A 111971-nucleotide genomic window follows, 5' to 3' on the forward strand; every position below is an offset into this window, starting at 1 on the left:
TCGTTTTTACAGCCCCGGAAAAACGGGCGCTGGTACAGATGTGCCGGATCCGGGCGTAACAGTTCGCGGATATCCGCACCTGGACCCGTACAATTCCACCCCGCTGTGCCTGCCCAGGCTCCCCCCGCCGCGCGACCATGGACTGCCCCACACCAACAGGGAAGCCACAACCATGGAACGCCACCTCCACGCCCGCCCTGCCCCGCTGCCGCCCGCACCCCGTGCGCCGCTGTTCCTGCGCCTGTACGCCCGCGTCGTCGAATGGCAGCGCAACGCCCGCACCCGCAGCCACCTGGCCCAGCTCAACGCCCAGCAGCTGGCCGACATCGGTCTCAGCGAAAGCGACCGCCGCGTCGAGCTGGACAAGCCGTTCTGGCGCTGAAACGCGACCCGGCGGTCATCTGCTCTGCCGCTGCGCTTGGCCCTGTGCGAAAATCGGCGCCGCCCCGCTCCGGGGCACCGTGTCGATGGGGCGCCCTGGCGGGCGTCCCCCTGCCGTACAGGAGTTTCCCCATGCCCTCGTTCCGCCTGCTCGGTGCCGCTGCGCTCCTGGCCTTCTCCAGCGCCACCTTCGCCTCCAGCCTTGCCGTGACCACCGACTCCCTGGTCGGCGCCCTCAGCGCCACCGCCGACGCCACTTCGGACGCCTCCTCCTCCCTGCGCGACAGCAAGCTGGTACGCGCCGCCCGTGACGACGCCGCCAGCTTCGTCGCCAGCGAAGGCGCCATCCGTGGTGCCCGCCTGGAAGCCGCCCTGGCGCACATCCGCACCCAGGCACCGCAGCTGCAGGCCAGCGACCTGCAACTGGCCGAGGCCATCCTCGCCCTCTGAGGCACCCGATCGGCGCCACCCGGTTCACAGCCGCGACAGCAGGCTATGGCCGCGCCTGGCGCCTTTCGCTAGCCTTGGCGCCCGCCGCGCCGGTACCGCTGCGCTTGCGCTGAACCGGGCGGCCGCTTTGACGTCCAATGACCCGTACAGTTTTCACCTCCGGAGACCCTCCATGCGTCGCACGCTGATCGTCGCTGCCACCGCCCTCACCCTGTTCACCGGCATCGCCCAGGCCCAGACCCTGGTCGCCACCAGCAACATCGTCGTCCGTGCACTGGGCCGCAGCATCGACTTCACCTCCGACACCACCACCTCCATCCGCGACATGAAGGTCATCCGCGAGGCCCGCGACGACGCCGCCAGCTTCGTCGCCAGCGAAGGCGCCATCCGTGGCGTGCAGCTCGAAGCCGCCTTCGACACCCTGCGCACCCGCCTGCCGGAAGCCCGCGACGCCAGCGACGAAGCCCTCGCCCAGGCCATCCTCGCCCTCTGAAGCGGCGCCCTTGAGCCTGCGTCTGTGGCGCCTCGGCGCGCTCGGCCTGGCCGCCCTGCTGGCCTGCGCCAGCACCCGGGCCGACCTGCGCCTGGCGCTGAAGACCGACGGCCTCGACGCCGCCCAGCGCCAGGCCAGCCAGGCCCTGCTCGACGAAGCCCTGCAGAAGCTGCCGCCGCGCTTCGTCGAACGCCTCGACCGCCAGGTGGAAGTCACCTGGGCCGATGACCTGCCGGACAACGCCTACGGCCGCGCCACCCGCATCGACGCCCTCGACCTCAACCGCGCCCTGCTGCCCGCCCTCGCCGACGGCAGCGCCGCCCGCGAGAAGACCACGCGCCCCCACGGCACCGTGCGCCGCGAACTGCTGGCCACCGTGCTCCACGAGCTGACTCACCTCTACGACCGCGCCCACTACCGCGACGCCGCCCAGCGCAGCCTCGGCTTCCGCTGCCGCAGCGCCCAGGCCAGCACCGGCGCCGTCGGCCTGCGCAGCGAATGCCGGGGGCAGACCGCCCGCCGCTTCACCTTCAGCGACGACCCGCGCCTGCTGGACCTCGCCGGCTGGCCCCAGCGCGTCGGTCAGCGCGGCGAGCGGGAAGCGGACAACCACCAGGCCGCCCGCAGCCCCGACCTCTACGAGCTGACCAACCCCCGCGAATTCGTCGCGGTGAACATGGAGTACTTCCTCCTCGACCCCGACTACCGCTGCCGACGCCCCGCGCTGTACCGCTACTTCCGCGACCACTTCGGCTGGGCCCCGGACGCCGCCGGCACCTGCGCCAGCGAACTGGCCTACCTCAACGCCGGGCGCGACTTCGGCCGCGAGCCCCTGGGGCGCCTCGACCCCGAGCGGGTCTACGAAGTGGACTACCTGTTCGCCGAAGCCAACGACAACTGGGCCAGCCGCTGGGGCCACACCATGCTGCGCCTGGTCATCTGCGCCCCCGGTCGCCCGCGCGGCCCGGACTGCCGGCTCGACCTCGACCAGCACCTGGTGCTCTCCTACCGCGCCTTCGTCGGCGACGTGCAGCTCTCCAGCTGGGACGGCCTCACCGGCGCCTACCCCTCGCGGCTGTTCGTCCTGCCGCTGGCCCAGGTGATCGACGAGTACACCAAGGTGGAAATGCGCAGCCTCGCCTCCGTGCCCCTGCGCCTGGACCGCGAGCAGGTACACAACCTGGTAGAGCGCGCCGCCGAAATGCACTGGAGCTACGACGGCAACTACTGGTTCCTCTCCAACAACTGCGCCGTCGAGACCCTCAAGCTGCTGCGCAGCGGCACCGCCGACCCGCGCCTGGACGACCTCGACAGCATCATGCCCAACGGCCTCCTCGCGGTGCTGGAAGGGCGCGGCGTGGCCGACCCCAGCCCCCTGCGCGACCCGAAGGAAGCCTTGCGCCTGGGCTACCGCTTCGACTCCTTCCGCGACCGCTACCAGGCCATGTTCGACATCGCCCGCCAGCGCCTGGGGCTGCCCGAGGCCGACGTGGAAACCTGGCTCGCCCAGGACGCCACCCGCCGCCGCCCCTACATCGAACACGCCGACCTGCGTGGCAGCGCCGCCCTGCTGCTGCTGGAGCAGGCCGCCATGCGCCGGCAGATGCTGCTCGCCCAGGACGACCTCAAGCGCCGCTACCTGGACAACCGCGCCACCCTCGGCCAGACCGAGTTCTCCCGCGCCGGCGGCACCCTCGAACAGATCCTCGCGAACAGCGGCTTCCTCAGCCGCCCGGCCGACCTGCTGCAAGGCAGCGGCTACGGCCTGCCCCAGGCCAGCGAATGGCAGCGCCTGCAGGAAGAGAGCGCCAACCGCCAGCGCACCCTGCGCCAGCTCACCGACAGCCTCGACCGCGAACTGCGCGAACTGATCGACCCGCGCATCCTCACCGAACTCGACGCCACCCAGGCCAACCTCGACCAGCTCAGCGCCCACCTGCGCCAGCTGCACAAAGCCGCCGGCGGCCTCGAACTGCCCTGAGCCCGCTTCCACGGATACAGGGTGGATCGCGCACCATAGCCACGACCAACACCCCTGCGGGATGGCGCTCAGACCGGGAATGCCCGGCGCCGCTCCCGGGCTGAAGCCCGGGCTACAGCCTGAGCGCAGCGATGCCCATCATGCCGAGCGCAACATGTGGTGCCACGGCCTGGCGTGGACGCGATGCGCTTCGTGGCCTCAGCGCATCCTACGGATCGTGCCCAGCCCGACCGGGGGGGCGGCGGGAGTTGGTGGATGCGAAGAGCGGCATCCAACCTACGCGACCAGGCAGCACCAACCGTAGGGTGGATCGCGCTTCATCGATCCACGCGGACTCCGCGCCAAAGCCTCGGTCAAGGCCCCCGCAGGACGGCGCTCAGACCGTAGCCCGGACTTCAGTCCGGGAATGCCCAGCGCCGCTCCCGGGCTGAAGCCCGGGCTACAGCCGTACGCTTCACCGATCCACGCACCCGCGCCAAAGCCATGGCCAGCCCCCCGTAGGATGGCGCTGAGCGCAGCGAAGCCCATCAAGCCGGGCGCAACATGTGGTGCCACGGCCTGATATGGACGCGATGCGCTTCGTGGCCTCAGCGCATCCTACGGATCGTGTACAGCCCGACCGGGGGTGGGCGGTGGGCGTTGGTGGATGCAAAGAGCGGCATCCAACCTACGCGGCGGGCGGCATCTTTACGTGGTTTCCTACAGCGCGGGATGAGGACGTTGGGGGAAATGGGCGGGTGTGCCTCCGTACAATCCGATTCCCCTGTGATCACGTTGTTTGGCCTGGTTCGGCTCTCTAGTGTCCGTCGCCGGTGCTCAACACACCTCTCACTTGGCGGTCCTCCGCACCCGATAGTCGCGGCGCTGGTCAAACAGCGGTCGTTCTGGCCGGGTAGCGCGCAGCCATAAAAGACTCCTTCGGGGGGAAATCTGCGGGCCGTTCCAAGTGCGGTGTTGAAGTACCCGGCCGCCCTCTCAACAAGGGCCCTCTCAACGACACTTGGAAATGCACTCATGAACGAGCTGCTCGACGACACCCCCATCCTCCAACCCCGTGTCTTCATCCGCCATCGCCGCCAGTTGCGGGCCTTTCTGCTGGATGACCAGGCCTGGTTCTGCGTGCGCGACCTCGGGCGGCTGATGCAGCACCCGCTGCTGGAGGACCGCATCCGCGCCAACCTCGACCCGGACCAGTGGCGCTGGGCCTGGTACCCGGATGGCGGCGGGGTGGCGGAGGAAGGTTTGCTGGTGAGCGAGTCGGCGGCCTATGGGGCGCTGATCCACTACTACCACCCGGAGAACCGCAGCATCCGCCAGTGGCTCACCCAGGAGGTGGTGCTGACGCTGCGCAGCGAGTGCCGGGGCGACCCGGTGCAGCCTCGGCAGGTGCAGCTCCACGGCGCGGGCCAGCCGGTCAGCGTGCTGGAGTGGCAGGGCCGGGTCTGGGTGCCCTGTGGGGAACTGCCGAGGGTGCTGGCCGTGCGCTGATGGGGCGCTGTGGATAACTCACAGCGCCTCTTCCTGCTCCTCCGGCAGGTGCGGGTCGAGGGTCACCCAGGGCAGGCGGCTGCGCACCCAGATGTGGCGGTCGGCCGGGGCCTGGTGGACGTCGTCGAGGGTGGCCACGGTGACGTCGAGGCTGTCCGGGCTGAGGCTGGTGTAGAGCGCCAGGTGGCAGCCGCAATGGCCACAGAAGTAGCGGCTGCAGGTGGCGGAGGAGCGGTATTCCGCCGGCTGCCCGTCGAGCCAGGTGAACGCCGCGCGGGGCACGGTGATCCAGGTGGTCACCAGGCCGCCGGTGATGCGCCGGCAGTCGCTGCAGTGGCAGTGGGCGATGTCGGCCAGCGGGGCGTCGAAGCGGTAGCGCAGGCGGCCGCAGTGGCAGCCGCCGGTGTGTGCGGTGGTCATGGCGTACTCCTTGGCAAAGGCGCAGCCTAGCGCGTTGCGGGTTGCGCCGTGAGGGCCGCGGCGGACAAGATGCGGCCTTCGCCACCGGACAAACGGACGCGCCCGTGCTGACCCTGCTCCAGGCCCTCTGGCCCCTGTTCGCCCTGATCGTCGCCGGCCATGTGCTGCGGCGGGTCGACTTCCCCGGCGAGGCCTTCTGGCCGGCCGCCGAGCGTTTGAACTACTTCATCCTGTTCCCCGCGCTGCTGTTCAGCAGCCTGGCCACGGCGCCGCTGGACAACCCGGCGCTGCCGCGCCTGGCACTGGCGGTGCTGCTGGGCCTGGGCCTCGGCTGGGCGGCGTTGCTGCTGGCGCGGCGCCTGCTGGGCTGGCCGGCGGCGCGCTTCGGGGCGATCACCCAGGGCGTGCTGCGCTTCAACACTTACCTGGGGCTGGCGGCCATCGGCAGCCTGTTCGGCAAGGAGGGGCTGGCCATCGCGGCGCTGATGCTGGCGCTGATGGTGCCGACGGTGAACCTGCTGTCGGTGTGGTCGCTGACTGCCGAGCGCGGCGTCAGCGCACGGGGCCTGCTGCTGCCGATGGTGAAGAATCCGCTGATCCTCGCCTGCCTGGCCGGTGCCGCCTACAACCTGACGGGGCTGGGCCTGGGCGGCGGGCTGGACCGGCTGCTCAACCTGCTGGCGGTGGCGAGCCTGCCCCTGGGCTTGCTCTGCGTGGGGGCGGCGCTGCAGCCCCGCGAGCTGGGTGGCGAGCTGCCGGCCCTGGGCTGGAACTGCGCGGCGCGGCTGCTGGCGATGCCGGCGCTGGCCTTCGTCGTGGCGCGAGTGCTCGGGCTGCCGGCGATGGAGAGCAGCATCCTGGTGCTGTTCTTCGCCCTGCCGACGGCGCCCACCGCCTATGTGCTGACCCGCCAGCTGGGCGGCGACGGCCACCTGATGGCGGGGATCATCACCCTGCAGACGCTGCTTTCCGGCGCGACCCTGGTGGCCGTGCTGGCATTGCTGCAAGCCGGGGCGGGCTGACCGCCCGTCCGGATTTCGCTGCACGTTCGCTGCCGGTTCGCAGCGAAAGCTGGCTGAAAGCTTCGCCCCTTAGCATCGCCCCACCGCCGGCACAGACCGGCCGCCCGGCGCTGCCCGTTCCGCGCCAGGCACCCCGACAACAACAAGATGGGTGATTGCCATGTTCCGCTCCTGCCGCCTCCCCGGCCTCGTTCCGCCCCCTCTCCGTACCCGACCCGCTGCGCGCTGACCGGCGCCCGTCCTCGTCGCCTTTCGTCCGGAGATTCCCATGCTGACCTTCCTCGGTTTCGCCATGGTCATGACCTTCATGTTCCTGATCATGACCAAGCGCCTGTCCGCCCTGATCGCCCTGATCATCGTGCCCATCACCTTCGCGCTGATCGGTGGCTTCGCCGCCGGCATCGGCCCGATGATGCTGGAGGGCATCACCAAGCTGGCGCCCACGGGCGTGATGCTGATGTTCGCCATCCTCTACTTCGCCCTGATGATCGACTCGGGCCTGTTCGACCCGCCGGTGCGCGCGATCCTGCGGCTGGTGAAGGGCGACCCGCTGAAGGTGTCCATGGGCACGGCGGCACTGGCGCTGATCGTCTCCCTCGATGGCGACGGCGCGACCACCTACATGATCTGCGTGGCGGCGCTGCTGCCGCTGTACAGCCGCCTGGGCATGAGCCCGCTGATCATGGCGGGGCTGATCATCCTGGCCGGCGGGATCATGAACATGACCCCCTGGGGCGGCCCCACCGCCCGTGCGGCCAGTGCGCTGCACGTGGACCCGTCGGACATCTTCGTGCCGATGATCCCGGCGATGGCGGCCGGTGCCGTGGCGCTGTTCGGCCTGGCCTGGGCCTATGGCAAGCGCGAGCGCGCCCGCCTGGGCGTGCTGCAGCTGCCTGACCTGCCAGAAAGCCATGTGGACATCAGCGTGTCGCAGTTCCCCGAGGCGCGCCGGCCGAAGCTGCTGTGGGTGAACGCGGCGCTGACGGCGGCCCTGATGGTGACGCTGATCCTCGGCCTGATGCCGCTGCCGGTGCTGTTCATGGTGGCCTTCAGCATCGCGATGATCATCAACTACCCCTGCCTGCAGCAGCAGAAGGAGCGCGTGGCGGCCCACGCCGGCAACGTGCTGGCGGTGGTGGGGCTGATCTTCGCGGCCGGCATCTTCACCGGCATCCTCTCCGGCACGGGGATGGTGGAGGCGATGTCCAAGAGCCTGCTGGCGGTGATCCCGCCGTCCATGGGGCCGTACATGGCGGTGATCACGGCGGTGGTGAGCATGCCGTTCACTTTCTTCATGTCCAACGACGCTTTTTATTACGGCGTGTTGCCGGTGCTGGCCGAGGCGGCGGGCCATTACGGCATCAGCCCGGTGGAGATGGCGCGGGCCTCTATCGTGGGCCAGCCGGTGCACCTGCTGAGCCCGCTGGTGCCCTCCACTTACCTGCTGGTGGGCCTGGCGAAGATCGAATTCGGCGACCACCAGCGCTTCACGTTGAAGTGGGCGGTTCTGATCTGCCTGTGTATCCTGCTCGCCGCGCTGCTGCTCGGGGTCTTCCCGCTGTTCGGCACCCCGTGAGGGTCAGGCGCCTCCTTTAATTCATTCACGCCGGAAAGGCTCGCACTTTCCGGCGTGGCCGTGCTCCAACCTAGCCGTCGACACCACGAGGTACACGCATCATGGAATGGCTGACCAGCCCGGAAATCTGGGTCGCCTTCTTCACCCTGACCGCCCTGGAGATCGTCCTGGGCATCGACAACATCATCATGATCGCCATCCTCGTGGGCCGCATGCCGCCGCACATGCAGGCACGTACCCGGCTCTTCGGCCTGGCGCTGGCGATGGTCACGCGCATCCTGCTGCTGCTGTCGATCACCTGGATCATGCGGCTCACCGCCGACCTGTTCCATGTGTTCGACCAGGGCATCTCCGGCCGTGACCTGATCCTGTTCTTCGGCGGCCTGTTCCTGCTGTGGAAGAGCAGCACCGAGATGTTCCACAGCCTGGAAGGCGAGGACGAGGCCAGCGAGGCGCCCAAGGGCAAGGGCGGCAACTTCATCGCCACCATCATCCAGATCGCCATCATCGACATCGTGTTCTCCCTGGACTCGGTGATCACCGCCGTGGGCATGGTTTCCCACGTGCCGGTGATGGTCGCCGCGATCATCGTCGCCGTGCTGGTGATGATGGCCGCCGCCGGCACCATCAGTGCCTTCATCGACAAGCACCCGAGCCTGAAGATGCTGGCCCTGGCCTTCCTGGTGGTGGTGGGCACCGTGCTCATCGCCGAGGCTTTCGAAGTCCACGTGCCGAAGGGCTACGTCTACTTCGCCATGGCCTTCTCCCTGGGCGTGGAGGCGCTGAACATCCGCATGCGCATCGCCCGTGGACGCAAGGAAGAGGCGGTGAAGCTGCGCAAGGACATCCCGGGGGAATAAGCCCGGGCGTGACCGCCAGCTGAAACAAGAACGGGGCCGAAGGGCCCCGTTTTTTATTGCCGACCGCACCATCGCGGATTTCCTAAAAATCTAATGCCGCTCCGCTATTCGTCCTAACTGATCCAGTGCCTGGCATCCGCCGGGTCATCACGACAAGGACAAGGAGGCAGTTATGAAAAAGATTTTGAGTATCGACGGTGGCGGCATCCGGGGGGTTATCCCCGCGACCATTCTCTGCAAGATCGAGGAAATGACCGGCAAGCGAACGGCCGAGTTGTTCGACCTGGTGATCGGGACATCCACAGGCGGCATCCTCGCCCTGGGCAGCTGCGCCAGGGACAGTGCCGGCTCGCCCCGCTATTCGGCCAGGGAGCTACGTGATCTCTACGAAAAGCATGGCAAGGACATCTTCGCCCGCTCCTTCTGGAGCGGCATCACCTCCACCGGCCTGTTCGACGAGTTGTATTCGGAAAAGGGCCTGGAAACCGTGCTGGGGAAATACTTCGGCGACAGTACGCTGGGCCAGTTGCCTGCTTCCCCCAAGGTGGTGGTGACCACCTATGATCTCCACCAGCGCGAGCCGCTGTTCATCAAGAGCTGGTACCCGCAGCACGGCGGCATCAAGCTCCGGCAGGCGGCTCGTGCAACATCGGCGGCCCCCACTTACTTCGAACCGCTGCGGCTCACGGTCAACGAGCGGGATTGTGCCCTGGTGGATGGCGGAGTGTTCATCAACAACCCGGCCGTGTCGGGCTATGCGGAAGCCCGGAAGGTCTTTCCGAATGACGACTACTTCGTCCTGTCCCTCGGCACCGGGGAGCTGACGCGCAAGATCCCCTACGAGGAGGCCAAGGACTGGGGCAAGTTCGGCTGGGCCCTGCCGCTGCTGAGCTGCATGTTCGATGGCGTGTCCGACGCGGCGGACTATCAGCTCCGGCAACTGCTGGGCAGCCATGAGTACTACCGGATGCAGGTCCGGCTGGTGAGCGCCAATGACGACATGGACGATGCCACTCAAGCCAACATCCGCAAACTGATCGCCTTGGCCGAGGAACTGATCGACCAGCGCAAGGACGAGCTGGCGGCCATTTGCGAGACCTTGATCCATTGAGCCGGGGAGGCACGTCGAGCATGCAGAGACTGGAAATAGGCCAACAGAGTCCGCTCATCCGGGTAGACGCCGGCAAACGCTGGAACCCTTCGAATATCCAGGTCAGCGCAGGGGAGCGCTATCGAGTGACGGCGTCGGACCATGAGTGGTTTGACGCTGGCCTGGAGGCCACTGCAGCAGGTTGGGACGGTAATTGGCTACTGAAAGCATCCAAACCACTCATCCGCTGCAGAGAAGGACGCTGGTTCCAGCTGATAGGTGCGCTGGGAACGTCCGAGCGACCGCTGTTCCCGCTTGGTATGGATGCCGAATGGGTGATCCCTGCTGGAGAAGATGTCGAGCTGACGTTGTTCGCCAATGATGTGATCGGTATGTATTGGAACAACCGCGGTTTTGTTGAAGTCACTGTCACTCGCCTGGCTTAAGTCACGGGGCTAAAAGGCGGACTCCAAAGAGTCCGCCTTTTCTATTGCGGTCTTTACGTGTACGGCTCGAACCGCTCTCCCTTGAAGCAGCGCACCGGGTTGCCCCGCTCCACCCGGTGGTGGAACAGGCGGCGCTCCGCGCGCAGGGCGCCGTCCGCCTCGTCGGCCCGTTGCGCCAGGCGCTGGCCGATGAGGAGGATGGCCAGGCGCTTGTTGGCGTGCTGGCTGCGCTCGCTCTGCACCTTGACGCTGATGCCGCTGGCCAGGTGGGTGGCGCGCACCGCCGAGTCGGTGGTGTTGACGTGTTGCCCACCGGGGCCGGAGGCGCGCAGGGCTTCGAAGCGGATCTCGCCTTCAAGGCTGGCCGGCGGCGGGGCGAAGCGGGCCCCGCCGAAGAACCAGTTCTTGCGCCCGTGGTTGGGCCGGTAGGGGCTGGGGCAGGTCCATTGCAGGGTGCCTTCCCAGTCCCGGGCGAGGCCGTCGGCCTGGTCGCCGTCCAGGGCCAGGAGGGCGGAGACGAGGGTGCCGCGCCGGGCACCCTCCTCCCGCTCCAGCACCTGCACGCGCACCTGCCGCTGCGTGGCTTCGTGCGTCAGCCGCTGCAGCGCCTTGGCCACGGCCAGGGCGCATTCGTCCGGCCCCTGGGCCGCCGAGAGTTGCAGGAGGATCATCAGCAGCACCCTCCGCGTGTCTTGTAGGTCAGCACCGGCTTGAGCCGCGCCAGCACCTGCACCAGCCCGGCATCGCGCAGGGCGCCAACCACCGAGTCGATGACCTTGTAGGCTTCCGGCGCTTCCTCGTAGATCAGCGCGCGGTCGGCGCAGATCACCCGGCTGCCGAGGGCGGTGCGTTCCAGCTGCTCGACGCTGTAGCGCTTGGCGAGGCGGTCCTTGCACTCGCTGCGCATCCACTTGCGCCCGGCGCCGTGGGCCAGGGAGTTGAGGCTGCGCTCGTCGGGAACCGGGGCCACCAGGTAGCTGTAGTCACCCCGGGAACCGGGGATGACCATCACGCCCTGGTCGGCGGGGGTGGCGCCCTTGCGGTGCAGCCAGCCATCGACGCCACCGAGGGTCGCGGCGGAGACGAGGTTGTGGTTCACGTCCAGCAGTTGTTCGCCGTCTGCACGCAGGCGGTCGAGGATGCGTCGGGCGATCAGTTGCCGGTTGGCTTCGGCGAAGCGCAGGGCACCGTCGTGGCGGGCCAGGTAGTGCTCGGCCTCGGGGCTGCCGGCCTCCAGGCCGGCGTGGCTGAAGCGGTCCACCTGCTCGCGCAGGATGGCTTCGCCCAGGCCGCGCGAGCCGCTGTGCACCAGCAAGAGCAGGTGCTTGCGGTCGATGCCCAAGGCCGCCAGAGCGTCGGCGTCGTAGGCTTCGTCGAGCTGCTGCAGCTCGGCGAAGTGGTTGCCGCCACCGATGGTGCCCAGGGAACGCTCGTGTCCGCAGGGCGGCAGGCCGAAGGCGGCGATCGCCTCGTGCCAGCTGTCGTCCAGCGGTGCGTCGAGGGAGCCCAGGCGCTTCTCCAGCTTGTCCAGGTGGAGCTTGGCGACGGGGATGTCGGTGCGCCAGAAGGCCATGCCGCAGCCGATGTCGTTGCCCACCAGGGCGGGGTAGAAACGGCCGCTGGAGAAGAACGCGGCGCCCACCGGGTAGCCGCGCCCCGGGTGCAGGTCCGGCATGCCGGCCACCCGTTGCATGCCCGGCAGGCGGGCGGTGGTTTCAAGTTGCTGGATCGCTTTTCCTTCGATCCAGGTGTCGTCCGCGGCGATCAGGGTGATGCCGTCGGCCAGATTGCGAATGCAAGTGCCCATGGTCCAATCCAAATGGGTTGAAACGAAAATGCTTGGATTTGGCAGGCCTGGGGCCGGGCGATGCGGAACCGTCGCGAAGAAGGACGGAAGGGGCGATTAAGCCAGGCGCGACCTGCAAAGGGTGATCAGTGTTTGCATGATGAACCTCCTTTGCTGTCGGGTTGGGGGAAAGGCGCGCATCTTAGGCGCGCCGACCGGGGTGACGCAAGCGCTGTCATTGGCTCTTTCTGCGTTAGCTGTTGTGGTTTCAACTCAAGCGTTCTAGCACGGCCCTTCCCGGAATCCCTAGGGTTTGCGCGCTGGTTTGGTGCCCACATCGATGTGAGGATCCGAGCATCGATGTTGAAGCAGCCACCAAACGCCCCTTCCCAGGAGGCTGAGCGAATCGTCGTGGAAGGGGTTGAGCGACATGGATGTCGCGAGAGCAGCGATGGGCCAGGGATGGCCCTTCGCGACGTGCCCCTGGAGCGATGATGGAGCGAGGGAAGTCTGGCTTAAGCCAGACCCGTATGGAGGGGCAAGCCCTTTTGGTTACTTTTCTGGCGATTGAGAAAAGCGACTCGCCCGGGAGGGCGAAACCAGAGTCACCCGCAAAGCTCGGCAATCAGCTGGGCTCAAATCTTCTAGCAACACTTAACGCAGACAGAGCGCTGTCATTCACCGCCAACGGCGAAGTTGGGCAGGCTGTCCACCGGCTGGGCGAAGTCGAAGGGGATGGACTCCAGGGCCAGGCCGACGTTGCGCTGGATGACGAAATGCAGGTGCGGGCCGGTGCTGTTGCCGGTGTTGCCGGAGCGGCCGATCTGCTCGCCGAGCACCACACGCTGGCCTTCCTGGACCTGCACCGAGCCCTTCATGAGGTGCAGGTAGACGCCCATGGTGCCGTCGTCGTGGAGGATGCGCACGAAGTTGCCGGAGGGGTTCTCGCCCCGGCCGCTCTGGCGGTTCTCGGTCTTGACCACCATGCCGGCGCGGGCGGCGACGATGGGCGTGCCCTCGGGCATGGCCACGTCCTGGGCATAGCGGCCCTTGGGGGTGAAGTGGCTGTACTGGCCGTTGGCGCCCTGGGTCAGGCGGAAGGGGCCGCCGAGCCAGGGCAGCGGGTAACGGTACAGCGAGGGTTGCTGCCGGGGGTCGCCCAGGGCGTAGCGCAGGCGCGGCTTGTAGCGCAGGGCCTTGCCGGGGTTCTCGGGGCTGAGGGTGACCAGGCGGATCTTGCTGCGCGGTGGCAGCACCCAGCGGATCGGCCGGCCGGGGTCGCCGACGGCGTTGCTGACGTTCTCCAGGCTCAGCTCGACTTCCACCGGGGCGAACAGGTCGTTGCGCACCAGCAGGGTCTCGCCGGCGTCGTGTTTCTGGGTCTCCAGCTTCACCGAGCGGTCCAGCCGCTCCACCATGCGGTCGCGGAAGACGAACACCTGGGCGCCGGAGACGGCCTTGTCGGTGTAGGTCACCACGCCGTTGGCGTCGGTGTACTTGTAGATGGTCAGTGCGCTGGCGGGCATGGCGGCCACCAGCAAGCAGCAGAGGAGTAGAGCGCGCCCTGGCATGACTGCACGTTTCATGAGTGTTATGAGCTGGCAAGCCTAGCAGCGCCGCCGGTCCTGTGCGAGGCGCCGGCGGTCGGGCTGTGACGGGGTTGGCTGGGGGGCCGGTCCGGGCGGACCGGCGGGCATCAGGCGCCGGGGACGAAGTGCTTCTGGGCGGTGCCGCGGGCGATCAGGCGCGACAGGTAGTCGAGCTTCTGCGGGTCGCGGTCGACGAAGCGGAAGGTGAGCTGCAGCCACTCGCTGTCGGGCTTGGGCTCCAACGCGGCGACGGCGTGCAGGTAGCCGTTGAGGCGCGCCACTTCGCCACCCTCGCCCTGCTCCAGGTCGAGCACGGCGCTTTCCAGCACCTGGGGCAGCGGGTCGCCGCGCTTCACCACCAGGTGGGCATCCTTGAGGCTGATGGTCTTGATCACGCAGGAGAGCACCGCCGAGGGCAGGCGCAGCTGGGCCTGGCCTCGGCCGGCGGGCACCTTGGGCGCGGCGCTCTTGGCTGGCGCGGCGAAGGCAGCGGCGGCCTGGACCGCCGGCTTGGCGCTGGGGCTTTTGGGCTTGACCACGTCGGCGCCCTTGCCGCCGGTCAGTGCCGCCAGGGAATCGTTGGCGAAGCCGCCGGTGCTGAGCATCTTGGGCGGTGCGGAGGCGGCCAGAGCTTCGAGGCGGCCGGCGCGGGCCAGCTGCTTCTTGACCTTGGTCACCAGCTGGTCGTTGGAGAAGGGCTTGCCGATGTAGTCGGAGACGCCGGCCTGGATGGCCTGCACCACGTTCTCCTTGTCGCCACGGCTGGTGACCATGACGAAAGGCGTGGTCTTGTGGCTTTCCTCGGCGCGGCACCAGGTGAGCAGTTCGAGGCCGGACATCTCCGGCATCTCCCAGTCGCAGAGGATCAGGTCCACCGACGAGCGGCTGAGCATCTGCTGGGCCTTGCGGCCGTTCACTGCTTCTTCGATCTGGATACCCGGGAAATGGTCGCGCAGGCCCTTTTTCACCAGGTCACGAATAAAGGACGCGTCGTCCACCACCAGCACAGTAACTTTGCTCATCAACCACTCCTCTCAGACCGGACCTAAGCATAGCTGCGGGCGATAGCGCTGTGCCAAATAGAATGCGCCCCGGGCAAGCCGGGGCGCGACGGGTCCAGCGGGAAAAGGGCGACCGGTCCGTAGGCGAAGCTTACTCGGACTTGGCCGAGCCCTTCACCTCTTCCTGCATGCGGGCCAGGCCCATATGGCGCACGTCGGTGCCGCGAACCAGGTAGATCACCAGTTCGGCGATGTTGCGCGCGTGGTCACCGATGCGTTCCAGCGAGCGCAGGGCCCAGATGACGTTGAGCACGCGGCTGATGGCGCGGGGGTCTTCCATCATGTAGGTGACCAGCTCGCGCAGGGCGGTCTTGTACTCGCGGTCGATGTTCTTGTCGTACTGGGCCACCGACAGGGCCAGGTCGGCGTCGAAGCGGGCGAAGGCGTCCAGCGCCTCCTGGACCATCTTGCGCACCTGGTCGCCGATGTGGCGCACCTCGACGTAGCCCCGGGGCGAGACACCCTCTTCGCACAGCTGGATGGCGCGGCGGGCGATCTTCGAGGATTCGTCGCCGATGCGCTCCAGGTCGATCACCGACTTGGAGATGCTGATGATCAGGCGCAGGTCGGAGGCGGCCGGCTGGCGACGGGCGAGGATGCGCACGCACTCCTCGTCGATGTTGCGCTCCATCTGGTTGATCTGGTCGTCGATCTCGCGCACCTGCTGGGCCAGGCCCGAGTCGGCGTCGATCAGCGCGGTGACGGCGTCGTTCACCTGCTTCTCCACCAGGCCGCCCATGGCCAGGAGGTGGCTGCGCACCTCTTCCAGCTCGGCGTTGAACTGCTGGGAGATGTGGTGGGTAAGGCTGTCTTTGTCGATCATTGTTCGCTCCGCGAAAGCTGCAGGCTCCACGCCGCCAGCTACAGGTCATTCGTGTTGTCCGGGTCCACCCGTGGGCGCCCGCGCAGGCGGGGCGCCCCGGCCACTAGCCGTAGCGGCCGGTGATGTAGTCCTCGGTCTGTTTCTTGGCCGGGTTGGTGAACAGCGTATCGGTATCGCCGAACTCGATCAGCTTGCCCATGTACATGAACGCCGTGTAATCGGAGACGCGCGCGGCCTGCTGCATGTTGTGGGTGACGATGACGATGGTGTACTTGCTCTTCAGCTCGTAGATCAGCTCTTCCACCTTGAGGGTGGAGATCGGGTCGAGGGCCGAGCAGGGTTCGTCGAGCAGCAGCACTTCAGGCTCGACCGCGATGGTGCGGGCGATGACCAGGCGCTGCTGCTGGCCACCGGAGAGGCCGAGGGCGGATTCGTGCAGGCGGTCCTTGACCTCGTCCCACAGGGCGGCGCCCTTCAGGGCCCACTCGACGGCCTCGTCGAGTACGCGCTTCTTGTTGATGCCCTGGATGCGCAGGCCGTAGACGACGTTCTCGTAGATGCTCTTGGGGAAGGGGTTGGGCTTCTGGAACACCATGCCGACGCGACGGCGCAGCTCGGCCACCTCCTCGCCCTTGCGGTAGATGTTGTTGCCGTCCAGGCGGATCTCGCCGTCCACGCGGCAGCCGTCCACCAGGTCGTTCATGCGGTTGAAGCAGCGCAGCAGGGTCGACTTGCCGCAACCGGACGGGCCGATGAAGGCGGTCACGCGCTGCTTGGGGATGTTCATCTGCACGTCGTACAGGGCCTGCTTCTCGCCGTAGAACAGGTTCAGGCCAGGTACCTCCAGCGCGACGGTCTCGTCGGCCAGGTTCAGGCTCTGCTTGCCGCGGCCCAGGGCGGAGATGTTGACGCCGTGGCTGTGGGTCTCGTGTTGCATGGTCTCGCTCCGTTCGTAGCCGGTGGCTACGCGCTCAGGTATTCAGGCGCGGCGGCCCAGGGGGCCGCCGGGCGTTCGATCAGTTTTCCAGCGCCTTGTACTTCTCGCGCAGGTGGTTGCGGATGGCCACGGCCGAGAAGTTCAGCAGGGCGATCACCAGCACCAGCAGCAGCGCGGTGGCGTACACCAGCGGGCGGGCGGCCTCGACGTTGGGGCTCTGGAAGCCGACGTCGTAGATGTGGAAGCCCAGGTGCATGATCTTCTGGTCCAGGTGCAGGTACGGGTAGTTGCCGTCCACCGGCAGGCTCGGCGCCAGCTTCACCACGCCCACCAGCATCAGCGGCGCCACTTCGCCGGCGGCGCGGGCCACGGCGAGGATCAGGCCGGTCATCATGGCCGGGCTGGCCATCGGCAGGACGATCTTCCACAAGGTCTCGGCCTTGGTCGCGCCGAGGGCCAGGGAGCCTTCGCGCACCGCACGGGGGATGCGTGCCAGGCCTTCCTCGGTGGCGACGATCACCACCGGCACGGCGAGGATCGCCAGGGTCAGCGAGGCCCAGAGCAGGCCCGGGGTGCCGAAGGTCGGCGCCGGGGCGGCTTCGGGGAAGAACATGCGGTCCAGCGAGCCGCCCACCACGTAGACGAAGAAGCCCAGGCCGAACACGCCGTAAACGATGGCCGGGACGCCGGCCAGGTTGTTCACGGCAATGCGGATGATGCGGGTCAGCAGGCCCTGCTTGGCGTACTCGCGCAGGTAGATGGCCGCCACCACGCCGAAGGGGGTGACGATCACGGCCATGATGAGGGTCATCATCACGGTGCCGAAGATGGCCGGGAAGATACCGCCCTCGGTGTTGGCCTCACGCGGGTCATCGGCGAGGAACTCCCAGAGCTTCTTGAAGTAGAAACCCAGCTTCTCGAACAGACCCATGGCGTTGGGCTGGTAGGCGTGTACCACCTTGCCCAGGGTGATTTCCTGTTCCTGGCCACCGGCTTCGCGCACCACCACGCTGTCGCGGTTGAAGGCCTGGTGCAGCTCGGTCAACTGGCCTTCGAGGGTCTTGTAGCGGGCCTCCAGCTCGGCGCGACGGGCCGCCAGGTCAGCCTGGGCCACGGCGTCCAGCTCACCCTTGAGTTCCAGCTTGCGGCCTTCCAGGCGCAGGCGCTCGAGGCCGTGGTTGATGCCGCCAATCTCCTTCTTCTCCAGCCGGTAGAGCTGGGCGTAGAGGTCGTCGACGCGCTTGAGGCGCTCCTGCAGCACCGGCATGGCGGCCTCGCCTTCGGCGATCACCTTGCCGTTCTCCTTCACGCTCACCAGACGGCCGTAGAAGTTGCCCCACTCGCGGCGCTCCATGGCGATCAGGTCGGCGGGCTTCTGCGGGTCCTTCAGCCACTCGCCCACCACCCAGGTGAAATCCGCACCATAGACTTCGCGGTTGCCCACCTTGAGCAGTTCGCGGGTCATGAACTCGGGGCTGTCGTCCTGCACCGGCAGGCCGGCGCTCTTGAGGCGCGCGCTGGGCACTTCCTCGACCTGCACCGCTTCACCGATCACCGCCTTGGGGGCCTGGCCGGGGATGCTGTACTGCGCTTCGACCAGGTCGGCCGGCCAGAAGTGGGCCAGGCCGCGCACGGCGATCACCGAGAGCAGGCCGATGGTCATGATGACGGCGATGGCCACGGCGCCACCGCTCATCCAGACGCCCGGCGCGCCGCTCTCGAACCAGTTCTTGAGGGAAACCTTTTTCACGGATGTCTCCAACTCGTGAGTCTTCCAGTGCCTCCCGCCCGGGGCCGGAGGCGCTTGTTTGTCCACACCCCCTCCCGCCGGGAGGGGGCCGCCTTACAGGGATGCGTACTTCTTGCGCAGACGCTGGCGGATCAGCTCGGCCAGGGTGTTCATCACGAAGGTGAACGAGAGCAGCACCAGCGCGGCGAGGAACAGCACGCGGTAGTGCGAGCCGCCCACTTCGGATTCCGGCATCTCCACCGCGACGTTGGCCGCCAGGGTGCGCATGCCTTCGAAGATGTTCACTTCCATCACCGGGGTGTTGCCGGTGGCCATCAGCACGATCATGGTCTCGCCCACCGCACGGCCGAGGCCGATCATCAGGGCGGAGAAGATGCCCGGGCTGGCGGTGAGGATCACCACGCGGGTCAGCGTCTGCCAGGGCGTGGCACCCAGGGCCAGGGAGCCGTAGGTGAGGCTCTTGGGCACGCTGAAGATGGCGTCTTCGGCGATGGAGAAGATGTTCGGGATCACCGCGAAGCCCATGGCCAAGCCGACGATCAGGGCGTTGCGCTGGTCGTAGGTGATGCCCAGGTCATTGCTGATCCACAGGCGCATGTCACCGCCGAAGAACCAGGTCTCCAGCAGCGGGCTCATGCCCAGGGCGAACCAGCCCACCAGCAGCACGACGGGGATCAGGATGGCGGCTTCGAAGCCGTCCGGCACGCGCAGGCGCACCGACTCTGGCAGGCGGCTCCAGATGAAGCCGGCCAGCAGGATGCCGATGGGGGTCAGCAGCAGCAGGCTGAAGATGCCCGGCAGGTGGCCTTCGACGTAGGGCGCCAGGAACAGGCCGGCGAAGAAGCCGAGGATCACCGTCGGCAGCGCTTCCATCAGTTCGATCACCGGCTTGACCTTGCGGCGCATGCCGGGGGCCATGAAGTAGGCGGTGTAGATGGCGGCGGCGATGGCCAGCGGGGCGGCCAGCAGCATGGCGTAGAAGGCGGCCTTGAGGGTGCCGAAGGTCAGCGGCGCCAGGCTCAGCTTGGGCTCGAAGTCGGTGTTGGCGGCAGTGGACTGCCAGACGTACTTGGGTTCGTCGTAGCTCTCGTACCAGACCTTGCTCCACAGCGCGCTCCAGGAGACTTCCGGGTGCGGGTTGGACAGGCGGAACGGCAGGAACTTGCCGTCGGCCTCCACCACCACGCGGTTGGCGCGAGGCGACAGGGCCAGCACGCCGGCGCCTTCGGTCACCGGCTCGATCAGCAGGGTGCGCTCGGCGGTGCTGTGGAAGACGCCGAGCTTGCCGCTGGCATCCAGGCCGAGAAAGCCCTTGCGGCGCTCTTCCGGGGCGATCTGCACCACCGGGGCGCTGCCCAGCTGGAAGCTGCGGATGAGGGTCAGGCGTGCTTCGCCGTCGGCGCCACGGACCATGAACCACTGGCCGATGCCACCCTTGGAGTCGCCCACCATGAGGGAGATGCCGCCCAGCAGCAGGGCGCTGGCGGTGGTTTCGCGCTCTCCGTCCTCGAACAGCTTGTAGCGACCGTTGAGGGCGTGCTCACGCAGGCTGAAGACGTCGGCCTGGGCGCGTCCGTTGATCACGTACAGCCACTGCTGGCGCGGGTCGACGTAGATGGCCTTGATCGGCTCGACCATCTGCGGCAGGGCGATGGCGTTCTGCTCGACGGTGGTCTCGCCGGTGAGCATGTTCTCCTGGCTCACCAGCTCCTGCACGTAGAGCTGGTTGCCGGTGGAGCCGGCCAGGACCAGGGTTTCGTCGTTCTGGTTGACGGCCACGTGCTCCAGCGGCTTGCCCTCGGGGTTCAGCGCCATGGGCTTGTCGCCGAAGGGGAAGTCGATGCGCGGGGTGATCACGCGCTTGTTGTCCGGGTAGGTCACCTGGTAGCTGTGCTTGAACAGCAGCACTTGGCCGTTGGACAGGCCGAGCGCCACCAGCGGCTGGCCGGGCTGGTCCTGGCCGATGGAGGCGACGCTGACGCCTTCCGGCAGCGGCAGGGCGACGCGCTTGAGCTCGGCACCGTCCTTCGTGGCGAAGAACACCGCCTCGCCCTTGTCGGAAACGCGCATGCCCACCTGGTTCTGCTCTTCCAGGGTCAGCAGCAGCGGCTTGCCGGTCTCCTGTTGCAGCCAGGCAGGCGCCTGCACCTGCTTCGCGGTCAGCTCGGCACCCTTGAACAGGGGCAGCACCACGTAGGCGAGGTAGAAGAAGATCAGGGTGATGGCCGCAAGGACCGCCAAGCCACCCACCAGCACATACCAGCGGGTCAGGTTGTCTTTCAGCGCGCGGATGCGACGCTTGCGCTGCAGCGCCGGCGTATTGAAGTCGATGCGCGCGGGGGGATTCGTCGAGGTCATGGGGGAACTGGCCAGGTCATTCATGGGGCACACCCTAAAGCCTTCGTATGACAGAAAGATGACAGCGTGGTGACGCAACGAAGCCCGCCCGGGGCGTGATGCCGGGGGCGGGCCTTCGCGCCGGGGATCACCCGACGCCGTCGCATCCTTGCGGGGCGGCCGATGGGGTAGGCCGCCCCTTCATCTGTCCTGGATTACAGGCCCAGATCCTTCAGGGTCTTCTCGGCCACCTTGGCCGGCAGCGGGATGTAGCCGTCTTTCACCACAACCTGCTGACCCTGCTGGGACAGCACCAGCTTGATGAACTCGGCTTCCAGCGGGGCCAGAGGCTTGTTCGGGGCCTTGTTGACGTAGACGTAGAGGAAGCGGGACAGCGGGTAGCTGCCGTTCAGGGCATTCTGCTCGTTGTCTTCAACGAACTCGCCGCCTTCCTTCTTGGCCAGGGCCACGGTCTTCACGCTGGACGTCTTGTAGCCGATGCCGGAGTAGCCGATGCCGTTCAGGGACTGGCTGATGGACTGCACCACGGAGGCGGAGCCTGGCTGCTCGTTGACGTTGGCCTTGAAGTCGCCTTTGCACAGGGCTTCTTCCTTGAAGTAACCGTAGGTGCCGGATACCGAGTTGCGGCCGAACAGCTGGATCGGCTTGTCGGCCAGGTCGCCGGTCACGCCCAGCTCACCCCAGGTCTTGATGTTGCTCTTGCCACCGCACAGGCGGTTGGCGGAGAAGATGGCGTCGACCTGCTGCATGGTCAGGCCTTTGATGGGGTTGTCCTTGTGCACGAAGATCGCCAGGGCGTCGACGGCCACCGGGACGGCGGTGGGCTTGTAGCCGTACTTCTGCTCGAAGGCCTGCAGCTCGACGTCCTTCATCTTGCGGCTCATCGGGCCGAGGTTGGCGGTGCCCTCGGTCAGGGCCGGCGGCGCGGTGGAGGAACCGGCAGCCTGGATCTGGATGTTCACGTTGGGGTATTCGCGCTTGTACGCTTCGGCCCACAGGGTCATCAGGTTGGCCAGGGTGTCCGAACCGACGCTGGAGAGGTTGCCCGACACACCGGTGGTCTTGGTGTAGGACGGGATGGACGGGTCGACGGCGGCAACCGCGCTGGCGGTGGCAACGCCGGCGGCGACGAAGGTCAGGGCCGCCATCAAACGCTTCAGTTTCATGCCTTGCTCCTAGCAGAGGATAGGGTTGGATGAGTCGGGGGCCAGTATCGGAAGGCCGTGTGAACACTCTATGACCCGAATATGACAATTGGATGAATGGCCATCATGCCGGTCCAACCCCTGGCGACCGCCACTCATCCCGACAGGAAGCCCACCAGGCCCGCTCAAGGAGAACACCATGAAAGCGCTGCACCTGCTGCCCCTCAGCCTCGCCGTCCTCTGTGCCGCCTGCGGCGAGCGTGCCGCCCTGCAGGTGGCCGACGGCACCGGCCCCACCCCGCAGCTGCCCCCGCCGAACAAGACCCTGGTCCCCACGGTGAACATCGCCCCCGCCACCGGCTGGCCCGCAGGCGGCCGTCCCCAGGCCACCCAGGGCACCGAGGTGAAGGCCTTCGCCGAAGGCCTGGACCACCCGCGCTGGCTGTACCTGCTGCCCAACGGCGACGTGCTGGTGGCCGAGAGCAACGCCCCGGCCAGTGACGGCGGCTTCAGCCTCAAGGGCTGGATCGCCGGCAAGATCATGGAGAAGGCCGGCGCCCGCACCCCCAGCGCCGACCGCATCACCCTGCTGCGGGACACCGACGGCGACGGCGTGGCCGACCTGAAGACGCCCTTCCTGGAAAACCTGCATTCGCCCTTCGGCATGGCCCTGGTGGACGACACCCTGTATGTCGCCAACGCCGACGCCCTGGTGCGCGTGCCCTACCAGGAAGGCCAGACGCGCATCGACGCCACGCCGCAGCAGGTCACCGACCTGCCGGCGGGCATCAACCACCACTGGACCAAGAACGTCATCGCCAGCCGCGACGGCACCCGGCTCTATGTCACCGTCGGCTCCAACAGCAACGTCGGCGAGAACGGCCTGGAGATGGAGCAAGGCCGCGCCGCGATCTGGGAAGTGGACCGCGCCAGCGGCACCAAGCGCCTGTTCGCCGGCGGCCTGCGCAACCCCAACGGCCTGGCCTGGGAACCGGACAGCGGCGCGCTGTGGACGGCGGTGAACGAGCGTGACGAGATCGGCAGCGACCTGGTGCCCGACTACATCACCTCGGTGAAGGACGGCGGCTTCTACGGCTGGCCCTGGAGCTACTACGGCCAGCACGTCGACGAGCGCGTGCAACCGGCCAACCCGGAGAAGGTCGCCAGCGCCCTGGTGCCGGACTACGCCCTGGGCCCGCACACCGCCTCCCTCGGCATCGCCTTCGGCCGCGGCAGCGCCCTGCCGGATTTCCAGAACGGCCTGTTCGTCGCCCAGCACGGCTCCTGGAACCGCAAACCCCACAGCGGCTACAAGGTGATCTTCGTGCCCTTCAAGGATGGCAAGCCCAATGGCCAGCCGGTGGACGTGCTCACCGGCTTCCTCGACGCCGACGGCAACGCCCAGGGCCGCCCCGTGGACGTGCGCCTGGACGCCCAGGGCGCCCTACTGGTGACCGACGACGTGGGCAACACGGTCTGGCGGGTGACCCCCACCGCCCGGTGATAACCGGGCCAACCCCGCAGCGCAAAGAGCCGCCCCGTACGTGACGGCCATGTAGGGTGGGCCGGGCGGCGTTCCGCTTCAGCCCACCAGCGGTGCTCAGCGTGGGCTGAAGCCCAGCCTACGGGAATACCCCAGAAGTGCTCCCTGCAGGCGCATGGCGCCCGTCACCGCGGCGCCATGCGCTCGATCAGCGCTTCTGCCCGATCAGGTACAGACCGATGAACACCGCCACCCCGCACAGGGCCGCCACGTAGTAGGCCGGCCCCAGCGGGTCCCACTTCATCAGCAGCGACACGATCATCGGCGTCAGCCCGCCGAAGATGGCGTAGGCGAGGTTGTAGGAGAACGACAGCCCGGAGAAACGCACCACCGGCGGGAAGGCCTTGACCATCACGTAGGGCACCGCACCGATGGTGCCGACGAACAGCCCGGTCAGCGCATAAAGCGGGAACAGCCAGTCCGGGTGCGCCTTGAGGCTGGAGTAGAAGGTCCAGGAACTGGCCGCCAGCAGCAGCCCGCCCACCAGGAAGGTACGGCCCGCACCGAAACGGTCGGCCAGGGCGCCGGAGGCGATGCAGCCGACGGTCAGGCAGACGATGGCCAGGCTGTTGGCCTTGAGCGCGGTGGCCGCGTCGAAGCCGTACACCGTCTGCAACACGGTGGGGGTCATGAGGATGACGACGACGATGCCAGCCGACAGCACCCAGGTCAGCAGCATGCTGATGGCGATGGCGCCCCGGTGCTCGCGCAGCACCGCCTTCAGCGGCACCTCCTCGGCCAGCGCCTTGCGCTGCTGCAGCTCGGCGAACACTGGCGTCTCGTGCAGCCAGCGGCGCAGGTACACGGAGAACAGGCCGAACACACCGCCCACCAGGAACGGCACGCGCCAGGCCCAGGCCTGCACCTCTTCCGGGGTGTACAGGGTGTTGATCAGGGTCGCCATCAGCGAGCCCAACAGGATGCCGGCGGTGAGGCCCGAGGTGAGCGTTCCGCAGGCGTAGCCGACATGCCGCGCCGGCACGTGCTCGGCCACGAACACCCAGGCGCCGGGGACCTCGCCACCGATGGCCGCGCCCTGGATCACCCGCATCAGCAGCAGCGCCAGCGGCGCCCAGATGCCGATCTGCGCGTAGGTGGGCAGCAGGCCCATCACCAGGGTCGGCACCGCCATGAGGAAGATGCTCAGGGTGAACATGCGCTTGCGCCCCAGCAGGTCGCCGAAGTGCGCCATGACGATGCCCCCCAGCGGCCGCGCCAGGTAGCCGGCGGCGAAGATGCCGAAGGTCTGCAACTGGCGCAGCCACTCGGGCATCTCGGCGGGGAAGAACAGCTTGCCCACCACGGCGGCGAAGAACACGAAGATGATGAAGTCGTAGAACTCGAGGGCGCCGCCCAGGGCGGACAGGGACAGGGTCTTGTAGTCGCTACGGGTCAGGGGACGCGCGGGCGCCTCGGAGGCGGAAACGGTGGCCATGTGGGGTCTCTTGTTCGGGGGGCAGGCAAAGCGTGCCCGCCACTGCGTTGGCGGCGGGCCGGTCCGCAACATAGCAAAAAGGCCTACCGGGCACACAATCTCTGACGTATGACCGCGACAAAGCCCGACCGGGCGGTCGTCGCCCGCCACGCCGACCTATATACTGCGCGCTGTTGCGCACGGACGACGGGCAGTGGGTCGACGGGCGCCCGGGGATTCTTTGCAGGGCAGCGTGCCCTTCCCCGCCCACCGAAGCCAAATCAGAGCAGCACAGGGGTAGAGGCACCCCAGGCATGATCGAGATCGAAGAAGAAGAAAACCTGACTCCCCAGGGCGACCTGGCCCTGCAGATCACCGCGCTCCCGCGCGAAACCAATGGATTCGGCGACATCTACGGCGGCTGGCTGGTCTCCCAGATGGACCTGGCCGGCACCGCCATGGCCAACAAGGTCGCCGGCGGACGCGTCGCCACCGTGGCCATCGACCGCATGGCCTTCCTCGTCCCGGTCGCCGTCGGCGCCCAGCTCTCCTTCTATACCCAGACCCTGGAGATCGGCCGCAGCTCGATCCAGATGCTGGTGGAAGTGTGGAGCGACGACCCCCTCTCCAGTGAATGGCGCAAGGTCACCGAAGCGGTGTTCGTGTTCGTCGCCATCGACGGCAGCGGCCGCACCCGCCCGGTTCCCCGCCGCAGCTGATGCACCGGCCGGCGGGAACCTCGCCGGCCCTGCCCTTGCCCAAGCTCGGTCCATCCCCCACGAGAGAACGCCGATGACCCGCGCGACCACGCAGATCGAACGCATCGAAATGGACCAGCTCGCCTGCTGGCGGGTACTCACCGCCGAAGCCGAGCTGCTGGTCGCCCAGCAGGGCGCCCAGGTGCTCAGCTACCGCCGCCACGGCGAGCAGCCGCTGATCTGGCTCAGCGAACAGGCCGGCTACCAGCGCGGCCAGTCGGTACGCGGCGGCGTGCCGGTGTGCTGGCCCTGGTTCGGCGACCTGCGCCGCAACCCCGATGCCGTGCAGGCGTGCTACCCCGGTGACGGCAACGCCCCCGCCCACGGCCTGGTACGCGGCCTGGACTGGGAGCTGGACGGCGTCGAAGCCCTCGACGGCGAGGTGCAGCTGCGCTTCAGCCTCGACACCCGACGCCAGCCCCTCCCCGGCTGGCCCCACGCCGCCCGCCTGGGCCTCACCCTGCGCCTCGACGCCCAGCGCCTGCACCTGGCCCTGGACACCGAGAACCTCGGCGACGCGCCCCTGGCCATCAGCCAGGCGCTGCACACCTACTTCGCCGTGAGCGACATCCACCAGGCCCGCGTCGAAGGGCTGGACGGCTGCGACTACATCGAGACCCTGGACGGCTGGAGCCGCCGCCGGCAGGCCGGTGACGTGGCCTTCAGCGGCGAGACCGACCGCATCTACCTCGGCGTCCCCCGCCGTGTGGCCATCCACGATGCCGGCTGGAACCGCCGCGTGGTGCTGGAGGCCGAGGGCTCGTCCTCGGCGGTGGTGTGGAACCCCTGGATCGACAAGTCCACCCGCCTCTCCCAGTTCGCCCCCGACGCCTGGCAGCGCATGCTCTGCATCGAGACCGCCCAGGTGATGGACGACGTCCTGCACCTGGCGCCAGGCGCGCGGCACCGCCTCGCGTTCAGCCTGTGGAGCGAAGCGCTCTGATCCCCTCCGGGGGCCGGCATGCGCCCGCCCCCACGCCTCGCTAAAAATCCCGATACATTCTCTCGCTGGTCATCACCCCGGTGACTGGGCAGCATGGCGCGCGTGATTCCCAACCCTATAGAGAGCCTGTGATGCGCCGATTCCTCAGTATCGCCCTGGCCCTGTGCGTCGGCCTGACGCTCAGCCTGGACGCCAACGCCAAGCGGATGGGCGGGGGCAAGACCTCCGGTGCCGCGCCGACCCACCAGACCCAGCAGACCCGCCAGGCCCAGCCCAACACCCCGGCCGCCGCCCCCAACGCAGCGGGCCGCCCGGCTGCCGCCAGCGGTGCCTCGCGCTGGCTCGGCCCGCTGGCCGGCCTCGCCGCCGGTGGCCTGCTGGCCTCCATGTTCATGGGCGACGGCTTCGAAGGCATGCAGATCTTCGACTTCCTGATCATCGCCCTAATCGCCTTCGTCATCTTCCGTTTCATCGCCGCCCGCAAGCGCCAGCAGATGGGCCAGCCGGCCATGGCCGGTGCCGCCGGTGGTGCCCCCTTCCAGCGTGAAATGCCGCAGCAGCAGGCGCCGATCTTCGGCAGCGCCGCCCCGACGGCCCCGGCTCGCGCCTTCAACGCGCCGAGCTGGTTCGACGAAGCCCGCTTTGTCGAGGCCGGTCGCGAGCACTTCCTCGCCCTGCAGCAGCACTGGGACGCCGCGGAGATGGACAAGATCGCCGAGTTCGTCACCCCGCAGATGCTCAACTTCCTCAAGGAAGAACGTGCCAGCCTGGGTGAAGGCTTCCAGTCCACCTACATCGACAACCTGCAGGTGCAGCTGGACGGCATCGACGAACTGGCCGACAAGACCGTCGCCACCCTGACCTTCAGCGGCGTCTCCAAGACCTCCCGCTTCGACCAGGGCGAAGTGTTCAGCGAAAGCTGGCGCATGGAGCGCGTCAACGGCGACAACCAGCCCTGGCTGGTGGCCGGCATCCGCCAGAACTGATCGCGACACTGGCATGAAGAAACCCCGGGCTTGTCCCGGGGTTTTCTTTTGTCGGGCTTGAGGATGAAGGGTGGATAACGCTCTTCGCATCCACCAATTCCCGCCGCCCACCCCCGGTCGGGCTGTACACGATCCGTAGGATGCGCTGAGGCCACGAAGCGCATCGCGTCCACGCCAGGCCGTGGCACCACATGTTGCACCCGGCCCGATGGGCATCGCTGCGCTCAGCGCCATCCTACGGGGGCGTTGACCATGGCTTTGGCGCGGGCCGGGACGCTGCGCGGCATCACACCGTCTCGGTCATCCCCGCGCCCGCCGCCTTGCGCATGCCGATATGAGGGATGTCGTCCTCCAGGTACACCTCGGTCACCGGCTCGAAGCCGAACCGCCCGTAGTACCCCTGCAGGTGCGCCTGGGCCGACAGGTACACCGGCATTCCCGGCCAGAGCCGTTCGCAGGCTTCCAGCGCCTGGGCCATCAGCGGTCGGCCCAGGCCCGCGCCGCGCGCGCTCGCCTCGATCACCACCCGGCCGATGACCACCTCGCCGCCCTGGCGAACCGGGTCCAGCAGGCGCAGGTAGGCCACCAGGCGTTCACCGTCACGGGCCATCAGGTGGTGGGTGTCGCCCACCAGGTCCAGCCCATCCACCTCCAGGTAGGGGCATTTCTGCTCCACCACGAACACCTGGGTGCGCAGGGCGAGGATGGCGTAGAGCGCCTCCTTGGTCAGGGCGTCATGGTGCTGGCAGCTCCAGTCCAGGGTCATGTGCGGGCCTCGCGTAGTCGATCAGGCCGGGCAGTATGCCGGCGCAGCACGTCGCCCCGCGACGGTTTTTCCGACACGCCGGCTACTGTATAAAGCGCATCCCAATGCACGAGGGCCTGTCGCCGTGGAAGAAGTCATCGAACAGCTGCGCGAACTCAACGAACCGGTTCCCGTCCCGCTGGAGCTGCCCGACGAGGAGCTGCTGGTGGAGATCGAGGAACAGTTGCTGATCAACCTGCCCTTCGAACTCCGCGAATTCCTGCTCAAGGTCAGCGACGTGGTCTACGGCCGCCTGGAGCCGGTGACCGTCACCGACCCGCAGTCACACACCTACCTGCCGGAAGTCACCGCCGTGGCCTGGGACCTGGGCCTGCCCCGCGACCTGGTGCCGATCTGCCAGGATGGCGACGACTACTACGTGGTCGACGCCGAGGGCGAGGTGCTGCTGTGGTCCGGCGCCGAGGGCGAGATGACCGACGAGAGCTGGGACTCCGTCTGGCACTGGGCCCGGGACGTCTGGCTCGCCAGCTGAGCCGGCGGGCCTCAGTGGGGCGGCCTGGGCGGGTTCTGCTCCAGGGTCTCCATCAGCGCGATCTGCATCCGTGAATGCACGCGGATCAGCCAGCGCCAGGCCAGTGCGATAACGCCTGCCGCCAGCAGGGCGATGAGCACCAGCAGCTCCACGGTCGGCAGGATGCTCGCCGACAGCGCCATCAGCAGCGGCATGAAGCCCACCAGGGCGAGCAGCGGGATCAGCTCGGCGATCACCTTGCGCACCCGCGCCGTGTGCCGCCCGGCCTTCTCCGGGCGCACGCCCATCTCCGCCAGGAGCATCGACAGCGCCTTGAGCTTGCGGTACGCGGCGATCAGGAAAGGCAGCGAGAGCAGCAGCGCCGCCCCCCAGACCAGCCCCTTCTGCAGGTTCTCCGCAGCCACCCAGTTCGCCACGTGCCCGGTCAGGGCACCGGCGAAGTAGGCGCCCGAGAGGAAGATAGCCACCACCAGCGCGATGTTGATCCCCACCTGCAGCAGGATCTTGCGGATCATCCCCGCCAGCAGCGCGCCCTCGCCGTGAGGCTGGATGCTGCGCAGCCAGTCGCCGTAGTGGTTGAACACCCGGGCGATGCGCGGCGGCACCAGGCTGGCGAGCCGCAGTGACAGCGGGTCGGCGGCACGGATCAGGTAGGGCGTGAGCAGCGTGGTGATGGCCGACACGGCCACCGCCACCGGATAGAGGAAGTCACTGGTCACCTTCAGGGTCATGCCCAGCGCCGCGATGATGAAGGAGAACTCGCCGATCTGGGACAAACCCATCCCCACCCGCAGCGAAGTGCGTCCGTCGTTGCCGGCGATGAAGGCGCCGACGCCGCAGGAGAGCATCTTGCCCAGCACCACGGCGACGGTTATCACCGCGATGGGCCAGGCGTAGTCCAGCAGGATGGCCGGGTCGATCATAAGGCCGATGGCGACGAAGAAGATCGCGCTGAACAGGTCCCGCACCGGCTCCACCAGGCGCTCGATCTGCGCCAGCTGGCGGGACTCGGCCATGATCGCGCCGATCAGGAAGGCCCCCAGCACCATGCTGTACTCCAGCTTCACCACCAGCAGGCAGAAGCCGAAGCACAGCCCCAGCACCGTCACCAGCAGCATCTCGTTGCTCTCGAACTTCGCCACGTAGGCCAGCAGGCGCGGCACCAGCAGGATGCCGATGACCAGCGCGACCACCATGAACAGGCTGAGCTTGCCGACGGTGGCGAACACCTGGCCGGTCTCTACCGAACCGGACAGGGCGATGCCGGACAGCAGCGCAATGATGCCGATGCCGAGGATGTCCTCAACGATCAGCACGCCGAAGATCAGTTGGGCGAAGCGCTCGTGCTTCATCTTCAGGTCGCCCAGGGCCTTGATGATGATGGTGGTGGAGGAGATCGCCAGGATTGCGCCGAGGAATAGCGAGTCCATGGTGCTCCAGCCGAAGAAGCGCCCGATCTCGTAGCCGATCCAGATCATCAGGACGATTTCCAGGAAGGCCGCGATGAAGGCCGTCGCCCCCACCTGGAAGAGCTTGCGCAGGCTGAACTCCAGCCCCAGGCAGAACATGAGGAAGATCACCCCCAGCTCGGCGAGGATCTTGATCGTGTGTTCATCGTGGATCAGCGCGAAGGGCGGCGTATGCGGCCCGATGAGGAAGCCGGCGAGGATGTAGCCCAGCACCACCGGCTGCTTGAAGCGATGGAACAGCACCGTGACCATGGCGGCCACCAGCATGATCACGGCCAGATCCTGGATGAAACTGATGGCATGCATGGCGCACCGGCTCCTCTTGCTCGTCAGTGCGCAGGCGTGGTCGCCGCGCCCGGGGTTACTCCCTTGGCCCCGAAGAGCCACGTAAGAACTCTGGAATGTCTATGTAAGACTTTTCCGGAGAGTAACACCCGGTCTCACGCCATCATTTCCGCGAAACAAACCGAAACAGGTTTCAACCGCCGCTGCGGGCCTGGCTGGTTTCCAGCGCCAGCAGGTTCATCAGGAAGTTGCCGAAGAACTGCATGTCCTGCTCGATGGCCGCCCGCGCGCCACGGGCGTCGCCTGCTCGCGCGGCCTCATAGGCGTCTTCATGGAAGTCGTTCAGGCGCAGGGACAGGTCCGCCTCGGTGAACAGCTGGTTGAAGAAGGGCCCGACCTGCAGCCAGAGGGATTCGATCATGCGCAGCAGCGTCGGGTTGGCGCAGGCGCGGTAGAGGGTCAGGTGGAACAGGCTGTTGTCGTCCAGGTAGCCCTGCACGTCGCGGCGCTCCAGGGCCTTTTCCATGCGCTCGACGCAGCCTTGCAAGGTCGCCAGCTCATCGGTGCTCAAGCGCGGTACGGCGGTTTCCACCGCCAGCCCTTCCAGCGCCAGGCGCACCTGGAACACCTGGGCGAAGCGTTCCCGGGTCATCACCGGCACCCGCACCGAGCGCTGCGGCTCGCCTTCCAGGGCGCCTTCGGCCACCAGGCGCTGCAACGCGGCGCGCACCGGCATCGGGCTGGTGCCCCAGGCGGCGGCGAGGTCGCGGATCTTCATGCGCTCGCCGGGTTTGAACTGGCCTGCCAGCAGGCCTTCACGGAGTCGGAGGTACAGCTGTTCCTGCAGGTTCTCGGCCATGGCGGATCACCGTGCGGAAACCGGCGGGGCCGGCAGTTGGCTGAGGGTCAGGCTGCAATCGCGCATCGTGGACACCGTCTATATCAAGGGTTGGGGAGGCCCGCACGGGCTGTGCGGGCACGGGATTCGATCAGCAGGGGGACGGTTGCTTTCGCCTCCTTGTGATCACAAAGCAGGTAAAAGGCTACTCCAAACGGCGTATCCGGCCAATGCTTGACACAAATGTGATCACAAATCACGATGTGCGGAAATTCGAACGAGGTGTTCAGCATGACCGCCAGTGGTATCAGCCAAGCCGCCGTGGAAACCTTCGCCGCCCGTGAGCGCACCCGCTTCATCGAGCGCAACCCGACGTCCGTCGCCCTCGCCGAGCGCGCCCGCAACTCGCTGTATGCCGGCGTGCCGATGCACTGGATGGCCGACTGGTCCACCCCCTGCCCGCTGTTCGTCGAGCGCGCCAAGGGCGCCCGTTTCTATGACGTGGACGGCCACGAATACATCGACTTCTGCCTGGGCGACACCGGCACCATGTTCGGCCACTCGCCGGACCCGGTGGCCCGCGCCATCGCCGAGCAGGCCGGCAACGGCCTGACCACCATGCTCCCCGGCGAAGACGCCGTGGTCTGCGGCGAGCTGCTGGCCGCCCGCTTCGGCCTGCCCTACTGGCAGGTGACCGCCACCGCCACCGACTCCAACCGCTACGTGCTGCGCTGGGCCCGTGCCGTCACCGGGCGCAAGACCCTGCTGGTGTTTGACGGCTGCTACCACGGCACCGTGGACGACGTGATGGTGCGCAGCCGCGACGGCCGCACCGTGCACCGCTCCGGGCTGGTGGGCCAGGCCTACGACCTGACCCAGTACAGCCGCGCCATCCCCTTCAACGACGTCGAGGCCCTGGAGGCCGCCCTGGCCCAGGGCGACGTCTGCGCCCTGCTCTGCGAGCCGGCCATGACCAACATCGGCATGGTCCTGCCGGACCCGGGCTTCATGCAGAAGTGCCGCGAGCTGACCCGAAAGTACGGCAGCCTGCTGATCATCGACGAGACCCACACCATCTCCACCGACATCGGCGGCTGCACCCGCCTGTGGAACCTCGACCCGGACTTCTTCGTGGTCGGCAAGCCGATCGCCGGCGGCGTGCCCTGCGGCATCTTCGGCTGCAGCGCGGAGATGGCCGAACGCATGGCCGCCTCGCGCAGGCAGGCCCAGGAAGACAGCCATGGCCACGGCCACAGCGGCATGGGCACCACCCTCTCGGCCAACGCCCTGGCCATGCACTGCATGCGCGCCAACCTCGAAGCGGTCATGACCCAGGCCGCCTACGACCACATGCTGCCCCTGGCCAAGCGCCTGGCCGACGGCTTCCGCCGGCTCATCGCCCAGCACGACCTGAAGTGGTCGGTGACCGAGCTGGGCGCCCGCAGCGAATTCCAGTTCTGCCCGGTGTCCCCGCGCACCGGTGCCGAGGCCGAGGCCGCCTTCCATGACGAGCTGCAGATGGCCCTGCACCTGTACCTGATCAACCGCGGCATCCTCATCACGCCGTTCCACAACATGACCCTGTGCTGCCCCGCCACCTCCGAGGCGGACGTGGACCAGCTGATCGCCACCCTGGACCAGGCCATCACCGAGCTGCTGGCCATCCCCGGCGCCCGCGAATAGTCCGTAGACCGGTCGGGCGGATGGCGCTGTCATCCGCCCACACCCAACCACCGGTGGCTGGAGGACGCGCCAGCCACCCGACGCGAGAACCCCCATGCCCTTCGCCCATCCCCAGGAAGCCCGCGACTTCCTCGAACGCCACCCCGAAGTCCGCAGCATCGAGCTGATGCTGATCGACGCCAACGGCATCCCCCGCGGCAAGCTGCTGCACCGCGACGAGCTGCTGGCCATCTACGAGAACGGCCGCCCGCTGCCCAGCTCCATCCTCTCCCTCACCCTGCAGGGCGAGGACGTGGAAGCCAGCGGCCTGGTCTGGGAAGTGGCCGATGCCGACTGCTGGACCTACCCCCTCGCCGGCTCCCTGTGCCTGCAGCCCTGGCGCGCCACCCCCACCGGCCAGGTGCAGGTGAGCATGCACCCGACCCAGGGCCAGCCGGCCGCCGCCGGCGACCCGCGCCACGTGCTGGCGCGCACCATCGACCGGCTCAAGGCCGACGGCTACCACCCGGTGATGGCGGTGGAGCTGGAGTTCTACCTGCTGGACAAGCAGCGCGACGCCAACGGCCGCCCGCAGCCCGCCCTGCAGGCCAACGGCGTGCGCCCGCAGGCGCCCCAGGTCTACGGCGTATACGAGCTGGAACAGCTGCAGCCCTTCCTCGACGACCTCTACGCCGCCTGCGAAGCCCAGGGCCTGCCGGTGCGCACCGCCATCTCCGAATACGCCCCCGGCCAGCTGGAACTGACCCTGGAGCACCGCTTCGACGCGCTGCAGGCGGTGGACGAAGGCCTGCGCTACAAGCGCCTGGTCAAGGGCGTGGCCAACAAGCACGGGCTGATCGCCTGCTTCATGGCCAAGCCCTTCGGCGACCTGGCCGGCAGCGGCCTGCACATGCACGTCAGCCTGGCCGACGCCGAGGGCAACAACCTGATGGCCAGCGAAGACCCCCACGGCACCCCGCTGCTGCGCCACGCCATCGGCGGCATGATGGCCACGCTCAACGACGCCCTGGCGATCTTCTGCCCCAACGCCAACTCCTACCGGCGCTTCCAGGCCAACAGCTACGCGCCGCTGGCCAAGAGCTGGGGGGTGAACAACCGCACCGTGTCCTTCCGCGTGCCCGGCGGCCCGACGAAAAGCCGCCACGTGGAGCACCGCATCTGCGGCGCCGACGCCAACCCCTACCTGGCGGCCGCGGCCATCCTGGCCGGCATCCACACCGGCATCCGCGAACAGATCGACCCGGGCGAGCCCATCGTCGGCAACGGCTACGAGCAGGCCCGCGAAACCCTGCCCACCGACTGGCTCACCGCCTTGCGCAATCTTGAGCAGTCCGCCTGGGCGAAGGATGCCCTGGGCGAGGCGTTCCTGAAGATCTACCTCGCCATCAAGTGGGAGGAGTTCCGCCAGTTCGTCAGCGAAGTGGGCGAGCAGGACTGGCGCTGGTACCTGACCCACGCCTGACCGCTGGAAGCCCTGCCGACCCAGGGGCCGGCAGGGTTATCCACAGCGTCAGCGCAACGGCAGGCAGCGGGCGTTTGGCTTGGGTTCGAGGGGCCCGGCGAAGCACACCCGGTTCCCGCCCTCCAGGCGCGCCGGCTGGCCGGGGTAATAGGGGTTATCCACAGGCGAGGCCGCCAGCGCCGCCGCCCAGCCGGACGGCTCGGCGGGCAGATCGTCCAGCAACGCCAGCAGGCGCAGCTTCGCGTCCAGGTCCTGGATGCGGCCGGCATAGGCGCGGTAGTCCGGCCCGGCGGTTCCCACCAGTCGATCGCCCATCCAGTTGCGCCAGCCCGTGGGCTTGGGAAGGAGCCGGGGCTGTGCCTTCACCTCGCGGGCAAAATCCTTTGGTTCCAATCGGGACAGTTCGGCAACCTGGCGGAAGGGCGGAAACGTGGCGTTGAGGCTCATGTTCGGCCGCATCAGCAGCGCCATGCCGATGCGCTCCTTCAACGGCGCCCCCTCACCACCGGGCAGGCTCTGGAACAGCGTCGCGATGTACAGCAGCTCCCGCTGCAACGGCTTGACCAGGGCGCGCTCCGCCTCGTTCAGCGGTGCCGGCTGCTGTGGTGCAGGCATCCAGCCCTGACGGTACAGGCGGGCCTGCAGCTCCAGGTTGCGGTCGATCAGCTTGCCGGCCATGACTTTCGCGAGGAGTTGGTCGGCCCGCGCCAGCAGGCGACGCAACACCACCAACTCCTGCGCCAACCGCTCACGAGCCTCTTCTCCCGATCCCTGGCGGGCCTGCAGCAATACCTGGGCTCCGAACACGCGCTGAGCGTGATCAAGGTACGCCATTGACGGCCAGGGCTCGGCCGCACCTGCGGTAGTCAGGGTCTGGTAGTCGTCCAGGGCAAGCAGCTCGCTGTAGCGCGCAGCCAACAGGATGTGGCTCCGGACCTGGGCCTCCAACTCGACCGGATGCGCCAACTGGTTCGCCCAGCAGCCGTTCTGCTCGATGCTGCACAGCAACGGGTCGGTCGGCAAATCCAGCGTGGGCAGCTGTGGCGGGCTGTACTCGTCCACCGCCGAATGCCGAGCACGCCAGCGCTGGTAGGCGTCCAGCCGCTCGCGCCCGTAGGCCTCCGGCGCCTGGTCGGCCGGCGCATCCATGCCCATCAGGTAAAGGAATGCCGCGCTGTCGGCGCCCTCGTGGCGGGCATCCCGCAGCCAGTCGGCCACCTCCGGACGCAGCGGGTCGTCCCGCAGCAGCAGCGCGCCCCCCGTCACCAGAGCGCCCACCAGCACCGCACTGCCGAGCAGCCCGATCACGGCGCGCTTCATGGCTGCACCCGGGCGATAGGAAGGAGGATGAAGTTTTCGCAGCGCCACGTGGGGCGCCAGGTGTAGCCTGCCGGCATGGGAGGGCGTCCTTGCTTGGGAAAAAGACGCCCATCATACGGGCGCCCGTCCCGGCGCGGTCGGCACCGCGTCACGCATCCTGATTCACACTGCCTCTGGAGCCCCGATGGAACCCGGCAACGCACAACTGACGATGACCGTCCTGATGACCCCGGACATGGCCAACTTCTCCGGCAACGTCCATGGCGGCACCCTGCTCAAGTACCTCGACGAGGTGGCCTACGCCTGCGCCAGCCGCTACGCCGGGCGCTACGTGGTGACCCTCTCGGTGGACCAGGTGGTGTTCCGCCAGCCGGTGCACGTCGGCGAGCTGGTGACCTTCCTCGCCTCGGTGAACTACACCGGCACCACCTCCATGGAGATCGGCATCAAGGTGATCACCGAGAACATCCGCGAACGCTCGGTGCGCCATACCAACAGCTGCTTCTTCACCATGGTGGCGCTGGACGACGAGCGCCGCCCGGCGCCGGTTCCGCCGCTGGAGCCGCAGACCCCCGACCAGAAGCGTCGTTACGTGCAGGGTCAGCAGCGGCGGGAGATCCGCCAGGAACTGGAACGCCGCTACCGCGCCTTGCGCGGCGAGGACGACGTCCAGGGTTAAGGACCCGGCCTGCACCCGGCAGGGGCGAGCGCCCCTGCCGGCGGGTGCAGGCCGGTAGGCGGTTACTGGTCGTGACCGCTGTGCTGGCTGTGGTCGCCCTGCTCGGCGTGCTCGCCGTGGGCGTGGGCCTTCTCGGCAGCGGGGGCGGCCTTCTGCACGGCGATCTCCACCTTGAGGTCGCCGGCCTTCTCGAAGTGCAGAGTCAGGGGGAAGCGCTCGCCATCCTTCAGCGGCTGCTTCAGGCCGAACATCATCAGGTGGTAGCCACCCTGCTCCAGGCGCACCTCGCCCCCGGCAGGAATGGCCAGGCCACCTTCCACTTGCTGCATCTTCATCACCCCGTCCTTGTGTACGTGCTCGTGGATCTCGGTCTTGCCGGCACGGGGGGTGTCGGCACCCACCAGGCGGTCCGGGGTGTCGCCGTTGTTGTGCACCACCAGGTAGGCCGCGCCGTTGGCGGACACCGGCGGCAGCTCCAGGGCCCACGGGTGGTCGATGTGCAGCTTGGCCACCTGGTACTCGTGGGCCAGGGCGGCGGTGCTGAACAGGCCCAGCAGGGCAGCGGCGGAAATCAGGGTCTTGCGCATGGGGTCACTCCTTGGAAAGTCGATCGGCGCCGGGCCTGAAAACGGCCATCCGGACGCCGGAAACGCCGCGCACAGGGGCGCGCGGCGGCAAACGGCTTCAGGCGAGCGACGGCGGTGCGCGGGGCCGGGCGCCGGGGAATACCGAGGCGGCACCATGGCCCGCCTCCGGCTCCAGCGGGGCGAAGAACGCCGTGGCCGGCAACAGGGCGGGCAGCAGCGGTGCGGGCGTGAGTGCCGGGGAGGCGGAGAGCAGCGTGCAGTAGCCGCACTTGGCCAGCAGGTGGTCGGGGTGGGCCGGGAGCTTGGCCGAATCACGCCCGGAGGCGCAGGCCATCTCCGCCAGCCAGGCCGGCAGTTCGCCCGCCTGGGCGCGGACCTGGGACAGCAACGGACCGGCCACCACCAGCCACAGGGCCAGCAGTCCGAGCCAGGCGCCGAAGCGCATGCGTCCGTGATGAGCCAATCCCGTCTCCCGGGTCCGTTGGAGAGTGGCGTGGGCAACCACGCCGGAAACCGCGCCATGCTAGCGATACAGCGCCGGCAAGCATAGCCGCTGAAGGGCACCTCCAAACACGGCCTGCGTTGTCATCGCGGCGTTGAAAACAGCCTCAAATGCTCATTTACCGCACGTAAACTGCGCTTTTTCGCCGGTTTTTGCCTTCGGCTTCCGGCCTCGCCGACGTTTTTGGACGTGCCCTGAGTCAGATGGCCGCAGGTCAGCCCAGGCGACGCGCCTCGAAGCGCACGCGCGGGTGGGCGATGCGGTCCTGGGCCCGCACCAGCTCCAGTTCGTAGCTGCCGCAGGCCTGGGTTTCCAGCAGCACCTCGTGCACTGCGGAAGCAGCGAATTCGAAGGCCGCCACCAGGGTGTCCCCCAGCAACAGACGGGCGAGGAACACCCCTGACGTCAGGTCGCCCACACCCACCGGCTGGCGCGGGAAGGCCAGCAGCGGCCGGCGCAGCAGCCAGCTACCGTCGGCACTGACCAGCAGCATTTCGAAGTCCTCCGGGGCGCGGCCGGGGTAGTCCAGGTGCTTCACCAGCACTGCACGCGGGCCACGGGCCAGCAGCGCGCGGGCCATGGCCACGCAGTCCTCCAGGGAGTCCGGGCGGCGCCCGGCGAAGCTGTTCAGCTCCAGCTGGTTGGGGCACAGGTAGTCGGCGGCGGCCGCGGCTTCCTCCAGCAGGAAGCGGCTCACTTCGGGGGCCACCACGCAGCCCTTCTCCGGGTGGCCCATCACCGGGTCGCACAGGTACAGCGCGCGCGGATTGGCCGCCTTGATGCGGGCCACCGCCTCGAGGATCTCGCGGCCCTGGGCGGCGCTGCCCAGGTAGCCGGACAGCACCGCATCGCAGTTGCCCAGCTCGCCGATGGCGGCAATGCCCTCCACCAGCTGGGGGATCTGCCGGGGCGGCAGCACCTCGCCGGTCCACTGCCCGTACTGGGTGTGGTTGGAGAACTGCACGGTGTTCAGCGGCCAGACCTTCACCCCCAGGCGCTCGACCGGGAACACCGCCGCGCGGTTGCCGGCGTGGCCGAACACCACATGGGACTGGATGCTGAGGAGATGGGGCGTGCGCGACATGGAAGGTCCTTCGGGTCGGGGTGGATCGAATGCCAGGAGGTGCGGGCTCGGTTCGCCGGCCATAATGGCAGGATTCTCCAACCTGCCGGCACCCACCGTCACCATGGAATCCCTGTATTTTTCGCCCATGCTGCTCGGGCTCAACCTGATGCTGGGCAGCGCCCTGGCCTGCACCGGGCTCTGGTACGTCTCGCGCCCCTATCGCGGTCCCGGCTTCTGGGCGGCCGGCGCCTGGCTGCTGATCCTCGGCATCCTCGCCTTCTTCGTCTTCGTCGCCACCGGCAACCGCGTGCTCAACGTCCTCGGCAACGCCACCCAGCTGGCCGGCGAGGCAGTGCTGATGCTCGGGGTGTTCCGCTTCCTCGGCCGGCCGTTGCCGGTCTGGACGGTGCCGGCCAGCGCCGGGCTGATGGCCGCCTTCAACAGCTGGCACTGGTGGGTGGCACCGCTCAACAGCGAGCTGCTGATCGCCGTCTACGCCGCCATCGGCGGGGCGCTGCCCCTGCAGGCCGCCAGCGCCCTGCTGCGCCACCCGCGCGAACCCCAGCTGCGCGGGGTATGTGCCGGCGTCGGCGTGGTGCTGCTGGGCTACGCCCTGGTCACCCTGCTGCGGGGCGGCATCGCCGTGCACGACTGGCTGAACGCGGTGGAGCACCCCGACGTGACCCGCTCGGTGGCCTACCTGCTGCCCTACAACTTCGGCATCCCGCTGTGGGTCATCGCCCTGGTGGGCCTGGCGCTGATGACCATGCGCCGCATCCTCCTCGACAGCCAGCGCCACGCCGAGCAGGCCGAGGCCGGCGCCCAGCGCTTCGAGCGCCTGATGGGGCTGACCAGTGTTGGCCTGATGGTGCTGCAGGACGGCCGCATCCAGGACAGCAACCCGGCCCTCGACAGCCTGTTCGGCCTGCCCCGCGACGGCCTGCGCGAGCGCACGCCCCAGACGCTGTTCCCGGCCAGCGAGCAGGCTGCGCTGGAGCGCCTGCTGACGGAGGCCGACGGCACCCCGCGCGACTTCGCCGTGCAGCGCCAGGACGGCACCCTGCTCGCCGTCGAGTGCTCGGTGACGGCGCTGGACGACCGCCAGCGGCTGATGGAGATCCGCGACGTCAGCCACCGCAAGGCCCTGGAGGAACGCCTGCGCCTGCAGGCCACCACCGACCCGCTGACCGGTGCCCTGAACCGCCGGGCCTTCGACGCCCGCGCCGAGCAGGAGCGCCTGCGGGCCCTGCGCCAGGGCCAGCCGTTGTGCCTGGCGATGCTCGACATCGATCATTTCAAGCGCATCAACGACCAGCATGGCCACGCCGCCGGCGACCAGGTACTGCAGGCCTTCAGCCGCCTCTGCCAGGCGGCCGCCCGCAGCACCGACGTGTTCGCCCGGATCGGCGGCGAGGAATTCGTCTTCCTGCTGCCCGACACCCCGGCCGATGCCGCCCGTCGTTTTCTTGAACGGTTGCGTGAGGCCGTGGAGCAGCTGCGCATCGAAATCGACGGCCAGGCGCTGGCCGTCAGCGTCAGCATCGGCCTGGCCGAAGCCCCGGCGGAGCGGGGTCTGGAGGCCCTCCAGGAGGCGGCCGACCAGGCGCTTTATCGGGCCAAGCAGCAGGGTCGCAACCGCCTCGAGCTGGCCTTCTGATCGGCCACGGATGGGTTAAGCTTCAGCGCATCCGAGGGGAGTGATCATGATCAGTCTGGCCGATGTCTTCCTGTTCCTGCTGCTTGCCGCCGGCGCCGCCTGGCTCTGGCGCGGCCACGGTGTGCGCGAGCGCGCCCTGGTGCTGGTGAAACAACACTGCGCCCGTTTCGACGTGGACCTGCTGGACGGCAACGTCGCCCTGCAGCGCATGGCCATCGTCCGCGATGCCAAGGGCCACCGCCGCCTGGCGCGCATCTATGGCTTCGAATTCACCGTCACCGGCGAGCAGCGCCTGACCGGCACGGTGCAGATGTTCGGCAACCACCTGGGGCGCATCCAGATGGACCCGCACCCCTTCCAGGCCCCGCGCGAGCCGGAAGTCGTCGCCAGCAACGTCATCCAGCTGGACACCTGGCGCCGCAACCACCCGCGCCAGGACGAGCAGCGCCAGGTGGAATGACCCGCCGGGCTCAGCCCTCGCCGAGCCCCTCCAGCCTGTGGATAACCCCGTTCCAGTCCGCCCGCGTGGCGCCGGTCATGGCGCCGCGCAGCAGCCGGCAGCCCAGGCGGAAGCCGAGCCGCGCCCGCCGCGCCTGGTTATGCCGGCAGCGCTCGAACAGCCAGTCGGGATCGAACCCCTGCCACACCCCCGCCACGCTCCAGGCGTTGAGCCAGACGGCGGGCGCCACTTCCAGCGCGTAGATCGCCTCCAGCTCGGCCTGTGGATAACCGCTCTCGTGCAGGCAGCGCGCCAGCCGCAGCAGGTCGCCCGCGTCCAGCTCGGTGTCCAGCCACAGCTCCGAAAGCGCCAGCCAGACCGCCTCGCGGCGCGGGTCGCTCACAGGCCGCGCCCGAGGAAGTCCGCCACCCGCTCGGCGGCGGCGTCCGGGTCTTCCTGCATAAAGCAGTGGCCGCCCTCCACCACCTGGGCGCTGACGTGGCCGTTGAGGGCACAGAGCCGCGCCACCGAACGGGCGACGAAGGGGTAGCTGGCCTCGCCGTGGAGGATCAGGGTCGGCGTGGCGATGCGTGCCAGCGACGGCCAGAGGCGTTTCGGGCAGGAGCTGAACACCTCCGCCTCGCGGCTGGGGCGGCACTTCAGCTCGACGCCACCCTCCACCGCCTTGATCGCATGGTCCACGTAGGCCGCCAGGGCATCGTCGCGCCAGCCACGGAAGATGCCGCGCCCCTGCAGCGCCTTGAACGCTGCATCGCGGTCACTCCACTGGTGGCGTCGGGCCCGGGCGCGCTTGGCCAGGGTGGTGCGCCGGTGCAGGCCGAGCACCTCGCTGAAGGCCATCACCCCGATCATCGCCGGGGTGAAGATCACCGGGTCCAGCAGCACCGCACGCTGGAACAGCGCGGGATGGCGGGCCAGCACCAGGCTGGTGAGCACGCCGCCGAAGCTGTGCCCCAGGGCCAGGCGCGGCACCTCGCCGAAGCGCCCGCGACCGGCCTCGAACGCCTCCACGGCCAGCTCCGCGTTGCGGTTCCAGCCCAGGAAGCGCCCCCCGTGATCGCTCTCGCCGTGCCCCTGCAGGTCGCACAGCCAGAGGTCGAAGTGCGCCTCCAGGTGCGCCAGCATCGGCGCATAGGCGCGGGTGCAGAAGCCGTTGCCGTGCAGGAAGTGCAGCAGCGGCCGGCCGCTGGGCGGGCTGTGCCAGCCACGCAGGGTGAAACCGGCGGACGTGGAATGGGACCAGGCGATCAACGACATGGGACAGGCTCGCAACGGGAAGCGCGCAGTGTATCGCCGGATGCCGCCCACCGGCAGCCTGTGGATACCCGTGCCGACCCGCCGGCTCCGGGCTCCAGGGGTTATCCACAGGCCGCCGCCGCCCCGCTCGTGCTATCGTCGCAGCCCCCCTGCACCACCCCGGACCCGCCCGTGCCCAGCCTGTCCCCGCGCATCGTCCCGCTGACCCTGCTGTTCGTCATCGGCCTGCTGCTGTCGATGCACCAGGCTGGGCGCCAGGCCGAGTACGCCGCACTGCGCGAGGAAGGCCTCCAGGCCGGCGCCCAGCTCGGCCTCTACCGCAGCGCCCTGAGCACCCTGATCGAGCGCTACCGCGCCCTGCCCGCCGTGCTGGCCCTGGACCCGGAGCTGCGCCAGGCGCTGCAGGCACCGCTGACCGACGACCTGCAACGGCAGCTCAACCTCAAGCTGGAACGCATCAACGGCGCCGCCCACTCCTCCACCCTGGAGCTGATGCGCGAAGACGGCCTGGCCATCGCCGCCAGCAACTGGCGCCTGCCCACCAGCTACGTCGGCCACAACTACGGCTTCCGCCCCTATTTCCTGGAAACCCGCACCCAGGGCACCGGACGCTTCTACGCCGTGGGCGTGGTCAGCGGCATCCCCGGCTACTTCCTCTCCCACGCCATCCACGACGATGCCGGGCGCTTCCTCGGCGCCATCGTGGTCAAGCTGGAGTTCCCCGAGCTGGAGCAGCAGTGGCGCGAACGCCCCGACGTGATCCTGGTGAGCGACGCCAAGGGCATCGTCTTCATCGCCAACCAGCCGGCCTGGCGCTACCGCGAGCTGGCGCCGCTGGACGCAGGGCAGCGTGCCGAGCTGGCAGCCACCCGGCAGTACGACAAGAAGCCCCTGGTGCCCCTGGAGCACCAGACCCGCGAGGACTTCGGCGAGGGCAGCCGCCTGGTGCGGGTCAACGGCCCGGACGGCGAACAGGACTACCTCTGGGAATCCGAGGCGCTGCCCAGCGAGGGCTGGACCCTGCACCTGCTGCACCGCCCCCAGGGCGCCGCCAGCAGCGCCCGCACCGCCAGCCTGGCCGCCGGCGGGGTGTGGGCGGCGCTGTTCTTCCTCGGCCTGTTCCTGCAGCAGCGCTGGCGCCTGGCGCGCCTGCGCCAGCAGAGCCGCGAGGAGCTGGAGCGCCTGGTGGAGCAGCGCACCGCCGACCTGCGCACCGCCCAGGACGGCCTGGTGCAGGCCGCCAAGCTGGCCGCCCTGGGGCAGATGTCGGCCGCCCTCGCCCACGAGATCAACCAGCCGCTGACCGCCCTGCACATGCACCTGGGCAGCCTGCGCCTGATGCTGGACAACGGGCAGCTGGAACCGGCGCGCAAGGCCCTCGACCGGCTCGACGAGCTGCTGCGGCGCATGGCCGCCCTCACCGGCCACCTCAAGACCTACGCCCGCCGCACCCCCGGCGGCCTGCGGGAAACCCTGGAACTCGGCGACGTGGTGGGCAAGGCCCTGCAACTGCTCGCCCCGCGCCTGCGCGACAGCGACGCCCACATCGTCCAGCGCCTGGAGCAGCCGGCCTGGGTCCAGGGCGACGCCATCCGCCTGGAACAGGTGCTGGTCAACCTGCTGCGCAACGCCCTGGATGCCGTCGACGGCCAGGCTTCGCCAAAGGTGGAGATCAGCCTGCGACGCGACGGCGAGCACTGGTGCCTGGAGGTCGCCGACAACGGCGGCGGCATCCCCGCCGAGGCCCTGCCCCAGGTCTTCGATCCCTTCTTCACCACCAAACCGGTGGGCGACGGCCTGGGCCTCGGCCTGGCCGTGTCCTACGCCATCGTCCATGAACTGGGCGGGCGCCTGTCTGCGGAAAACCGTGGCCCCGGCGCGGTGTTCCGCCTCAGCCTGCCGGCCAGCCCCCCCGAGGAGCGAGCATGACCTCCCCCCACGTGATCTTCGTCGACGACGAAGCCGCCATCCGCGAAGCCGTGCGCGAATGGCTGGAACTCTCCGGCTTCGCCGTGCGCCTGTGCGCCAGCGCCGCCGAGTGCCTGCACGCCCTGGAACCGGACTTCCCCGGCGTGGTGGTCAGCGACCTGCGCATGCCGGGCATGGACGGCCTGGCCCTGCTGGAAGCGGTCCAGGCCCGCGACCGCGACCTGCCCTTCCTGCTGGTGACCGGCCACGGCGACGTGCCCCAGGCGGTGGAGGCCATGCGCCTGGGCGCCTATGACTTCATCGAGAAGCCCTTCACCCCCGAGCGCCTGCTGGGCAGCCTCAAGCGCGCGCTGGAGAAGCGCCGCCTGCAGCAGGAGAACCGCCGCCTGCGCCAGCAGGCGGACAGCCGCGCGCAACTGGACGGCCGCCTGCTGGGCATCTCCCGGCCCATCCTGCACCTGCGCAAACAGGTGCTGGACCTGGCGCAGACCCCGGTGAACGTCCTGCTGCGGGGCGACACCGGCAGCGGCAAGGAGCTCGTCGCGCGCTGCCTGCACGACTTCGGCCCGCGCGCGGAACGGCCCTTCGTCGCCCTCAACTGCGCCGCCATCCCCGAGAACCTCTTCGAGAGCGAGCTGTTCGGCCATGAAAGCGGCGCCTTCACCGGCGCCCAGGGCAAGCGCATCGGCAAGCTGGAGCACGCCAACGGCGGCACCCTGTTCCTCGACGAGATCGAGAGCATGCCCCTGGCCCAGCAGGTGAAGCTGCTGCGGGTGCTGCAGGAGCAGCAACTGGAGCGCCTGGGCTCCAACCAGAGCATCCGCATCGACGTGCGGGTGGTGGCCGCCACCAAGCCGGACCTGCGCGACGAAGTACGCGCCGGGCGCTTCCGCGAGGACCTGCTCTACCGCCTGAACGTCGCCGAGCTGCAGCTGCCGCCGCTGCGGGACCGCCGCGAGGACATCCCCCTGCTGTTCGAACACTTCGCCGCCCTGGCCGGCGAACGCCTGCAGCGCCCGGTGCCGAACCTCACCCCGGCCGAGCTGGCGCACCTGCTGGCCCACGACTGGCCCGGCAACGTGCGCGAGCTGGGCAACGCCGCCGAGCGCCACGTGCTGGGGCTGGCCGCGCCGCTGGACGCTCCCCGCGAGGACAGTGCGCCGTCCCTGGCCGAGCTGATGGAAGCCTACGAGGCGCAATGCCTGCGCCAGGCCCTGGCCCGCAGCAAGGGCGACATCAAGGCGGTGATGGCGCTGCTGCAACTGCCGCGCCGCACCCTCAACGAGAAGATGCAACGCCACGGCCTGGCCCGTGGTGACTTCCTCCCCGGCGAAGACGACTGAGCCATCCACAGGGCCTTCCGGCCCTGTGGTCATAAATCCACCTGAATGCCGAAGGCCCCGTCAATCGGGGCCTTCAGCACTGTGGACACAGCTTTTCAACAGGTTGATACACGCTATCTGGGGACAGCTCCCAGGCGGAGCTTTTCCACACTCCGCACCCCCTTCACTCCGCAAAATCCCTTGTATGGCGTGGCCTTGCGAAAAACATGATCAGTAAATGCACAGTTTGCTCCGTGCCGCGCCCGACACGGCCTGTGTACAACTGAAAACAGTTTATCCACAGATTTTTCCCCTTTAAGCGAGGACAATTGTGGACAGTACCGCCAGCGCGTCGCTCGCTGTGTGCATCCAATCGTCCTCGCGCCCCTGGTCAAAACGCGATCAGATCGATGAAAGCCTTATGAATAAAGGCCTGAAAGCAATTGAGCACAGCTTATCAACAGGCTGTTCCACCTGATCTGGGGACTGTTGATAGCGTGATGAACAGGCAAACACCACCGCTGCGTGCGGTGCGCCCGGGCCATCGCTCAGAATTCGTACAAACCCTTGGAGGCCTTGCAATCCCTGGTCTTCAGAGAGGTACAGACAGCTTGTACACAGGCCCTTCCACCGTTATTGGGGACGGTGTGGATAGCAGGGAGAACGCCCCTTCTGACAGGCCGACTGCCGCTCCGGCCCGGCCTGTACGGCACACGCCAGATGCCGGCCAGCAAGGGCTCAATTAATGATCAATCGGCTGAACAGCCCGCCAGCCGTGGGTAGCAGACAGGTGCGTACAGTTTTTCCACAGGGTCTTCCCCGGATACTGGGGGCAATGTGGACAGCGAGGCCACCGGCGCAGGGCCTTTTCCACACGACTGGAGAGCCCGCGCATCGATCAAAAAATAATCTAAACGCCAAAAGCCCCGCCAAATCAGGCCTCCGACGGTCTGGCTACAGCTTGTCCACAGGCTCATCCCCGGCGTTTGGGGACAGGTGGGGATCATGCAGCGGTTTTGTCCACAGTTCACAGCCGCGGAAAACCGGCGCATGGCAGGGCCCAGCTACTGATCAGAATCTGTACGAACGTCTGAAAGGCCCATCGATACTGGGCTTTGTCGATCTATCCACAGCTTGGGCACAGTACCGTCCACGGGAATTGGGGACGATACCCAACAGGCCGTATCCGCTAACTTATCCCGTTGGACATTAAGTGATCAAACCTCCACAGGCAGCGTGCAGCCTGGCCTCTGGCGTGGTGGCTACAGCTTTTCCACAGGCTAATCCAAGCCATTTGGGGACAGTCGCCCACAGGGCGGACGCCCATCCACAGGCCCTGCCCTGTGCAAATCCTGATCGAATGCCTAAAAGCCACGGAAGACGGGGTATACGGGAAGCTGCCCACAGCTTGTCCACGCTGTGCTCCACCGGAATCGGGGATGAACACCTGCCCCTGGCGCTTCCCATGTGCGGCGCGGTGCCCGGAAGCCATGCCGAAGGCATGCGCACACCAGCACCGGGCACTCGGCAAGAACCCGCTCATGGCCCGTTCCGGCATCGGCGGGATTCCGCGCAGCGATGCCCCTCCATCGAGCCGAAACCCAGCAACGGCGCGGCCTCCGGTGCCTGGCACAGGTCCTGCTATGGCGCCTGTCCAAGCCCGGCCAGTCCGTGCACACAACAACAACGACTCGAGGAACCACGATGGAAAGCTCCAGCACCCTGACTGCCTCAGCAGCAACCCGCACCACATCCCAGCGCATCAAGTCGATCTTCAGCGGCTCGGTGGGCAACCTGGTGGAGTGGTACGACTGGTACGTCTACGCCGCCTTCTCGCTGTACTTCGCCAAGGCCTTCTTCCCCCAGGGCGACCTGACCGCCCAGCTGCTGAACACCGCCGCGATCTTCGCCGTGGGCTTCCTGATGCGCCCCATCGGCGGCTGGCTGATGGGCATCTACGCCGACCGCAAGGGCCGCAAGGCTGCCCTGCTGGCCTCGGTGCTGCTGATGTGCTTCGGCTCGCTGATCATCGCCCTGACCCCCAGCTACGAGAGCATCGGCATCGCCGCGCCCATCCTGCTGGTGATCGCCCGCCTGCTGCAGGGCCTCTCGGTGGGTGGTGAATACGGCACCTCCGCCACCTACCTGTCGGAGATGGCCACCAAGGAACAGCGCGGCTTCTACTCCAGCTTCCAGTACGTGACGCTGATCTCCGGCCAGCTCATCGCCCTGGCGGTGCTGATCGTGCTGCAGCAGACCCTGACCACCGAGCAGCTGGACAGCTGGGGCTGGCGCGTACCCTTCTTCATCGGCGCGGCCTGCGCCGTGGTGGCGATGTTCCTGCGTCGCGGCATGGAGGAGACCGACTCCTTCACCCAGAAGAAGGACAAGCCCAAGGAAAGCCTGCTGCGCACTCTGATGCGCCACCCCAAGGAAGTGCTGACCGTGGTCGGCCTGACCATGGGCGGGACCCTGGCCTTCTACACCTACACCACCTACATGCAGAAGTACCTGGTCAACACCGTGGGCATGAGCAAGGACGACTCGACCATGATCTCGGCCGCCACGCTGTTCCTGTTCATGCTGCTGCAGCCCATCGTCGGCGCGCTCTCGGACAAGATCGGCCGGCGCCCGATCCTGATCGCCTTCGGCGTGCTGGGCACCCTGTTCACCTACCCGATCCTCAGCACCCTGCACACCATCGAGACCTGGTGGGGCGCGTTCTTCCTGATCATGGCGGCGCTGGTGATCGTCAGCGGCTACACCTCGATCAACGCCGTGGTGAAGGCCGAGCTGTTCCCCACCGAGATCCGCGCCCTGGGCGTGGGCCTGCCCTACGCGCTGACCGTGTCCATCTTCGGCGGCACCGCCGAGTACATCGCGCTGTGGTTCAAGAGCATCGGCATGGAGAGCGGCTTCTACTGGTACGTGACCGCCTGCATCGCCTGCTCGCTGATGGTGTACCTGTTCATGAAGGACACCCGCACCCACTCGCGCATGAACGACGACTGATTCCCTTGGGCCGCCCTGGCCCTGGCTGCGGTTTGCCGTAGCCGTTTTATTCCGCAGACGGGCCCGCAAGGGCCCGTTTTCGTTTCTGTACGCCTCGCGCTCTGTATCCAGGCGCCCAGCTCCCTCCCGAGTACTGGAGAGGCATCACTCCCGCAACCGACAGGCCTCAAGCCCCGCCGAGAGGACGGCCGCCTCCTGCGGCTCGCTGAAGATCAGCTCCAGCCGCGAATCCCGCCGCCACTCACTGGGGCGCCAGTGCAGCGGGGCGCCGTCCAGGGCGTTGGCCGAGACCCAGCCTTGCGCGCTGTGGATAACCAGCTTGGCGCGGCGCCAGTCCAGGCCCTGGAGCCAGGCGGCCAGGTGCTCCGGGTCGAAGCGTTGGGACGGGTGCCAGCGCCAGCCGATGCTCCAACCCTCCCCCTGGCCACCCGCCTGGCAGAGGGGTCGGGTGGGGTCTGTCCACAGGGTCGGCAAAGACGGCGGGGCACTGGGCAGCGCGAGGTTATCCACAGCCGCGCCGACGCGCGCCGCCAGGCCGGGCAGGCGTTCCAGCGGCAGCTGGCCCTGCTGGGTCCAGCACTGGGGTACCGCCGGCAGGGCCTGGGCGATGCGCTGGCGAACGTCGGCTTGCAGGCCCTCGGCCTTGTTCAGCACCAGCAGCCCGGCACCTTCCAGTGCCGCCTGCTGGCTGGCGGGCAGCGGCTCGCCCCGGGCCAGGGCCTGGGCATCCAGCACCACCAGGGTGGGCTGCAGGGCCAGCACCTCGGTCCAGGGCGCCGCAACGAGCTGCCGACGCAACTCAGCGGGATGGCCCAGCCCGGACGGTTCGATGAACAGCCGGTCCGGCCGCGCCTTGCGCAGCAGGCGCCCGAGCCCGACCTGGAAGGGCGCGCCGTTGACGCAGCAGAGGCAGCCGCCGGCCACCTCGGCCAGGCTGATGCCGTCCTCGCCGGTTTCCAGCAGCGCGGCATCCAGGCCGACCTGGCCGAATTCGTTGATAAGCACCGCCCAGCGTTCGCCCACGGGGCGTTGGGCCAGCAGGTGGCGGATCAGGCTGGTCTTGCCGGCACCGAGAGGGCCGGCCACCAGGTGGGTGGGGATGTGGGTCAGCATGGAGGCCATGGTGCGGTGTCACAGTCTGTGAATAAAGGGCCGTGATAAAGTCGCGCATCTCAACGATCTTGGTCGGTGCTTCATGCGTGTGTTCCTGCTGCCCCTGCTGCTGCTCGCCTCGTCCCAGGCCCTGGCGGAAGCCTGCATTGTCCACAGCCAGAGCGACCGGCTGGACGTGAAGGTCTGCCAGGCCAACCGCAGCATTCCCTCCCAGTTGTTCCGCGACGGCTTCTGCAAGCCGGAGATGCCGGGCCAGAAGGTGGAGGTGAGCTACGCCGAGCAGTGCCCCGAAGGGGCCTTCGGCGTCTGCCGCAACAGCCAGGTCAGCAACATCGCCTACCGCCAGGACCTCTACTACTACGGCGTCGCCAGCGACGCGCGCTACCTCAAGCCGTTCTGCGAGGGCCAGGGCAAAGGCACCTGGGAAAGCCCGTCGTCATCAGCCGGTAACAGCCAGGCGGTGAAATAGCCTCGGGTACCTCGCTCATGCCGGCCCAGCCGGCAGGGCCTCGGTGATGCAGGGCCACCTTCGGGTGGCCCTTTTTTTGACCTGTGGATAAGCACCGGCCGACCCGGCACCTGCCGCCCCACCCCATCGAGCACAACCACACCTGCCGCTCAGGCCAACCAATCCAGCGTCAGCAGCAAGCGCGCCTCGCCCGGAAGGACGTCCGGCGACCTGTGGATAACCCCTCGCCCCTCATTGCCCAGCCACTTCTCGCCCTTGAACAAGGCCACATGGCCGGCCGCCAGGGTCTGCCCGGCGGGTACGGCTGCGGGCTCGGCGGCGGGGTCGCCCAGGCGGCTGCGGGGCATCTGGCCTTCCTGCAGCCAGTGGCTGCCGGCCCCGGCGTAGGTGGTGATCAGCCGCAGGGGCACGTGGTCGACGTGGTAGCGCGGGCACATGGCGCGGTCCAGGCGCCGCAGGCGCAGGCCGATGCGCCGGGCATCCAGCAGGCAGGCGAAGGCGCGCACCAGCCAGGCCACGTCGGCGAGGAAGCCGGCATGGCCGTCGATGTCGGCGAAGCGCCGGGCCAGGTTGCTCAGGTCGAGGGGCGCCTCCGGGTCCGGCAGCTCCAGGGTCAGGGACTCGCTCAAGGGTTCCCCGAGCCCCAGCAGGCAGCGGGCGTAGTCGCTGATGTGCAGGGGCAGCTGGCGCTCCCAGACGGCGAGGTTGACCTCGTCCCGCAGGGCTTCGCCCAGCACCGCCGGGTTGTCGCCGATGGCCGCACGGGGCGGCGGGCGCAGGGCCAGGGCTTCCATCAGGCCGCCTCCCCGACCAGGCCGCCGAAGGGGTCGGGCAGACGCGACCAGCCTTCGACGCCCTGGGCCATCTCGGCATCGTCCAGCAGGCAGTCATCCAGCTCGGCGTGCAGGCGCGCAAAGTCGATGCCCTGGCCGATGAACACCAACTCCTGCCGGCAGTCACCCACCTGCGGGTCCCAGTGCTTGAAGATCGCTTCCAGGCCTTCTTCGTCCTGGGGCCACTGCTCGCGCGGGACGAAGCGCCACCAGCGCCCGGCATGGCCGTAGCGCATCAGGCCGCCGGCCTGGGACCAGCTGCCGGCCTCGCGCCAGGCGCTGGCCAGCCAGAAGAAGCCCTTGGAGCGCAGCAGCCGGCCGTTGCGCCATTCGCGGTTGAGGAAGGCATGGAAGCGCTCGGGGTGGAACGGCCGCCGGGCCCGGTAGGCGCTGGAGGCGATGCCGTAGGCTTCGGTCTCCGGCTGGTGTTCGCCGCGCAGTTCCTTGAGCCAGCCCGGCGCACGGGCGGCCCGTTCGAAATCGAAGCGGCCGGTATTGAGCACCTTGTCCAGCGGCACGCGGCCCATGCTCATGGGCAGGATCTCCGCCTCGGTGTTGAGCCGCTGGAGGATGGCGGTGAGCTCCTCGCGCTCGGCCTGGCTGATGAGGTCGATCTTGCTGATGAGGATGACGTCGGCGAACTCCACCTGGTCGATCAGCAGGTCGGTGATGGAGCGCTCGTCGTCTTCACCCAGGGTTTCGCCACGGCTGGCCAAGCTCTCGGCCTGGTGGAAGTCGCGCAGGAAGTTCACCCCGTCCACCACGGTGACCAGGGTGTCGAGGCGGGCGACGTCGGACAGGCCACGACCGTCCTCGTCGAGGAAGGTGAAGGTCTCGGCCACCGGCAAGGGTTCGGAGATGCCAGTGGACTCGATCAGCAGGTAGTCGAAGCGGCCTTCGCGGGCCAGCCGGCCGACTTCCTCCAGCAGGTCCTCGCGCAGGGTGCAGCAGATGCAGCCGTTGCTCATCTCCACCAGGCGCTCTTCGCCCCGGTTGAGGCTGACGTCGCGCTGGACCTCGCTGCCGTCGATGTTGATCTCGCTCATGTCGTTGACGATCACGGCGACCCGCAGGTGCTCGCGGTTCTTCAGGATCTGGTTGAGCAGGGTGCTCTTGCCGGCTCCCAGGAAGCCGGACAGCACGGTGACGGGAAGACGCTCTTGCATGGCGGAATCCTCTTCAGGGCACGGTTATGAGTTCAGGCGTCGCGCAGGTGCCGTTCGCGACGCTCTTCGCGCTCCTTGGCCTCGATGCACAGCTCGGCGGTGGGCCGCAGCAGCAGGCGGCGCAGGCCGATCGGCTCGCCGGTCTCCCGGCACCAGCCGTACTCGCCACGGGCGAGGCGGTCCAGGGCGCTGTCGATCTTGTCCAGCAGCTTCTTTTCCCGTTCCAGGCGGCGCAGTTGCCACTGGCGCTGCTCTTCGCGGGCGGCCACGTCCACCTCGTCGCTGGCGGGCTCGATCTCCCGCAGCTCGTTCATCTCGTTGTCGATGCGCGTACGCAGGTCGTCCCGCTGGGCCTCCAGCAGGCGCTGGAAGAAGGCTTGCTGGGCGTCGTCCATGTACTGCTCGTCCGGTTGGCTGAGCAGGTCGTCTTCGCTGGTGATGAGGTGCATGGCTTCGGCAAGGGTGGCTTGATTTTCAAGTGTTATAACATAACATATCGAATTTCCCGCAAGCCGAGCCCGACGATGAACGACCTCTCCCTGCCCGACGTGGCCAGCCAGACCCAGGCCACCCTCGCCCCGCTGGACCGCGTCGGCATGGCCGGCATCCGCTTGCCGTTGCAGGTGGCCGGGCAAGCCGTGCAGGCGCGGGTGGAAGCCAGCGTCAGCCTCGACACCCCAGGCGTACGCGGCATCCACATGTCGCGGCTGTACCTGGCGCTGGAGGCCCTGGCCGGCGAGGAGCTGACCCTCACCGCCCTGCAGGCGCTGCTGCAGCACTTCCTCGACAGCCACCAGGGCCTGTCCCTCTCGGCACACCTGCGGGTGGCCGGTGAGCTGCTGCTCAAGCGTCCGGCGCTGGTCAGCCCGCTGTCGGGGCACAAGGCCTACCCCTTCGAAATCGCGCTGAGCCTGGATCCACGGGGGTTTCACGTGGAACTCATGCTGGAACTGGGCTACTCCTCCACCTGCCCGTGCTCGGCGGCGCTGTCACGGCAGATGACCCAGCGTGCCTTCAGCGAACGCTTCGCCGGGCAGGCACCCACCTGGGAAGCCCTGCATGAATGGCTGGGCAGCGAAGCGGCCATGCCCGCCACGCCCCACAGCCAGCGCAGCAAGGCGCGGCTGTGGCTGCGCCCGGCGGACCCGCTTCAGGCGCCGGACTGGATCGAGCTGGTGGACCGCTGCGAAGCCGCCCTGGGCACGGCGCTGCAGACTGCCGTGAAGCGCGCCGACGAGCAGGCCTTTGCGCTGGCCAATGGCCACAACCTGATGTTCTGCGAGGACGCCGCGCGGCGCCTGGCCGAGCCCCTGCGGGCGCTGCCGGACCTGGCTGCATTCAAGGTGCGTGTGGAGCACGAGGAAAGCCTGCACGCCCACGACGCCGTGGCGGAAATCCACTGGCTCTGGACCTGAGCCCCCTTCCCCGCCCGGCCCCCTCCAACTGCCCTTCCCGCTCCCAGGCCGTGGCATTGCGCCCGGCCTGAGGCCCCCGGCTGCCCCTGTCCCCCTGGCGGGCGGATTACGGAATTGTAATCAGCGCCTCATCTCCGGGTTATCCGGCGCTTGCCACGATAGCCCCGCCGCGCGCCGCCCGCGTGAGCGTCGGCGTGTTCGATAACAACAACGACATGGCCTCCACGACCTGCCATACACGAACAGGAGCATCCGATGATCCAATCCGCCCGGGCCCCCCTGGCCCTCTTCGTCGCCCTCGCCGCCAGCACACCCCTGCAGGCCGCCGAGCAGAAGCCCGAAGGCTTCATCGAAGGCAGCAGCCTCACCATCCTCAACCGCAACTTCTACATGAACCGGGACTTCCGCCACGGCCAGTCCAGCCCCACCGGCAACGGCTACACCGAAGCCTGGGCCCACGGCGTGATCGCCACCTTCCAGTCCGGCTTCACCGAAGGCACGGTAGGGGTCGGCATCGACGCCTTCGCCATGCTCGGCCTGAAGCTGGACACCGGCGACGGCCGCTACGGCCCGGGCGGCAGCGTCAACCTGCTGCCGGTGAACAGCCGCGGCGAGGCCGAGGACCGCTATTCCAAGACCGGCGGCGCCCTGAAGGTGCGGGCCTTCGACACCGTGCTCAAGGCCGGCGACGTGTTCCCCACCACCCCGGTGGTGCACTACGGCGACGCCCGCCTGCTGCCGGAGAGCTTCCGTGGCGTGACCCTGGAGAACACCAGCCTGGAGGGCCTGAAGGTCCAGGCCGGGCGCCTGCACGCCATGAGCCAGCCCCAGGAAAGCGGCATGCGCGGCAACTTCGCCACCTTCTACGCCGGCCGCGTGGACGCCCCCTGGGTGGCCTACCTGGGCGGTGACTACCAGGTGAACGAGTACCTGGGCCTGAGCCTCTACAGCAGCCGCCTCAAGGACGCCTGGAACCAGCACTACGCCGGCCTCCAGCTGGAGTACCCGCTGGGCGAGGACCTGGCCCTGATCGGCGGCCTCAACCTGTACAAGGCCACCGACGAAGGGCGCCGCCTGCTGGGCACGTTCGACAACACCATCTACAGCGGCAAGGTCGGCGTGCGCTACGGCGCCCACACCCTGGCGCTGTCGCACCAGCGCAACACCGGTGACGACGACTTCGACTACCTGCGCCAGTCCGACTCGATCTTCCTCGACAACTCCATCCAGTACAGCGACTTCAACTCGCCGAAGGAGCGCTCCTGGATGCTCCGCTACGACCTGGACATGGCCGCCTACGGCGTACCGGGCCTGAGCTTCATGACCCGCTACGCCCGTGGCACCGACGCGGACTACTCCCACGCCAACAGCACCTACATGCGCCGCGACGGCAACGGCGACCCGCTGGTGGACCAGAAGCGCTGGGAGCGCGACATCGAGGCCCGCTACGTGGTGCAGAGCGGCTCGCTGAAGGACCTGTCCCTGCGCCTGCGCCAGGCCACCACCCGCGCCACCGACTTCGAGTCGGACCTGGACGAGGTGCGCCTGATCGTCGAGTACCCGCTGAACGTGCTCTGACGGGGCGTCCGGGCCGCCCCACGGGGGTCGGCCCGGATATCAAAGATGTAATCCGCGCCTCACCGTCCTGTTAGCCTCCGCTCCTTAGCATGGGCCTCGTGGTTCGACGCCAATCCCGAAAGATGAACGAGGTTACCCCCATGAAAGCCAGTCTTCTCCTGATCGCCCTGCTTGGCCTGAACGCCACCGCCGCCCTCGCCGAAGACGGCTCGGAGCGCGCCCAGCAGATGGTCCAGGCCGCCCGCGATGCCCAGCTCGCCCGCCCGGCCGACGACAGCCAGACACTCACCGCCCAGCGCGACGCCGACAAGGCCGAAGCCAGGGGCGCCGAACGCGCCAACAACTGATTTCCCCAGGCAATACGTCCACCTCCCGCTTCCGCTCCTTTGGATGTGGTGGACCCTGAGGCGCCCCGGATGGGCGCCTTTTTTTGTGGCCGTCCGGTCGCAAATCCTCTCCCTCCTCTCTCCAGCGACCGATTGCCGCGCCACGGCCCGCCGTGCGCCAGGTCCGCTTCTTGCCCCGGCAAACCCGCTACAGTCTCGCCACCCCAACAGGGAGGGAGACTGATGACCGAGAACTGGGATTTCTATTTCGCCCGGGTGGATGACCGCCCAGCATCGCTGTTTGTCGACCTGGGTGCCGTGGAACAGGCGCCGATCGAGCGCCTGCCGGCCATGGCCTACGTGCGCGTGGAGATGAACGCGCCACGGGGCGACGGCCTGTCGAGCAACGAGGAGTACGACGCGCTGATCGCGCTGGAGGACGCCGTGCTGCCGAAGCTGGAGGATGCCGACCACGCCTACGTCGGGCGTTGCACCACCAACGGCTGCCGCGATTTCTTCTTCTACACCGCCCATCCGCAAGGCTGGGAAGCCCGCGTGGCCGAGGCGTTCCGGGGCTTCCCGGACTACCGCTTCGAGGCCGGCAGCAACCCCGACCCGGGCTGGTCGACCTACCTGGAGTACCTGTACCCCAGCGCCATCGACCACCAATGCATCCAGAACCGCCGGGTCTGCCAGACCCTGGAACAGAACGGCGACCGCCTCGACACCCCGCGTGACATCGACCACTGGGCCGAATTCGCCGAGGCCGGCGACGCCCAGGCCTTCGCCAACCGCGCCCAGGCCCTGGGCTTCTCGCTGCGGGTGCCGATCGCGGCCAACGAAGACGGGCAGTACAGCGTGCACCTGTGGCGCAAGGACCTGCCCTCCTTCGCCGAGATCGACAGCGTCACCCTGCCGCTGTTCCACCTGGCCGAGGACCACGGTGGCCGCTACGACGGCTGGGAAACCCAGCTGGTCAGCGCCGACTGACGCCACCGGCGCCACCCGCGAACACGGGTGGCGCCGCCCGGGTCAGCCGCGCTCGTCGGCTTCGTCCTCTTCCTCGTCGCGCTGGTGCGCACGCAGGTAGAGCGCCGGCAGCACCAGCAGCGTCAGCGCCGTGGACGAGAGGATGCCGCCGATCACCACGGTGGCCAGCGGCCGCTGCACCTCCGCCCCGGTGCCGGTGGCCAGGGCCATGGGCACGAAGCCGAGGGAGGCCACCAGGGCCGTCATCAGCACCGGCCGCAGCCGGGTCAGCGCCCCTTCGTTCACCGCATCCACCAGCGAACGCCCCTCCTCCCGCAGGTTGCGGATGAACGCCAGCATCACCAGGCCATTGAGCACCGCCACCCCGGACAGGGCGATGAAGCCGACCCCGGCGGAGATCGACAGGGGGATGTCCCGCAGCCACAGCGCCAGCACCCCGCCGGTGAGGGCGAAGGGGATGCCGGTGAACACCAGCAGGCCGTCCTTGACGTTGTTGAACATCATGAACAGCAGGGTGAAGACCAGCAGCAGCGCCACCGGCACCACCACCTGCAGGCGCCGCGCGGCCGATTGCAGCTGCTCGAACTGGCCGCCCCAGGTGGTCCAGTAGCCGGCCGGCACCTGCACCTCCGCCTGGATGCGCGACTCGGCCTCGGCCACGAAGGAGCCGATGTCGCGGCCGCGCACGTTGGCGCTCACCACCACCAGGCGCTTGCCGTTCTCGCGGCTGACCTGGTTCGGCCCCAGCTCCAGGTCGAGGGTGGCCACGTCCCCCAGGGGGATGAAGGCGATGCCGTCCGCCGCGCCGCCGGGCAGCGGCAGCAGCAGGCGCGACAGGCCCTGCGGGTCGGTGCGCAGCCCCTCGTCGAGGCGCACCACCAGATCGAAGCGGCGGTCACCCTCGAACAGGGTGCCGGCCTGGCGCCCACCGACGGCCATGGCCAGGGTGTCCTGCACGTCGCCGACGTTGAGGCCGTAGCGCGCGGCCTTGTCGCGGTCGATGTTGACGGTGAGCACCGGCAGACCGGAGGTCTGCTCCACCTTCACCTCGGAGGCGCCCGGCACCTGCTGCAGGGTCGTGGCGATGCGCTGGGCGGTGCTGCCGAGCACGTCCATGTCGTCCCCGAAGACCTTCACCGCCACGTCGCTGCGCACCCCGGAGATCAGCTCGTTGAAGCGCAGCTGGATCGGCTGCGACAGCTCGTAGTTGCTCCCCGGCACGCCGGCCGCCACCTGCTGGATCTCGGCCACCAGCGCCTCGCGGCTCTTGCCCGGGTCCGGCCATTGCTCGCGCGGGCGCAGCATCACGTAGGCGTCGGAGATGTTCGGCGGCATCGGGTCGGAGGCGATCTCGGCGGTGCCGGTGCGGGCGAACACCCGCAGCACCTCCGGCACCTGCGCCACCAGGGCGCGTTCCAGGCGCTGCTGCATGTCCAGCGACTGGCCGAGGCCGGTGCCGGGCACGCGCAGGGCCTGCAGGGCGAAATCACCCTCGCTGAGGCTGGGGACGAACTCGCTGCCCATGCGGCTGGCCAGCACGCCGGCACCGAGCACGCTGGCGGCCGCCAGGGCGAAGGCCAGGTTGCGCCGGCGCATCACCCAGGCCAGCACCGGGGCGTAGCCGCGCCGGGCGGCACGCATCACGGCGTTCTCTTCCTCGCGCACGCGGCCGGTGATGAACAGGGCGATGGCCGCCGGGACGAAGGTGACCGAGAGGATCATCGCGCCGAACAGGGCGATCACCACGGTAAAGGCCATGGGGTGGAACATTTTCCCCTCGACCCCGGTGAGGGCGAAGATCGGCAGGTACACCACCATGATGATCAGCTGGCCGAACACCAGGGCCCGACGCGCCTCGCGGGAGGCGGCGAACACCTCGTGCAGGCGCTCGCTGCGGGTCAGCAGGCGGCCGTGGCGCTGCTGGGCGTGGGCCAGGCGGCGGATGGCGTTCTCCACGATCACCACCGCGCCGTCGACGATGATGCCGAAGTCCAGCGCGCCCAGGCTCATCAGGTTGGCGCTGACCTTGTTGGCGAACATGCCGGTGAAGGTGAAGAGCATCGACAGCGGGATCACCAGGGCGGTGATCAGCGCCGCGCGGATGTTGCCGAGGAACAGGAAGAGCACGGCCACCACCAGGATGGCGCCCTCGATCAGGTTCTTCTTCACCGTGGCGATGGCCTTGTCCACCAGGTGGGTGCGGTCGTACACCGGCACCGCCACCACGCCGGTGGGCAGGCTGCGGTTGATGCTCTCCAGGCGCTCGGCCACCGCCTGGGAGACGCTGCGGCTGTTCTCGCCGATGAGCATGAACACGGTGCCGAGTACCACCTCGCGGCCGTTCTCGGTGGCGGCGCCGCTGCGCAGCTCCTCGCCGATGGCCACCCGCGCCACGTCGCGCACGCGGATGGGCGTGCCCTCGCGCTGGGTGACGACGATGGCGGCGATGTCCTCGATGCCCTCCAGCTGGCCGGGTGCGCGGATGGTCAGCTGTTCGCCGTTGCGCTCGATGAAGCCGGCACCGACGTTGGCGTTGTTGCGTTCCAGGGCGGTGACCAGGTCCGCCAGGGTGATGCGGTAGGCGGCCAGGCGCGCCGGGTCGGGGGCGACCTGGAACAGCTTGGCGTGGCCGCCGATGGTGTTGATCTCGGCGACGCCGGGCACGGTGCGCAGCTGCGGCTTGATGATCCAGTCCTGGATCACCCGCAGGTCGGTGGCGCTGTAGGGCGTGCCGTCGGCCTTGAGGGCGCCCTCCTCGGCTTCCACCGTCCACAGGAAGATCTCGCCGAGGCCGGTGGAGATCGGCCCCATGACCGCCTCGGCGCCTTCGGGCAATTGCTCGCGGGCCGTCTGCAGGCGCTCGTTGACCAGTTGCCGAGCGAAGTACAGGTCGGTGCCGTCTTCGAAGGTGACGGTGACCTGGGACAGCCCGGAGCGGGACAGCGAGCGGGTCTGCTTCAGGTGCGGCAGGCCGGCCATGGCGGTCTCGATGGGGAAGGTGATGCGCTGCTCGGTCTCCAGGGGCGAAGACCCGGGCGCGGCGGTGTTGATCTGCACCTGGACGTTGGTGATGTCGGGGACGGCGTCGATGGGCAGCTTCTGGTAGCTGGCGATGCCCAGGCCGGCCATCGCCAGCACGGCGAGCATCACCAGCAGGCGCTGCTCGATGGCGAAGCGGAGAATGCGTTCGAACATGGTGGCTACTCGTCAGTGGGCGTGGTCGGCGCTGGCCTTGCCCAGCTCGGACTTGAGGGTGAAGCTGCCGGCGGCGGCCAGCTCGACCCCCGCCTCCAGCCCGTCGCTCACCTCCACGAAGCCCTGATCGCGGGCCCCCAGGGTCACCGGGCGGGTGGCGAAGCCGGTGTCGGTGCGGACGAACACCACGCTGCGGTCCTCCACCGTCTGCACGGCGGCCTCGGGCACGGCGACGGGCACTTCGCGGGTGTCGGTGGCCAGCTGCACGCTGACGAACAGCCCCGGGCGCCAGGCCAGTTCCGGGTTCTCCAGGGTGGCGCGGGCGGTGGCGGTGCGGCTCTGCTCACCCAGCAGGCTGCCGACGTAGGCCACCGAGCCGGCCACTTCGGCCCCCAGGTCGCGGGCGCTGACGGTGACCGGGCGGCCCACGCGGACCCGCGCCAGGTCACGGGGCGAGACGCTGAAGGTGGCCCAGACGCGGGACAGGTCGGAGAGGGTGAAGGCGGCGCTGCTCTCGTTCACCACCTCGCCGGGCACCAGGTGCTTCTCCACCACCATGCCGGCGAAGGGCGCGCGCAGCTCGTAGCGGTTGCCGCCGCCCTGGGCGAGGCTGCCGCTGAGGGCGCTGACCTTCTGCCGGGCGTTGCCCAGGGCGATCTCGGCCTCGTCCAGGGCCTGGCGCGCCAGCAGGTAGTCCTGCTCGGCGGAGATGCCTTCCTGCCACAGCTGGCGCTCCCGCTCGAAGGTGGTGCGGGCCAGGCGCACGCGGCGTTCGGCGGCGGCCAGTTCGCTGCGCTGCTCGGACACCTGGGGGCTGGCGATCACCGCCAGCAGGTCGCCCTTCTGCACCGCCTGGCCGAGGCCGACGCTGACCTGCTCGACCACGCCGGCGGCACGGGGGAACAGGTGGGCGGTGCGGTCCTCGTCCAGGCGGATCTCGCCGGGCAGCGCCAGGCGCTGGCTGAGGGCGCGGGGGGCGGCCTTCACCAGCTCGATGCCGGCGGCCTGGATCTGCGCGGGGCTGAGGGCGATGGCGCCCTCCTCCTCGTCGTGGTCGCCGCCCTCCTCGTCGGCATGGGCCGAGGGCGGCGGGTCGTCGGTGGCCTGGGGCGACGGGCTGCCGATGGCCGGCAGCAGGGTGGCGCCCGCGCCCAGGCCGAGGGCGAGCAGCAGGCCGAGGGCGAGGCCTCGTTTCATGTCCATGGGGTGTCCTCTCGAAGGGAAACGATGATGTGCAAGGCGCGGTAGAGGTCGTGGCGGCACCAGTGGCCGTCGGGCTCGCTGGGTACGCCGGGGGCGTAGCCGCAGCCCGCCACCAGCACCAGCAGGCCGAGCCAGGGGTGGCGACGGGGCATGCTTCAGGCCGGGCCGTCGAGGCCCGACAGGTCGCCGTAGAGGCGCTCCAGGCTGGCCCAGGCCTCGGTGGCCTCGGCCATGGCCTGCAGGTAGCGGTTGCGCGCGTCGATCAGGGTGCGCTGGGCGTCGAGCACGTCGAGGAAGGCCAGCTTGCCCATGCGGAAGCCGCGGGTGGCGCTGTCCACCGCCTGCTGGGCAGCCGGCAGGATGCTGCGGTCGTGGGCGTCGATGGCGGCCTGGGCACGGCGCCATTGCTCCAGGGCCATGGCCACGTCGCCGCGCAGGCGCAGCTCGGTGGCGTTGCGCAGGTCGCGGGCCTGGTCGGCGCGGCGGCTGGCGGAAAGCACGTTGCCCTGGTTGCGGTCGAACAGCGGCAGCGGCAGCGACACCCCCACCAGGTTCACCCGCTGGCGGTCCTCGGCGCTGTACTGGCTGCCGATGCTGACGGTGACGTCGGGGTAGCGCCGGGCCTTCTCCAGGTCCAGGCCGGCCTCTTCCCGCGCCACGTCGGCCAGCGCCAGGCGCAGGTCGGCGGTGTCACCCAAGCGGGCCAGCAGGCGGGCTTCGGCCGGGGGGGACGGCAATAGGCCGAGGCGCCCGGCGACCCGCTCGAAGCCGGGCCGGGGCTCGCCCATGAGCGTGGCGAGGCGCTGGTAGGCCTGGCGCTGCTCGGTGCGGGCACGGTCGCGCTCCAGGGTCAGCTCGTCCTGCTGGACCTGGGCCCGCAGTGCTTCCATGGGGGCGGCCTTGCCGGCGCGGATGCGTGCCTGGGCCACCGTCAGGCCGCGCTCGGCCAGGGCCAGGGAGGCGTCGGCCAGCTCGCTGCGCGCCTGGGCACGCAGGGCCGCCTGGAAGGCCAGCAGGGTGTCGGCGCGCAAGGCATTGCGGCGCTGCTCCAGGGTCAGCTCGGCCAGGGCCTGGCCGCGCTCGGCGTAGGTGACACGGGCACCGCGCTTGCCGCCCAGTTCGAGGGGCTGGGCCAGGCTGACGCTGGTGGTGCGGGTGGCGCTGCGGGTGTCCTCCATCTCCCAGGAGAGTTCCGGGTTGGGCAGCAGCGCGGCCTGGCGGCGTTCGCCGGCGGCGATGCCCGGTCCCTGGCTGGCGGCCGCCAGTTCGGGGTTGCCCTGGTAGGCGGTGGCGAGGGCGGTGGCGAAGTCCAGCTCGGCGGCCGTGGCGAAGGGCGGCAACGCCAGGCACAGGGCCAGGACGGCCAGGCTCGGGCGCAGGCGCTTGGGGGGCTTGGGTCGGTACACGGTGGAAGTCCTCTGCGTCTCGGAAGCGATCAACGCCTGGCAACTTCCAGGGGTTGATCCGATAACGCCGGGGACTCTAGGGCGGGGCACTTATCCCCAGGGTGACGCACGGATTACAAATATGTAATGCCCGTTCCGGGGGCACTTATCTGGTTTAGCATCGCGCCGCGCCGAACAACTTCCGGGCAACTTCCGTAGCAACTTGAAACAACTACCGGTGTTATCCACAGGCCTTACGCCGTGCTGAAAGCCTCGTGGCAGGCGGCGCTGACGGGTCTGATCGCTTGACATTGAAGTGACTACAGGGTTTAGCCTGCGCAACTTTCCGGTCGTTTTTCTTAATTGACTTATTTATCGCTGCCCTCTTGTTCGAACAATGAGCCGGGCACTTTTCCTTCTATATGCAGGATGAATTCCCATGCGGATCCTTATTGTCGAGGATGAGCCCAAGACAGCCGATTACCTCTACCAGGGCCTGAGCGAAAGCGGTTATGTGGTGGACGCTGCCCATACCGGCGTCGACGGCCTGCACCTGGCCCGCCAGCACCAGTACGACCTGGTCATCCTCGATGTGAACCTGCCGCAGATCGACGGCTTCGGCGTGCTCGGCCAGTTGCGCCAGGACACCGCCACGCGGGTGCTGATGCTCTCGGCCCGGGGCCGCCTGGCGGACAAGGTGAAGGGCCTGGACCTGGGCGCCGACGACTACCTGGTGAAGCCCTTCGAGTTTCCCGAGCTGCTGGCACGGGTGCGCAGCCTGCTGCGGCGCGCCGAACAGATCGCCGTGCCGGAGGTGCTGCGGGTGGCCGACCTGGAGCTGGACCCGGGGCGCCACCGGGCCTTCCGCGGCAGCCAGCGCATCGACCTGACCACCAAGGAATTCGCCCTGCTGCACCTGCTGATGCGCCGCACCGGCGAGGTGCTGTCGCGCACCCAGATCATCTCGCTGGTGTGGGACATGAACTTCGACTGCGACACCAACGTGGTGGAGGTCTCCATCCGCCGCTTGCGGGCGAAGATCGACGACCCGTTCGAGAACAAACTTATCCACACCCTGCGCGGCGTCGGCTACGTGCTGGAAGACCGCGGATGAAGCCGGCCAGCCTGTCCGTCCGGCTGGGGCTGGCGGTCGGCGCGATGGGCGCCGTGCTGGTGGTGGTGCTGGCCCTGCTGGCCGCCTATGGGCTGGACGGGGCGCTGGATGCCCGCGCCCGCGAGGCCCTGGAGAGCAAGCTGAAGCAGATCGAGCACAGCCTGGCGCTGGACCTGGGCAACAGCCTGCGGCCCCACGTGGTGGGCGACCAGATCAAGGGCCACGACGACCTCAGCCTGGCGCTGTTCGATGCCCGCACCGGCGGGCCGGTGCGCCTGGAGCTGGGGCGCCTGCCGCTGTCGGAACGCCTGCGGGACCTGCCGGCGGGCCCGGAGGTGCGCTACCGCACCCTGTACCTGGAGGACGGCAGCGAGGTGCTGGCGGCCTACCGCGAGCTGGTGCTGCCCGACGGCCAGGCGGTGCGCCTGTTCCTCAACCTGGACCGGCGCAGCGACCGCGCCCTGCTGGCGGCCTACCTGCGCTCGGCGCTGGCGACGCTGCCGCTGGTGCTGTTGCTGATCGGCTGCGGCGCCTGGCTGGTGGTGCAGCGCGGCCTGGCGCCGCTGGCACGCTTCCGCCGGGTGGCGGCGAAGGTCTCCACCGAGGACCTCTCCCACCGCCTGCCCGTGGCGTCGCTGCCCCGGGAGCTGGGGGAGCTGGCGCAATCCATCAACCTGATGCTGCACCGCCTGGACGGCGGCGTGCAGCAGCTGGCGCAGTTCTCCGACGACCTGGCCCACGAGCTGCGTTCGCCCATCAGCAACCTGATGGGCCAGGCCCAGGTGACCCTCTCCCGCGAGCGCCCACCGGAGGTCTACAAGGCGGTGCTGGAGTGCTGCACCGAGGAACTGGAGCGCCTGGCGCGGATCGTCACCGACATGCTATTCCTGGCCCAGGTCAGCCACCCGGCGGCGCTGGTGCCCATGACCCCGCTGGATCTCGGCGCCGAGGCGCGCCGGGTGGCCGACCTGTTCGCCCTGCCCGCCGACGACAAGCAGCAGGTGCTGGTGGTGGAGGGCGAAGGCCAGGTGCTGGGGGACCGGCTGATGGTGCAGCGGGCGCTGTCCAACCTGCTGTCCAACGCCATCCGCCACAGCCCGCCGCGCAGTTGCATCCACCTGGAGGCCCGCCGGGAGGGCGACAGCCTGGTGATGGCGGTGCGCAACCCGGGCCCGGGCATTCCCGCGCAGCACCTGCCCCACCTGTTCGAGCGCTTCTACCGGGTCGACCCCGGCCGCGCCCGGGCGGACGGCGGAACCGGCCTGGGCCTGGCCATCGTGCGTTCGATCATGAGCCTGCACCGGGGCTCGGTGGAGGTGAGCAGCGAACCGGCCGGCCCGACGGAGTTCCGCCTGCGCTTCCAGGCGGCTGGCTAAGAACGACGCCCTCACCGGGTTGCCGCCTCGATCAACAACCAAGGCCCTGGCGGGTCGCTAGAATGGCGACCCATTTTCCAGGCCAACACGGACGTTCCATGCATCGGCACACCATCGCGCCGCGCCACGACTGGTGCGAGCAAGCCTCGACGCTCGGCTTCCACTTCCACTCCATCGGCGGCGAACCCTACTGGGATGAAAGCGTCTGCTACCGGTTCAACCTGCGGCAGATCGAGGACGACATCGAGGCACCCAGCGCCGAGCTGGAGGCCATGTGCCTGGCCCTGGTGGAAGACGCGGTGGAGAGCGAAGCCCTGCTGCGGCGCATGGCGGTGCCCGAGGCGCACTGGACGCTGATCCGCGACAGCTGGCGTACACGCGAGCCGGCGCTGTACGGGCGCATGGACCTGACCTACGACGGCCAGGGCCCGGCGCGTTTCTACGAGTACAACGCCGACACCCCGACCGGCCTCTACGAGGCGGCCTTCTTCCAGTGGGTCTGGCTGGAGCAGTGCCGCGAGCGGGGCGTGCTGCCGGAGCGGGCCGACCAGTACAACCTCGTCCAGGATGCGCTGGTCGAGCGCCTGCAGCGCATCGGCCTGGCGGGTGAGCCCTTCCACCTGGCCTGCTGCCGTGACCACATCGAGGACGAGGGCACCGTCACCTACCTGGCCGACTGTGCCAACCAGGCCGGCCTGCAGCCCAATCTGCTGCACATCGACGACATCGGCCACGTGCCTGGCAAGGGCTTCGTCGACCTGCACGACCAGCCGATCCTCCAGCTGTTCAAGCTCTACCCCTGGGAGTGGCTGCTGGAGGAGGACTTCGCCCACCATCTGGCCCGGAGCCGGACGCGCTTCATCGAGCCCGTCTGGAAGACCCTGCTGTCGAACAAGGCGATCTTGCCGCTGCTCTGGCAGCGCCATCGCGGCCACCCCAACCTGATCCCGGCCTGCTTCGCCGATGAGCCGGATGCGGCTCTGCTGGGCCCGCGCTGGGTGCGCAAGCCGTTCTTCTCCCGCGAGGGGGCGAACATCCAGGTGGAAAGCGAGGGCGGAGTGGAGCTTGCGACGCCCGGCCCCTACGAGCAGGGGCCGGCGATTCTGCAGAGCTGGTGCCCGCCGCCCTGCATGGGCGGGGAGCACCCCATCATCGGCAGCTGGCTGGTCGGCGGCCGGCCCGTGGGCATGGGCATTCGCGAAGACCGCAGCGCCATCACCCAGGACAGCTCACGCTTCGTTCCGCACTACATCCTCGATTGAGCGCCCACGCAGCAGGGCCTCGGCCCGCCTGGGTGCCTGGTGCTGCAGGCAGAAGGCGGCCAGGGCGCTGGCCAGCCAAGCAACTGCCAGGACCCATACGGCGAGGAACACGCCGCCGAGCGATCCGACGACGAGCAGGATGATCAACAGGAGGATGCCGACCACCAGACCCGCCAGCTTCCAGGCATCCGGGCTCCAGAAGCCGCGCAGGTAGGCACCCAACGGGCTGGTCTGGTAGGGCGGCAGTGCGCGCAGCTGCTGTTCGTCGAGCACCAGCAGAGACTCCGCCAGCGAGAGGTCGAAAGTGGCAGGGTCGTCAGGGGCCTGTCGGGTACGCGCACGCTCGGCCAGTGTGGTCAGGTCGACCATCTCCCCACTGTTCAGGTGCCACAGCCAGCGTTGCCGCGGGCTGATCAGGTAGGTCTCCACGTAGCTGCCCCACCCCAGGTTGTAGAGCAGGAAGCCCAGCCAGAGGGCCATCCAGACCAGCAGTGTCAGTTCGTAATTACCCACAGGCCAGGGCCACAGGTCGAAGGCCAGTTGTGCGGCGAACAACAGTCCCACCACCAGTGGCACCAGGCAGCACAGCATCAGGGTCAGGCCATGGGTGGCGCCAACCAGCAGGACGCCGCCGCTGGTCGGGTCGATGCGCACGACGTGCGGGAACGACACCTCGGACAGGGCCTGTTCATCTACCCCGCGATCATCTTTTGCCATCGGTACGCACCATCAGCAGTTGCCAGTTCTCGTCACGCCAGAGCGCCCGCTCATCGCGAGGCTGCTGGTCGGCCGGCAGCAACACCACGGCAAAGGGCGCCCGAGACAGGGTCAGTTCGCCCAGTTGCAGGGCAGGCGTCTTGCCTTCCAGCTGCAGGTCGACCCCGACCAGCGCGCTGACGCCCTGGGGCTTGGGCTGGGTCGCCCACCAGCTCTGCCAGGCATGCAGGCCCGCCAGGTTCGACCCGGCCAGCTTGATCCGGCCATCGGCATGCAACGCCACCAACCCGGAGGGCCAGGCCTCGGCTGCCCCCCACGGGCCGTCCGGCCTGGCTGGCAGGGGCTGCTGGCGGAGGCTCGCCCAGAGCCCGGCCAGCAGATCCAGCTCACGCAGGTCGGCGCCCGCCAGGGCCCTGATCAACGGCGTCTCGGTGCGCAAGTCAGCGTCATCGGTGGGGGCGCCCTGGCGAACGAGGCTCCTGGATTGCAGGCGCAGCGCCCTGCCCTTTTCCCAGCGACGGTCATGGGTCCAGAAGATCGAGACCATCGTCCACACCGCTCCCGAATCGGTCATCTGCACACCGCTGCAGTGCGTCAGGGCCTGCAGCGGGGCGGTGGGGCTTACCAGCACGGGCGCCCGACAGCTCGGGGCGAGGCCGAGCGACGCGAGGCTCTTCCATTCACGGCTGTTCGGCAGGCGCACCTGCAGGCTGTCGGGCTTTTCGGCGATTAGCTGGCGCAGTTCCTTGAGCCGTGCATCGGCCTCGCCAACGCTGCTGTCCAGGCTTGTGGCCTGGGCGATCGAGCTGGCGAAAAGGCAACCGAGCACCAGGCCAATCCGTATCCACATGATCGGCTACCCGCTGGCCATGGCCAGGCTGCTGCGGGCGGTCGCGCCGAACCCGCCGCGGCTGGCAGCGCCCTGGAGGCGCGTCGGCAATTGTCCGCTCTGGAACTGCTGGGCGTAGCCGGATGCCTGCAGCTGGCTGCGGTGCAGGCTGGCCTGGCGAGCACGCTGGTCGCCCAGGTACTGGCCCTGGCCGGTGAACAGGTGCAGGTTGCGAGCACCACCGCCGCCGCTGTAGCTGCCAAAGTGGCCGCCGCCATAGGTGCTGCTGCCATAGAGCGCGTCTTCGCTCATGCCGAAGACCGGCTGCAGTTCATCGAGGCCGATCTCGCTCCAATCGTCCGGTTCGCCACTGCGCAGGCGTCTGATCAAGGCATCGCTGACCAGGAACGCCACCGGCTGGGGGCGGGCCAGGCCGTCGTCGCCCTGTGTGCAGCTCTGCACGGCGTCGGCCACGCACCACTCACCGACCTTGCAGTTGCCACTGATACGGATGAAGTCGCGCTCACAGGCCATGAAGCTGGTGTAGACCGGCGCCATCAGGGTGGTGCGCCGGAACGCCTCGTCGCGCAGCCGCAGGCATTGTTCGGCGGTCAGGGTGGTGCCCTGCTCGCAGACCGCCAGGCTGTCGAAGACCCGCACCTCACGGTACATCGGGTCCCAGGCCAGCAGGACGAGGGGGGTGGCGCCCATAAGGCTGAGGGTCAGCAAGCCGGCGCGCTTCTGCCGGCGAGCGGTGTCAGGCAGTGGCTGGGAGGGGGCGGCAGCAGGTGCCGAGGGCGCTTCGGCGGAGGGCATAAACAGTCCATGTTCAAGATCGAGGGGCGGATTAGAAGATGACGCTCCCCTCGGGTCAACCGCCTTTGAACGGGATGTGATCCAGTCCCGGCGGCTGTGCACGGCCCACGGCGCCCGTGGCTGGAGGCCTGCCACGTGGATAGCCGAAACATAGTTTGACACAGCGGGTCGCAAAATCCGCTAGCTTCAGCGCTAGGATCTTCATCTACGACTGAATCATAGTTTGACACAGCACAGCCCGCACACGCTAAAAGCCAGCTACTGTCAGGAACATAGTTTGACACCTTCCGCCAACAACGCATGCCGGTAATGTGCCTGAACTCTGAAGACGGCTCGGGATTTCACCAGTGGCCGACCCTAGGACATGTTTGTGGCAATCAACTCTGCTGGGGGCATCCAAAATCAGTACCGATTTTCCACGTAAGCCACTGGACATCCTGTAAAAAATCATGCAAAAACTGGCGACATCACTAATCTACATTCAGACTTAGTGCATATGCTCGATTATCACGAGAGTCCCGTGATCCCGCGTTCGAAATATGGATATTTCAATGCAAAGCCCGCTACAACTCAGCTACCTCCGCCACCGCCAACGAGCGCTAATTCAGCGAGCGTTCACATTGACACGTGTCGCCGATAGGAACCTCTACATTCTATGAATTATTTCACCGAAACGGCGGCCAATATCCTTGGCAATAAAAAGCTGCGTAGTCCCCAGATTGAAGCCTACATCAAGGCCCAAGAACACTTCGAGAGTTCCAGCGAGGATGCATTGATCGTTTTGCCTACCGGAACGGGAAAAAGCGGGCTTATCTCCATATTACCGTTCGGCCTGGCAAAGGGACGTGTGCTGATCATTACACCCGGCTTGGTCACTAAGCAGAGTATTCGCCGGACACAGGAGCTTCTAGAAGACAACTTCTGGATAAACTTCGATGTAATTTTCAGTGCCGAAGATCTTCCGGTCACATGCGAGTTCGCTTCTGATACTCATCAGGCAAGCCTTGAACAGGCCCACTTCGTTTATTCAAATATCCAGCAGATATATAACGAGCGTGGACAGTCACTGACGAAGCGGGTGCCATCCGACTTTTTCGATCTCATCATCATTGATGAAGGGCACCATGCGCCGGCAGGTAGCTGGCAAAAGACATTGGCGCACTTTTCAAAAGCCAAAAAGATTTTTGTGACAGGTACTCCATTCCGCGGCGACAACCAAGATGTACCGGGAAAGCTGATCCACAAAACGCCTCTTTCTGAAGTGATGCGTGATCGATATGTTAAGTGGCTCAGGAAAGAGACAGTTAATGCTCATGAGCTCTATTTCACAATTGCCGAACAGCCAGGTGTCCGGCTCTCTAAAGAGCAAGTTCTAGAATTCAAAGAAATTGAGTGGGTGGAGCGCAGCGTAGCCCTGTCAGCAGAATGCTCAATGGACGTGATTGACCTGAGCATTCAGAAACTGGATGAGCTACGGAAAATATCTCCAGATGTACCACACAAGATTCTCGCGGTCGGTTGCAGCATCACCCACGCAGAGGACCTGCGCGCCTGGTATAAATCCAAGAAGCTGACTGCAGTCGTGGTGCATAGCAACATGGAGTCAGCGGATATCGATGCGGCATTCCGGTTGATCGATAACCACCGATGCGATGTCGTAATTTCCGTGAACATGCTGATGGAAGGCTACGACCATCGGTACCTCACTGTTCTTGCGCTCTTCCGTCCTTACCGAAGCGAAAATGCCTTTGCACAAATCGTGGGCAGGGTTTTGCGGGCAATCCCTGCCGACGAGATAACGGCTTTTGAGATCGATAACAACGCCGTAGTGATCTATCACCAGGAGACCGGGTTGGATTCGATGTGGACGGCCTTCCAGACTGAAGTTGATCGAGCCAAGCACCAGCGTACCCGCGACTACACCATCACGGATGAGGACTACATCCGTAAAGAGCAGGATCTAGGTGGTGTTTCCACCTCCGAAGCATTTGTGAGTGACCGTGACTCTTACCTTGGAGATCTGGATTTCAATAAGATTTTTTCGGAGAAAAGGGCCGAAGTCGAGTCCATCGCAACGCAGAAGGTCCAGGCGCTTCCGGGGATTGAAGGCTACGACGCAGATGTTCTTGCACAGCTCAAGAGTGTTTTCTTGAACGCTGAGACAAAAAAAGCAGCCCAGACCATAGACCCAAACCTTATGGAGAAGCGGCCTGAAATCGCCCGTAAACAGCTGCGCGAGATCCTTACGAAGAAGGCTCAGGACGAGGTCGCAACCTTGCTCAGCGATCTGAAAATCGAAGAAAAAACCTCTACCCTTTATCCGATATTCAAAAACCACCTACCGATGGCGAAACCCAACATGCCTAACGACGGTATACTGGTGAGCTTTATCAACAACAAGCTGTTGAAAAAATTCGGTAGGGTTGTTGACCGTGACAACAGCTCACTGACCAAGTCGATTGAGTACGTGGCGGTGATCATCGATGAATTGAGGAGAATGCTGAAATGAGTCTAGAAACCATCAAAATACTGGTTGATGAGCTCTCGACTCTCCACGTCAGCCGTGGTGTTCAGCCCAGCGAGCTCATCGATAATCTCTTCGAAAACGACTACGTAGGGTCCTCTGCGCGAAAGACTTCGCAGGGCCTGGTGTTCGAGCTTACTTTCTCCGAGCTAGATGAAGACGGATCCTTGAGCAATGTAACCATGCGCTATACCTATGACCGCAGCCGTTTTTTGGTGCTGGTTGAGCAGAAGGTAGCGACCAAGCGGTTCAGCATTCAATGGGACCGCTCCTACGCCATCCAGGAACGGCTCCGTAAGCTTGAAGCGCAACTCTCTAGCCTGCTACCCCGAGAGAAAGTAGCCGAAATCCTGTCAACCATACCCCAAGACTACCTTGCACTTGCCCCGCAACTACGGTTGGCTGCCTAACCTAGTCTGCCTTGGAACGGGGAGAAAGCTAGTTAAGAGTCATTGCTCGGGCTGAGTTAGCCAAGCGTCGGTGCATCGCCAACTGACGACTGAGCGCGAGAGCACAACGACGCGACACAGTCAGCTGTTGTGCAGCCCGCACGTCGGTAATGTCCAGCACCCAGCTCTGGGTGATTCGACACTATGAATTGATCCTGGCAGCCGCTGAAGACCAATCACTTGTGCTTGCGTGTATGAACACATAAGCCGGCTTGGCGCATCATTGGCTCGCTTGATGAGGAGGACTTCTGACCTGTATGGAAGTCCTCAGCACCGAGGCATCAGTGGCAGTGATAGTCACCGGTCTTGTGGTTGCGATGACAGCCCTTGGAGTCGGTGCCGCCACTGTGGGCCAATGCAGAGGCAGATACACAGGCGAAGAGCAGGGCAAGGAAGGCAGCGGACAGTTTCTTCACGGTAGAACTCCTTTTCTAGTTGGGCGCCAGAACTGGCCAGCTGACGATATGGCAGCTAGCCACTAGCTCGCAACCCCTTACGCAATTAGGGCCAGCGCCGATGCTGGTCGTCAATCACATAGACGTGGGAGTGGGTCTTACCCTCAGCAACGTGCTCGTGGTCTTCTGCGAGGTCGTCATGGGTGTGTTCGATCACTGTCCGGTCGTGCTCAGGCTTCCAGATCCGGAAGCTGACCACCAGGGAGGTGGCAGCCAAGGCACTCAAGCCTATGAACGACGCCTGCAGGCTGACATTGGCGCCCAGCCAGCCGGCAAGGGGATAGGTGATCAACCAGCAGGCGTGGGACAGCGCGAACTGGGCGGCGAAGAGGGCGGGGCGGTCCAGCGAGCAGGAAGATCGGCGGAGAATCCTCCCGGAGGGTGTTTGCGCCATCGAGTAGCCCGCGCCCAGGAAGAACCAGAGCCCGAGCATAAAGGTGTAGCTAGGCAACAGAATGCCAATGCAGAGGCCGATCACCAGCGCGCTGGCGCCGCCGAACATCACCTTGCGGTCATCCATGCGATCCAGCAGCCGGGGCAGTATCAGAGCCACCAGCATGGAGCCGGCACCGAAAGCCATCAACGCGGTTGCGGTGGAGGTCTGCGGCAGGCCGAAACGCGATTGCACAAGAACCACGGTGTTCACGATCACCATCGCACTGGCTGAGGCAATGGCGAGGTTCAGCGCGAGCAGGCCGCGCAGGCGCGGTGTGGCGAGGAAGATGCGCAGCCCCCGTGTCGTCCTGTCGTAGATGCCGCGCTTGGGGCCTGGTTGGGCGATGGGCAGGGTGACGGAGACGACCATCGCCGCCGAAACGAGGAAACCGACTACGGTGCCGCCGAACAGGCTGTGGAAGCTGACCATCGTCAGCAGCAGGGCTGCCAACATTGGGCTGATGACGCTTTCCAGATCGTATGCGAGACGCGACAGCGACAGGGCGCGGGTGTACTCGCGCTCATCAGGGAGGATGTCCGGGATAGTGGCCTGGAAGGTGGGCGTGAAGGCTGCGGATGCGGACTGCAGCACGAAGATGAGCACATACACCTGCCAGATCTCGGTGACGAAGGGCAGCAGCAGCGCTACCGCCGCTCGCACCAGATCCAGGGCTACCAGCATGGCTCTGCGTGGCAGGCGCTCGGCGAACGCAGCGGCGATGGGCGCGACACCGATGTAGGCAGTCATCTTGATTGCCAGGGCGGTACCTAGCACGGCTCCAGCCTGGGCGCCGGCCAGGTCATAGGCAAGCAGGCCCAGGGCGACTGTCGCGAGGCCCGTGCCCACCAGCGCGATGACTTGCGCGATGAAGAGGTGCCTATAGGTGCGGTTGGCGAGAACGGAAAGCATGTCAGCCCCCTCGTGAAGGTGGATTGATCATCCCCCTGGGGGGATGGGTGGAACGGTTGATCGCGAAACGGTGTTATGTCACTGCGTACCTGAGCAACACCAAGGCCAGCAGGTGTCCCGGGTAGAAGGAGTAGCCCCAGCGGGTGACGGGCGGGACCTTGAACGACCATTCCTTTCTCAGCAGCCAGAGCCCATATAGCGGGGCACTGAACGCGATGATCGCCACTACGATCGGGTAAGGCTGAATGCCCCACTGCAGCATCCAGCTGTCCCTGTTGTTGGCCATTACGCAAAGGATGGCTGGCAGCAGGGCGCTGAGGCCGGGTTTGCGGATGGCCAATACCAGGGCCGCCGGGATCAACACGCCACTAACGCCGTACATGAACAGGTCATGGAAGGCGACGCTGCTGGCAATGGCTATGGCGGCAGCAACGATGGAGACGACATCGCGGTGATAGCAACCCCAGGCAACAATGAGCCCGAGCATTAGAGTGGGCATAACGCTGAAGGTCGAACTGCCCGACGACAGCATCCGGTAAGGAGGTTCCGAGATGACAACAAACAGCAGCATCCAGGTCAGGTAGCGTACGTTCGCTTCCGTGTAGAGCTCCCCACGGCGGCTGCGTGCCACATTCGCGGCTATGGCGAGGCAGAACAGGGGGAATGACAGCCTGCCTATCAGGTAGAGCGGTGCCATGTCGTGCCAGAGGTAGCGCAGGTGGTCCAACACCATGGTTGCCATGCCCAGCCATTTGACGATGTCCAGGCCCGTATCCCGGTTCTGGTTGGCTTCGTTCATGCGAGCCACCCCAGAGTGAGGGCTGTGAGGACCAGGTAACGGGCTGTCTTGGCGAAAATCACGATCAAGAGAAAGCTCCAGAACGGCTCGCGCAGCACACCGGCGAGCAGCGTAAGTGGGTCACCGATCACGGGCACCCAGCTCAGGAGAAGCGACCAGCGGCCATACCGGTGGTAATAACTGCCCGCTCGCTGCAGATTCTTTTCCTTGAGGGGGAACCAGCGATGGGACCCCCAGCGGGAAACGTGACGCCCGAGCCACCAGTTGACGCTGGAGCCCAGAACATTTCCGAGGCTGGCAACTAGCAACAGAAGCCATACCGAATAGTTCTCTGTCAGCAGCAGGCCTACCAGGACGGCCTCCGACTGCAGCGGCAATAGCGTCGCGGCACCGAACGCGGTTAGAAACAGGCCTGCATAGGCCGATCTCTCCACTGGTCTTCAGCTCGTAAGGTTGAGCCAGCCATGCCAGCCGACGTACACGCCCACCGCGATGATCAGAACGCTGGACAGGTAGGGCGCCCGACGGGCGACGGTGCTGAGCCAGGGCCAGCGGTTCGAGGCGTGACGTGCGCCCAGTGCAGCGGCGACCCCGACCGTTACCAGCGTGAGTGCAAGGCCCATGCTGAAGCACAGGACCAGAACCGCTCCCAGCGTCATCTCCTTCACCTGCAGGCAGAGCAGCAGGACCGTGATAGCAGCGGGGCAGGGAATCAGACCGCCGGTCAGGCCGAACAGGATGACCTGGATCGTGGTGACGTCGCGGTTGGCGAAACGACGCTTGATGTCATTGGCATGCGCCCTTTCGTGAGCATCCTGATAGCCGTCAGCAGCCAGCTCGAGCCCTTCGAGTTCACTATGACCATGGTGGTGATGGGCGTGCTCCTTGTACTCGACGTCGTAGTCGTGGGAGTGGCCGCCATGGCCCAGGCTGACCCGAACACTGAACTCGTGGGGCTCCGGGATCACGTCGCGGGACTCAAGGAAGCCGACCTGCTGGACGAAGGTGAACGACTGCTCCACGCCATCCGGGCGGCGAGTCATGAGGTGGGTTTCTTGCGCTACCCAGGGCAAGCCACTGAGTGTCTTGATGCGCCAGCGGGGCGGTACGCCTTCCTCGAAGATCGACAGCTCGATCCGTCCATGCCCGGTATCGATAACCCGAGTTTCGTCATGGGCGTGGTCATACTTATGATCGTGATCGCTTTCTGCCAACCAGCTGCGTTCACCCCGCCAGGTGCGCCAGAGCATCCATAGGGCGATGGCGATGATCAATGCGGCAGAGCCCAGTTGAAAGTAGGGTTCGGTGGTCTCCGCATCCAGGCCCTGGCCTAGGTACATGCCGCCGACGGCCACTGCCCAGACTACAGCCGTATGGGAGACGGTAGCTGCCAGCCCGAGCAGGATCGCCTGCTTGGCAGTGCCACGGATAGCGACGATAAAGGCGGCCATCATCGTCTTGGAATGGCCAGGCTCCAACCCGTGCAGCGCTCCAAGAAGGATGGCGCTGGGGAAATACAGCCAAGCGTGTGCCGCTCCCTGCTGCAGGAGTTGCGAGAAACTGCCCATGGATGGACCTCAAAGGTATTTGGTGATCTGCTTGAACTCTTCAAGCGGCGCCCGCTCATCGCTGGTCATGGCGCCGATGGTGTGTTCGAGGCAGTGGTCGATGTGATCCTGAATCAGCGTCCGTTTCGCCTGGCATACGGCCTTCTCGACTGCATGCATCTGTTGGGCAATATCCACGCACTCGCGGCCGTTCTCGATCATGGTGATGATGCTGCGCAGATGCCCCTCCGCTCGCTTAAGACGCTTGACGATATCGGTGTGGCTTTCGTGGCGATGCCCATGATCGTGGGTCTGATCGAGTTCGCTCATCGGTGGCTCATATTCTGTGGCTGATCACCAAATCCTATCCCCCCCGGGAGGATATAATCAACAGGTGGCCGGCACTTGGATCCTTGTTGGCACGGAACCTGGGTATCGGGGCAGTCCGCTCTCATGCATTCGTCTTTTAGCCATCTCTTATGTGGCGGCTTGCCTGGTGCAGAGTGCTGACATCCAAGGAAATATTCGGGTCGCCCATAGAAATACTTAACACTTGATCACATCCTCCCCCAGGGGATAAATTGTCGGTCAACTCAGTATTTCGGCCGTCAACTACGATGTCTCGAACCGCCTCCACCCGCACAGCACTAACGCTGGTGTTCGCGCTTCTGATGGCGTGGGTCGGGCACACCTATTCTCTACTTTCCTCGGCTGGCCTGCAGAACGTTGGCATAGAGGCCCACCATCACTCCCATGATGACGATTCGTTCAGCAACGCCGATCTTGGCGACCACTACCACGCGCCTTTCACAGCTGATCACGTCCACGAAACTCCATACCTCGGCTCGCTGATCATCCTGCCCCCGATGAGTGGGCCTGGACAGCTGCAGTCTTCCCCCCGCTTCACCATGCCCATCGGGCCCATCTTCCTTATCGAGCGCCCTCCGCGCGACACGTCCGTGCTTTGAATCGGGCTGCTTCGCAGCTCTCGTTTTCAGCAATCTAGGACGTAAGCAATGAATGCACTTCTATGGAGTGGTGCGGACGCATTTCTGCGCCGCCCGCTTTTCCTGCTGACCCTGGTCGCGGCGCTGCTGCTCGTGACTCCGGACGCACTCGCCCATGGCGTTGCCGAAGGTGACAAGGGGTTCATCCAGGAGAGCACCGGCGTGATGCTCATGCCGTTTATCTACATGGGCGCCAAGCACATGATCACCGGATACGACCACCTGCTGTTCCTGTTCGGCGTGATCTTCTTCCTGTACCGCCTCAAGGATGTGGGACTCTACGTAACGCTGTTCGCCGTGGGCCATTCCGTGACGCTGCTGTTGGGCGTACTGGCCGACATCAGCATCAGCTCCTACGTGATCGACGCGATCATCGGCTTCTCGGTGGTCTACAAGGCGCTCGACAACCTCGGTGCCTTCAAACGCTGGTTCGGCGTACAGCCCGATACCCGCGCCGCCACCCTGATCTTCGGTCTGCTCCATGGTTTCGGCCTGGCTACCAAGATCCAGGAGTTCGAGATATCCCCAGACGGGCTGATCGTCAATCTGATCGCTTTCAACGTCGGTGTCGAAATCGGCCAGCTTCTGGCGCTCGGCAGCATCCTCATCCTCATGGGCTACTGGCGTCGCACTGCCAGTTTCTGGCAGCACGCGTATTCCGCCAACGTCGCCATGATGAGCGCCGGCTTCCTGCTGATGGGCTACCAGCTCACCGGCCTGGTTATTTCCCAGTAAGGACAAGACATGTTCAATTCGAAGCTTCCTACCCTCAATGAGCTGCCCAGCAGCAAACAACTGCTCCGCTCCACCGTCATCGCCATGGTTGCCGCCGGCGCACTGCTGGTCACCGTGGTCATGCCATCGGAGTACGCCCTTGACCCCACCGGTGTCGGTAGCGCCCTGGGCCTGACTCAGATGGGCAAGATCAAGATTCAACTCGCCGAGGAAGCGGCGGCGGACGCCGCTGTCGACAGTGCTGCACTGCAGGCAGCCGCTCCGGTTCAGCAAACCGCACCGGCCGCTCCGGTGGCGCCCGCACAACCGGCCATCGCGGCAACCCCTGCACCCGCTGCTGCTCCGGCGGCACCGAGTGCTCCAGCCAAGGCGGCTGGCCAGCAGCATCAGATCAGCATCACCCTGGCCCCGAACCAGGGGGCAGAAGTGAAGCTGGAAATGCTCAAGGGTGCCCGTGTCGATTTCACCTGGAGCGTGGCTGATGGCGTCGTGAACTACGATACCCACGGCGATCCCTACAACGCGCCCAAGGGCTTCTATCACGGCTATGGCAAGGGCCGTGCGACCCAGGAAGACAAGGGTACGCTGGAGGCGGCGTTCGACGGCAAGCACGGCTGGTTCTGGCGCAACCGTGGCAACGAGCCGGTAACCGTCACCCTCAAGACCGAAGGCGACTATCTGCAGATTAAGCGCGTGATCTGACGTGCTCATGGCCGGCTCACCCGAGTCGGCCTCCTACTCGTCCATGGAGACATACCACCATGATGAAGATCGTCGGGATGATTGTCGTACTGGCGAGCGTGATCGCCGGCTACATGCTGTCTGGAGGTGCAATTGCAGCACTCATACAACCCTATGAGGTCCTAGTAATCGGTGGTTGTGCACTAGGCGCCTTCCTGCAAGCAAATCCTGGTGGTACCACCATGCATGTCTTCAAGAAGGCGTTGAAGATGTTCAGCAGTCGCTTCAGTCACGCCTTCTATGTAGAGATCCTCACTGCGCTCTACGAAATCCTCAACAAGTCACGCCGGGAAGGCATGATGGCAATCGAGGCGGATATCGAGGACCCCAACGCGAGTCCCATCTTTAGTAAGTATCCGCGATTGGTGCAGGACACACGGATGCTGTCGTTCACCTGCGATCATCTTCGGATCATGTCATCCGGGAACATGGCTCCTCACGAGTTGGAGGGGCTGATGGATGCAGGTCTGGGTAGTCTGAAAGAAGAGCTGGAACACAATTCCCATGCGGTGAGTCGACTCGCCGACGGCTTACCGGGCTTCGGTATCGTTGCTGCGGTGCTAGGTATCGTTGTTACCATGGGCCTGCTGGGTGAGGGCGATCAGGCTGCTATTGGTAAGCATGTGGCCGCCGCACTGGTGGGCACTTTTCTCGGCATCCTGGCAGCCTACGGCTTCTTCGGCCCCCTGGCGACCTGCCTAGAGCACGATGCCAAGGAGGAGCTGAATGTGTTCGAAGCGATCAAAGTGACTTTAGTGGCTGCGGCTTCTGGCATGCCCCCAACATTAGCTGTGGAGTTTGGCAGGAACGTGATTTTCCCTGCACACCGGCCCTCCTTCAGCGAAATGGATGAGGCCTTCAGGAGTGCCAAGTAAAGTCGAGTGCACGCAACCCAGCGTCTTTGCCCGCGCGAATTCACTCCGCATGATAGTCTCTGGAAAATAGACCGAACTGCAGAGGTTGAACATGAGCAATGTCGAGCAGCCAGATCGCAGCATTGCCGACATGTTGGAGGAAAAAGCTCGGCGACGCGAAGAGCTGGTAAAGGCCATTTGGGAGGCTGATCCTGCTGTCCTTGCTGAAGCCGCCGAAAAGCTCAGGGAGGCGATGCGCAAAGAAGACCCCAGTCAACGATGCCGCAGGCTGGGACCACGTTTGTTCCGCAAGTGATCTGGCCCTACCTAATATTGAGTAGATCTAGCGATACATGAAACCGCGAGAACTATAAAAAGCCGTATTAAGTGCGAAAATTAATCGTGCCCTTTAATTATGGCTTCAAATTCCCAAACGCGGCAAATTCAGCAAAAACTCTAGCGAGCCCATACTCCCAAGATCAAAGGGAGCTCGACAGGCTTCACTCCGCACTTTTTCTTTCCAGTCGCTTAGCTACGGATTTTTTCCGATAATATGCGGTTCCGCCCAGAACTTGGTTGAAACCTGGCGGACCCTGCCAGTTCCTTGGAACTCCCGTCGATTTAAGCAGGGACTCGGAGTCAACGCCGTTTCTCACAAACCCCTCCAAGTCCCACTCGAAAAAGCTGACAAGGACTTGAAAAACCGTATTCGGCAGACTGGAAACCACACCCAAGCTGCCAGTGTTCATCGGAAGATTTAGTCTCCTGATATCGGCAAGAGCACCGATTAGCCGCCTCAGTCGAAAGTGCCAGACAGACTCCATGAGCAGTTCAGCCTGCTTGGAAGCCAAGGGAAATCTGCGCTTACGTAATTTTGGGCAGGGTGGAAGACGCACAGGTAGTAGTTTCTGCAGGTTGCTGAGATTAACCCGCTTCTGCCCTTTGGAAATTCGATAGAGATCCTCAGCACCCGCTAAGAGAATAGCAGCGTATGCGCTGTCTCGGAGATCACTAACCTCCTTAACTACGTCAGGTACGGGCGTGCAGAGCCTTGCCATCAACCAAGAATTATCATGTTTCGTCAACCAACGAGTTGCTTGGTAAGCATTATCCCAGAGGTACTCCAAATCGGCGTTCACTCGCACAGCCAAAATCGTATTTATTTTCTGACGATGTTGCGCCTTCCTACCGACCTGCGGCTTTTCCGGATTTGAGCGTGATTTTTCACCTGCGGCGCTATGATAAATAACTTCATTCTTCAAAGCTTCCTCAAATTGATCTGCGCTACCGAACAGATGCTGCGCAATGATCATATGCCTCGCAATTGGCATATCCATTTGGCCATTGCAAGATCCAAACCGTATCCATTGGTTGTGCTTACCTGTTTCATAAGCTTTATCCATTCGCGACAAAGCTTCATCTCCATACATTGAGCGGATACTGTTAAATAGTTTCGCAGTACTTGTAAATTTTCCGTGTATAAAACCGCGCGCCCTGCATTGCCGCACATAGCTTCCCCCCAATGCCTCACAACTGACTAGTGGAAAGCTCCGCTGTAGTACCTCGTAGGCAAACTGAGCAAAATTCCTTTCTTGCGCAGTACCCTGTTTAACTGTCGAAGGATCAAGTGCGCTCCAACCGCATACGCAAGGCTCAGTCGGATTAGGAAGTAGACGAAGCTTACGGAAGAACGGATGAGAGCACTTGGGGCACGCGTGCATTAGCGACTCACCATGACGCCAACAAACGCTCACACCGGGCAAGTGATGTGAGCGATGCCAGTATGCGGAACCTGTTTCAAGCAGATCTTGCTGCACACAGGTTAAGCAAAGCTTAGCCTTCCCGTGGACCGCTGCCTCTCGACGGGGAATACGAGCAACCCCAGACAAGCGGGAACCTGCATAGGCAGAATCCGCATCGTGGCCTACCCCTAGAAAGGGTCTATACGCTGGAAATATAGTATTAGCGCAAATTAATTCGTCGAGATTACGTGCCGGATCACCAGGCAGTCTGGAGGCAAGCTCTTCAATCTGCTTTGGCAAAATCCCCATACTGAACGGCGCCGAGCCGAACAGGTCTTGGAAGGTTTCAGTCGCAGTTCTGTTACCTGACAGGAAGTGGTAGCGCGTGATACGAGAATGCAAAATCTCGTCCGGCATCGACATGGGAAAAAATAGCAGATCAGACATCGAAAATTGACTAGCCAAATAGTGCTTAAAAAGTACACGAACTCTACAGCGCAGTGTATTTCCAACACACTATATCGTGTTTCGGAGAGGAAAATATAAAAAAATGCCAACCCATGACATACAAGAGCTATGTTGATTTTACACCCTCACACTTTTCTTGCACAAAGCAGATAGCCAACATAAGCCGTCTTCACACTAGTATTATCGCGGACTCCCTCCTAAAAAACGCCTGCCGGGGCTCACACTCTCTTATAAATATGCATGGGATATTTTCCTCTCAGAGGACATAACTACGGCCGAATGCAAGCTGTTCGATACAACGCTGACCGAGTTACGCTTCGCTGCTCGTTTTCCAACCTCGCCTTGGCCCACTCTAAGCGCCGAACGTGAAACTCCTCGATAGACTCACACGTCTGCTCCAATGCCAAGGCACACAGGGGTAGCTTGGAGAGCTGTTTTTCGAAACGTGAGAGGACGTGTAGATCCCGCCCTATTCTAGAGCGCGAGATGTAGACAGGCTTTCCTGGTGCAGTCCGAAGGCGCTGCCCACAGCACCGGATCTGTTCTGCAAGTATCGCGTCAATAGTAGTGAATGTAGTGGTGCTATCAGCACGGCATGTATGAGTATCTGCATGTTTGGCGATGTAGCCTGAGAGCCAGGCTCGATCACAGCGATAAAGCCACATGTAATCCTTGCACTTGTGAGCTTGCAGGGTCACATATTCGACCTCGAAGGTTGCTCGGCGCCTAAGGCGCTCGCTTTGAAATTTTGCGTTTTTCCAGGCCGGCGAACCGCCGTTGACACCACGGATGGTTCGATAAACATATACCCTGGAGACACCAAGCGCAGAGGCGATCTGCCGAGCCTCACATCCGGCAAGTGCTAGTCTCCAAACAACAGCAGGCAAGCCCTCCATCCCCTCTAGCAGGTCCTCAGAAAGCTTGGCTTTTGTATAACCGAGACCAGTTGGCGATGGTCGCTTAACAACTGGCGTGGATCGCTCGTTGCAGCATTGGAGATGAGCCAGATCGACCCCCAGGGCAGTGGCCAGCACAATGTATTTGAGTGGATGATGCGTATGCCTTGGCCTGCGTAGCAGCTTGGTGACCCAAGTCGCGGGTTGGCCTGCGGGTGACTCTCTGAGGATCGAGTATTCCCAAGCTGCAGGCAGAACGTTGAAAACGCCGACCATATGTGCGGCCAAACGGCATAGATCCAGCCGCTGCGATTTACCCCGGGTTAGACCTACCTCAGTAGCTCTCTGCATCAGGCAAGCGCGCAAGGCAATGGGTGAAATGGGATTGAGGGCTAGCGTAAGCAATTGCATTGATTGGAGCGCGATCTGATGCAGCGTTGGAAAAGCCTCCAAACCAACAGTGACCTGGTGTGAATGAGCTTGTACTTCCGCATCATCAGGCAGGTGGAGCTGCCATGAGTTACGGCTGCACCAGCTCGGATCCACCATCCTGAGCGAATCGCCGTGGTGAGGGCATACCAACACGCCGGGAAGCTGGTGAACGCGGTGCCAGTACGCTGCGCCAACCCCAACGAGGTCCTCATTGAGGCAGGCCGGACAGAAGCGTACCCTCGAAGCTCCTTCGAGCCGACTGGCATTGACTCCTAGTTTCAGCATTAGCCACTTGCCGTCCCCGGCCATTGAGGTGCGGGCATGCAGCATCTGATCATCGGTGAGAAAAGGCGCGTAATAGGGCAGAACTGTATGGCGCGTGATGATTTTGCATACCGAGAGGTCTGTGCCTGGGGGAAGCGACTCGACTAAATCATCCAATCGACAGGGAAACGCTACATTTTGCGTGAACGAGACCGCAGCTCTGTTGCCGATGAACGCAGCTTTGCGGCTATGCCCGCCACAAAGCCGGGCATAGCGAGATAGAACGCTGTGTAGCGTCTCATCGGGGAATGCTGTAGGGAAGAAATGGAATTTCAGCTCCATTACACGACCCTCGAATCATGATCGACGGTAGGCCGGCGAGAACTCGAAGATATCCTTGGTGACCCAGCCAGCTGACTTCAGCTCTGCAAGAGTGTCAGGATGCTCACTGAACGCCTTTGCTTGCGACGCCTCAACGGCGACGGCTACAGGCGTACCGGACTTCTTAACAGCAGGTTCTGGTACCGCGTTGTTTGCACGTGCGGGTGGGGTCACACTTCGAAGCAAAGCAAGACGGTCAGCTCGCCCAAGCCCACTGAACGCCATCATTTCCATCAGCTGCTCCTCAATGGGAAGCAAGTCGTCGAACTTGCGCATGCGATTAGGATCACGACTACGCAGAGCAGATAGCGCTGGCCTGAGTATTTGCATCTTGGAATTGCTTACTTTGGCGATCGTCTCGGCAGTCACACACTCGGAGCCACTCTGAATGGCATAGCGCTGGCTCAGCACCAATAACTTAACCAGGAAGTCAGTCACTCCCTGGGTGTGCTCGTACAGTGCGTCAAAAATCTCCGAAGTCAGTTCAGTCGTCTGCTTACACCACTGATAGCTCCAAAGGTTCTCGACCAGAAAGCGCCACTCTTCATCCTCCCTCTCGAAGCGCTTGAATTCGATCATCCCCCCACCGCAACTGCGCCTGGCGACACGCATTACGTCCGAGAACAGGCTGATCATCGAATTCGTCCCGATGAACACGACCGGGATACCGATGTTGTTCACCAGGTGAAGGAAGAAATTCAGCATGCTTTCCTTACCCCCGGTCTTGGCCAGGTGAAGGTTCTGCAGCTCATCAATGAGCAAGGCGCCGATAAAAAACGTGCTGGCTACCTGCTCCATCTGCTGAAGCGCATCGTTGATGTTTCGATGCCGGTGGCGCTTGTGGTAGTCCTGGTCGCCCAGTGCTTGGCCGACCGCGTGGAAGAACTGCTGACAAAATCCAGCCAACGAGCCATCTCGTGGACAATCAAGCTTGAGCCAGGTGATCTGGGTGTGGACGAATTGCTGGCCCTCATAACGCTCATGCCGGATCGTCTGAGGGTACAGGCTTAAAATGGCATGCAGTGCAGTGGACTTCCCAATACCACTCAGGCCCACAACGCTGAAGGTGTCAGCCGTTGATTTGAAAGCATCGTGATAGCGCTGAGCCCCTGACAAGGAATGCAAGTGCCTAACCGTGGAGGCACTAGTTGGATTACGGCCAACGTATCCACGCCGGATCAGCAGTGACAACAACGACTCTAGCTCTAAATGCAGCAGAAACGGCTGCACAACCGTCCTCAGACGATCAATGCAGTGAATACGCGTTGCACCATCTAGCTCAAGCTCTTCCGGTGTTACCGGCTGGGGAAAATTTGATATCAGCTCGGCAGCTGTCATTTCATCAAGAATTGGTGGCAGCGCTTCGATCAGAGGGTTTCCCGCGTATTCAGTTATGGACTGCCTTGAATAGCTCGCAAGAGCTTTAGCACCTCTCACTTGACCTGTCCCGGCCGAACTCTTTTGATCAAATCGATAACCTGCGCGGTGCGCGGTCCAGCATACGAGTCTCGGACAATGACAGAGCTCTGATCTTCAGATTGACCGGGAACCGTACGTACACCGTCAGGGACAGTGGCCTGCTCTCGTTCCATGAGTCGCTCTCGCGCGCGATTCTCGCGAATGTTCGCCAACGCTTCAGCTTTAGAGCCGGCCGCTGGTTCAAGCTTTCTCTCGGCTCTTGCATTGCTTAGAATTTGATCAACCGTCTCGACCAAGCCTACTCGGCTTTCTAGTTCGGCGCGTTTATGAGCTGGCGGCATCTGCCTATTGGCCTCCAGAAGATCATAGACCTCGTCCGAACGATATCCCGCATATTTGGCATCCGACCGCCGCAGGTCGCAACGCAAAAACTCCTTGTTCTCGCCCTTAATCCAGATGTGCGCTGCAGAGTTCGGATCAAACCAGCAGTCAATCGACCAAACGCCATTTCGACGCGCTTTGGCGAACCATTTTTTCTCGATAGCCATCTCACAGAGATAGTGCATGCCGCGGAACAATACACCTCCCTTCTGGACCGTGGCTCTTTCCTTAGGCAGCAAGTTGAGATAAATCAATTCGTCAGGTCGATTGTTGGGCTGGATAAGTTGGTTCTCCAACGCCCACCCCCAGATTTCTATCGGAGTGGGTTCCACACCATCATTCATCATTGCTTGAGTAAGACGATCCGGCTGCCGATGGAAACGGTTGTAGTGGAGGATGCACTCGATGATGATCTGGGTGAATTCCTTCAGATTCAGCGTGGCATCAAGCCGATAATCTCGCTCGCCGCGTTCCTTTTCTCGGGCCGCCACTCCGCCAGGGAGCCATCTAATACCTGTTAGATCGTTCAAGATGCCGAAGCGACTCTCGACCATGGGTTTCCAATCTGGTCGATACGGCGGTGCTGTCCCCATATCGATACCTAGGCCGGCTGCGAGCCCTTCTGCAGCCGCCCCCAGCATTTCACCTCTGTCGGCGTAGATTTGATGCGGCAGGTGACGACAGTCCCAATCCTCTGGTCTGATATCGACGCCGTTCTGCGCACAGAACTCAACCTTGGAGGTAAATGCGTTGAACAGTGCTTGCCTAGCACCATTCCAGCTAGGTCCCTCAAGGCCTACATACAAACCGACAATCATCCCTGAAAAACTGTCGACCACGATGTACACCACAGGACGGCCGATGAGCATTCGTCGGGTGTAACTGTTGACCAAGTAAATGTCAGCAACAGTCGCGTCTATTTCAAATTGATGACAAGGCCCTCTAAGCCAATCGCGGACGGTACCGGATAATGGACGGCAATCCTTTAGCCACTTCCTCATACCCTTACGCCCACGATCAGTCTCGATGTCATCGAAAAACTGCTTGCCCCAGTAAATAAACTGGTTGAATGTGGGAATTTCAGACTGAGGAAGTAATCTAACTTTACCTTCTGGATTTTTAGAAAGCTGTTTCTCCGAATAGTATTTTTCAAGCATTTTTTCGTAAGCTCTACTAATCGTTGAGCTTTTGTTCTTTGCGTAAAGAGCGTAGGAAACCCGAATACATCGCTTATCAGTATCACTTAGCAACTTAGCAGGCGAAACTAGCAAGCCCTGATACTTAGGCTTTCGCCCTGGCTTTTTGTCAGCAGAATAATTACGAACTCCAACGCCTACCGCAGAATAATTTTTAAGAAACGCATTTCTTACTTGACCATAAAACCAATATCTATACAGCAACCGATACAGCGTCTTACGCTGAACGCCCACCTCAGCGGCACGATCACCGACCAACCTACCCATCTCGCCATGAAAAAATATTTGCCCTGGGTATGCCTGATCAAAAAATGGTGCAATCAAAGCCCACTTTTGATCCCTATCTCGTTTCGCACGGTCATCAAGCTCATCTTCCAAAACCAATAGAAACTCTGGTACAGCTATCACTACAGACTTAGTATCTCCTGACTCCAAAGACCCTCTAAACTCTTCAAGGCTAATCGAGTAGGGTTTCTTGGGGGGATCTCTCAGGTCCATAACAACTAGTACGTCGTTCTTCTCATCGACGTATAAGGCTCTCGCCATAGTAGGGAGCATAGAGAAATCTGTAACGGGCTCAAAGACATCATTGACTGATATTTTCATGAAGACTTCTCGCCCTGTTTGACCGCTTCGATAGGAAAGACAATGCTGAAGTCTGGCAACGGCGACTTTAAGTGTAATGGCGCGCCACTTAAGTCAACCCTTATAATTTTCCGCCAAATTAAATTAAAAAATATATCCCGAGCTTCAGCATACGGTATGGATAATCTGTGCCCAATCCGCCTCAGACTCTCTGAGGTAGACCAAGAGCAACCTTTTACTGATTCAAGAATCTCAACAAATTCAAAATGCAGCGAAACATCCATTAGAGCACGAGACAATTTTGCATATTTTCGAAGAGCTACGAGATTCAAGATTAAATCAGACGTAAATAACTCCTCCGTTACTATGCTCCAGTCTACACCTTGGCTCATCCAGAAACGTCTCTCGACCTCTAATTTCTCCAAGGTGCGAGCACAGCCCTTACCTTGAAGGTCTTGCTGATACTTTATAGTCCTTGCAAAAAATTTTAGGTCGCCGTTTGGCTGCTTAACTGTGAGCAGAAAGTCGGTGGTCATTACGAGCGGGACAGAGGTTGTCTTATACCTTGGATATGGAACACCGATAGCTCTTGCGATTGCCTGGGTGCTGTCCAACGGCAACAACGGATACTGCTCACGGATGTCTACTACATCCTCTGAAAACTCACAGAGCAGAAAGTAAGCTCTTTCAAGATCGGATAAGAGGTGATGAACTCGATCAATCTTAACGCCTTGGATTTTCCAGGACCGCCCCATTGAGGGGACATCCTGAACACGCAACCAAGGCACATAATCGGCTCCGGCACCTGCTCCAAAACCATTGGCGATGTGCCGTTCGATATCCTGATTTGAAGCAAACCTACGACCCCGCACCCTCTCTCCTCACCCGCCAGGAACTCTCCCTTCACTCGGCAAGAAAAATAGTTAAAGGAAAACACGGGCTGCTGAGCCCCCATTCTGAACAGCCTTCCAGACTACTCCTATCAAAAACTCAAGGGCCAACCGCTGATAAACGGCTGAGGATAAAAAGAAAAATCCCTGCAAATACAGGGACCTAGAGTTTGTGTCAAACTATAATATCTCGTGTCAGACTTTATTCTTTTGTGTCAATCTTTATTCCATGAAGCCACCACGGGCGCCGTGCGGGCGGCCCGTCACTCCACGGTGACGGACTTGGCCAGGTTGCGCGGCTGGTCGACGTCGGTGCCCTTGAGCACGGCGACGTAGTAGGACAGCAGTTGCAGCGGCAGGGTGTAGAGGATCGGCGCGAGGATGTCGACGGTGTGGGGCATGGCCACTACGTGGGTGCCGGGGCCGTTGTCGATGCCGGCCTGGCGGTCGGCGAAGACGATCAGTTCGCCGCCACGGGCGCGGACTTCCTGCAGGTTGGACTTGAGCTTCTCTACCAGCTCGTTGTTCGGTGCCACGGTGACCACCGGCATGTCGGCGTCCACCAGGGCCAGGGGGCCGTGCTTGAGTTCGCCGGCCGGGTAGGCTTCGGCGTGGATGTAGGAGATCTCCTTTAGCTTGAGCGCGCCTTCCATGGCCACCGGGTACTGGGCGCCACGGCCGAGGAACAGGGTGTGGTGCTTCTCGGCGAACAGCTCGGCGACCTTCTCCACGGTCTTGTCCATGGCCAGGGCCTCGCCCAGGTGGGTGGGCAGGCGGCGCAGGGCTTCCACCAGTTCGGCTTCACGGGCCTTGTCGAGGTTGCCGCGCACCTGGCCGAGGCTGAGGGTGAGCAGCAGCAGGGCCACCAGCTGGGTGGTGAAGGCCTTGGTGGAGGCAACGCCGATCTCGGGGCCGGCCAGGGTCAGCAGGGTGAGGTCGGACTCCCGCACCAGGGAGCTGGTGCCGACGTTGCAGATGGCCAGGCTCGCCAGGTAGCCGCCGGCGCGGGCATTGCGCAGGGCGGCCAGGGTGTCGGCGGTCTCGCCGGACTGGGAGATGGTGACGAACAGGGTGTCGGGTTGGACCACCACCTTGCGGTAGCGGAACTCGCTGGCCACTTCCACCTGGCAGGGGACGCCGGCCAGCTCTTCCAGCCAGTAACGGGCGACCATGCCGGCGTGGTAGCTGGTGCCACAGGCGACGATCTGCACGTTGCGCACCTTGGCGAACAGCTCGGCGGCACGGGGGCCGAAGGCGTTGACCAGCACGTGGTCGGCGCCCAGGCGGCCTTCGAGGGTGCGCTGGACGACCTTGGGCTGCTCGTGGATCTCCTTGAGCATGAAGTGGCGGTACTCGCCCTTGTCTGCGGCCTCGGCGCCTTCGTGGTACTGCACCTGCTCGCGCTGCACGGGCTGGCCGGCGCTGTCCCAGATGCGCACCTGATCGCGGTGGATCTCGGCGATGTCGCCCTCTTCCAGGTACATGAAGCGGTCGGTGACCTGGCGCAGGGCCAACTGGTCGGAGGCGAGGAAGTTCTCCCCCAGGCCCAGGCCGATCACCAGCGGGCTGCCGCTGCGGGCGGCCACCAGGCGGTCGGGCTGGCTGCGGCTGATCACGGCCAGGCCGTAGGCGCCGTGGAGTTCGCGTACCACCACCTTGAGCGCTTCGGTGAGGTCGCCGAGGTTGGACAGGTGGTGGTCGAGCAGGTGGACGATGACCTCGGTGTCGGTGTCGGAGGTGAAGACGTAGCCCAGGCCCTTGAGGTGCTCGCGCAGGGGCTCGTGGTTTTCGATGATGCCGTTGTGCACCAGGGCGAGGTCGCCGGAGAAGTGCGGGTGGGCGTTGTGCTCGGTGGGCGCGCCGTGGGTGGCCCAGCGGGTGTGGGCGATGCCCAGGCGGCCGGCCAGGGGCTCGGCGGCCAGGGCCTGTTCCAGTTCGCTGACCTTGCCGACGCGACGACGGCGCTGCAGGCCACCCTGGTTGTCCAGCACGGCGACGCCGGCGCTGTCGTAGCCACGGTATTCGAGGCGCTTGAGGCCTTCGACGAGGATGGCGGTGATGTTCCGTTCAGCCACTGCGCCAACGATGCCACACATGGGTTGTCTCCTCAGTTATCCACAGGCGCGCAGACCAGCGTGATGCCGCGCGCTTCTATCTGTTGGCGAGCGTCCTGGGGCAGGCGCTCGTCGGTGATCAGGGTATGGATGCTGCTCCAGGGCAGCTCCAGGTTGGGGATGCGCCGCCCGACCTTGTCGGCCTCGGCCATGACGATCACCTCGCGGGCGACCTCGGCCATGACCCGGGACAGGCCCAGCAGCTCATTGAAGGTGGTGGTGCCACGGGCCAGGTCGATGCCGTCGGCGCCGATGAACAGCTGGTCGAAGTCGTAGGAGCGCAGCACCTGCTCGGCGACCTGGCCCTGGAAGGACTCGGAATGCGGGTCCCAGGTGCCGCCGGTCATCAGCAGCACCGGTTCGTGCTCCAGTTCGCGCAGGGCGGTGGCAACATTCAGCGAGTTGGTCATCACCACCAGGCCGGGGCGGTGGCCGAGTTCGGGGATCAGCGCGGCGGTGGTGCTCCCGCTGTCGACGATGATCCGCGCGTGCTCACGGATGCGCTCGGCGGCGGCGCGGGCGATGGCCTGCTTGTAGCGGGACACCGGCTGGCTGGTTTCGCTGATGAACTCCTGGGGCACGGGCACGGCGCCGCCGTAGCGACGCAGCAGCAGGCCGTTGGCCTCCAGGGCGGCGAGGTCCTTGCGGATGGTCACTTCCGAGGTGGCGAAGGCTTTGGCCAGGGCGTCGACGCTGACCTCGCCCTGCTCGGCGAGCAGGGCGAGGATGGCATGGCGACGCTGGGGCGTATTGCGCTTCGACATCTCGTAAGTTTCGATTCGAAAGAAAAAGTGGGCGAATCAAAACTCAACGAAGCTTTTGCGTCAACCCCGGAAACGACAGAAGGCGACCTCGGTCGCCTTCTGGAGGGCCTGCGGTTTATCCACAGGCGGGGTTATCCACAACTCACTTCTTCTTCACGGGGCGCTTCCAGCCTTCGATGTTGCGCTGCTTGGCGCGGCCGACGGCGAGGCTGTGGGCGGGTACGTCCTGGGTGATGGTGGAGCCGGCGCCGGTGGTGGCGCCGTCACCGAGGGTCACGGGCGCGACCAGGGCGCTGTTGGAGCCGATGAAGACGTCTTCGCCCATGACGGTGCGGGACTTGTTGGCGCCGTCGTAGTTGCAGGTGATGGTGCCGGCACCGATGTTGGTGCGTGCGCCGATCTCGGCATCGCCCAGGTAGCTCAGGTGGCCGGCCTTGGCGCCCTCGCCCATCACGGCGTTCTTCAGTTCGACGAAGTTACCCACATGGGCCTTGGCACCCAGCACGGCACCGGGACGCAGGCGGGCGAACGGGCCGCAGTCGGCGCCTTCGCCCAGCTCGGCACCGTCCAGGTGGCTGTTGGCCTTGACGATGGCGCCACGGCGCAGGGTGCTGTCCTTGATGACGCAGTTGGGGCCGATCTGGACGTCGTCTTCGATCACCACGCGGCCTTCGAGGATGACGTTGACGTCGATGAGCACGTCGCGGCCCACGCTGGCTTCGCCACGCAGGTCGAAGCGCGCCGGGTCCAGCAGGGTCACGCCTTGGGCCATGAGGCGACGGGCCGCCCGCTGCTGGTAGTGACGCTCCAGTTCGGCGAGCTGGATGCGGTCGTTGGCGCCCTGCACTTCCATGGCGTCCTGGGGCTGCTCGGTGGCCACCACCAGGCCGTCGGCCACGGCCATGGCGATGACGTCGGTCAGGTAGTACTCGCCCTGGGCGTTGTGGTTGGACAGCCGGCCCAGCCAGTCGGCCAGGCGCTTGCCGGGGACGGCGAGGATGCCGGTGTTGCCTTCGCGGATGGCGCGCTGCTCGGGGCCGGCGTCCTTGTGTTCGACGATGGCCTTCACCACGCCCTGGGCGTCCCGCACGATGCGGCCGTAGCCGGTGGGGTCCTCGAGCTCGACGGTGAGCAGGGCGAGCTGGTCGTCCTGGACCTTGTCCAGCAGGCGGCGCAGGGTGGCTTCCTCGATCAGCGGCACGTCGCCATAGAGGATCAGCACGCGCTCGGCACTGAGCTGCGGCAGGGCCTGGGCCACTGCGTGGCCGGTGCCCAGCTGCTGGGCCTGCAGGACGAAGCCGAGGTCGTCTGCGGCGAGGCGCTCACGCACGAGGTCGGCCCCATGGCCGATGACCACGTGGATGCCCTGGGGCTGCAGCGCACGGGCGCTGTCGATGACGTGCCCGAGCATGGGTTTGCCGGCAACGGGGTGGAGAACCTTGGGCAGCGCCGAGCGCATGCGGGTGCCCTGGCCTGCGGCGAGGATGACGATATCGAGGGACATGAAAGGACGCTTCCGAGCCTGTGGATAACCGGCGATGCCGGAAAAGAAAAAGGGTAGCCAAGGCTACCCTTTTACTTGCATGCGATGAAGAGCGGTGGCTTAGCCGCCGAACTTCTTGCGCAACTGCTGGACGGTACGCAGCTGGGCCGCGGCCTCTGCCAGACGGGCGGCAGCGGAGCTGTAGTCGAACTCCGAGCCCTTCTGGTTCAGCGCCTTCTCAGCGGCCTTGAGGGCCTCCTGAGCAGCGGCTTCGTCCAGGTCACCGGCGCGGACCACGGTGTCGGCCAGGACCTTCACCATGCTCGGCTGCACTTCGAGGAAACCACCGGAGATGTAGAACACCTCCTCCTCGCCGCCCTGCTTGACCAGGCGGATCGGACCCGGCTTGAGATCGGTGATCAGCGGGGCGTGGCCCGGCGTGATACCCAGGTCGCCCAGGTTGCCGTGGGCGATCACCATCTCGACCAGACCGGAGAAGATCTCCGCTTCGGCGCTGACGATATCGCAGTGGACAGTAATAGCCATACGCTTGCCTCACGTAAGCGCCCGTTGCCGGGCGCTCAGGGGGTTACAGTTTCTTGGCTTTCTCGATGGCTTCATCGATGCCGCCGACCATGTAGAACGCCTGCTCGGGCAGGTGGTCGTAGTCACCGTTGAGGATGCCCTTGAAGCCCGCGATGGTGTCCTTCAGGGAAACGTACTTGCCCGGGGAGCCGGTGAAGACTTCGGCCACGAAGAACGGCTGGGACAGGAAGCGCTGGATCTTACGAGCGCGGGCTACCAGTTGCTTGTCCGATTCGGACAGCTCGTCCATGCCGAGGATCGCGATGATGTCCTTCAGCTCCTTGTAGCGCTGCAGTACGTACTGCACGCCACGGGCGGTCTCGTAGTGCTCCTGGCCGATTACCAGCGGGTCCAGCTGACGGCTGGTGGAGTCCAGCGGGTCAACGGCCGGGTAGATGCCCAGGGAGGCGATGTCACGGGACAGTACGACGGTGGCGTCCAGGTGGGCGAAGGTGGTCGCCGGGGACGGGTCGGTCAGGTCGTCCGCAGGTACGTATACGGCCTGGATGGAGGTGATCGAACCGGTCTTGGTGGAGGTGATGCGCTCTTGCAGAACGCCCATTTCCTCGGCCAGGGTCGGCTGGTAACCCACAGCGGACGGCATACGACCCAGCAGCGCGGACACTTCGGTACCGGCCAGGGTGTAACGGTAGATGTTGTCGACGAACAGCAGTACGTCGCGGCCTTCGTCACGGAACTTCTCGGCCATGGTCAGGCCGGTCAGTGCAACGCGCAGACGGTTGCCCGGCGGCTCGTTCATCTGGCCGTAAACCAGGGCGACCTTGTCCAGTACGTTGGAGTCCTTCATCTCGTGGTAGAAGTCGTTGCCCTCACGGGTACGCTCGCCCACGCCGGCGAACACGGAGTAACCGCTGTGCTCGATGGCGATGTTACGGATGAGTTCCATCATGTTCACGGTCTTGCCCACGCCGGCGCCACCGAACAGGCCTACCTTGCCGCCTTTGGCGAAGGGGCAGACCAGGTCGATCACCTTGATGCCGGTTTCCAGCAGCTCGTTGCCACCCGCCTGGTCGGCGTAGGACGGAGCAGCGCGGTGGATTTCCCAACGCTCTTCTTCGCCGATGGGGCCGGCTTCGTCGATGGGGTTGCCCAGGACGTCCATGATGCGGCCCAGGGTGGCCTTGCCAACCGGGACGGAGATGGCTGCGCCAGTGCTGGTGACGTCCAGGCCACGCTTCAGACCTTCGGTCGAGCCCATGGCGATGGAACGAACCACGCCGTCGCCCAGCTGCTGCTGAACTTCGAGGGTGGTTTCGGCGCCTTGAACTTTCAGCGCCTCGTATACGGCCGGTACCTGATCACGCGGGAATTCCACGTCGATAACGGCGCCGATGATTTGAACGATACGTCCGCTACTCATCTTTGGTTCCTCTGAATATTTGAACCGTTCTTAAACCGCGGCAGCGCCGCCGACGATTTCCGAAATTTCCTGGGTGATCGCTGCCTGACGCGCCTTGTTGTAGATCAGCTGCAGATCGCTGATCAGTTCACCGGCGTTGTCGGTGGCGTTCTTCATCGCGATCATCCGCGCAGCCTGCTCGGCGGCGTTGTTCTCGACCACCGCCTGGTACACCTGCGACTCCACGTAACGCACCATCAGCCCGTCGAGGAGCTGCTTGGCGTCGGGTTCGTACAGGTAGTCCCAGTGATGCTTGAGCGCTTCATCCGGAGTCGCCACCAGCGGAACGAGCTGTTCCACAGTGGGCTTCTGCACCATGGTGTTGACGAACTTGTTCGAAACCACGGACAGACGATCGATGCGACCTTCGAGGTAGGCATCGAGCATCACCTTGACGCTGCCGATCAGATCGTTGATCGACGGCTCTTCGCCGAGGTGGCTGATCGCAGCAACGACATTGCCACCAAAGTTGCGGAAGAACGCCGCACCCTTGCTGCCAATCACGCAGAGATCGATCTCCACGCCTTGCTCGCGATTGCTCGCCATGTCCTTGACCAGGGCCTTGAACAGGTTGGTGTTCAAGCCACCGCACAGACCACGGTCCGAACTCACCACGACATAGCCGACGCGCTTGACGGGGCGCTCGATCATGAAGGGGTGGCGGTACTCGGGGTTGGCGTTGGCCAGATGACCGATCACCTGGCGGATGCGCTCCGCGTACGGACGGCTGGCAGCCATGCGCTGCTGAGCCCTGCGCATCTTGCTGACGGCCACCTTTTCCATGGCGCTGGTGATCTTCTGCGTGCTTTTGATGCTCGCAATCTTGCTGCGAATCTCTTTTGCGCCTGCCATTTGACACCTTTCGGGTTAGCAGGCGGGGGCCCTGGGGCCCCCGCTGCGGCTTACCAGGTTTGGGTGGCCTTGAACTTCTCGATGCCGGACTTGATGCCTGCGTCGATTTCGTCGTTGAAGTCACCTTTCTCGTTGATCTTGGCCATCAGTGCGGCCAGCTCACGGTTGAAGTAACCCAGCAGGGCTGCTTCGAAGGCGCCAACTTTGTTCACGTCCACATCGGTCAGGAAGCCACGCTCGGCAGCGTACAGGGACACGGACATGTCAGCGATGGACATGGGCGCGTACTGCTTCTGCTTCATCAGCTCGGTAACGCGCTGACCGTGTTCCAGCTGCTTGCGGGTGGCTTCGTCCAGGTCGGAGGCGAACTGGGCGAAGGCCGCCAGTTCACGGTACTGGGCGAGTGCGGTACGGATGCCACCGGACAGCTTCTTGATGATCTTGGTCTGGGCGGCGCCACCCACGCGGGATACCGAGATACCGGCGTTGACGGCCGGACGGATACCCGAGTTGAACATGGCGGATTCCAGGAAGATCTGACCGTCGGTGATGGAGATCACGTTGGTCGGAACGAACGCGGAAACGTCACCGGCCTGGGTTTCGATGATCGGCAGGGCGGTCAGGGAACCGGTCTTGCCTTTCACTTCGCCGTTGGTGAACTTCTCGACGTATTCCTCGGAAACGCGGGATGCGCGCTCCAGCAGGCGGCTGTGGAGATAGAACACGTCACCCGGGTAGGCTTCGCGGCCCGGCGGGCGGCGCAGCAACAGGGAGATCTGGCGGTAGGCGACGGCCTGCTTGGACAGGTCATCGTAGACGATCAGGGCGTCTTCACCGCGGTCGCGGAAGTATTCGCCCATGGTGCAGCCGGCGTAGGGAGCCAGGAACTGCAGCGCAGCGGATTCGGAAGCCGAGGCAGCCACCACGATGGTGTTGGCCAGGGCGCCGGTTTCTTCCAGCTTGCGTACGACGTTGGCGATGGTCGATTGCTTCTGACCGATGGCCACGTAGACGCAGCGGATGCCGCTGTTCTTCTGGTTGATGATGGCGTCGACAGCCAGGGCGGTCTTGCCGATCTGACGGTCACCGATGATCAGCTCGCGCTGGCCACGGCCGACCGGGATCATGGCGTCAACCGACTTGTAGCCGGTCTGTACCGGCTGGTCGACCGACTTACGCCAGATCACGCCCGGAGCCACTTTCTCGACAGCGTCGGTGGCTTTGGCATTGATCGGGCCCTTGCCATCGATCGGGTTGCCCAGTGCGTCGACGACGCGGCCCAGCAGTTCCGGACCAACCGGGACTTCCAGGATGCGGCCGGTGCACTTGGCGCTCATGCCTTCGGCCAGGCTCAGGTAGCTGCCCAGTACCACAGCACCTACGGAGTCCTGCTCCAGGTTCAGTGCCATGCCGTAGACGCCACCCGGGAACTCGATCATCTCGCCGTACATCACGTCGGCCAGGCCGTGGATGCGGACGATACCGTCGGAGACGGAGACGATGGTGCCTTCGTTGCGGGCTTGGGAAGAGACGTCGAGTTTCTCGATACGCCCCTTGATGATTTCACTAATTTCGGAAGGATTGAGTTGCTGCATTGCTCTGCTGCCCCTTCAAACTCAAGATTTCAACGCTTCGGCCAGCTTCGCGATCTTGCCGCGAACCGAGCCATCGATAACCAGGTCGCCGGCACGGATCACGACACCGCCGATGAGGCTGGTGTCTTCCGCAGCGTGCAGTCGCACTTCCCGGCCAAGCCGAGCGCTGAGAACCTTGGCGAGTTTGTCTTGCTGTTCAGTGTTCAATGCGAAGGCACTGGTGACTTCCACGTCGATCGACTTCTCCTGCTCGGCCTTGTACAGCTCGAACAGTTCGACGATCTCCGGCAACAGGCCGATGCGGCCGTTTTCGGAGAGGACGCGGATGAAATTGCCTACCTGAGCATCGAATTTGTCGCCAACCACCTCGATGAAGGTGTTGGCTTTCTCTTCGCTCGTCAGACGCGGGGCTTTGAGCACCTGCTGCATGGTGGTGTCCTGAGACACCGCAGCGGCCAGGCCAAGCATGGCCGACCAGGCGGCCAGCTGCTGATGGGCCTGGGCGTACTCGAAAGCCGCCTTGGCGTAAGGTCGGGCCAGCGTGGTCAGTTCTGCCATGATCGCCCTCGCTTAGATTTCGGCGGCCAGTTTGTTAACCAGCTCCGCGTGCGCGTTTTGATCGATAGTGGCACCCAGGATCTTCTCGGCACCGCTGACGGCCAGGCTACCCAGTTGGGCACGCAGCGCGTCTTTGACACCGTTGAGTTCCTGCTCGATCTCGGCCTGAGCCTGCGCCTTGAGGCGCTCGCCTTCGGTGCGGGCCTGATCGCGAGCTTCGTCGACGATCTGGGTAGCACGCTTCTTGGCTTGCTCGATGATTTCAGCTGCCTGAGTCTTGGCCTCGCGCAGTTGCTGGGCCACTTTCTCGTGGGCCAGCTCCAGGTCACGAGCCGCGCGGTTGGCAGCGTCCAGGCCGTCGGCGATCTTCTTCTGACGGTCGCGCAGTGCCGTGATGACCGGAGGCCACACGAACTTCATGCAGAACAGTACGAAGATGAAGAACGCGACGGACTGGCCGATCAGGGTTGCATTAATATTCACGCCAACACCTCGCTCGTTCGTTGTCAGTCCAATTCCCTAAGGAAGGGATTACTGGGCTACCTGAGCAATGAACGGGTTAGCGAAGGTGAAGAACAGAGCGATACCAACGCCGATCATGGTCACGGCGTCCAGCAGGCCGGCGACGATGAACATTTTGACCTGCAGCATCGGGACCATTTCCGGCTGGCGAGCAGCGCCTTCCAGGAACTTGCCACCCAGCAGACCGAAGCCGATAGCGGTACCCAGGGCACCCAGACCAATCAGCAGAGCTACGGCGATCGCGGTGAGACCTACTACAGTTTCCATTTTTCCTCCCGACTTTATGTCGTGTTGGTTAGGTTTAAGTGAAGCGGTAGAACGAAATCGTTTTGGTGTTCCCATCGCCCTTTCGGGCATTCCCGCGCGGACTGCGGCGGGACCATCGCTAGCTTGAGACGCCTCCTGCTGTTCCTCCCCGTGGGGAAGACAGCCAGGAGGCGCCGCGCGCTATCAATGGTTGTCTTCGTGCGCCATCGACAGGTAGACGATGGTCAGCATCATGAAGATGAAGGCCTGCAGGGTGATGATCAGGATGTGGAACACGGCCCACGCCCACTGCAGGGCGATGCCGAGGCCGCTGAGCAGCAGGATGCCGGCGCCGAACATCACGGCGATCAGGATGAACACCAGTTCGCCGGCGTACATGTTGCCGAACAGTCGCAGGGCGAGGGAGATCGGCTTGGCGATCAGGGTGACGAATTCGAGCAGGAAGTTCACCGGGATCAGCAAGATCTGCACGGCGATGTTCTTGCTGCTGAAGGGGTGCAGGGTCAGTTCGCCGATGAAGCCGCCGATGCCTTTCACCTTGATGCTGTAGAAGATGATCAGGGCGAACACGGAGAAGGCCATGCCCAGGGTCGCGTTCGGGTCGGTGGTCGGTACGGCGCGGAAGAACAGGTGCTCGTTACCGGAGATCTTGGCGGCCAGCATCGGGATCCAGTCCACCGGGACCAGGTCGATGGCGTTCATCAGGAAGATCCAGACGAAGATGGTCAGCGCCAGCGGGGCGATCAGCGGGTTACGGCCGTGGAAGGTGTCTTTGACGTTGGTGTCGACGAAGTCGACCATCACTTCCACCAGGTTCTGCAGGCCACCGGGAACGCCGGAGGTGGCCTTCTTGGCCGCCATGCGGAACAGGAAGACGAACAGCAGACCGAGGCCGATGGACCAGCCCAGGGTGTCCACGTGGAACGCCCAGAAGCCCATTTCCTTGGCTTGTTCGGCGGTGTGGGCGAAGCCCCACTCGCCGGACGGCAGCTTACCGAAGGTCAGGTTTTGCAGGTGGTGCTGGATATAGCCCGAAGCGGTTTGCTCTGCCATGTTTGCCTCAAACGCCCTAAGGTTTCGAATATCTTGTTCTCATCAGCAGGGGAGCGAACCAGCTGACCGATTGCGTCAGCAGGAAGGCACCGAACAAGGCCGGCGCCTCCAGTGGTTTCACGCCTGCAAACGTCAGTGCGAAAAGCACTGCCGTCAGAATCAACTTGCCCATCTCGCCGGCGTAGAACGACCGGACGATCGCCTGGGCTGCCCGGGCACCGCTGTAGCGGAAGGCCTTGTGGGCGAAGTACAGGTTCGGCAACCAGGCGATAAGCCCCCCGCACAAGCCAGAGTACCCGGCGACCGTGCCGCGCCACTGCCAGAGAACGACGGTGGCGATCAGCAATACGACCCCTTGGACGAGCAGCACCGGGAAGACCGGTAGACGATGGAAGGGCAAGCGATTCGGCGTGCGGATATCCATCGCAGCATGTCCTCTGAGTCGGCGCCTTGAATCAATGACTTGGCATACTTTGTGCCGACAAAATTGCGCGCAGAGTATAGGGGCCTAACCCCCCCCGTTCAACTGCCCGGTAGTGAAATCCGACTATCCGCTACATGCCCAGATGTTTCAGCGGATGTGGGCCAGGACACCCTGCAATTCGTCGAGGGAGTTGTAGCGGATCACCAGCTGTCCCTTGCCCTTCTGCCCGTGCTTGATCTGCACCGGAGCGCCCAGGCGCTCAGCCAGGCGCTGTTCGAGCCGGCTGATGTCCGGGTCGGACTTGACCGCGTCGACAGGCTTCTCGCGGGTGTTCAGCCACTGCCTCACCAGTGCCTCGGTTTGGCGCACGGTGAGCCCGCGTGCGACAACATGTCGCGCGCCTTCCACCTGGCGTTCCAGGGGCAGGCCGAGCAGTGCACGGGCATGGCCCATTTCCAGGTCGCCATGGGCCAGGAGGGTCTTCACCTCTTCCGGCAGGCCGATCAGGCGCAGCAGGTTGGTGATGGTGACGCGGGACTTGCCCACCGCTTCGGCCACCTGTTGCTGGGTGAGCTGGAACTCCTGCTGCAGGCGCTGAAGCGCCACGGCCTCTTCGATAGGGCTGAGGTCTTCACGCTGGATGTTCTCGATCAGCGCCATGGCGATGGCGGCTTCGTCCGGTACCTCACGCACCAGGGCCGGGATGCGGTCCAGACCGGCCTGCTGGCTGGCACGCCAGCGGCGCTCACCGGCAATGATCTCGAAGCGGCCGCCACCGATGGGGCGCACCACGATGGGTTGCATGACGCCCTGGGCCTTGATCGACTGGGCCAGCTCTTCGAGGGCGGTGGGATCCATGTCCCGGCGGGGTTGGTACTTGCCGCGCTGGATCAGGTCCAGAGGCAGGTTCTGCAGCTCGCGAGTATCGGCCTTGCTGGCCTCCTCCTGCAGGACGGTGGCGTTGTTGCCGCCCAGCAGGGCGTCCAGGCCACGACCCAGGCCTCGTTTTTTCGCTGCCATGCGGTTTCCTTATGCGGTAGCTGTTCTGGCGCCGGCGCGCTGTCGGCGAACCACTTCGCCAGCCAGCGCAAGGTAGGCGATGGCGCCACGGGATTGCTTGTCGTACACCAGCGCCGGCATGCCGAAGCTGGGTGCCTCGGCGAGGCGTACGTTGCGGGGGATGACGGCGTCGTAGAGCTTGTCGCCGAAGTGCTCCTTGAGCTGGGCGCTGACGTCGTTGGTGAGGCTGATGCGCGGATCGTACATGGTGCGCAACAGGCCTTCGATCTTCAGTTCGGGGTTCAGCAACTGGCCGATGCGCTGGATGCTGTTGATCAGGTCGGACAGCCCTTCCAGTGCGTAGTACTCGCACTGCATGGGGATGATCACACCATCGGCCGCCACCAGGGCGTTGATGGTGAGCATCGACAGGGACGGCGGGCAGTCGATGAGGATGTAGTCGTAGTTCTCCCGCACCGGTGCCAGGGCATAGCGCAGGCGGCTTTCCTTCATCTTCATTTCCAGCAGGGCCACTTCCGCCGCGGTCAGGTCGCGGTTGGCCGGCAGCAGCTGGTAGCCACCGTGCTCGGAGAACTGTATGGCGTCGGCCAGGTCGCACTCACCAATCAAGACGTCATAGATGGAATGCTCCAGGGCGTGCTTGTCGATGCCGCTGCCCATGGTGGCGTTGCCCTGGGGATCGAGGTCGATCAGCAGGACACGACGCTTGGTGGCGACCAGCGACGCAGCCAGGTTGATGCAGGTGGTGGTCTTGCCCACTCCGCCCTTCTGGTTGGCGATCGCGAATACCTTGGCCATGGCTGCCTTACCCCCCTTCATTCCGTGCGGCGCAGTATCAGCAGATGGCGTTGGCCTTGGCAACCGGGAACCGCGAGGGTGTGCTCCGCTTCGACCTTGAAGTCTTCGGGCATGCGCGCCAGTTCGTCATCCGGGCGCAGCCCCTTCATGGCCAGCCAGTGAGTGTCGCGGTCGCCCAGGTGGCGGGTCCAGCTGGCGAAGTCCTCCAGGGCACTGAATGCGCGGGAGACGATGCCGGCGAAGGGTTGCTCAGGACGGAAGGCTTCGACGCGTGCGTTGACCACACCGAGGTTCTCCAGACCGAGCTCCAGCTTCACCTGGGTCAGGAAGCGGGTCTTCTTGCCGTTGGAATCCAGCAGAGTGAAGCGACGCTCGGGGAAGAGGATCGCCAGGGGCACGCCGGGCATGCCGCCGCCGCTGCCGACGTCGAGCCAGTCATTGCCGCGCTCGGCGACGAAGGGCACCACGCTGAGGCTGTCCAGCAGATGGCGCGACACCATCTCGTCCGGGTTGCGCACCGCGGTGAGGTTGTAGGCCTTGTTCCACTTGATCAGCAGGGCCAGGTAGCCCATCAGCAGCCCATGCTGACGGGCATCGAGCGTTACGCCCAGGGTCGCGGCGCCCAGGGTCAGTTCTTCGGCGTGCCGGGAGGTGACGAGGGACATCAGGCACTTCTCTCCAGCGACTGACCGGCACCACGCTTCTTCAGGTGGATCAGCAGCAGCGAGATGGCCGCCGGGGTGACGCCGGGGATGCGCGAGGCCTGCCCCAGAGTCTCCGGACGGGCGTTGCCCAGCTTGTGCTGGATCTCCTTGGACAGCCCGGAGATGGCGGCGTAGTCCAGGTCATCGGGCAGGCGGGTGTTCTCGCTGGCGCGCAGGCGAGCGATCTCGTCCTGCTGGCGGTCGATGTAGCCGGCGTACTTGGTCTTGATCTCCACCTGTTCGGCCACCTGCGGATCCTCGGCGCCGTTGCCGGTCACTTCCACCAGGCCGGCGTAGTCGATCTCCGGGCGGCTGAGCAGGTTGAGCAGGTTGTATTCGTGGGTGAGCGGCGTGCCAAAACGCTCGGCGATGGCATCGCCCTGGGGCGTACCGGGACGTACCCAGGTGCTCTTCAGGCGCTGCTCTTCCAGGGCGATGCCCTCGCGCTTGGCCTCGAAGGCGGCCCAGCGGCGGTCGTCCACCAGGCCCAGTTCGCGACCTTTTTCGGTCAGGCGCAGGTCGGCGTTGTCCTCGCGGAGGATCAGCCGGTACTCGGCCCGCGAGGTGAACATGCGGTAGGGCTCCTGGGTGCCCAGGGTGATGAGGTCATCCACCAGCACGCCGATGTAGGCCTCGTCACGACGGGGGCACCAGGCTTCACGGCCCTGGGCACGCAGTGCGGCGTTGGCGCCGGCCAGCAGGCCCTGTGCACCGGCTTCTTCGTAGCCGGTGGTGCCGTTGATCTGCCCGGCGAAGAACAGACCGCCGATGACCTTGGTCTCCAGGCTGTACTTGAGGTCGCGCGGGTCGAAGTAGTCGTACTCGATGGCGTACCCGGGACGCACGATGTGGGCGTTCTCCATGCCACGGATGGAGCGGACGATGTCCAGCTGTACATCGAAGGGCAGCGAGGTGGAGATGCCGTTCGGGTACAGCTCGTGGGTGGTCAGGCCTTCCGGCTCAAGGAACACCTGGTGGCTGTCCTTGTCGGCGAAGCGGTGGATCTTGTCCTCGATCGACGGGCAGTAGCGCGGGCCGACCCCTTCGATGACCCCCGAGTACATCGGCGAGCGGTCGAGGTTGCTGGCGATGATCTCGTGGGTGCGGGCATTGGTGTGGGTGATCCAGCAACTGACCTGGCGCGGGTGCTGCTCCTTGTTGCCCAGGAAGGACATCACCGGGATCGGTGTATCACCGGGTTGCTCGGTCATCACCGAGAAGTCGACGGAACGGCCATCGATGCGCGGGGGAGTGCCGGTCTTCAGGCGTCCGACCCGCAGGGGCAGCTCCCGCAGGCGATGAGCCAGGGCGATGGACGGCGGGTCTCCGGCACGACCACCTGAATAGTTCTGCAGCCCGATGTGGATAAGTCCGCCGAGGAAGGTGCCAGTGGTCAGTACCACGGATTCGGCATGGAAGCGCAGGCCCATCTGGGTCACGACCCCCTTCACCTGGTCGTTTTCCACAATCAGGTCGTCGCAGGCCTGCTGGAATATCCACAGGTTCGGCTGGTTTTCCAGGATCTCGCGAATGGCCGCCTTGTAGAGGACACGGTCAGCCTGGGCACGTGTAGCGCGTACTGCCGGGCCCTTGCGGCTGTTGAGTACGCGGAACTGAATGCCGCCCAGATCGGTGGCAGTGGCCATGGCGCCGCCCAATGCATCGATTTCCTTGACCAGGTGGCTCTTGCCGATGCCGCCGATGGCCGGGTTGCAGCTCATCTGGCCCAGGGTTTCGACGTTATGGGTCAGCAGCAAGGTCTTAACGCCCATGCGGGCGGATGCCAGCGCGGCCTCGGTACCGGCATGACCGCCGCCGATCACGATCACGTCAAAACGGGAAGGGAAATCCACCACGCACCTCGTGCCTGTTCTGGAAGGGGGAAATAGGGAAGGCCGCAAGTATAGGGATTTAGCCTTCTTGAATGAAGCCTTCTGCACAAAAAATAGCCAATAGGTGATTCCGCAAGTTTTCCACAACCGCTTCTCCTGACTAACCCTTCTTGTGGAAAACCCTCGTGAGTAGAAAAAAGAAAAGAGAAGAGAATTTCTTAAAGAGCTTGTTCTTGTGTTTATGTATGGTGAAACGCCTTTCTGTGGATAAGTGCCTGTCAGCCACTAAACACAATGCGTGTAGCCAAGGATAAGCCTGTCGAGTTCCTGGCGGTTTCCTGGGGGATGCCCGTGTCGGGCCTGTGGATGAAAAGTAAGCTTATTCACAGGGCAGTTATCCTCCGTCTTTTACCCAGGGTTATGGACGGGGTTCAGGCCAGGTTATCAACAGGGTTTATTCGGCGCGCAGGTGCCCATTCCACGCTGCCGTGGGTTGGCAGCATGGGGAGGGGGAAGTGGTCGTGGAGGGGGGAGCGGCTACTTGCCGATGCAGAAGCTGGAGAAGATCCGGCCCAGGAGGTCGTCGGAGCTGAATGCACCGGTGATTTCGCCCAGGGCCTGCTGTGCAAGGCGCAGGTCTTCCGCCAGCAGCTCGCCAGCGCCCAGGTGGGTGAGCTGATCACGGCCATGATCCAGATGGGTGCCGGCCTGCCGCAGGGATTCCAGGTGCCGGCGGCGGGCGCTGAAGCTGCTCTCGGCGGTCTGCTCGTAGCCCATGCAGGCCTTGAGGTGATCCCGCAGCAGCTCGAGGCCGGCGCCGGAGCGTGCACTGAGGCTCAGGGTGGCGTGGCCGTCGGCGGAGATTTCCAGCCCCACGGCTTCGCCGCTCAGGTCCGCCTTGTTGCGGATCAGCGTCACCCGCGCGGGGTCGGGCGAGGTGTCGAGGAACTCCGGCCAGAGGGCGAAGGGGTCGGCCGCTTCCGGTGCACTGGCGTCCACCACCAACAGGACGCGGTCAGCCTCGTTGATGGCCTTCAGGGCACGTTCCACGCCGATCTTTTCCACATGGTCGTCGGTGCTGCGCAAGCCGGCGGTGTCCACCACGTGCAGGGGCATGCCGTCGATGTGGATATGTTCACGCAGCACGTCTCGGGTGGTGCCGGCGATGTCGGTGACGATGGCTGCCTCTCGCCCCGCCAGGGCATTCAGCAGGCTGGACTTGCCGGCGTTGGGGCGCCCGGCGATGACAACGGTCATGCCGTCCCGCAGCAAGGCGCCCTGCCCTGCTTCCTTGAGGACTGTGGATAAGTCCGCGCGAACGCCGTCCAGCAGGCCGACCACATGGCCATCGGCGAGGAAGTCGATTTCCTCTTCCGGAAAGTCGATGGCGGCCTCCACATAGATGCGCAACTGGATGAGTCGCTCGGTCAACCCGTGTACCCGAGCCGAGAAAGCGCCCTGCAGGGAGCGCAGGGCATTTCGCGCGGCCTGTTCGGAGCTGGCTTCGATCAGGTCGGCGATCGCCTCGGCCTGCGCCAGGTCGAGCTTGTCGTTGAGGAAGGCGCGCTCGCTGAACTCACCAGGGCGTGCCAGGCGTGCGCCCAACGCGAGGCAGCGTTTGAGCAGCAGGTCGAGCACCACGGGGCCGCCGTGCCCCTGCAACTCCAGGACGTCTTCCCCGGTGAAGGAGTTCGGTCCGGGGAAGTACAGGGCAAGCCCTTCGTCCAGGGCGCCGTTCTCGCTGTCCCGGAAGGCGCCGTAATGGGCGAATCGGGGCTTGAGCGAGCGACCTGTGACGGCCTCGCCGATCTGTCCCGCCAGGGGACCCGAGACGCGCACGATACCGACACCACCCCGACCCTGGGCGGTGGCGACGGCGGCGATGGTTTCACGGGGCGCGTTCATGGGCTCTCCTTCAACGAGCGGATAGCAAGACGCCCCACGATGGGGGCGTCTTTTTTCAGGCGGTTCTGGCGTCAGGCACTGGCCTTGGTGGACGCTTCGATCTGCCGCGTAATGTACCACTGCTGTGCAATGGACAGGCAGTTGTTGACCACCCAGTAGATCACCAGGCCGGCCGGGAACCACAGGAAGAAGAAGGTGAAGATCACCGGCATCAGCTTGAGGACCTTGGCCTGCATCGGATCCGGCGGGGTCGGGTTCAGGTGCTGCTGGATGAACATGGTGGCGCCCATGATGATCGGCAGGATGAAGAACGGATCCTTGATCGACAGGTCGGTGATCCAGAACATCCAGGGGGCCTGGCGCATCTCGACGCTTTCCAGCAGTACCCAGTACAGGGCCAGGAAGACCGGCATCTGCACCAGGATCGGCAGGCAGCCGCCCAGCGGGTTGATCTTCTCTTTCTTGTACAGCTCCATCATCGCCTGGGACATCTTCTGGCGATCGTCACCGAACTGTTCCTTCAGCGCCTGCAGCTTGGGCGATACGGCACGCATGCGGGCCATGGACTTGTAGCTGGCGGCGGAGAGGGGGAAGAAGGCGAGCTTGATCAGCACGGTCAGGGCGATGATCGACCAGCCCCAGTTGCCGATCAGGCTGTGGATATGTTGCAGCAGCCAGAAGATCGGCTGGGCGATGAACCACAGGAAGCCGTAGTCGACGGTCAGTTCCAGGCCTGGGGAGAGTTCCTTCAGGTGGTTCTGGATCTTCGGACCGGCGTACAGCACGGCCGAGCTTTCACCCTGGCCACCCGCGGCGACGTTGAGGCTGGAGCCGACGAAACCGACGATGTAGTTGCCCTTGGTGTCCTTGCGGGTCTGGATGGTGTTGGTCTGGCCTTTTTCAGGAATCCAGGCCGTCACGAAGTAGTGCTGAAGCCAGGCGACCCAGCCGCCATCGACGGTTTCCTTGAACTCCTGCTTGTCGATGTCCTTGATGGAAATCTTCTTGTAGGGCTCGCTCGGGGTCCAGACGGCGGCACCCAGGTAGGTGGAGACGCCGGTGGCGGTGCTGGAGGACGGATCACCGCTGCCGTCACGCTTGAGCTGGGCATAGAGGTTGCCGGTCCAGGGCTGGCCGCTCTGGTTGTCGATGCGGTAGGTCACCTTGAGGTCGTACTGGCCGCGGGTGAAGGTGAAGCGCTTGGTGTAGTTCACACCGGCGTCGCTGTAGGTCAGGTCGACCACCAGTTGATCCTGGCCGTCGGCCAGCTTGTACTGGCGCTGGGCAGAGGCATACATCGGGCGACCGCTGGCACGACCATCCGGGCCGTTGGCACCGATCAGACCGCTCTGGGCCAGGTAGGTACGCTCGTTGCCGTTGTCGAACAGCTGGAACGGAACATCCGGGTGATCCTGGCGACGGGGGTACTTCGGCAGCGTCAGCTGGACGATGTCACCACCGTTCGGATCGATGGCGATGTTCAGCACGTCGGTGTCGACACGGATCAGCTCGTTGCTTGGCGCGCTCTGTGCCGTCATGGGGGCGCTGGCTTGGCCAGGTCCCTCGGCGGTGGGCACGTCGTCGCTGCTGCGTTGGGCCGGCGAACCGGTTTCCGGCAGGGAAGACGGTGCACTGGAGGCAGCGGTGCTGGTGGTCGGCAGTGCGGCCTGGCCGTAGTCCTGGTTCCACTGGAGAACCATGAGGTAGGACACGATCGCCAGGGCGACTATCAGGATCGAGCGTTGGATATCCATGATTACTCGGCCATCGAAGAGGATTGGGATGTGTTGGCAGGGGGAACCGGGTCATAGCCGCCGGGGTTCCAGGGGTGACAGCGACCCAGTCGGCGCAGGGTCAGCCAGCCACCACGCAGGACGCCATGACGTTCGATGGCCTCCTGTGCATAACAGGAACAGCTGGGATAGAAGCGGCAGTGACTGGCCATCAGCGGGCTGATGGCGTAGCGATAGAACTGGATCGGAACGAGGGCCAGTTTACGCATGAGGGGTGTCGGCCATCCCTGGTTCGGTCGGAGACTCAGGGCGAGGCCGGCTGCGTGCAAGGCGCTTCCAGAGTTTGCCGAATTGCTGCTTGAGCTCTTCGTTCTCCAGATCGCCCAGGCCTCGCTTGGCCACGATCACGATGTCCCAGCCGGCCAGCAACTCGAGGTTGTGGCGGAAGGATTCGCGTATCTGGCGTTTGAGGCGGTTGCGCTCGACGGACAGCTTGACGCTCTTCTTGCCGATCACCATGCCCAAGCGGGGATGATCGAGGGCGTTGTCACGTGCGAGCAGCAGGACATTCCTGCCGGGGACCTTGCCGGAAGGGGAGTCGAAGACCGCCTTGAATTGCCGGGGGACCAGTAGTCGCTTTTCCCGGCCGAAGCCTCGACTCACCACCTGTTCCGGGTGAATCAGACGGTCAGGCGCTTGCGGCCCTTGGCGCGGCGACGCGACAGGACTTGGCGGCCGTTCTTGGTGGCCATACGAGCACGGAAACCGTGGGTACGAGCGCGCTTGAGGGTGCTGGGCTGGAAAGTGCGTTTCATGATTCGTTACCTGGTTGATCACAACGGGCCGAGGTGGCCCCCGTTTAAGAGACCGGCAATTCTAGAGAAATGGCGTGAGCAGGTCAATTTCCAACCAGCGATGAATCCCAGGCAGGAATAGATAGAAAAGAAGATGGATTAAAGAAGGATGAATGAGCTTATAGATGTAGTGAGACCCTCTGCCTGTGGAAAACTGCCTCAAGGGGCCGGGTTGCGCACAAGCTGGCCCGGGAAAAGCCTGTCAGCAAGTCGGGGAGCAGCTGTGCCGGGGCTGTTGGCAAGCGGGGCATAATTCGGTCTGTTGTCCACAGGCTCTTTGTGCACTGGGTTATCCAGGGCCTTGTATACCGAGCTAAGCGGTCGTTATCCACAGCTTTCACGGGCTATCCCAGGTGCTGCGTGGTGCGTCAATAAGGCATTGATTTTCCTTGGCGAATCGACGAATTGCATGTGGATAACTTGGCCGCTGACCGCTACACTATGCGCCAGCTTTTTCACCGCACTCCTTTCCTACCTGGGGGACATCCGTGTCAGTGGAACTTTGGCAGCAGTGCGTCGATCTTCTGCGCGACGAACTGCCCGCCCAGCAATTCAACACCTGGATCCGTCCGTTGCAGGTCGAGGCCGAGGGTGACGAACTCCGGGTCTACGCCCCCAATCGTTTCGTATTGGACTGGGTCAACGAAAAGTACATGGGCCGCCTGCTGGAGTTGCTCAGTGAGCGAGGCAATGGCCTGGCGCCTGCCCTGTCGTTGCTGATCGGCAGCAAGCGCAACCGGCCGCCGCCCCGTGTCGCCCCCGTTCCCGTTTCCGCGCCGCCTGTGATTACCCCTGCGCCCGTGGCGCCGGTGGCTGCACAGCGTGTCGAGACGGTCGAGGAAAGCCGCGCGAGCCTCGATCCGCTCGCTTCCGTCTCGGCACCGCCTGCCGTTCGTACCGAGCGCTCGGTACAGGTAGAAGGTGCGTTGAAGCACACCAGCTACCTGAACCGTACCTTCACCTTCGAGAACTTCGTCGAAGGCAAGTCCAATCAGTTGGCCCGTGCTGCAGCCTGGCAGGTGGCGGACAACCCGAAGCACGGCTACAACCCGCTCTTCCTTTATGGGGGCGTGGGTCTCGGCAAGACCCACCTGATGCACGCAGTGGGTAACCACCTGCTGAAGAAGAACCCCAACGCGAAGATCGTCTACCTGCACTCCGAGCGTTTCGTCGCTGACATGGTCAAGGCGCTGCAGCTGAATGCGATCAACGAGTTCAAGCGCTTCTACCGCTCGGTGGACGCGCTGCTCATCGACGACATCCAGTTCTTCGCCCGCAAGGAGCGTTCCCAGGAGGAGTTCTTCCACACCTTCAACGCCCTGCTGGAGGGCGGCCAACAGGTGATCCTCACCAGTGACCGCTATCCGAAGGAGATCGAGGGGCTCGAGGAGCGCCTGAAGTCCCGCTTCGGCTGGGGCCTGACGGTGGCCGTGGAGCCGCCGGAGCTGGAGACCCGTGTGGCGATCCTGATGAAGAAAGCCGAGCAGGCCAAGGTCGACCTGCCCCACGATGCCGCGTTCTTCATCGCCCAGCGCATCCGCTCCAACGTCCGTGAGCTGGAAGGTGCGCTCAAGCGGGTCATCGCCCACGCGCACTTCATGGGGCGCGAGATCACCATCGAGCTGATCCGTGAATCCTTGAAGGACCTGCTGGCCCTGCAGGACAAGCTGGTCAGCATCGACAACATCCAGCGCATCGTCGTCGAGTACTACAAGATCAAGATGTCGGACATGCTGTCCAAGCGCCGCTCGCGCTCCGTCGCGCGGCCGCGCCAGGTGGCCATGGCACTGTCCAAGGAACTGACCAACCACAGCTTGCCGGAAATCGGCGACGCCTTTGGTGGACGAGACCACACGACTGTTCTGCATGCCTGTCGTAAGATTGCGGAACTCAGGGAATCCGACGCGGATATCCGCGAGGACTACAAGAACCTGCTGCGTACACTGACCACGTGACCGTTCAAGCGCAGCCCATTGAGGCAAGGGACTAGACCATGCATTTCACCATTCAACGCGAAGCCCTGTTGAAACCCCTGCAACTGGTCGCCGGCGTCGTCGAGCGCCGCCAGACCTTGCCGGTCCTCTCCAATGTGTTGCTGGTGGTTGAAGGCCAGCAGCTGTCGCTGACCGGTACCGACCTTGAGGTCGAGCTGGTCGGGCGCGTAGTCCTCGAAGAAGCGGCTGAGCCGGGTGAGATCACCGTACCGGCGCGCAAGCTGATGGACATCTGCAAGAGCCTGCCCAGCGATGCGCTGATCGATATCCGCGTCGACGAGCAGAAGCTGCTGATCAAGGCCGGCCGGAGCAAGTTCACCCTCTCCACCCTGCCTGCCAATGACTTCCCCACCGTGGAAGAAGGCCCGGGCTCGCTGAACTTCAGCCTGGTGCAGAGCAAGCTGCGTCGTCTGATCGAACGCACCAGCTTCGCCATGGCCCAGCAGGACGTGCGCTACTACCTCAACGGCATGCTGCTGGAAGTGAACGCCGGCGTGCTGCGTGCTGTTGCCACCGATGGCCACCGCCTGGCGATGTGCGCCATGCAGGCTGGCATCGAAGGTGTGGATCGTCACCAGGTGATCGTGCCGCGCAAGGGCATCCTCGAACTGGCTCGCCTGCTCACAGAGCAGGATGGCGAAGTCCGCATCGTGCTTGGCCAGCACCACATCCGTGCCACCACCGGCGAGTTCACCTTCACCTCCAAGCTGGTCGACGGCAAGTTCCCGGACTACGAGCGTGTGCTGCCCCGTGGCGGCGACAAGCTGGTCGTCGGTGATCGCCAGGCTCTGCGTGAGGCCTTCAGCCGTACCGCGATCCTGTCCAACGAGAAGTACCGTGGTATTCGCCTGCAACTGGCGGCCGGCCTGCTGAAGATCCAGGCCAACAACCCGGAGCAGGAAGAGGCGGAAGAGGAAGTGGCCGTCGAGTACGGCGGCAGCAACCTGGAGATCGGTTTCAACGTCAGCTACCTGCTCGACGTGCTGGGTGTGATGACCACCGACCAGGTGCGCCTCATCCTGTCCGACTCCAACAGCAGCGCCCTGCTCCAGGAAGCCGACAACGACGACTCTTCCTATGTCGTCATGCCGATGCGCCTGTAACACGCTCGATGTCCCTCAGCCGCGTCACCGTCACCGCGGTGCGAAACCTGCACCCGGTGACGCTCTCCCCCTCCCCCCGCATCAACATCATCCATGGCGACAACGGCAGCGGTAAGACCAGCCTGCTCGAAGCCATCTACCTGCTCGGGCTTGCCCGATCCTTCCGCAGCAACAAGCTGCAGCCTGTCATCCAGCACGACCAGCCAGCCTGTACCGTCTTCGGCCAGGTCGAACTCCTGGAGGGGCGTAGCAGCAGCCTGGGCATATCCCGGGAGCGGAATGGGGAGTTCCAGATTCGAATCGACGGGCAGAATGCCAAGAGCGCTGCTCAGCTTGCCGAAACCTTGCCGCTTCAAGTCATCAATCCGGACAGCTTCCGTCTTCTGGAAGGTGCTCCAAAGATTCGTCGGCAGTTTCTCGACTGGGGAGTGTTCCACGTGGAACCTCGTTTTCTCCCCGCCTGGCAGCGCCTGCAGAAGGCCCTGAGGCAGCGGAACTCGTGGCTCCGGCATGGTACACTTGACGCCGTTTCGCAGGCGGTCTGGGACCGTGAGCTGACCCTCGCAAGTGCGGAAATCGATGGCTATCGACGGGCCTACATCCAGGCGTTGAAGCCGGTTTTCGAACGCACCTTGCAGGAGCTGGTACAGATCGAAGGGCTCACCCTCAGCTATTACCGCGGATGGGACAAGGACAAGGAGCTTGCCGATGTGCTGGCCACTTCCCTTCTCCGCGACCAGCAAATGGGGCATACCCAAGCCGGCCCCCAGCGCGCCGACCTGCGATTGCGATTAGGCGGGCATAACGCCGCCGAGATTCTTTCCCGAGGCCAGCAGAAGCTGGTGGTCTGCGCGTTGCGCATCGCCCAGGGGCACCTGCTCAACCAGGCCAAACATGGCCAATGCATCTATCTGGTGGACGACCTTCCGTCTGAACTGGATGAACAGCACCGGCGCGCCCTTTGCCGTTTGCTGGACGAATTGGATTGCCAGGTATTCATCACCTGCGTCGATCACGAACTAATGAGGGACGGCTGGCGAACGGATACGCCGGTAGCCATGTTCCACGTGGAACATGGTGGTATCACCCAGACCTTTGATCATCGGAGTGAAGCATGAGCGAGAACAACACGTACGACTCTTCCAGCATCAAGGTGCTGAAGGGACTGGACGCCGTACGCAAGCGCCCGGGTATGTACATCGGCGATACCGACGATGGGACCGGTCTGCACCACATGGTCTTCGAAGTGGTGGACAACTCCATCGACGAAGCCCTGGCGGGTTACTGCTCCGAGATCAGCATCACCATCCACACCGATGAGTCGATCACCGTCCGTGACAACGGCCGCGGCATTCCGGTGGATATCCA

General features: G+C 65.0%; 105 protein-coding genes (1 of these 105 only partly in view). 41 read left to right on the plus strand and 64 right to left on the minus strand.

Translation table 11 applies throughout. The features are described from left to right. Positions 1 to 172: 172 nt before the first annotated feature. The 5 genes from BM198_RS10145 (at position 173) to BM198_RS10165 (ending at position 4793) form a co-directional block, all read left to right on the plus strand. Positions 173 to 382 carry a DUF1127 domain-containing protein gene (locus BM198_RS10145; RefSeq protein ID WP_044403443.1) on the plus strand — a complete coding sequence of 70 codons (210 nt, stop codon included), beginning with the start codon at positions 173 to 175 and terminating at the stop codon, positions 380 to 382. A 131-nt stretch (positions 383 to 513) separates the two neighbouring features. Beyond that, the gene (locus tag BM198_RS10150; RefSeq protein WP_074969700.1) at positions 514 to 831 is read left to right on the plus strand and encodes a DUF2388 domain-containing protein; all 318 of its coding nucleotides are present in this window, start codon (positions 514 to 516) and stop codon (positions 829 to 831) included. Positions 832 to 1003: 172 nt separating this feature from the next. Next, positions 1004 to 1324 (plus strand): DUF2388 domain-containing protein, encoded by a 321-nt coding sequence (locus tag BM198_RS10155; protein WP_044403447.1) that lies wholly within the window; start codon positions 1004 to 1006, stop codon positions 1322 to 1324. Positions 1325 to 1334: 10 nt separating this feature from the next. Continuing rightward, a complete protein-coding gene (locus BM198_RS10160) occupies positions 1335 to 3305 on the plus strand; it encodes a DUF7844 domain-containing protein (protein ID WP_394328342.1) in 1971 nt (656 codons plus the stop codon). Positions 3306 to 4319: 1014 nt separating this feature from the next. After that, on the plus strand, positions 4320 to 4793 hold the full coding sequence (locus tag BM198_RS10165) for a BRO-N domain-containing protein (protein WP_074969703.1): 474 nt from the start codon (positions 4320 to 4322) through the stop codon (positions 4791 to 4793). An 18-nt stretch (positions 4794 to 4811) separates the two neighbouring features. Here BM198_RS10165 and BM198_RS10170 read toward each other — a convergent pair whose 3' ends face one another. Further along, entirely contained in the window at positions 4812 to 5213 is a 402-nt protein-coding gene (locus tag BM198_RS10170; protein ID WP_074969705.1) for a GFA family protein, read from the minus strand. A gap of 41 nt (positions 5214 to 5254) precedes the next feature. Between BM198_RS10170 and BM198_RS10175 the strand changes: the two genes are divergently transcribed. The 5 genes from BM198_RS10175 (at position 5255) to BM198_RS29575 (ending at position 10207) form a co-directional block, all read left to right on the plus strand. Then, on the plus strand, positions 5255 to 6235 hold the full coding sequence (locus BM198_RS10175; RefSeq protein WP_373323392.1) for an AEC family transporter: 981 nt from the start codon (positions 5255 to 5257) through the stop codon (positions 6233 to 6235). 268 nt (positions 6236 to 6503) lie between these two features. Continuing rightward, on the plus strand, positions 6504 to 7811 hold the full coding sequence (locus BM198_RS10180; protein WP_044403455.1) for a CitMHS family transporter: 1308 nt from the start codon (positions 6504 to 6506) through the stop codon (positions 7809 to 7811). Between the two features lie 101 nt (positions 7812 to 7912). Further along, positions 7913 to 8671: a TerC family protein gene (locus BM198_RS10185; RefSeq protein WP_044403457.1), complete on the plus strand. Its 759-nt coding sequence runs from the start codon at positions 7913 to 7915 to the stop codon at positions 8669 to 8671. A 172-nt stretch (positions 8672 to 8843) separates the two neighbouring features. Next, on the plus strand, positions 8844 to 9782 hold the full coding sequence (locus BM198_RS10190) for a patatin-like phospholipase family protein (RefSeq protein WP_074969709.1): 939 nt from the start codon (positions 8844 to 8846) through the stop codon (positions 9780 to 9782). Positions 9783 to 9802: 20 nt separating this feature from the next. Further along, positions 9803 to 10207, plus strand: a complete 405-nt coding sequence (locus BM198_RS29575) for a hypothetical protein (RefSeq protein ID WP_139233600.1) — start codon at positions 9803 to 9805, stop codon at positions 10205 to 10207. A 53-nt stretch (positions 10208 to 10260) separates the two neighbouring features. Here the strand turns inward: BM198_RS29575 and prfH are convergent, their stop codons facing one another. The 9 genes from prfH to BM198_RS10240 all read right to left on the minus strand — a co-directional run bounded on the left by prfH (position 10261) and on the right by BM198_RS10240 (position 21677). After that, positions 10261 to 10878 (minus strand): peptide chain release factor H, encoded by a 618-nt coding sequence (prfH, locus tag BM198_RS10200; RefSeq protein WP_074969989.1) that lies wholly within the window; start codon positions 10876 to 10878, stop codon positions 10261 to 10263. Beyond that, positions 10878 to 12014, minus strand: coding sequence for an RNA ligase RtcB family protein (locus BM198_RS10205; protein WP_074969711.1), 1137 nt, complete (start codon positions 12012 to 12014; stop codon positions 10878 to 10880). Before BM198_RS10205 ends, prfH begins: the two co-directional genes overlap by 1 nt. Positions 12015 to 12667: 653 nt before the next feature. After that, positions 12668 to 13564 (minus strand): peptidoglycan DD-metalloendopeptidase family protein, encoded by an 897-nt coding sequence (locus BM198_RS10210; RefSeq protein WP_044403464.1) that lies wholly within the window; start codon positions 13562 to 13564, stop codon positions 12668 to 12670. Between the two features lie 125 nt (positions 13565 to 13689). Further along, positions 13690 to 14604: a response regulator gene (locus BM198_RS10215; RefSeq protein WP_074969713.1), complete on the minus strand. Its 915-nt coding sequence runs from the start codon at positions 14602 to 14604 to the stop codon at positions 13690 to 13692. A 130-nt stretch (positions 14605 to 14734) separates the two neighbouring features. Next, the gene (gene phoU / locus BM198_RS10220; protein WP_044403468.1) at positions 14735 to 15466 is read right to left on the minus strand and encodes a phosphate signaling complex protein PhoU; all 732 of its coding nucleotides are present in this window, start codon (positions 15464 to 15466) and stop codon (positions 14735 to 14737) included. Positions 15467 to 15569: 103 nt separating this feature from the next. Continuing rightward, positions 15570 to 16403, minus strand: coding sequence for a phosphate ABC transporter ATP-binding protein PstB (pstB, locus tag BM198_RS10225; RefSeq protein WP_074969715.1), 834 nt, complete (start codon positions 16401 to 16403; stop codon positions 15570 to 15572). 79 nt (positions 16404 to 16482) lie between these two features. Then, positions 16483 to 18099 carry a phosphate ABC transporter permease PstA gene (gene pstA, locus BM198_RS10230; RefSeq protein ID WP_139233608.1) on the minus strand — a complete coding sequence of 539 codons (1617 nt, stop codon included), beginning with the start codon at positions 18097 to 18099 and terminating at the stop codon, positions 16483 to 16485. Between the two features lie 147 nt (positions 18100 to 18246). Beyond that, on the minus strand, positions 18247 to 20535 hold the full coding sequence (locus tag BM198_RS10235; protein ID WP_074969720.1) for an ABC transporter permease subunit: 2289 nt from the start codon (positions 20533 to 20535) through the stop codon (positions 18247 to 18249). A gap of 170 nt (positions 20536 to 20705) precedes the next feature. Continuing rightward, positions 20706 to 21677 carry a phosphate ABC transporter substrate-binding protein PstS gene (locus BM198_RS10240; RefSeq protein WP_074969722.1) on the minus strand — a complete coding sequence of 324 codons (972 nt, stop codon included), beginning with the start codon at positions 21675 to 21677 and terminating at the stop codon, positions 20706 to 20708. Between the two features lie 178 nt (positions 21678 to 21855). Here BM198_RS10240 and BM198_RS10245 point away from each other — a divergent pair, with 178 nt between their 5' ends. Continuing rightward, positions 21856 to 23160 carry a PQQ-dependent sugar dehydrogenase gene (locus BM198_RS10245; RefSeq protein WP_074969724.1) on the plus strand — a complete coding sequence of 435 codons (1305 nt, stop codon included), beginning with the start codon at positions 21856 to 21858 and terminating at the stop codon, positions 23158 to 23160. A gap of 187 nt (positions 23161 to 23347) precedes the next feature. Here the strand turns inward: BM198_RS10245 and BM198_RS10250 are convergent, their stop codons facing one another. Beyond that, positions 23348 to 24634 (minus strand): MFS transporter, encoded by a 1287-nt coding sequence (locus tag BM198_RS10250; RefSeq protein ID WP_074969726.1) that lies wholly within the window; start codon positions 24632 to 24634, stop codon positions 23348 to 23350. Positions 24635 to 24927: 293 nt separating this feature from the next. Between BM198_RS10250 and BM198_RS10255 the strand changes: the two genes are divergently transcribed. The 3 genes from BM198_RS10255 (at position 24928) to BM198_RS10265 (ending at position 27300) form a co-directional block, all read left to right on the plus strand. After that, positions 24928 to 25332: an acyl-CoA thioesterase gene (locus BM198_RS10255; protein ID WP_044409881.1), complete on the plus strand. Its 405-nt coding sequence runs from the start codon at positions 24928 to 24930 to the stop codon at positions 25330 to 25332. Positions 25333 to 25405: 73 nt separating this feature from the next. After that, positions 25406 to 26314 carry a D-hexose-6-phosphate mutarotase gene (locus BM198_RS10260; RefSeq protein ID WP_074969728.1) on the plus strand — a complete coding sequence of 303 codons (909 nt, stop codon included), beginning with the start codon at positions 25406 to 25408 and terminating at the stop codon, positions 26312 to 26314. A 131-nt stretch (positions 26315 to 26445) separates the two neighbouring features. After that, a complete protein-coding gene (locus BM198_RS10265; RefSeq protein WP_074969729.1) occupies positions 26446 to 27300 on the plus strand; it encodes a Tim44 domain-containing protein in 855 nt (284 codons plus the stop codon). Positions 27301 to 27586: 286 nt separating this feature from the next. Here the strand turns inward: BM198_RS10265 and BM198_RS10270 are convergent, their stop codons facing one another. Continuing rightward, positions 27587 to 28066 (minus strand): GNAT family N-acetyltransferase, encoded by a 480-nt coding sequence (locus BM198_RS10270; protein WP_074969731.1) that lies wholly within the window; start codon positions 28064 to 28066, stop codon positions 27587 to 27589. A 124-nt stretch (positions 28067 to 28190) separates the two neighbouring features. On the opposite strand from BM198_RS10270, the gene BM198_RS10275 reads away from it, so the two are divergent. Continuing rightward, a complete protein-coding gene (locus BM198_RS10275) occupies positions 28191 to 28598 on the plus strand; it encodes an SMI1/KNR4 family protein (protein ID WP_074969733.1) in 408 nt (135 codons plus the stop codon). 11 nt (positions 28599 to 28609) lie between these two features. Here BM198_RS10275 and BM198_RS10280 read toward each other — a convergent pair whose 3' ends face one another. Both BM198_RS10280 and BM198_RS10285 read right to left on the minus strand, forming a co-directional pair. Next, positions 28610 to 30373, minus strand: a complete 1764-nt coding sequence (locus tag BM198_RS10280) for a cation:proton antiporter (RefSeq protein ID WP_074969735.1) — start codon at positions 30371 to 30373, stop codon at positions 28610 to 28612. A 172-nt stretch (positions 30374 to 30545) separates the two neighbouring features. After that, positions 30546 to 31211 carry a GntR family transcriptional regulator gene (locus tag BM198_RS10285; protein ID WP_074969737.1) on the minus strand — a complete coding sequence of 222 codons (666 nt, stop codon included), beginning with the start codon at positions 31209 to 31211 and terminating at the stop codon, positions 30546 to 30548. Between the two features lie 270 nt (positions 31212 to 31481). Here BM198_RS10285 and BM198_RS10290 point away from each other — a divergent pair, with 270 nt between their 5' ends. Together BM198_RS10290 and BM198_RS10295 are read left to right on the plus strand one after the other, a co-directional pair. Next, entirely contained in the window at positions 31482 to 32873 is a 1392-nt protein-coding gene (locus tag BM198_RS10290) for an aspartate aminotransferase family protein (RefSeq protein WP_074969739.1), read from the plus strand. A 94-nt stretch (positions 32874 to 32967) separates the two neighbouring features. Continuing rightward, positions 32968 to 34335, plus strand: a complete 1368-nt coding sequence (locus BM198_RS10295) for a glutamine synthetase family protein (protein WP_074969741.1) — start codon at positions 32968 to 32970, stop codon at positions 34333 to 34335. 48 nt (positions 34336 to 34383) lie between these two features. Here BM198_RS10295 and BM198_RS10300 read toward each other — a convergent pair whose 3' ends face one another. Beyond that, entirely contained in the window at positions 34384 to 35655 is a 1272-nt protein-coding gene (locus BM198_RS10300; protein ID WP_074969743.1) for a hypothetical protein, read from the minus strand. Between the two features lie 184 nt (positions 35656 to 35839). Between BM198_RS10300 and BM198_RS10305 the strand changes: the two genes are divergently transcribed. After that, on the plus strand, positions 35840 to 36334 hold the full coding sequence (locus BM198_RS10305; RefSeq protein WP_044409907.1) for an acyl-CoA thioesterase: 495 nt from the start codon (positions 35840 to 35842) through the stop codon (positions 36332 to 36334). Between the two features lie 62 nt (positions 36335 to 36396). Here BM198_RS10305 and BM198_RS10310 read toward each other — a convergent pair whose 3' ends face one another. From BM198_RS10310 to pdxY, 3 genes are all read right to left on the minus strand, one after another. Beyond that, a complete protein-coding gene (locus BM198_RS10310; RefSeq protein ID WP_074969745.1) occupies positions 36397 to 36921 on the minus strand; it encodes a copper chaperone PCu(A)C in 525 nt (174 codons plus the stop codon). Positions 36922 to 37018: 97 nt separating this feature from the next. Beyond that, complete coding sequence (locus BM198_RS10315; RefSeq protein ID WP_232104237.1) at positions 37019 to 37384, minus strand: DUF2946 family protein; 366 nt, start codon at positions 37382 to 37384, stop codon at positions 37019 to 37021. A gap of 253 nt (positions 37385 to 37637) precedes the next feature. After that, the gene (gene pdxY, locus BM198_RS10320) at positions 37638 to 38507 is read right to left on the minus strand and encodes a pyridoxal kinase PdxY (protein ID WP_074969747.1); all 870 of its coding nucleotides are present in this window, start codon (positions 38505 to 38507) and stop codon (positions 37638 to 37640) included. Positions 38508 to 38571: 64 nt separating this feature from the next. Between pdxY and BM198_RS10325 the strand changes: the two genes are divergently transcribed. Both BM198_RS10325 and BM198_RS10330 read left to right on the plus strand, forming a co-directional pair. Further along, the gene (locus tag BM198_RS10325) at positions 38572 to 40146 is read left to right on the plus strand and encodes a GGDEF domain-containing protein (protein ID WP_074969749.1); all 1575 of its coding nucleotides are present in this window, start codon (positions 38572 to 38574) and stop codon (positions 40144 to 40146) included. A 46-nt stretch (positions 40147 to 40192) separates the two neighbouring features. Then, positions 40193 to 40606 (plus strand): DUF3301 domain-containing protein, encoded by a 414-nt coding sequence (locus tag BM198_RS10330; protein WP_044409919.1) that lies wholly within the window; start codon positions 40193 to 40195, stop codon positions 40604 to 40606. A gap of 10 nt (positions 40607 to 40616) precedes the next feature. On the opposite strand, the gene BM198_RS10335 is transcribed toward BM198_RS10330, so the two are convergent. Continuing rightward, positions 40617 to 40988, minus strand: a complete 372-nt coding sequence (locus BM198_RS10335; protein ID WP_074969751.1) for a DUF7079 family protein — start codon at positions 40986 to 40988, stop codon at positions 40617 to 40619. After that, positions 40985 to 41863: an alpha/beta fold hydrolase gene (locus tag BM198_RS10340; protein ID WP_074969753.1), complete on the minus strand. Its 879-nt coding sequence runs from the start codon at positions 41861 to 41863 to the stop codon at positions 40985 to 40987. The genes BM198_RS10335 and BM198_RS10340 overlap by 4 nt, the downstream gene beginning before the upstream one ends. A gap of 237 nt (positions 41864 to 42100) precedes the next feature. On the opposite strand from BM198_RS10340, the gene BM198_RS10345 reads away from it, so the two are divergent. From BM198_RS10345 to BM198_RS10355, 3 genes are all read left to right on the plus strand, one after another. After that, the gene (locus tag BM198_RS10345; RefSeq protein ID WP_083422371.1) at positions 42101 to 43792 is read left to right on the plus strand and encodes an ATP-binding protein; all 1692 of its coding nucleotides are present in this window, start codon (positions 42101 to 42103) and stop codon (positions 43790 to 43792) included. Continuing rightward, on the plus strand, positions 43789 to 45135 hold the full coding sequence (locus BM198_RS10350; protein ID WP_044409931.1) for a sigma-54-dependent transcriptional regulator: 1347 nt from the start codon (positions 43789 to 43791) through the stop codon (positions 45133 to 45135). Before BM198_RS10345 ends, BM198_RS10350 begins: the two co-directional genes overlap by 4 nt. Positions 45136 to 46818: 1683 nt before the next feature. Then, the gene (locus BM198_RS10355; protein ID WP_044409934.1) at positions 46819 to 48126 is read left to right on the plus strand and encodes an MFS transporter; all 1308 of its coding nucleotides are present in this window, start codon (positions 46819 to 46821) and stop codon (positions 48124 to 48126) included. A 144-nt stretch (positions 48127 to 48270) separates the two neighbouring features. On the opposite strand, the gene BM198_RS10360 is transcribed toward BM198_RS10355, so the two are convergent. Further along, a complete protein-coding gene (locus tag BM198_RS10360) occupies positions 48271 to 49239 on the minus strand; it encodes a CobW family GTP-binding protein (protein WP_074969992.1) in 969 nt (322 codons plus the stop codon). A gap of 82 nt (positions 49240 to 49321) precedes the next feature. Here BM198_RS10360 and BM198_RS10365 point away from each other — a divergent pair, with 82 nt between their 5' ends. Next, positions 49322 to 49708: a hypothetical protein gene (locus BM198_RS10365; protein WP_044409936.1), complete on the plus strand. Its 387-nt coding sequence runs from the start codon at positions 49322 to 49324 to the stop codon at positions 49706 to 49708. A gap of 149 nt (positions 49709 to 49857) precedes the next feature. Here the strand turns inward: BM198_RS10365 and BM198_RS10370 are convergent, their stop codons facing one another. From BM198_RS10370 to dksA, 3 genes are read right to left on the minus strand one after another with little or no spacing between them, the layout of a single operon-like run. Further along, positions 49858 to 50502 carry a DUF1826 domain-containing protein gene (locus BM198_RS10370; RefSeq protein ID WP_074969756.1) on the minus strand — a complete coding sequence of 215 codons (645 nt, stop codon included), beginning with the start codon at positions 50500 to 50502 and terminating at the stop codon, positions 49858 to 49860. Next, entirely contained in the window at positions 50502 to 51707 is a 1206-nt protein-coding gene (zigA, locus tag BM198_RS10375) for a zinc metallochaperone GTPase ZigA (RefSeq protein ID WP_074969758.1), read from the minus strand. The genes BM198_RS10370 and zigA overlap by 1 nt, the downstream gene beginning before the upstream one ends. A 32-nt stretch (positions 51708 to 51739) precedes the next feature. Further along, positions 51740 to 52156 (minus strand): RNA polymerase-binding protein DksA, encoded by a 417-nt coding sequence (dksA, locus tag BM198_RS10380; RefSeq protein ID WP_074969760.1) that lies wholly within the window; start codon positions 52154 to 52156, stop codon positions 51740 to 51742. Between the two features lie 75 nt (positions 52157 to 52231). Between dksA and folE2 the strand changes: the two genes are divergently transcribed. The 4 genes from folE2 (at position 52232) to BM198_RS10400 (ending at position 56016) form a co-directional block, all read left to right on the plus strand. After that, entirely contained in the window at positions 52232 to 53122 is an 891-nt protein-coding gene (gene folE2, locus BM198_RS10385) for a GTP cyclohydrolase FolE2 (RefSeq protein WP_074969762.1), read from the plus strand. A gap of 255 nt (positions 53123 to 53377) precedes the next feature. Then, positions 53378 to 54700 carry an OprD family porin gene (locus BM198_RS10390; RefSeq protein ID WP_074969764.1) on the plus strand — a complete coding sequence of 441 codons (1323 nt, stop codon included), beginning with the start codon at positions 53378 to 53380 and terminating at the stop codon, positions 54698 to 54700. 140 nt (positions 54701 to 54840) lie between these two features. Further along, a complete protein-coding gene (locus BM198_RS10395; protein ID WP_044409945.1) occupies positions 54841 to 55047 on the plus strand; it encodes a hypothetical protein in 207 nt (68 codons plus the stop codon). Positions 55048 to 55269: 222 nt separating this feature from the next. Next, entirely contained in the window at positions 55270 to 56016 is a 747-nt protein-coding gene (locus tag BM198_RS10400) for a DUF695 domain-containing protein (protein WP_074969766.1), read from the plus strand. 42 nt (positions 56017 to 56058) lie between these two features. Here the strand turns inward: BM198_RS10400 and BM198_RS10405 are convergent, their stop codons facing one another. From BM198_RS10405 to BM198_RS10415, 4 genes are read right to left on the minus strand one after another with little or no spacing between them, the layout of a single operon-like run. Continuing rightward, positions 56059 to 59211 carry an efflux RND transporter permease subunit gene (locus tag BM198_RS10405; protein WP_074969768.1) on the minus strand — a complete coding sequence of 1051 codons (3153 nt, stop codon included), beginning with the start codon at positions 59209 to 59211 and terminating at the stop codon, positions 56059 to 56061. A gap of 12 nt (positions 59212 to 59223) precedes the next feature. Then, positions 59224 to 60414 (minus strand): efflux RND transporter periplasmic adaptor subunit, encoded by a 1191-nt coding sequence (locus BM198_RS10410; protein ID WP_074969770.1) that lies wholly within the window; start codon positions 60412 to 60414, stop codon positions 59224 to 59226. Then, entirely contained in the window at positions 60405 to 60566 is a 162-nt protein-coding gene (locus BM198_RS30140; RefSeq protein ID WP_160158615.1) for a hypothetical protein, read from the minus strand. The genes BM198_RS10410 and BM198_RS30140 overlap by 10 nt, the downstream gene beginning before the upstream one ends. A 3-nt stretch (positions 60567 to 60569) precedes the next feature. Next, the gene (locus tag BM198_RS10415; RefSeq protein ID WP_074969772.1) at positions 60570 to 61820 is read right to left on the minus strand and encodes a TolC family protein; all 1251 of its coding nucleotides are present in this window, start codon (positions 61818 to 61820) and stop codon (positions 60570 to 60572) included. Positions 61821 to 62238: 418 nt separating this feature from the next. On the opposite strand from BM198_RS10415, the gene BM198_RS10420 reads away from it, so the two are divergent. The 3 genes from BM198_RS10420 (at position 62239) to BM198_RS10430 (ending at position 65551) form a co-directional block, all read left to right on the plus strand. Beyond that, positions 62239 to 62913: a heavy metal response regulator transcription factor gene (locus tag BM198_RS10420; RefSeq protein WP_074969774.1), complete on the plus strand. Its 675-nt coding sequence runs from the start codon at positions 62239 to 62241 to the stop codon at positions 62911 to 62913. Continuing rightward, on the plus strand, positions 62910 to 64289 hold the full coding sequence (locus tag BM198_RS10425; RefSeq protein WP_074969776.1) for a heavy metal sensor histidine kinase: 1380 nt from the start codon (positions 62910 to 62912) through the stop codon (positions 64287 to 64289). The genes BM198_RS10420 and BM198_RS10425 overlap by 4 nt, the downstream gene beginning before the upstream one ends. Before the next feature lie 98 nt (positions 64290 to 64387). After that, positions 64388 to 65551, plus strand: a complete 1164-nt coding sequence (locus tag BM198_RS10430) for a glutathionylspermidine synthase family protein (protein ID WP_074969778.1) — start codon at positions 64388 to 64390, stop codon at positions 65549 to 65551. On the opposite strand, the gene BM198_RS10435 is transcribed toward BM198_RS10430, so the two are convergent. Genes BM198_RS10435 through BM198_RS10445 form a run of 3 tightly spaced genes read right to left on the minus strand, consistent with a single transcriptional unit; the run spans position 65519 to position 67913 of the window. Next, complete coding sequence (locus BM198_RS10435) at positions 65519 to 66268, minus strand: hypothetical protein (protein ID WP_074969780.1); 750 nt, start codon at positions 66266 to 66268, stop codon at positions 65519 to 65521. The two genes, BM198_RS10430 and BM198_RS10435, sit on opposite strands and share 33 nt — an antisense overlap. After that, positions 66255 to 67118: a hypothetical protein gene (locus BM198_RS10440; protein ID WP_139233601.1), complete on the minus strand. Its 864-nt coding sequence runs from the start codon at positions 67116 to 67118 to the stop codon at positions 66255 to 66257. Before BM198_RS10440 ends, BM198_RS10435 begins: the two co-directional genes overlap by 14 nt. A gap of 6 nt (positions 67119 to 67124) precedes the next feature. Further along, complete coding sequence (locus BM198_RS10445) at positions 67125 to 67913, minus strand: DUF1190 domain-containing protein (protein WP_074969784.1); 789 nt, start codon at positions 67911 to 67913, stop codon at positions 67125 to 67127. Positions 67914 to 68568: 655 nt separating this feature from the next. Between BM198_RS10445 and BM198_RS10450 the strand changes: the two genes are divergently transcribed. Both BM198_RS10450 and BM198_RS10455 read left to right on the plus strand, forming a co-directional pair. Next, positions 68569 to 70422 carry a DEAD/DEAH box helicase gene (locus BM198_RS10450; RefSeq protein WP_074969786.1) on the plus strand — a complete coding sequence of 618 codons (1854 nt, stop codon included), beginning with the start codon at positions 68569 to 68571 and terminating at the stop codon, positions 70420 to 70422. Further along, positions 70419 to 70847: a hypothetical protein gene (locus BM198_RS10455; RefSeq protein WP_074969788.1), complete on the plus strand. Its 429-nt coding sequence runs from the start codon at positions 70419 to 70421 to the stop codon at positions 70845 to 70847. The genes BM198_RS10450 and BM198_RS10455 overlap by 4 nt, the downstream gene beginning before the upstream one ends. 320 nt (positions 70848 to 71167) lie before the next feature. On the opposite strand, the gene BM198_RS29580 is transcribed toward BM198_RS10455, so the two are convergent. The 7 genes from BM198_RS29580 to BM198_RS30635 all read right to left on the minus strand — a co-directional run bounded on the left by BM198_RS29580 (position 71168) and on the right by BM198_RS30635 (position 75859). After that, positions 71168 to 71302 (minus strand): YHYH domain-containing protein, encoded by a 135-nt coding sequence (locus BM198_RS29580; protein WP_139233602.1) that lies wholly within the window; start codon positions 71300 to 71302, stop codon positions 71168 to 71170. Positions 71303 to 71387: 85 nt separating this feature from the next. Then, on the minus strand, positions 71388 to 72686 hold the full coding sequence (locus BM198_RS10460) for an MFS transporter (RefSeq protein WP_074969790.1): 1299 nt from the start codon (positions 72684 to 72686) through the stop codon (positions 71388 to 71390). 73 nt (positions 72687 to 72759) lie between these two features. Beyond that, positions 72760 to 73485: a TraX family protein gene (locus tag BM198_RS10465; protein ID WP_074969792.1), complete on the minus strand. Its 726-nt coding sequence runs from the start codon at positions 73483 to 73485 to the stop codon at positions 72760 to 72762. Beyond that, on the minus strand, positions 73482 to 73919 hold the full coding sequence (locus tag BM198_RS10470) for a YqaA family protein (protein WP_074969794.1): 438 nt from the start codon (positions 73917 to 73919) through the stop codon (positions 73482 to 73484). Before BM198_RS10470 ends, BM198_RS10465 begins: the two co-directional genes overlap by 4 nt. Before the next feature lie 6 nt (positions 73920 to 73925). Then, on the minus strand, positions 73926 to 75053 hold the full coding sequence (locus BM198_RS10475) for a nickel/cobalt efflux protein RcnA (protein WP_074969796.1): 1128 nt from the start codon (positions 75051 to 75053) through the stop codon (positions 73926 to 73928). 9 nt (positions 75054 to 75062) lie between these two features. After that, positions 75063 to 75362, minus strand: a complete 300-nt coding sequence (locus BM198_RS10480) for a metal-sensing transcriptional repressor (RefSeq protein WP_074969798.1) — start codon at positions 75360 to 75362, stop codon at positions 75063 to 75065. Between the two features lie 368 nt (positions 75363 to 75730). Next, on the minus strand, positions 75731 to 75859 hold the full coding sequence (locus BM198_RS30635) for a hypothetical protein (protein WP_267920181.1): 129 nt from the start codon (positions 75857 to 75859) through the stop codon (positions 75731 to 75733). Between the two features lie 189 nt (positions 75860 to 76048). Here BM198_RS30635 and BM198_RS10490 point away from each other — a divergent pair, with 189 nt between their 5' ends. The 4 genes from BM198_RS10490 (at position 76049) to BM198_RS29585 (ending at position 78685) form a co-directional block, all read left to right on the plus strand. After that, positions 76049 to 76774 (plus strand): HupE/UreJ family protein, encoded by a 726-nt coding sequence (locus tag BM198_RS10490; protein ID WP_074969801.1) that lies wholly within the window; start codon positions 76049 to 76051, stop codon positions 76772 to 76774. A 9-nt stretch (positions 76775 to 76783) separates the two neighbouring features. Further along, positions 76784 to 77476 (plus strand): transmembrane anchor protein, encoded by a 693-nt coding sequence (locus BM198_RS10495; protein WP_074969804.1) that lies wholly within the window; start codon positions 76784 to 76786, stop codon positions 77474 to 77476. Positions 77477 to 77535: 59 nt separating this feature from the next. After that, complete coding sequence (gene motA, locus BM198_RS10500) at positions 77536 to 78390, plus strand: flagellar motor stator protein MotA (protein WP_074969807.1); 855 nt, start codon at positions 77536 to 77538, stop codon at positions 78388 to 78390. A gap of 91 nt (positions 78391 to 78481) precedes the next feature. Further along, complete coding sequence (locus tag BM198_RS29585; protein ID WP_139233603.1) at positions 78482 to 78685, plus strand: hypothetical protein; 204 nt, start codon at positions 78482 to 78484, stop codon at positions 78683 to 78685. Positions 78686 to 78869: 184 nt separating this feature from the next. Here the strand turns inward: BM198_RS29585 and BM198_RS10510 are convergent, their stop codons facing one another. The 26 genes from BM198_RS10510 to rpmH all read right to left on the minus strand — a co-directional run bounded on the left by BM198_RS10510 (position 78870) and on the right by rpmH (position 107467). Next, on the minus strand, positions 78870 to 80558 hold the full coding sequence (locus BM198_RS10510; protein ID WP_074969811.1) for a TniQ family protein: 1689 nt from the start codon (positions 80556 to 80558) through the stop codon (positions 78870 to 78872). A gap of 290 nt (positions 80559 to 80848) precedes the next feature. Next, on the minus strand, positions 80849 to 82513 hold the full coding sequence (locus BM198_RS10515) for a TnsD family Tn7-like transposition protein (protein WP_074969813.1): 1665 nt from the start codon (positions 82511 to 82513) through the stop codon (positions 80849 to 80851). 15 nt (positions 82514 to 82528) lie between these two features. Next, the gene (locus BM198_RS10520) at positions 82529 to 83989 is read right to left on the minus strand and encodes an ATP-binding protein (RefSeq protein ID WP_074969815.1); all 1461 of its coding nucleotides are present in this window, start codon (positions 83987 to 83989) and stop codon (positions 82529 to 82531) included. Then, the gene (locus tag BM198_RS10525; RefSeq protein WP_074969817.1) at positions 83986 to 86154 is read right to left on the minus strand and encodes a Mu transposase C-terminal domain-containing protein; all 2169 of its coding nucleotides are present in this window, start codon (positions 86152 to 86154) and stop codon (positions 83986 to 83988) included. Before BM198_RS10525 ends, BM198_RS10520 begins: the two co-directional genes overlap by 4 nt. Then, on the minus strand, positions 86151 to 87005 hold the full coding sequence (locus BM198_RS10530; RefSeq protein WP_074969819.1) for a TnsA endonuclease N-terminal domain-containing protein: 855 nt from the start codon (positions 87003 to 87005) through the stop codon (positions 86151 to 86153). The genes BM198_RS10525 and BM198_RS10530 overlap by 4 nt, the downstream gene beginning before the upstream one ends. Before the next feature lie 281 nt (positions 87006 to 87286). Next, positions 87287 to 89119 carry a glutamine--fructose-6-phosphate transaminase (isomerizing) gene (gene glmS / locus BM198_RS10535; protein WP_044409990.1) on the minus strand — a complete coding sequence of 611 codons (1833 nt, stop codon included), beginning with the start codon at positions 89117 to 89119 and terminating at the stop codon, positions 87287 to 87289. 11 nt (positions 89120 to 89130) lie between these two features. Continuing rightward, a complete protein-coding gene (locus tag BM198_RS10540; RefSeq protein WP_044409993.1) occupies positions 89131 to 89901 on the minus strand; it encodes a DeoR/GlpR family DNA-binding transcription regulator in 771 nt (256 codons plus the stop codon). Positions 89902 to 90043: 142 nt separating this feature from the next. Then, on the minus strand, positions 90044 to 91405 hold the full coding sequence (glmU, locus tag BM198_RS10545; protein WP_074969821.1) for a bifunctional UDP-N-acetylglucosamine diphosphorylase/glucosamine-1-phosphate N-acetyltransferase GlmU: 1362 nt from the start codon (positions 91403 to 91405) through the stop codon (positions 90044 to 90046). 99 nt (positions 91406 to 91504) lie between these two features. Continuing rightward, entirely contained in the window at positions 91505 to 91930 is a 426-nt protein-coding gene (locus BM198_RS10550; protein ID WP_044409999.1) for a F0F1 ATP synthase subunit epsilon, read from the minus strand. 43 nt (positions 91931 to 91973) lie between these two features. Then, entirely contained in the window at positions 91974 to 93350 is a 1377-nt protein-coding gene (gene atpD / locus BM198_RS10555; RefSeq protein ID WP_044410002.1) for a F0F1 ATP synthase subunit beta, read from the minus strand. A gap of 30 nt (positions 93351 to 93380) precedes the next feature. Further along, positions 93381 to 94241, minus strand: a complete 861-nt coding sequence (gene atpG / locus BM198_RS10560; protein WP_044410005.1) for a F0F1 ATP synthase subunit gamma — start codon at positions 94239 to 94241, stop codon at positions 93381 to 93383. A gap of 50 nt (positions 94242 to 94291) precedes the next feature. After that, positions 94292 to 95836: a F0F1 ATP synthase subunit alpha gene (atpA, locus tag BM198_RS10565; protein ID WP_044410008.1), complete on the minus strand. Its 1545-nt coding sequence runs from the start codon at positions 95834 to 95836 to the stop codon at positions 94292 to 94294. Between the two features lie 21 nt (positions 95837 to 95857). Beyond that, entirely contained in the window at positions 95858 to 96394 is a 537-nt protein-coding gene (locus BM198_RS10570; RefSeq protein WP_044410011.1) for a F0F1 ATP synthase subunit delta, read from the minus strand. A 12-nt stretch (positions 96395 to 96406) separates the two neighbouring features. Continuing rightward, the gene (locus BM198_RS10575) at positions 96407 to 96877 is read right to left on the minus strand and encodes a F0F1 ATP synthase subunit B (RefSeq protein WP_044410014.1); all 471 of its coding nucleotides are present in this window, start codon (positions 96875 to 96877) and stop codon (positions 96407 to 96409) included. Positions 96878 to 96925: 48 nt separating this feature from the next. Continuing rightward, positions 96926 to 97183, minus strand: coding sequence for a F0F1 ATP synthase subunit C (gene atpE / locus BM198_RS10580; RefSeq protein ID WP_003457994.1), 258 nt, complete (start codon positions 97181 to 97183; stop codon positions 96926 to 96928). Between the two features lie 183 nt (positions 97184 to 97366). Further along, the gene (atpB, locus tag BM198_RS10585; RefSeq protein ID WP_044410020.1) at positions 97367 to 98236 is read right to left on the minus strand and encodes a F0F1 ATP synthase subunit A; all 870 of its coding nucleotides are present in this window, start codon (positions 98234 to 98236) and stop codon (positions 97367 to 97369) included. A 16-nt stretch (positions 98237 to 98252) separates the two neighbouring features. Beyond that, entirely contained in the window at positions 98253 to 98660 is a 408-nt protein-coding gene (locus BM198_RS10590) for a F0F1 ATP synthase subunit I (protein ID WP_074969823.1), read from the minus strand. Positions 98661 to 98807: 147 nt separating this feature from the next. Continuing rightward, entirely contained in the window at positions 98808 to 99680 is an 873-nt protein-coding gene (locus tag BM198_RS10595) for a ParB/RepB/Spo0J family partition protein (protein WP_074969825.1), read from the minus strand. A gap of 9 nt (positions 99681 to 99689) precedes the next feature. Then, on the minus strand, positions 99690 to 100478 hold the full coding sequence (locus tag BM198_RS10600) for a ParA family protein (RefSeq protein ID WP_074969827.1): 789 nt from the start codon (positions 100476 to 100478) through the stop codon (positions 99690 to 99692). A 17-nt stretch (positions 100479 to 100495) separates the two neighbouring features. Further along, positions 100496 to 101143 carry a 16S rRNA (guanine(527)-N(7))-methyltransferase RsmG gene (gene rsmG / locus BM198_RS10605; protein ID WP_074969829.1) on the minus strand — a complete coding sequence of 216 codons (648 nt, stop codon included), beginning with the start codon at positions 101141 to 101143 and terminating at the stop codon, positions 100496 to 100498. Beyond that, positions 101143 to 103035: a tRNA uridine-5-carboxymethylaminomethyl(34) synthesis enzyme MnmG gene (mnmG, locus tag BM198_RS10610; RefSeq protein WP_044410034.1), complete on the minus strand. Its 1893-nt coding sequence runs from the start codon at positions 103033 to 103035 to the stop codon at positions 101143 to 101145. The genes rsmG and mnmG overlap by 1 nt, the downstream gene beginning before the upstream one ends. Before the next feature lie 516 nt (positions 103036 to 103551). Next, on the minus strand, positions 103552 to 104919 hold the full coding sequence (mnmE, locus tag BM198_RS10615; protein WP_074969831.1) for a tRNA uridine-5-carboxymethylaminomethyl(34) synthesis GTPase MnmE: 1368 nt from the start codon (positions 104917 to 104919) through the stop codon (positions 103552 to 103554). 71 nt (positions 104920 to 104990) lie between these two features. Then, the gene (gene yidC / locus BM198_RS10620) at positions 104991 to 106673 is read right to left on the minus strand and encodes a membrane protein insertase YidC (protein ID WP_074969832.1); all 1683 of its coding nucleotides are present in this window, start codon (positions 106671 to 106673) and stop codon (positions 104991 to 104993) included. 2 nt (positions 106674 to 106675) lie between these two features. Then, a complete protein-coding gene (gene yidD / locus BM198_RS10625) occupies positions 106676 to 106921 on the minus strand; it encodes a membrane protein insertion efficiency factor YidD (RefSeq protein ID WP_074969834.1) in 246 nt (81 codons plus the stop codon). Next, positions 106914 to 107318, minus strand: a complete 405-nt coding sequence (gene rnpA, locus BM198_RS10630) for a ribonuclease P protein component (RefSeq protein WP_074969836.1) — start codon at positions 107316 to 107318, stop codon at positions 106914 to 106916. Before rnpA ends, yidD begins: the two co-directional genes overlap by 8 nt. Before the next feature lie 14 nt (positions 107319 to 107332). Continuing rightward, entirely contained in the window at positions 107333 to 107467 is a 135-nt protein-coding gene (gene rpmH / locus BM198_RS10635) for a 50S ribosomal protein L34 (protein ID WP_003458028.1), read from the minus strand. 527 nt (positions 107468 to 107994) lie between these two features. Here rpmH and dnaA point away from each other — a divergent pair. The 4 genes in view from dnaA to gyrB are tightly spaced (at most 38 nt apart) and all read left to right on the plus strand, a layout consistent with a single transcriptional unit that may run on beyond the window. Then, positions 107995 to 109461 (plus strand): chromosomal replication initiator protein DnaA, encoded by a 1467-nt coding sequence (gene dnaA / locus BM198_RS10640; RefSeq protein ID WP_074969838.1) that lies wholly within the window; start codon positions 107995 to 107997, stop codon positions 109459 to 109461. Positions 109462 to 109499: 38 nt separating this feature from the next. Continuing rightward, on the plus strand, positions 109500 to 110603 hold the full coding sequence (gene dnaN / locus BM198_RS10645; protein ID WP_044410051.1) for a DNA polymerase III subunit beta: 1104 nt from the start codon (positions 109500 to 109502) through the stop codon (positions 110601 to 110603). A gap of 8 nt (positions 110604 to 110611) precedes the next feature. After that, a complete protein-coding gene (gene recF / locus BM198_RS10650) occupies positions 110612 to 111721 on the plus strand; it encodes a DNA replication/repair protein RecF (RefSeq protein WP_074969840.1) in 1110 nt (369 codons plus the stop codon). Further along, a protein-coding gene (gene gyrB / locus BM198_RS10655; protein ID WP_044410057.1) for a DNA topoisomerase (ATP-hydrolyzing) subunit B crosses the window boundary here: on the plus strand, positions 111718 to 111971 show its beginning. It continues 2167 nt past the right edge of the window; 254 of the gene's 2421 nt are visible here — the first part of the coding sequence; its start codon is at positions 111718 to 111720; its stop codon lies beyond the right edge, outside the window. Before recF ends, gyrB begins: the two co-directional genes overlap by 4 nt.

It is taken from the genome of Metapseudomonas otitidis (assembly GCF_900111835.1).
Taxonomy (GTDB): domain Bacteria; phylum Pseudomonadota; class Gammaproteobacteria; order Pseudomonadales; family Pseudomonadaceae; genus Metapseudomonas; species Metapseudomonas otitidis.

What these genes read in the sequence shown, in the direction of transcription:
- BM198_RS10145 (WP_044403443.1), top strand. Translation starts at nt 173, where the DNA reads ATGGAACGCCACCTCCACGCCCGCCCTGCCCCGCTGCCGCCCGCACCC.
- BM198_RS10150 (WP_074969700.1), top strand. Translation starts at nt 514, where the DNA reads ATGCCCTCGTTCCGCCTGCTCGGTGCCGCTGCGCTCCTGGCCTTCTCC.
- BM198_RS10155 (WP_044403447.1), top strand. Translation starts at nt 1,004, where the DNA reads ATGCGTCGCACGCTGATCGTCGCTGCCACCGCCCTCACCCTGTTCACC.
- BM198_RS10165 (WP_074969703.1), top strand. Translation starts at nt 4,320, where the DNA reads ATGAACGAGCTGCTCGACGACACCCCCATCCTCCAACCCCGTGTCTTC.
- BM198_RS10170 (WP_074969705.1), bottom strand. Translation starts at nt 5,213, where the DNA reads ATGACCACCGCACACACCGGCGGCTGCCACTGCGGCCGCCTGCGCTAC.
- BM198_RS10180 (WP_044403455.1), top strand. Translation starts at nt 6,504, where the DNA reads ATGCTGACCTTCCTCGGTTTCGCCATGGTCATGACCTTCATGTTCCTG.
- BM198_RS10185 (WP_044403457.1), top strand. Translation starts at nt 7,913, where the DNA reads ATGGAATGGCTGACCAGCCCGGAAATCTGGGTCGCCTTCTTCACCCTG.
- BM198_RS10190 (WP_074969709.1), top strand. Translation starts at nt 8,844, where the DNA reads ATGAAAAAGATTTTGAGTATCGACGGTGGCGGCATCCGGGGGGTTATC.
- BM198_RS29575 (WP_139233600.1), top strand. Translation starts at nt 9,803, where the DNA reads ATGCAGAGACTGGAAATAGGCCAACAGAGTCCGCTCATCCGGGTAGAC.
- prfH (WP_074969989.1), bottom strand. Translation starts at nt 10,878, where the DNA reads ATGATCCTCCTGCAACTCTCGGCGGCCCAGGGGCCGGACGAATGCGCC.
- BM198_RS10205 (WP_074969711.1), bottom strand. Translation starts at nt 12,014, where the DNA reads ATGGGCACTTGCATTCGCAATCTGGCCGACGGCATCACCCTGATCGCC.
- BM198_RS10210 (WP_044403464.1), bottom strand. Translation starts at nt 13,564, where the DNA reads ATGCCAGGGCGCGCTCTACTCCTCTGCTGCTTGCTGGTGGCCGCCATG.
- BM198_RS10215 (WP_074969713.1), bottom strand. Translation starts at nt 14,604, where the DNA reads ATGAGCAAAGTTACTGTGCTGGTGGTGGACGACGCGTCCTTTATTCGT.
- phoU (WP_044403468.1), bottom strand. Translation starts at nt 15,466, where the DNA reads ATGATCGACAAAGACAGCCTTACCCACCACATCTCCCAGCAGTTCAAC.
- pstB (WP_074969715.1), bottom strand. Translation starts at nt 16,403, where the DNA reads ATGCAACACGAGACCCACAGCCACGGCGTCAACATCTCCGCCCTGGGC.
- pstA (WP_139233608.1), bottom strand. Translation starts at nt 18,099, where the DNA reads ATGAGCGGTGGCGCCGTGGCCATCGCCGTCATCATGACCATCGGCCTG.
- BM198_RS10235 (WP_074969720.1), bottom strand. Translation starts at nt 20,535, where the DNA reads ATGAATGACCTGGCCAGTTCCCCCATGACCTCGACGAATCCCCCCGCG.
- BM198_RS10240 (WP_074969722.1), bottom strand. Translation starts at nt 21,677, where the DNA reads ATGAAACTGAAGCGTTTGATGGCGGCCCTGACCTTCGTCGCCGCCGGC.
- BM198_RS10245 (WP_074969724.1), top strand. Translation starts at nt 21,856, where the DNA reads ATGAAAGCGCTGCACCTGCTGCCCCTCAGCCTCGCCGTCCTCTGTGCC.
- BM198_RS10250 (WP_074969726.1), bottom strand. Translation starts at nt 24,634, where the DNA reads ATGGCCACCGTTTCCGCCTCCGAGGCGCCCGCGCGTCCCCTGACCCGT.
- BM198_RS10255 (WP_044409881.1), top strand. Translation starts at nt 24,928, where the DNA reads ATGATCGAGATCGAAGAAGAAGAAAACCTGACTCCCCAGGGCGACCTG.
- BM198_RS10260 (WP_074969728.1), top strand. Translation starts at nt 25,406, where the DNA reads ATGACCCGCGCGACCACGCAGATCGAACGCATCGAAATGGACCAGCTC.
- BM198_RS10265 (WP_074969729.1), top strand. Translation starts at nt 26,446, where the DNA reads ATGCGCCGATTCCTCAGTATCGCCCTGGCCCTGTGCGTCGGCCTGACG.
- BM198_RS10270 (WP_074969731.1), bottom strand. Translation starts at nt 28,066, where the DNA reads ATGACCCTGGACTGGAGCTGCCAGCACCATGACGCCCTGACCAAGGAG.
- BM198_RS10280 (WP_074969735.1), bottom strand. Translation starts at nt 30,373, where the DNA reads ATGCATGCCATCAGTTTCATCCAGGATCTGGCCGTGATCATGCTGGTG.
- BM198_RS10285 (WP_074969737.1), bottom strand. Translation starts at nt 31,211, where the DNA reads ATGGCCGAGAACCTGCAGGAACAGCTGTACCTCCGACTCCGTGAAGGC.
- BM198_RS10290 (WP_074969739.1), top strand. Translation starts at nt 31,482, where the DNA reads ATGACCGCCAGTGGTATCAGCCAAGCCGCCGTGGAAACCTTCGCCGCC.
- BM198_RS10295 (WP_074969741.1), top strand. Translation starts at nt 32,968, where the DNA reads ATGCCCTTCGCCCATCCCCAGGAAGCCCGCGACTTCCTCGAACGCCAC.
- BM198_RS10300 (WP_074969743.1), bottom strand. Translation starts at nt 35,655, where the DNA reads ATGAAGCGCGCCGTGATCGGGCTGCTCGGCAGTGCGGTGCTGGTGGGC.
- BM198_RS10305 (WP_044409907.1), top strand. Translation starts at nt 35,840, where the DNA reads ATGGAACCCGGCAACGCACAACTGACGATGACCGTCCTGATGACCCCG.
- BM198_RS10310 (WP_074969745.1), bottom strand. Translation starts at nt 36,921, where the DNA reads ATGCGCAAGACCCTGATTTCCGCCGCTGCCCTGCTGGGCCTGTTCAGC.
- pdxY (WP_074969747.1), bottom strand. Translation starts at nt 38,507, where the DNA reads ATGTCGCGCACGCCCCATCTCCTCAGCATCCAGTCCCATGTGGTGTTC.
- BM198_RS10325 (WP_074969749.1), top strand. Translation starts at nt 38,572, where the DNA reads ATGGCAGGATTCTCCAACCTGCCGGCACCCACCGTCACCATGGAATCC.
- BM198_RS10330 (WP_044409919.1), top strand. Translation starts at nt 40,193, where the DNA reads ATGATCAGTCTGGCCGATGTCTTCCTGTTCCTGCTGCTTGCCGCCGGC.
- BM198_RS10340 (WP_074969753.1), bottom strand. Translation starts at nt 41,863, where the DNA reads ATGTCGTTGATCGCCTGGTCCCATTCCACGTCCGCCGGTTTCACCCTG.
- BM198_RS10345 (WP_083422371.1), top strand. Translation starts at nt 42,101, where the DNA reads ATGCACCAGGCTGGGCGCCAGGCCGAGTACGCCGCACTGCGCGAGGAA.
- BM198_RS10350 (WP_044409931.1), top strand. Translation starts at nt 43,789, where the DNA reads ATGACCTCCCCCCACGTGATCTTCGTCGACGACGAAGCCGCCATCCGC.
- BM198_RS10355 (WP_044409934.1), top strand. Translation starts at nt 46,819, where the DNA reads ATGGAAAGCTCCAGCACCCTGACTGCCTCAGCAGCAACCCGCACCACA.
- BM198_RS10360 (WP_074969992.1), bottom strand. Translation starts at nt 49,239, where the DNA reads ATGCTGACCCACATCCCCACCCACCTGGTGGCCGGCCCTCTCGGTGCC.
- BM198_RS10365 (WP_044409936.1), top strand. Translation starts at nt 49,322, where the DNA reads ATGCGTGTGTTCCTGCTGCCCCTGCTGCTGCTCGCCTCGTCCCAGGCC.
- BM198_RS10370 (WP_074969756.1), bottom strand. Translation starts at nt 50,502, where the DNA reads ATGGAAGCCCTGGCCCTGCGCCCGCCGCCCCGTGCGGCCATCGGCGAC.
- zigA (WP_074969758.1), bottom strand. Translation starts at nt 51,707, where the DNA reads ATGCAAGAGCGTCTTCCCGTCACCGTGCTGTCCGGCTTCCTGGGAGCC.
- dksA (WP_074969760.1), bottom strand. Translation starts at nt 52,156, where the DNA reads ATGCACCTCATCACCAGCGAAGACGACCTGCTCAGCCAACCGGACGAG.
- folE2 (WP_074969762.1), top strand. Translation starts at nt 52,232, where the DNA reads ATGAACGACCTCTCCCTGCCCGACGTGGCCAGCCAGACCCAGGCCACC.
- BM198_RS10390 (WP_074969764.1), top strand. Translation starts at nt 53,378, where the DNA reads ATGATCCAATCCGCCCGGGCCCCCCTGGCCCTCTTCGTCGCCCTCGCC.
- BM198_RS10395 (WP_044409945.1), top strand. Translation starts at nt 54,841, where the DNA reads ATGAAAGCCAGTCTTCTCCTGATCGCCCTGCTTGGCCTGAACGCCACC.
- BM198_RS10400 (WP_074969766.1), top strand. Translation starts at nt 55,270, where the DNA reads ATGACCGAGAACTGGGATTTCTATTTCGCCCGGGTGGATGACCGCCCA.
- BM198_RS10405 (WP_074969768.1), bottom strand. Translation starts at nt 59,211, where the DNA reads ATGTTCGAACGCATTCTCCGCTTCGCCATCGAGCAGCGCCTGCTGGTG.
- BM198_RS10410 (WP_074969770.1), bottom strand. Translation starts at nt 60,414, where the DNA reads ATGGACATGAAACGAGGCCTCGCCCTCGGCCTGCTGCTCGCCCTCGGC.
- BM198_RS30140 (WP_160158615.1), bottom strand. Translation starts at nt 60,566, where the DNA reads ATGCCCCGTCGCCACCCCTGGCTCGGCCTGCTGGTGCTGGTGGCGGGC.
- BM198_RS10420 (WP_074969774.1), top strand. Translation starts at nt 62,239, where the DNA reads ATGCGGATCCTTATTGTCGAGGATGAGCCCAAGACAGCCGATTACCTC.
- BM198_RS10425 (WP_074969776.1), top strand. Translation starts at nt 62,910, where the DNA reads ATGAAGCCGGCCAGCCTGTCCGTCCGGCTGGGGCTGGCGGTCGGCGCG.
- BM198_RS10430 (WP_074969778.1), top strand. Translation starts at nt 64,388, where the DNA reads ATGCATCGGCACACCATCGCGCCGCGCCACGACTGGTGCGAGCAAGCC.
- BM198_RS10435 (WP_074969780.1), bottom strand. Translation starts at nt 66,268, where the DNA reads ATGGCAAAAGATGATCGCGGGGTAGATGAACAGGCCCTGTCCGAGGTG.
- BM198_RS10440 (WP_139233601.1), bottom strand. Translation starts at nt 67,118, where the DNA reads ATGTGGATACGGATTGGCCTGGTGCTCGGTTGCCTTTTCGCCAGCTCG.
- BM198_RS10445 (WP_074969784.1), bottom strand. Translation starts at nt 67,913, where the DNA reads ATGCCCTCCGCCGAAGCGCCCTCGGCACCTGCTGCCGCCCCCTCCCAG.
- BM198_RS10450 (WP_074969786.1), top strand. Translation starts at nt 68,569, where the DNA reads ATGAATTATTTCACCGAAACGGCGGCCAATATCCTTGGCAATAAAAAG.
- BM198_RS10455 (WP_074969788.1), top strand. Translation starts at nt 70,419, where the DNA reads ATGAGTCTAGAAACCATCAAAATACTGGTTGATGAGCTCTCGACTCTC.
- BM198_RS10460 (WP_074969790.1), bottom strand. Translation starts at nt 72,686, where the DNA reads ATGCTTTCCGTTCTCGCCAACCGCACCTATAGGCACCTCTTCATCGCG.
- BM198_RS10465 (WP_074969792.1), bottom strand. Translation starts at nt 73,485, where the DNA reads ATGAACGAAGCCAACCAGAACCGGGATACGGGCCTGGACATCGTCAAA.
- BM198_RS10475 (WP_074969796.1), bottom strand. Translation starts at nt 75,053, where the DNA reads ATGGGCAGTTTCTCGCAACTCCTGCAGCAGGGAGCGGCACACGCTTGG.
- BM198_RS10480 (WP_074969798.1), bottom strand. Translation starts at nt 75,362, where the DNA reads ATGAGCGAACTCGATCAGACCCACGATCATGGGCATCGCCACGAAAGC.
- BM198_RS10490 (WP_074969801.1), top strand. Translation starts at nt 76,049, where the DNA reads ATGAATGCACTTCTATGGAGTGGTGCGGACGCATTTCTGCGCCGCCCG.
- BM198_RS10495 (WP_074969804.1), top strand. Translation starts at nt 76,784, where the DNA reads ATGTTCAATTCGAAGCTTCCTACCCTCAATGAGCTGCCCAGCAGCAAA.
- motA (WP_074969807.1), top strand. Translation starts at nt 77,536, where the DNA reads ATGATGAAGATCGTCGGGATGATTGTCGTACTGGCGAGCGTGATCGCC.
- BM198_RS29585 (WP_139233603.1), top strand. Translation starts at nt 78,482, where the DNA reads ATGAGCAATGTCGAGCAGCCAGATCGCAGCATTGCCGACATGTTGGAG.
- BM198_RS10510 (WP_074969811.1), bottom strand. Translation starts at nt 80,558, where the DNA reads ATGTCTGATCTGCTATTTTTTCCCATGTCGATGCCGGACGAGATTTTG.
- BM198_RS10515 (WP_074969813.1), bottom strand. Translation starts at nt 82,513, where the DNA reads ATGGAGCTGAAATTCCATTTCTTCCCTACAGCATTCCCCGATGAGACG.
- BM198_RS10525 (WP_074969817.1), bottom strand. Translation starts at nt 86,154, where the DNA reads ATGAAAATATCAGTCAATGATGTCTTTGAGCCCGTTACAGATTTCTCT.
- glmS (WP_044409990.1), bottom strand. Translation starts at nt 89,119, where the DNA reads ATGTGTGGCATCGTTGGCGCAGTGGCTGAACGGAACATCACCGCCATC.
- BM198_RS10540 (WP_044409993.1), bottom strand. Translation starts at nt 89,901, where the DNA reads ATGTCGAAGCGCAATACGCCCCAGCGTCGCCATGCCATCCTCGCCCTG.
- glmU (WP_074969821.1), bottom strand. Translation starts at nt 91,405, where the DNA reads ATGTCCCTCGATATCGTCATCCTCGCCGCAGGCCAGGGCACCCGCATG.
- BM198_RS10550 (WP_044409999.1), bottom strand. Translation starts at nt 91,930, where the DNA reads ATGGCTATTACTGTCCACTGCGATATCGTCAGCGCCGAAGCGGAGATC.
- atpD (WP_044410002.1), bottom strand. Translation starts at nt 93,350, where the DNA reads ATGAGTAGCGGACGTATCGTTCAAATCATCGGCGCCGTTATCGACGTG.
- atpG (WP_044410005.1), bottom strand. Translation starts at nt 94,241, where the DNA reads ATGGCAGGCGCAAAAGAGATTCGCAGCAAGATTGCGAGCATCAAAAGC.
- atpA (WP_044410008.1), bottom strand. Translation starts at nt 95,836, where the DNA reads ATGCAGCAACTCAATCCTTCCGAAATTAGTGAAATCATCAAGGGGCGT.
- BM198_RS10570 (WP_044410011.1), bottom strand. Translation starts at nt 96,394, where the DNA reads ATGGCAGAACTGACCACGCTGGCCCGACCTTACGCCAAGGCGGCTTTC.
- atpE (WP_003457994.1), bottom strand. Translation starts at nt 97,183, where the DNA reads ATGGAAACTGTAGTAGGTCTCACCGCGATCGCCGTAGCTCTGCTGATT.
- atpB (WP_044410020.1), bottom strand. Translation starts at nt 98,236, where the DNA reads ATGGCAGAGCAAACCGCTTCGGGCTATATCCAGCACCACCTGCAAAAC.
- BM198_RS10590 (WP_074969823.1), bottom strand. Translation starts at nt 98,660, where the DNA reads ATGGATATCCGCACGCCGAATCGCTTGCCCTTCCATCGTCTACCGGTC.
- BM198_RS10595 (WP_074969825.1), bottom strand. Translation starts at nt 99,680, where the DNA reads ATGGCAGCGAAAAAACGAGGCCTGGGTCGTGGCCTGGACGCCCTGCTG.
- BM198_RS10600 (WP_074969827.1), bottom strand. Translation starts at nt 100,478, where the DNA reads ATGGCCAAGGTATTCGCGATCGCCAACCAGAAGGGCGGAGTGGGCAAG.
- rsmG (WP_074969829.1), bottom strand. Translation starts at nt 101,143, where the DNA reads ATGTCCCTCGTCACCTCCCGGCACGCCGAAGAACTGACCCTGGGCGCC.
- mnmE (WP_074969831.1), bottom strand. Translation starts at nt 104,919, where the DNA reads ATGAACGCGCCCCGTGAAACCATCGCCGCCGTCGCCACCGCCCAGGGT.
- yidC (WP_074969832.1), bottom strand. Translation starts at nt 106,673, where the DNA reads ATGGATATCCAACGCTCGATCCTGATAGTCGCCCTGGCGATCGTGTCC.
- yidD (WP_074969834.1), bottom strand. Translation starts at nt 106,921, where the DNA reads ATGCGTAAACTGGCCCTCGTTCCGATCCAGTTCTATCGCTACGCCATC.
- rpmH (WP_003458028.1), bottom strand. Translation starts at nt 107,467, where the DNA reads ATGAAACGCACTTTCCAGCCCAGCACCCTCAAGCGCGCTCGTACCCAC.
- dnaN (WP_044410051.1), top strand. Translation starts at nt 109,500, where the DNA reads ATGCATTTCACCATTCAACGCGAAGCCCTGTTGAAACCCCTGCAACTG.
- recF (WP_074969840.1), top strand. Translation starts at nt 110,612, where the DNA reads ATGTCCCTCAGCCGCGTCACCGTCACCGCGGTGCGAAACCTGCACCCG.